This is a genomic window from Rhodococcus sp. ARC_M6, assembly GCF_022810305.1.
Lineage (GTDB): Bacteria > Actinomycetota > Actinomycetes > Mycobacteriales > Mycobacteriaceae > Rhodococcus_F.
Map to the genome: position 1 here is coordinate 113463 of NZ_JALGQH010000008.1, position 84098 is coordinate 197560.

Genomic DNA, 84098 nt, shown 5'->3' on the forward strand with positions numbered 1-84098 from the left:
ATCACCACGGCAACCAACGATGCGATGCCGGCGATGATTTCCGCAGTCAGACCGTCGACCGTGGAGGTTCCGTAGTGGATCGCAAAGAAGATGATCGCCACCATCACTACAGCCGCGAGAACGCCGAGCCACACCCATTTCAACGCGTCCTTGCGCTGTGCCTTGACCAGATAGGCGGCCAGGATCATGACAACGATGCCGGCTTCGAGGCCTTCGCGGAGCCCGATCAGGCCACTGCCGAATAGCTGGGTGGCAACCGAGGGGGTGCTGGCGGCAGCGAGTACCGACACTGACACGGGGACTCCTGACTGGACAACTGAGATCACGATTTAGGCTAGGGCAGCCTTAACTCAGACGAAGATACTCCACATTTCTTGCGGGCTCTGCGCCCCCACCAGGACTTTTGCATTTCTTTACCATCAAGTTCGGACCAACTTTCGGGTCACATGGATGATGGGGAGGTGCATCCAAACCCCGCCAAGTCTTCGAGACCGCGGCGCCTCGTACGCGCTGCTGCTGCGCTAGCTGCAGGAACAATCCTTGTGGGGGTGGGCGCCGCAGCCTGTGGATCTGATGAGCCGAAGATCGTGATTCCGGAAGGAATCCCACCGGGATTGGGGGCGCCGACGCCGCCGATCGACATCAACGCCCCCGGTCGCAGCGCTGATCAGCTCGCCGAGTGGGCAGCAGGTTTGAGTGGTGACGTCGGAATCGGCACAACAGCACTCGAGGCCTATGGCTACGCGGCAACTGTCATGGCGGAAACGCTGCCGGGTTGCGGGATCGGGTGGACCACCCTCGCCGGGATCGGAAGCGTCGAAAGTCGCCACGGAACGTATGACGGTTCGAAAGTCTCCGTGGCGGGACAGGTTGCGCCGGCCATACGCGGAATTCCGCTTGACGGCGGACCCGGCGTAGCCGAAATCGCAGACACCGACGGCGGCACGATGGACGGCGATCCGGTACACGACCGGGCCATGGGGCCCATGCAATTCATCCCCGAAACTTGGCTGAAATGGGGCGTCGACGCCAATGGTGACGGGAGAATCGACCCGGACAACATCGACGACGCGGCCCTCACTGCAGCGCGATACCTGTGTGCCCGCGGGGGAGACCTGACGACCGCCGCCGGGTGGCAACAAGCGCTGATGGCCTACAACCTGTCCGGTGACTATCTGGCGCTGGTCCGTGACCGAGCGTCGGCGTACTCGGTGGGAACACGACCCGACTGAATCGAATGACCGCAGGTCGGGCCGATGTGTAAGCGTCGATAAAGAAGCCGTCGGCCGCTGCGGTTAGGCTGTGTGCTGGCACTACGGAGGCCACGCACAGCGTGCCCCAATGCGAAGCCCATCGAAGGAGAACCACACAGTGGCCAGTATTGAGCAGGTCGGAGCTCGCGAGATCCTCGATTCCCGTGGCAACCCCACGGTCGAAGTTGAGGTTCTGCTCGACGACGGAAGTTTCGCGCGGGCGGCAGTGCCCTCCGGCGCGTCCACCGGTGTGCACGAAGCCGTCGAGTTGCGCGACGGTGGCGCTCGCTACGGCGGAAAGGGCGTCGAGAAGGCAGTCGAGGCAGTCCTCGGCGAGATCGCGCCCGCGATCATCGGAATCGACGCCACCGAACAGCGCACTGTCGACCAGGCGCTGCTCGACGCAGACGGCACCCCGGACAAGTCTCGTCTGGGCGCCAACGCTCTCCTCGGTGCTTCGCTGGCAGTTGCCCGCGCCGCAGCCGAGTCCTCGGGCCTGGAGCTGTTCCGCTACGTCGGTGGCCCCAACGCCCACGTTCTGCCCGTCCCGATGATGAACATCCTCAACGGTGGCGCACACGCCGACACCGGCGTGGATGTCCAGGAGTTCATGGTTGCTCCCATCGGCGCACCGAGCTTCAAGGAATCCCTTCGCTGGGGCACCGAGGTCTACCACTCCCTCAAGTCGGTTCTGAAGGAGAAGGGTCTCTCCACCGGCCTCGGTGACGAAGGTGGATTTGCACCCGACGTCGCCGGCACCAAGGAAGCTCTCGACCTCATCACGATCGCCGTCGAGCGGACCGGCCTCAAGCTGGGCGTCGACGTCGCACTCGCACTCGATGTTGCTGCCACCGAGTTCTACACGGACGGCACCGGCTACAAGTTCGAGGGCAAGAACCGCACGGCCGCCGAGATGTCCGCGTTCTACGCCGAGCTCATCGACGCGTACCCGCTCGTCTCCATCGAAGATCCGCTGGACGAAGACGACTGGGACGGCTGGGTTTCCCTCACCGACCAGATCGGCAACAAGGTTCAGCTTGTCGGCGACGACCTGTTCGTCACCAACCCCGAGCGCCTCGAAGAGGGCATCGTCAAGGGCGCGGCCAACGCACTGCTGGTCAAGGTCAACCAGATCGGTACCCTCACCGAGACCCTCGACGCCGTCGATCTTGCACACCGCAACGGCTACAAGACGATGATGAGCCACCGGTCCGGCGAGACCGAGGACACCACCATCGCCGATCTCGCAGTTGCCGTCGGCAGCGGCCAGATCAAAACCGGTGCGCCCGCTCGCAGCGAGCGCGTCGCCAAGTACAACCAGTTGCTGCGCATCGAAGAGAACCTCGGTGATGCCGCTCGTTACGCCGGCGAGGTCGCATTCCCGCGCTTCGCATTCGAGGCCTGACAACAATTTAAGTATCGGTAGTGTCTGCACAGCGCGGTAAACCACGATCCCCCGGCGGAAGTCCGGGGGGTCGTGGTTCTGGGCGTGGCGACGGCGCTCGCCGGGGCAGAACCACCAGCGCACGACGCGTGCGTGGTGCCGACACCGACGCTACCGGCAGCACGGCAACGGCGTCCTCGGGCCGGTTCTGGTCGAGGCTGCCCCATTCCGACAACACCGTTTTCGGGCTCTCGACTTCGCGTGCAGTCGTACTCGCGATGGTCGTACTGATGTTGGCGTTGACGTTGGCAGTGCCGTTGCGCACGTACATCTCTCAACGTTCCGATGCCTCACAGATCGCGGCCGAGCGCCGCGTCCTCCAAGAAGAGGTCGACGCACTGCGGGCGCAGAATGCACGCTTCGATGACCCTGCGTACATCGAAGCTCTTGCGCGGGAACGTCTTCGGTACGTCAAGCCCGGTGAAACACCGTTTCAAGTTCAACTTCCCGGCGACTACAAGGAACCCGAGAAGAAGAAAGTCAAAGAGACCCCGCTGACAGGTCCGTGGTATCGCGATCTGTGGCAAACGATTTCGGAACCGCCAGTGGTGCCCGAGACAAAGCCAAAACCGGCACCTGCGTCGGCTACCCCGACGCAGCAGCCAGAAGAACAAGGAGTACCCACCGGGTGAGCAATCAGTCCGAAAATTCCCCCAACGTCGCGCAGGCGGATCTTGATGCCGTCGCAGCTCAGTTGGGCCGCGAACCGCGCGGAGTGCTCGAGATTGCTTACCGCAGTCCCGACGGCACACCCGGTGTAGTCAAGACAGCCCCCAAACTTCCTGACGGAACACCCTTTCCGACGCTCTACTACCTCACGGATCCTCGTCTGACCGCTGAGGCCAGCCGCCAGGAATCTGCCGGTGTGATGCGTGAAATGTCCGAGCGTCTGACGCAGGACCCCGAGCTGGCCGCTGCCTACCGCCGGGCGTACGAGTCGTACCTCGCCGAGCGTGACGCCATCGAATCCCTCGGCACCGACTTTGCCGGCGGCGGAATGCCGGACCGCGTCAAGTGCCTCCACGTCCTCATGGCGCATTCGCTCGCAAAGGGTCCGGGCGTAAACCCGCTCGGCGACGAGTCGGTTGCTCTGGCAGGACACGGCAAGCTCCGCGGCACCGCCATCCCCGCCGACTGGCCGGGCATCGACGCCGCGGTTGATCCGGAGAAGTGAGTCCCCGAGAAGTGACTCGACGCGTCGCTGCCATCGACTGCGGTACCAACTCCATTCGTCTGCTCATCGCGGACGTCGGCACTGGTGGTCGATTGGTTGACGTCCGGCGCGAGATGCGGGTTGTTCGACTCGGTCAAGGCGTAGACGCAACAGGGTCTTTGGCGCCCGAAGCCATCGAACGCACTCGCGTAGCGCTGGTCGAATACGCGGGCATGATCGCCGACGCGGGAGCAAGTGCCGTCCGGATGGTCGCTACCTCCGCCACGCGAGATGCATCCAATCGCGACGACTTCTTCTCGATGACTCGTGACGTACTGGGCAGCGTTATTCCGGGCTCCGGTGCCGAGGTCATCACGGGCGACGAAGAAGCACGTTTGTCGTTCAGTGGCGCTGTGGGAGAACTGGATCCGTCCGAGGGACCGTTTGTGGTCGTCGATCTCGGCGGCGGATCCACCGAGTTGGTTCTCGGTGACTCTGCGGGCGTCGTAGCCGCGTACTCCACCGACATCGGCTGTGTGCGGATTACGGAACGGTGCCTGCATTCCGATCCGCCGAGTGCGGAACAAGTCGCTGAGGCAACAGCATTCGCGTCGGCGAAGCTGGCCGAAGCATTTGCTGCGGTGCCCATCGAAAAGGCTCGCACCTTGGTGGGCGTCGCCGGAACCATGACCACGCTCTCGGCAATTGCGCAGGACCTGCCGGATTACGACGCCGACAAAGTGCACCTGTCGCGTATCGCGTTCGAGAAATTGACGGACGTGTGTGACCGGCTCACCGCGATGCCTCGTGCCGAGCGTGCAAAGTTCGGACCTATGCACCCCGGTCGCGTCGATGTTATCGGCGGCGGAGCCATCGTCACCACGGTTCTGGCGCGAGCCTTCGAGGAGAAGGCCGGGATCACGGAACTTGTGGTCAGCGAGCACGACATTCTCGACGGTATCGCAATGTCGATCCCTCTCGAATGACGCTCAATGATGTTGATGGGCATCATGATCGGTGGGTCTGATCGCGATGTATTCCAGCGCACGATAGTGTGATGCCTGTTGTTGTCGGTACGCCGTCAACAACAGGGAAGCCCCCATAGCCCAATTGGCAGAGGCAACGGACTTAAAATCCGTAAAGTGTCGGTTCAAGTCCGACTGGGGGCACCATATCGGCGCAGGTCAGTGAACTATTTCGGGTTGTTCGAGCATGGTAGTCCTTTGTGACGACCGCGCCGGGCGCAATGATGCATCCCGGGCCGACGGTCACGCCAGGGCTCACCAGCACGCCCGCTCCAAGCCAACATCCGTCACCGATAGTTACAGGCGAAAACGTGGTCGGATCGGAGGCGCGCTTAGTGCTGGGCCCAATCTCATGTGTTCCGGTCATTGCTATTACGCGTGGGCCGAATGACACATCGTTCCCGATGGAAATTTTGCCTGTCGGATGCAGTGAACATTCCGTGTTCAAAAACGTTCTGTCGCCGATTGTCAGCCCGCCGATGTTTCCGCCGATTGTGAGGCCAGCATGATTCGCGCGGAGCCGATCCGTGCACCGCAAAGTTTGAGGATAGATAACCGAATGCGTGGGTGTATGAGGGCGGATGCTGCGGGACCGTTGGCTAGCCATGCACGAATGCTCATTCGCGCATCTTCCCCTGTCTATTGGCGCGTCCGACATGGACGAAGGTCTGTAGCCGCGATGACGAATCGCCCAGAATTGCTCACTATGCCCACTTCTTCTGTGCGGCTACAGGACGCAACCGCATGCAGCAATTCTCCACTGTCGACCCGGCTGAAGTCTGCGCGGTTTTATCAAACATCTTGCCGCACTTCGTTTTAGTAAGTCAGGATGTTTTGCTGTTACTTCGGCGAGCGGAATCCGTGGATGAATCCCCCTGCAATCCAACAGGTTGCGGCCGTCGCAAGTGTCACACCGATGGAAGCGATGACGTGGGAACTCGAAACCCACACCATGAAACCGAGGACTACTGCGACGATGATGATCAGCGCCGTATCCGTTCGCTTCGCCCACATCTGGATCACCAGTTCTGCTATGTGAAGGTGTTGAGAAGAACTGCTCCTCTGCCGCGATACCCGGGCAGGAGGAGATTGAAACAGCAAGCGAATACAGTGAAATCGCTGTATCGACCGGGTAGTGATGCCCCGCCCCAGAGGGGTCGGGGCATCACCGCCGACCGCACCAAGCACATGCCGCAGCCGACCCACTATCCGTGTCCAGTTGACCCCCTCCTGTCTGACCGGACCGAACTCGAGCCTAGCCACCTCCGGAGCTCCAATGGGAGAAAACCGTACGTTCTCATACTTTTGGATGAGGGGGAGGGCGTGATGTATCCCCCGATAGTCGTAGAGCGTTCGACTATTTACGCCCCGCAGACCATTTCATGCCCCAACTGTAGGCACGGTCGAGGTCGGACTGGCTGCCGTCGATGTACTGCACCTCGCGTGTCACGCTCACTCCTTGCCCGGAACTTTGGATGAGCGCGATTGCGCACAGGCGGGCTTGGTTGCTGGCTGAATCGAGTCGCACTTCCACTTCGGGCCCGCTGGTCGGGTACAGAGTGACGACGCCGTCGACTGCAGCCCAGTTGGGTGCGCCGTCGTAGATCATCGCGAAGATGAGGATCCGTCGGAAAACGCTGGGGTCGGCGAGGTTGACGTGCATGTTTTCGCCGCCGGTGTTCGAGCCACTGCGGTCGTCACCGTCCAGCAGGATGAATGGTGAGCTGTTCAACGCACCGAAACTGTTGCCCAGTGCCTGGACGACCCCTTTGGATCCGTCGGCGAGTTCATAGAGGCAACCGAGGTCGAGGTCGACGGCACCGGATCCTGCGCCTGCGAGTTTGGCCAGGAAACCTTGCTTTTTGGGCGCTGCTCCTTGTGACCAGTTCAAGTTCACGCGCAGGTTTCCTTGGCGTTCCCCGGCCTTGGCGAGGTTGACGGTGGGCGCAGCCTTGGTGAGGGTGATTTTGCTCAGATTGACCGAAGCCGGGGAGGGCGTGGACTCCCCGGGTCGTCGGGTGTAGTCGATAGCCATCGTTGTTGTCCTTGTCTGAACCTGAAACAGTTCGATCGTGGAACGGGGCGTGCGGTCTGGCTGGAACTTCCGTCGAAGTGATGGGCGATCAGAACCCATTGTTACTGATGTCCGGTTTTGGTGACAGGTGAGACGCCGGTACCGATGGGTGCATAACCCGGACAATCGCACAGCGATGTTGCAGGGACTGGTCTAAATGTTTGCTGTCGGCCGTAACGTCTGCGCCTGTATTGCGAAAAAGAACTCGGACGTTTGCTTTAATGAGCTATTTGATAGTTACGAGACAATTGCTCAAAACATACAAAACGACGCAATATGTAGTGACGTAGTCCAAGGAGCGAGGGGGCTCGATGGTATTCGAACCACAATCGCAACTACTCGCTCAGTCACGTGCACTGACAACCGCGCAACGACGTGATGTGCGGCGCCGGCAGATTGCCATCAGCTTCACCGTACTTCCGTGGGCTGCAGTGGTGCATCTGCTGGCTGTGATCGGATTGTCGATCTACGTCATTCCGAGTGACGGCGGCTTGCTGGCGAGAACCTGGCCTGTCCTGGCCGGAGCTTTCGGTCTGGTCGGTGTGTACGTGGGGTTCGCGATCAAGCGTGGAACGATCGTGGCGTCCGACCGTCTCGGATATTGCTTCTTGATCATCGAGTTTGCTGCGGTCGGCCTCTTGTATTCGGTTCTTGCGATCCTCCTGTACCCGATTCTCGACGAGGTCGGAGACCTGGTGTTGACCGCGACGCTGGCGGCGATAATCGGCGCAGGCACACTGGCGACGGCGATGCTGCGTTCGTTGGGAGTCACTTGGGTACTGGCGAGCACGGTGGTTCTCGGGGTCGCGTTCTGGTTGCAGCCAGGCCCGGAATTCGGGCGCATCTTGGTCAGTTTGGCGGTATACGGGTGCGCGTTGATCGGCGGCGCGGTCGTAGTGTCGGGAAATCTCGAAGCGCGCTACCTGGCAGAAAGAAGTGCGGCCGCGGAGTGCGCTGTTGCACAGATGCTGCTCGACGATTTCGAAGGGAATGCCGGAGACTTCGTGTGGGAGACGGATCGCAAGGGCAAGTTTTCGCGGATCCCCACAAAGCTTGCGCTGGGCGGCGGGCTGGATCCGGACTCGCTGCTGGGTTTGTCCTGGCAGGAACTCTTCACGGAACTCGGAACTTTCGAGTTGGAAGGTGGAATCGATGCGTTGTCGGAAATCGAGCGGGCGCGTCAGTCGAAGGGTGCGTTTGCCGACGTCGTGATTCCGGTACGTATGAACGCAGAGATGCGGTGGTGGAAGTTGTCGGGAAGGCCGACGCCGGGGCTTGCACCAGACGAACTGATGTGGCGAGGTGTCGGCTCGGACGTCACCGGGGTGCAGGCTCAGAGCGACGAGATCGTTCGGATGGGCAGAGTCGATGCACTGACCGGCATGCCCAACCGCCACACCTTCTGGATGGAACTCGAGCGCAGCATTCGCGAATCCCGGCAGAGCCGGAATCGGCTTGCCCTCGCCGTTCTCGACCTGGACAACTTCAAATCGGTGAACGACACCCTGGGACACTCGATCGGCGACGAGGTGCTGATCGAGGTGGGAGCCAGGTTGTCCGACGTCGCAGACGAATCGCAACTGTGTGCTCGACTCGGCGGCGACGAGTTCGCAATCCTGTTCCGCGATATCGACGACAACGAGAGCGTGTACGCGCTGCTGCAGCCTTATGTCGATTCACTCCGTGAACCGATTGCGGTATCGGGAACCAGGCTGGAAATCGGGTGCAGCATCGGCTTCCACTTTCCACACAGCGCGCGTTTGTCCATCGACGACCTGATGGTTGCTGCGGATCTGGCACTGTACGCGGCAAAAGAATCGGGACGCGGAACAGTTCTCCATTACCGGCCTTTGATGCAGCTGGTTGCAGCCAGACGCGCAAATCTCCTGGAAGACATCGGAAACGGCGTTTCTGCCAGCGACATCGAATTGAGATTTCTGCCGCAACTCGATGTGGCCACGCATGCGATCGTCGCAGTCGAGTGCGAGGCAGCGTGGCGCAATCCGAGGCTGGGGACGGTACCGGCCGCGGAATTCATGGGGATCGCCGAGGACGCCGGTTTGGCATCAGTTCTCGGTGCAACGGTGTTCGAGATGGCGTGTGGCGCCGCGTCGCGGATGCCCGAAGACGTTCGAGTGGCGATCACCATCTCCTCGCGTGAGCTCGAATCGGATTCGTTTGTCGACAATCTTGCAGCAGCACTTGACCGGTGGGGCATACAGCCTCGTCGAATCGAGCTACAGCTCACCGAGTCGTCGGCGATCTCTGATCGAGCGAAGGCGGGAATCCGTGGAGCGGCGAGACTTGGCGCTTCACTGACCGTCGACGAATTCGGCGCCGGATTCTCTTCGCTGGCTTCACTGTCGAACCTACCCTTCACCCGCGTCCGCGTCGATCAGTCGTTCTCGGGAGATGTTCCGGGGCAGTGGCCGATCCTCGCCGCCGTCGTCACCCTGGTCGATTCGCTGGGGATGGAAACCGTGATGTTAGGGGTGGACAGCGACGAAGAACTCTCGGCCGCCTCGGATATGGGAGTTCGAACGGTGCAGGGTCGCGTTGCCGGTGACGCGATGACGCTCGAGGACCTGATGCGGATCTTCTCGGTGATACATGACTGAGCCCGGCGGGTTTCGGCGTCCGGCAGTCAATGCTTTGCTGCGCCTGATCGATCCGATGTGGAAGGGTGATTACCCGTCGAACTACGAAGAACGTCGTCTCCTCCAACGGCGATTGGAATATTCTGCGCGCGTCCAACCTTGGACATTTCTGGTAGCAGCGATTGCGCTGAGCATCATCGTTGTCTTCATGCCTGTCGAAACCGGGTGGTTTCGATGGACGTGGGCGTCGCTCACCCTCGGATCCAACATCTCACTGGGCATCTTCTGGTTCAGACGTGCGCGGGCCCGAGATCCTGGCCGATCGATTGTCGATCTGATCGTGCTGGCAATTCAGGTGATCGTGTGGGGACTGCTTCTGGCCTGGTCGGCAATAGTTCTCTATCCGATTCTCGGAGCCGGCGACGAGTTGACGTTGACGGCGATCTTGTTTGGCGGCATTGCTGTTGGGATCTTTCCGATAGTCATGTACCGCGGCGTGACGATCATCTGGATCGTGTTGGTCAGTGTCGGTGTGGGATGGGGTTTTTCGACAGAACCGGGTTCGGAGCGCTGGGTCCTGATCGGAATCCTCACCGGTTATGCAGTGTCGCTGTACGGCGGAACTTTGGTGTTGGCCAACGTCTTCGAGCGGAGGCTGCGCGCGGAACTCAATGCCGAGGATCAGCGCGACCTCGTAGAACTGCTCCTGGGTGATCTCGCTGACGGCGCCGAGGACTGGTTGTGGGAAACCGACCGGGACGGGGTCATGGGCGCGGCGTCGCACCGATTTGCGGAACGCCTCGCACTCCCGATCTCGGAGATTCGTGGCCGAACGATGCTCGAGATCCTGGTCGACATCGGTGCGAACCGTACGGAGTCGGGTCGTCTCGCGCTGAGTGTGCTCGGCGAGTGCTTCGAGCGTAATGACGAATTTCGAGATGTCGAACTCGACGTCTGGGTGGGTGATCGAATTCGTCGGTGGTCGATCTCGGGACACCGCAGAAATGACACACACACCAGTACCGGAGAGCCCTCCGACGTGGGTTGGCGCGGTGTCGGTTCGGACATAACCCGTGCCCACCGTCAGCGGGAGTACATCCTGGAACTGGCGGAAGTGGATTCGATTACCGGACTGCACAATCGGTACGCATTTACCGCGCAATTGTCGTCGATGATCAACGATGGGGCGCGGGTCTGGTTGGGGATGCTGGATCTCGACAACTTTAAATCGATCAACGACCGCTGGGGCCACAGCGTCGGCGACGACGTATTACGAAACGTGGCGGCGCGACTGAACGGAGTGCTACGTCCGAACGAAATCTGTGCGCGACTCGGCGGGGACGAATTCGCCGTGGCATTCAGTGACATCGAGGACGAGTCCGAGGTCAATGATCGATTCCAAGAGATCGTCGACGCCATCGCCGCCCCATTTCTGTTCGCCGGGAAATCGATTCGGGTTCGAGTGAGCCTGGGATACGGCTCTGTCCCGGGCGATGCGGACAGCCTCGATGATCTGGTGGTTGTCGCGGACCTTGCCCTCTATCACGCCAAGAACAGTGGCCGGAATCAGATTCGACCGTTCGACTCGACTTTGCGTGAGCATGCCAAGGGGAGAGCGCGAGCACTTCTCGATCTGCGGATGGCGTTGCAGAACAACGAGTTCGAACTGGCCTACCAGCCGCAAGTGCTGGCGATTTCCGGGAAGGTCGTGGGGTTCGAGGCATTGTTGCGGTGGAATCACCCTGTTTCAGGGCTGGTTGGACCGGCTGATTTCGTCTCGGTTGCCGAAGAGACCGGCCTGATCGTGCCTATCGGTGCGCAGGTGTTGCGTGTTGCGTGCGCCGAAGCTGCAACCTGGCCCGAGAACGTGCGCATCGCGGTGAATGTCTCTCAGGTGCAGCTGCGTTCGGTAGGATACGTCGATTCGGTTCGTGAGGCACTTCGTGAAACCGGTTTGCCGGCGGCGCGGCTCGAGATCGAGGTGACCGAGTCGTTGGTAATCGACGCCGCGGAACGCGAGGTCCTGGTGTGTATCGCCGAGTTGGGTGTCGGTATTGCCATGGACGATTTCGGTACCGGATTCTCATCGGTCGCGAGTCTGTCCGTACTGCCTCTCGATCGACTGAAGATCGACCGTAGCTTCGTGGACCAATTGGACGTTGACTTGGACGATTCGAGAAGCGCAGTGTTTCGAGCCATCATCGATATCGCGGAGTCGATGGGGTTGGAAACCGTTGCCGAAGGAGTCGAGACCGCGCGTCAACGTGCCGTTGTGGCCGCGTGCGGGTGCCGGGTGGTGCAGGGATTCCTCGAAGGACGGCCCATGCCGGCGTCGCAAATTCCCGCATTCATCGCGTCTCGCGAAAAAGTGGACCCGGGTCTACCGCTGAGTGAGAATGTCGGGAGTTCTCGGCCTCGAACTATGTAATGGTGCTTCGCAGGCAAGCCACGTATCAACGTGCGGAAGGATGTTTGCGGTGCACAGTTCTGCGTTCTCTCCAGGCCCGATGTTGGTAGGCAAGAAGGCGGTGGTCACGGGCGGCGCACACGCCATCGGGGCCGCGATTGCACGCGCCTATGCGTCACACGGTGCTGATGTTCTGGTTGTCGATGTCGATACAGCTCCGGTAGAAGACCTCCAATTCGACGCCGCAGCAGGCGGTTCGGTGACGAGCTTGAGTTACGACGTCCGGGAACCGGTTGTACCGCGCGAGATGATCGACTTCGAACCGGATGTTCTGGTGAACAATGTCGGTCACTTTCTCGCGCCGCCGCAGCAGTTTGTCGCCACGACACCACAGTTCTGGTCCGAGATGGGCAACATCAACTTCGATCATGTTCTGCGTCTGACGCATTCCTTGGTGCCCGGAATGATCGAACGCGGCTCGGGCGGATCGATCGTGAACCTGACGACGGTAGAGGCGCACCGAGCAATCCCGGGCCACAGTGTGTACTCGGCGTACAAGGCCGCGTTGACGCAGTTCACCAGGAGTCTTGGCGTCGAGGTCGGTCGAACTGGAGTGCGGGTCAACGCGATTGCGCCTGACCTCATCGAATCGGTTCAGGTGCCCTACCGGAAGATCGTCTCCGAAGACGACTGGACGAAGTGGCCGCAGTGGGCCCCGCTCGGCGGCCCGGGCCAACCCGAAGACATAGCCGGACCGGCACTGTTTCTGGCCTCGGACCTGTCCCGGTACATCACCGGCACAATCATCCACGTCGACGGCGGCTCCCACGCTGCCGGCGGCTGGTTTCCCACAGAAGAGGGCGGTTGGACCAACCGCCCCCGAAAGGCTTGACACATGGCAACTTTGAGTCTCAATGTTCCGAACTTCGGCACTACCCTGGCTTCGGATTCCTACGGCAAGCTGGTGCAGGTATGTCAAAGCGCGGAAGTGGCGGGTTTCGACCGGGTACTGGTCACCGATCACGTCGTGATGGGCTCGGATAACTCGGCGTACACCTGGTCGGCGTTTCCCACCGAACCCGACGCGAACTGGCTCGAACCGCTGACAGTACTGGCTTTTGTTGCCGGACAAACGAAGACGATTCGTTTGGGCACCGGCATTGTGATTGCAGCACTACGCGGGGGAGCGGTGCTGGCCAAGACTGCGGCCACACTCGACCTACTGTCGGGTGGCCGGTTCGATCTCGGAGTCGGAACCGGTTGGCAGGAACGCGAATACGAGGCCGTCGGCCTGGACTTCGGCAAGCGTGGACCGCTGCTCGACGACGCGCTGGCCGTATGCCGAGCGCTGTGGACCTCCGCGCCCGCGAGCGTTGCTACGCCGCGACTGACTTTCGACGACGTGTACTGTGCGCCCCGGCCGGCTGCCGGAATCCCGATCTGGGTGTCAGGGTCTTTGTCCAAGGCCGTTGTTCGACGCGTCGCAACGTGGGGTGACGGCTGGATTCCGATCATGGGCGCCGGCAACGACGATCTACGCGAGGGCGGCGACGTCATCCGTAAGGCGATGGTTGACCTGGGACGGGACCCCTCCAACCTGCAGATTCGTGGGCGGCTGACCATCTGCCGGGCGGCGGACGGATCTATCGATCTGCCGGCCACCATGCTCGGCGCTGAGCAACTGGTGGAGTCGGGTGCGACCGACGTTCTGGTTGCGTTGGCTGCGGTCGATCCCGACCCTGATGCGGCGATGGATATATTCGGGGAATTGGTGTCGGCTTTCCGCACCGTCACACCATCTTGACCGACACACGTTTGCGATCTCGAGGAGACAAACACATGACCGAAAGCACCATCGTAGAATCGAGCCTGGACGCACTGTTGGATGCGCGAATCAGTTGCCGCGCCTACGAGGATCGTCAGGTTCCTCGCGACGTCATCAACGAGATTCTGCGACTCGCGCAGAAGACGCCGTCGTGGTGCAACACTCAGCCGTGGCAGGTGGCGATCACCGAAGGTGAAGGGACGCAGCGATTCCGCGAAGGTCTCGGTGCTTACGTCATGTCGCATGCGCAGGAATCCGACTTCGAGTTCCCCCGGGAATATCAAGGCGTCTACAAAGCGCGACGTTTCGAGTGCGCGATGGCGCTGTACTCGAGCGTTGGTATCGCCGAGGGTGATCGAGCGGCATCCGGCGCTCAGACTATGAAGAATTTCGAACTCTTCGGGGCCCCCCACGTCGCTATCATCACCACCGACGAAGCCCTGGGAACGTACGGAGCCGTCGACTGCGGTCTCTACGTCAACACCTTTCTCCTGGCTGCGCAGAGCCTGGGCGTCGCCACCATCCCGCAGGCCGCACTCGCCGGTAGTTCCGCGTTCATCCACGAGTTCTTCGGAATCGACGACACCCGCAAGGTTGTGTGCGCAATTTCCTTCGGCTACCCCGACACCGACCATCCGGTGAACGGCTTCCGGACGACGCGCGAGGCCGTGGAAAACGTCACGCAGTGGGTTGCCAACTGATCGAGGTTGTTCGTCTGGTCACTGCAGGGTTGACGAATTGAGTATTGGGGTGCCCGGCCGCAATACACTGGTCGACATGTCCGAGACTCCCGAACTGTTCGATCGACTCCGCCGCTTTCCCGATATCGAGGCACCCAACCTATTCGCCGTCGACGCGGCAGATCGGTTGATTCTCGACGAGGCCGCCGACGCTCTCGCTGCGGCACCGTCCGGAACTGTGGTTGTTATCGGCGATCACTACGGTGCACTCACCGCCGGCGTTGCAGTGGTAGCCGGCCAGTCCGGTGTGCGGGTTCATCAGGATCCGCTCACCGGAGAACTGGCATTGGCGAACAATGCCCGCGAACTCGGCTTCGCCGACTCCTACACTTCGCACGGTCTCGACGCGGATCTGCTTCGCGGTGCTCGCGTCGTCCTGATGCAGTTGCCGCGCAGCCTTGCCGAACTGGCAGAAATCAGCCAACTCGTCGCCCTCCACGCCGACCCGGAGGTGCTAGTGTTCGCCGGCGGACGCGACAAGCACATCACCCCGGCAATGAACAAGGTTCTCGCCGAATCATTTTCGTCGGTGAATGCGTCACGTGGACGCCAGAAGTCGCGGGTCCTCAAGGCTGCCGAACCGAAGTCCGACGTAGCCGTCACGTTCCCCAAGACCGAGTGGCTCGACGAATTCGGCCTCGACGTCGTTGCGCACGGCTCCGTGTTCGCCGGCGCGAGCCTCGACATCGGAACCCGCTTGCTGCTCGAAAATCTCGGCAAGATCGCCATCACGCCCCGCGACATCGTCGACCTGGGCTGCGGTAGCGGCATCCTCGCGACAGCGATCGCTCTGAAGTTTGCCGACGCACAGGTTATTGCCACGGATCAGTCGTCGGCAGCGGTCGCGTCGTCGCTCGCAACCGCGTCGGCCAACGGGGTGGGCGATCGAGTACGCGGACTGCGCGACGATTCCATGAGCACCCTGCCCGACGCCAGCGTTGACCTGGTTCTCTTGAACCCGCCGTTCCATGTCGGTGCCGCCGTTCATACCGGTGGCGCACTCAAATTGTTCGAGGCAGCGGGTCGTGTCCTGCGTCCCGGTGGTGAGCTGTGGACCGTACATAACGCCCATCTGGGCTACCGCGAACCATTGAAGGCTGCCGTCGGCGCGAGCGAGGCTATGGCGAAGAACGCAAAGTTCATCGTCATGAAATCGATAAAAGCGTCTTAATATCGGAGTGTGTTGATATTCCCGAAACGCGCCGGGAACCACACTGACTGCTCCGACGTTGTAAATTACGAGTGCTTTACTTTTTTGAAAGTACACGGACCGTGTCGAGAAACTCGGATCCGTCCGGCGAACCCGCGACAGACCCGTCGCAGGTCACCACGATGAAGGGATGATCACGGTGCGCACCACTAGCAACCCGGTGTTCCGCAATCTGCCCAAGCAAGAGGGCAACGGATACGCCTCGTTCGGATCTGCGACGGCGGGCGCCACGCAGGCCACCCAGCAGTTCGGTCAGCCGCAGTACGCGCCGGCCGAGCCCTACCAGACCGGTCCCGTATCGCGGGCCATGACGATCGACGACGTCGTCACGAAGACGGGCATCACGCTCGGTGTTCTGTCGTTGACGGCGATCATCTCGTACTTCCTGGTGTACAACGATCCGGGTCTCGCGACGCCGTTCGTGATGGTCGGCGGCTTGGTTGGCCTTGGTCTCGTGCTGGTGGCGACCTTCGGCCGCAAGATGGACAACCCGGCCATCGTGCTCGCCTACGCCGCTTTTGAGGGTCTTTTCCTCGGCGCGCTGTCGTTCCTGTTCACCGGTCCGATCGAAGCCGCCGGCGGTGTATCGGCCACGACGCTGATCTCTCAGGCTGTTCTCGGTACCTTCGGTGTGTTCTTCGGCATGCTCGTGGTCTACAAGACCGGTGCAATCCGCGTCACCCCGCGTCTGACTCGCATGATCATCGGCGCATTGATCGGTGTAGTGGTTCTGTCGCTGGGCAACCTGGTTGCCAGCTTCTTCATCGAAGGCGGACTGGGTCTGCGTGACGGCGGCATGATGGCTATCATCTTCAGCCTCGTCTGCATCGGCCTTGCCGCATTCAGCTTCCTGCTCGACTTCGATGCCGCTGATCAGCTGATCCGCGCACAGGCTCCGGAGAAGGCAGCCTGGGGCGTCGCTCTCGGCCTCACTGTCACCTTGGTCTGGCTGTACGTCGAGATCCTGCGCCTGCTGAGCTACTTCAACAGGAACTGACACAACCGTGTTGTAAAAAGTAGGGCCTCCGCTGTGCGGGGGTCCTACTTTTCTGTGTGTGTCCGGGTTAACGTTGATTGCCGAGCAAGTGCTTGGTTCAGAGCTATCCGAAGGGTGTGCGCGCAACCATGTCGACATCAACAGTTGAACCGGTCCTTGTTTCCGATGTCGGATCTGTGCGGACAGTGACGCTCAACAATCCCGGTCGACTCAACGCCTTCAACCCGGCTGGGTTCCGCGCATTGACCAAAGCGCTTGACGACGCGGCCGCGGATCCAACTGTCGCGGTGGTCGTCATCGAAGGTGCGGGCAAGGCGTTCTCGAGTGGCGTCGACCTGCGCGCACTTTCCGAACCTGGTGCGGACACAGCTGATTTCGGGCTCGCGTTTGCGCCGCTGATCGTGGCTTTGGTGGAGTTCCCGAAACCGCTGATCGCCGCGGTGCACGGTGCTGCCGTCGGAATTGGCCTGACAATGCTGCTCTTCTGCGACGTCGTCTACGTTGCCGAGGACGCCCGATTGCGGGCTCCGTTCACGTCTTTGGGCACCGCACCCGAGGCCGCAAGCAGTTGGATGCTGCCCAAGGTGATTGGCACACAGCGTGCTTCGGAACTTCTGTTGACGGCTCGGTGGGTGAGCGGCGTCGAAGCTGCCGAGATCGGCATTGCCGTCGCTGCGGTTCCGGTCGACCAACTGCAGGCGCGTGTGCAGGAATCAGCCGCGCAGATCGCCGGTAACGTCGGACCTGCCGTCCTGGCCGCGAAAAAGCTTCTGCGCCAAGGCTGGGTGGAGGAAGCGCGCGCCGCAGTTCAGCGCGAGGACGATGCTGCGCGAGAGTTGATTCAACAGTTGGGGAGTTTCGCAAAGGGAGCGCTGCCGAATTGAGTGACGGACACAGCTCAGCGGTCTTGCTCGAAGAGGGCCGGGGACGAGTTCGGATACTGACGCTTAATCGTCCACACGCGCGCAACTCTCTCAGTTCGGAGTTGATCGCCGCGACGCGCGACGCTCTGGCCCGGGCGGACTCCGACGACGAGGTCGACGTCGTCATTCTGACGGGAACGGATCCCGCTTTCTGCGCCGGTTTGGATCTGCGCGAGTTGGGAGGCGGCGGCGAGAACGCGGCGCTGGTGTCGGAACAGGAAGTCCCCGTTGGGCATCCGTGGCGGCCACTGTCCAAACCGGTGATCGGTGCGATCAACGGTGCGGCGATCACCGGGGGACTGGAGTTCGCGCTCGCGTGCGATTTCCTCATCGCGTCGGAGCACGCGAGTTTTGCCGATACCCATGCCCGCGTCGGGGTCCTGCCTGGTTGGGGATTGACGTACCGACTGCCGGCGGCAGTGGGAACTGGCCTGGCGCGCCGGATGAGCTTGTCCGGCGATTTCCTCAACGCGGAGCAGGCATTGCGCGCGGGTCTGGTCACCGAAGTGGTGCCACACGAGCGATTGATGCCGGCGGCGTTCGCAGTGGCCGAGTCGATCGTGGGAAATGACCAACCCGGAGTTCGGGCCCTACTCGATTCCTACCGGCGATCGCAGGATCACGTCGCCAATCAAGCTCTGAAGGTGGAGGATTCGACCTCGAAAAAGTGGATGGCTGATTTTGATCCGTCGCAAGTGGCAGCGCGGCGTCAAGGCGTCATCGACCGTGGCCGGAGCCAGACCGCCACCTGACCGACAAACGACAACAGCCGCCCAGCAGATGCCGGGCGGCTGTCATCGTTTAAATCGGGGGATCAGCTGAGGCGCTCGATCACCATTGCCATGCCCTGTCCGCCGCCGACACACATGGTCTCGACGCCGAAGGTCTTGTCCTGCTCGCGCAGGTTGTTGATCAGGGTGTTGGTGATGCGGGCACCGGTCATACCGAACGGGTGGCCCAGAGCAAGCGCGCCGCCCGAGACGTTGAGCTTGTCTTCTTCGATACCGAGCTCACGAGCGGAACCGATGACCTGAACAGCGAAGGCTTCGTTGATCTCGAAGAGGTCGATGTCGGAGATCGACTTGCCGGCGAACTTCAGGGCGTTCTTGACGGCCTGGATCGGGCCGAGGCCCATGATCTCGGGGGACAGACCCGAGACGCCGGTGGAGACGATGCGGGCGAGGGGCGTGAGGCCCAATGCCTTTGCCTTGGTGTCGGACATGATCACCAGAGCGGCTGCGCCGTCGTTGAGCGGGCAAGCGTTGCCGGCGGTGACGGTGCCGTCGGGACGGAAGACGGGCTTGAGGCCACTGATGGCTTCGTAGGTGGTGCCGGCGCGCGGGCCGTCATCCTTGGAGACGACGGTGCCGTCGGCGAGGGTGACCGGCGTGATCTCGCGCTCGAAGAAGCCGCGGTTGATGGCTGCTTCGGCCAGGTTCTGGCTGCGGACTGCAAAGCGGTCCTGGTCCTCGCGGGTGATGCCGGTTGCGGAGGCGACGTTCTCGGCGGTCTGGCCCATGCCCAGGTAGACGTCGGGGATCAGGCCTTCTTCGCGAGGATCGGTCCAGGCGACTCCACCTTCGGCGAGCTTCGCGCTACGAGCCTGAGCGGCTTCGAAGAGCGGGTTCTTGGTGTTGGGCATGCCGTCGGCGTTGCCCGTGACGAAGCTGGAGACGGACTCGACGCCGCCGGAGATGAAGACGTCGCCCTCGCCTGCGCGGATGGCGTGCAGAGCCATACGCGTGGTCTGCAGCGAAGAGGAGCAGTAACGGTTGACCGTCACGCCGGGGAGGAAGTCGTAGCCGAGCTGAACGGCGATAACGCGGGCGATGTTGAAGCCCGACTGGCCGGCAGGCTGGCCGCAACCGAACATGAGGTCGTCGATCTCGGTGGGGTCGAGCTCCGGGATCTTGGCCAGCGCGGCGGCAACCATCTGGGTAGCGAGGTCATCCGGGCGGATGCTCTTGAGCGAACCCTTCATTGCGCGGCCGATGGGCGACCGGACTGCTGAGACGATTACTGCCTCGGGCATGAAAACTCCTTATGTGTACTGCTCTTTCGACGCACAGATGTGTCGAAGGGCAGGGCAAGTTGATTGCAGCTTCGAGTCTCAATTTACGTTGCCTACCCGAAGCTTCGGGCAGGCAGTCTCACTCAGTCGCCCGCAAGCTCCTGAACTGCAGGTTTCGGGTGCAAGCCCGCGCGGTTCAGCACTCGGGTCAACCGAGCGGTCATCGTTTGCGCCTGCGCGGCGTCGGAGACCTGAGGGAGATCGGGCAGCGGTCCGCCCTTCCACTCACCCAACGCCGAAGCGAGTACCGGGACGATCTGACGGGCCGCGAGTTCGTATCCCGCGGCCGACGGATGGAAACGATCAGCCGAGAACATCGTGTCCGGGGACGCGAGGAACTCTTTTGCCAACAAATCTGCCAGCGGGACGGGATGACCGCCGGCAGCCTTCGTCGCCGACGCCTGTGCCGACGCCAACCGATGGCCCCATTCGCGGACGACGGTCCGCAGTGGTTGCGGAATGGCCGTGACAACTCCCAAATCAGGGCAGGTACCCACGACGACGACCGCGCCGCTGCCGCGTAGGCGTCGTACCGCGCACCCCAGTCGCCTTGCCGACGCGTGAATCGCATTCTTTGCGGTCACGTCGTTGGCCCCGATCAGGATTACCGCAGCATCCGGCGGCGCTCCGGCAATGAACATGGCGTCGACCTGACCGCTCAGGCCACGCGATGTAGCACCGCCGATAGCTTTGGTGCTCAAGCGGATTCGTTTCCCGGTTTCGTCTGCGAGTAGCTTGGCGACGCGAACCCCCGGAACGTCGTCCGCTGTCAAAGCGCCCACTCCGGCCGCCGACGAATCACCGAAGATCATCAGGTGGAGATCAAAAGGGACGCCCCGCCACCACCGTTCCGGTGTGTCGACGCCCGGCGCGTACACGCCGTCGGCCTCGGGTGGTTTGGCGATATTGCGTCCGATGACACCGCGAGCGGCGCCGGCTTGCGACATCAGATAGTGGTAGGCCAACCAGCTCGCGGTGCCCGCGCCCGTTCCGGCGGCAACGGTGGCCACAGACGCTTTGATTCGAGGCCGACTCACACTGGCCAATCTAGCCGGATCCGACGTCATTCGCGCGGCGTCTACGAGCGGCGATTCGCCGGATCTGAGAGCATGGAGCGATGCGCATCGCGGAACACGTCGTAGACCTGATCGGCAACACCCCACTTGTCAAGCTCACGTCCGTCACCGGCGAGAACTATGGCACGGTGGCAGCCAAGATCGAGTACCTCAATCCGGGCGGTAGCTCCAAGGACCGCATCGCCGTCAAGATGATCGACGCGGCCGAGGCTTCCGGAGAATTGAAGCCGGGCGGCACCATCGTCGAGCCGACCTCGGGCAACACCGGCATCGGACTGGCGCTGGTCGCTCAGAAGCGCGGCTACAAGTGCGTTTTCGTCTGCCCCGACAAAGTCAGCGAAGACAAGCGAAACGTCCTGCGTGCGTACGGAGCTGAGGTTGTCGTGTGCCCCACGGCCGTCGCTCCCGAGCATCCCAACAGTTACTACAGCGTGTCCGATCGCCTCACCCGTGAAATCCCCGGCGCCTGGAAGCCCAACCAGTACTCCAACCCGGGCGGACCGGAAAGCCACTACGAGACCACCGGCCCCGAGATCTGGGCCGACACCGACGGCAAGGTCACGCACTTTGTAGCCGGCGTCGGAACCGGCGGAACCATCACCGGCACCGGTCGTTACCTCAAGGAAGTTTCCGACGGCAAGGTCAAGGTAGTCGGCGTCGACCCCGAAGGCTCCGTCTACTCCGGTGGAACCGGACGCCCGTACCTCGTCGAAGGCGTCGGCGAAGACTTCTGGCCCACCGCCTACGACCCGTCCATTCCCGACGAGATCATCGCAGTCTCCGATGCTGATTCTTTCGAGATGACGCGTCGACTCGCTCGTGAAGAAGGCCTCCTCGTCGGCGGATCCTGCGGCATGGCCGTCGTTGCAGCCCTCGAAGTAGCCAAGCGCGAAGGCCCTGACGCGCTCATCGTCGTGCTCCTTCCGGATGGTGGCCGCGGCTACCTGTCCAAGATTTTCAACGATCAGTGGATGGCGTCGTACGGCTTCCTGCGTACCCCGCTCGACGGCAAGACGGATGTCCCCACCGTGGGCGACGTGTTGCGTGGAAAGTCGGGAGAACTGCCCGACCTCGTGCACACCCACCCGTCGGAAACCCTGCGCGACGCCATCGAGATTCTGCGCGAATACGGCGTATCGCAAATGCCGGTAGTCGGTGCCGAACCTCCCGTCATGGCCGGCGAGGTCGCGGGCAGCGTGACGGAACGTGACTTGCTCAGCGCAGTCTTCGAAGGCCGTGCGCAGCTTGCCGATTCGGTCGAAAAGCACATGAGCAAGCCGTTCCCGCTGATCGGATCCGGCGAACCCGTCTCGGCTGCCACCAAGGCGCTCGGTGACACCGACGCCCTCATGGTCGTCGACGACGGCAAGCCCGTCGGCGTCATCACCCGTCACGACCTCCTGGGGTTCCTGAGCGCAGGATCCTGAGTCAGCTGAGTGCCCCCGTGGACGGTAGTGTTGCCGTCCATGGGGGAATCATTCAGGGGATATTTCTGTCTTTTTGTCGCGGCCGTGGGTCTTTTGACGGCTTCGTGTAGTTCGTCAGTTGTCGGGACGCCCCAGGCGGTGTCGGGATCCCAGGCGGTGTCGGGAGCTACGTCGAGCAGGCCGACTGCAACCACTTCCGCGAAGTCGACCACGACGCCCGCTCCGGCAAAGGCGCCCGGTACCAGACCGATCGATTGTGACTCGCTGGCGTCATTGCTTTCAGCTCAGGTGACGGGAGCGAAGCAGACGGTCCCGTCCGAGGGCATGTGCATGTGGAGCAAACCGGGCGGGATCATGTTGAGCGTATCCGTCAAACGCAACGGCTATCCGGTCTCGACGCTCGACCACATGCGCAAGTCCGGCGGCTACTCAGTGCAAGATCCACGGCTCACAGAATTGGGGGCGATCGCGAAGGACGGCACCATCATCAGTGCTCTTTCTCCGAATGTCATGGTCACACTCCTGATGATGAATGAGCCGAGCGACGAAAAAATGCCACTCGACCTTGCCATTCAAGTCATGCAGTATGCCCAGACATGATCCACGGGGGCTGGTGAGTTCGGCGCTCGGCCCCGCCTCCGAGTGTCCCGCCTATTAGTCTGGTTGCATGAGCGAGCAGCGCAGCAAAGCCGACAACGTCAACTGGCAAGGTTTCTCCACGAAAGCGGTGCATGCGGGCTACGAACCCGACCCGCTGACCGGGGCCGTCAACGTTCCGATCTACGCGAGTTCGACTTTCGCGCAAGACGGAGTCGGCGGAATGCGCAACGGATTCGAGTACGCCCGTACCGGCAACCCCACCCGCCGACCCCTCGAAGCGAACCTCGCGGCTCTCGAATCCGGAAGCTACGGCCGAGCTTTCAGCTCGGGTATGGCGGCAACGGACTGCCTCCTCCGTTCGGTGCTGCGTCCCGGTGATCACCTGGTGATTCCGGACGACGCGTACGGCGGAACCTTCCGGCTCATCGACAAGGTCTTCACGCAGTGGGGCATCGAATACACCCCGGCGCCGGTTTCGGACGTCGACGCAGTGCGTGCCGCAATGCGCCCCAACACCAAGCTGGTGTGGGTGGAAACCCCCACCAACCCGTTGCTCAACATCGGTGACATCGAACTTCTTGCCGAGGTTGCCCATGAGGGAAATGCAAAGATCGTGGTGGACAACACCTTTGCCTCGCCCTACCTGCAGCAGCCGCTTCAACTGGGTGCTGACGTCGCATTGCATTCCACCACCAAGTACATCGGTGGGCACTCCGACGTCGTCGGCGGCGCGCTGGTCTGCAACGACGAAGAACTCGATCACGCATTTGCGTTCCTGCAGAACGGTTCCGGCGGTGTTCCCGGCCCATTCGACGCCTTCCTCACGCTGCGCGGCATCAAGACGCTGGCGTTGCGGATGGAGCGTCACAGCGACAATGCAGAAAAGGTGGTCGAACTGCTCGACGGTCACCCGGCCGTCGCAAGTGTCATCTACCCGGGCCTCGTCTCACACCCGTCGCACAAGATTGCAGCCAAGCAGATGCGACGCTTCGGCGGCATGATCTCGGTACGGCTCAAGGGCGGCAAGGCAGCTGCCCTCGACCTGTGCTCGCGCACCGAAATCTTCACGCTTGCAGAGTCTCTCGGCGGCGTCGAATCGCTCATCGAATTCCCCGGCGCAATGACCCACGCGTCGACGGCCGGTTCTGCGCTCGAGGTTCCCGACGATCTGGTTCGCCTGTCGGTCGGTATCGAAGATGCATCCGACTTGGTCGGCGATATCGAGCAAGCGCTGTCCTGACTATTTCGACTGTGCGCCTTTATTGACCGCGGGCGGTTAATAAAGGCGCACAACAGTGGAGGCGTGTGTGAATCTCGAACAAATCCAAGCCGCACAACAGCTCCTTGCTCCGGTCATGCGTCGTACCCCACTCGTGGCTTCGCGGGTACTATCCGAACGAACCGGGCTCGCGGTGAGCCTGAAATGCGAAAACTTGCAACGCACAGGGTCGTTCAAGCCGCGCGGTGCATACAATCGCATCGCCAATCTCTCCGAACAGGAACGCGCAGCGGGGGTAGTGGCAGCCAGCGCCGGCAACCATGCGCAAGGAGTAGCTTGGGCCGCTACGGAATTGGGCATTGCGTCGACAGTCTTCATGCCGACCGGTGCGCCCCTCCCCAAACTGGTTGCCACAAAAGCCTACGGAGCTCAGGTCCACCTGTTCGGTTCGACCGTCGACGAAGCGCTGGTGGCGGCGCGGGAGTTCTCGGCACGAACTGGCGCCGTGCTGGTCCATCCGTTCGATCACGAGGACATCGTCGCCGGGCAGGCGACAGTGGGACTCGAGATTCTCGAGCAACTTCCCGACGTCGGAACCGTTATCGTGCCCACCGGCGGCGGCGGACTGATCGCCGGGATCGCTGCGGCAATAAAGGCGGTACGACCCGAAGTTCGTATCATCGGCGTGCAGGCAGAATCAGCGGCAGCCTGGCCTGCGTCCCTGGCAGCCGGAAAGCCGATCGCAGTGGCGTCGATGTCCACGATGGCCGACGGTATTGCTGTGGGCTGTCCGGGTGAAGTCCCCTTTGCCGAGGTCGCGTCGCACGTGGACGCCATCGTGACGGTCACCGAGGAAGCACTCTCCAAAGCGTTGCTGCTCTGCCTCGAGCGCGCAAAGCTGGTGGTGGAACCGGCCGGTGTTGCTGCGGTGGCAGCTTTGATGACGCACACCCCCGAAGGCCTCGGCTTGATCGGCCCGGTCTGTGCCGTGCTGTCCGGCGGCAACATCGATCCGCTGCTTCTGACCCACGTCATTGCGCATGGATTACGCGCGGCGGGAAGGTTTCTCGGCGTTCATGTCACTATCGCCGATCGCCCGGGTGGACTGATTTCTCTGCTCGAAGTGGTCCGGGCGAACGGCGCCAGTGTGGTGGACGTGGTGCATTCGCGTACCGGCGCGGAGTTGGCGCTCGATGAAGTGGAAGTGTTCCTCACCGTCGAGACTCGCGGCCCGGACAATAAGGCGGCACTGTTGGCTGCGTTCGATCGAGCCGGATATGCCGTGCGCCTGCAGAACTGAACTAGTCGTCCGGCCAGCCCACCAGCGTCGTGACCCGGAACTCCTGGTCGACAAGCCTGGCCGGGCGATCCAGTTTGTGTAGCCAATCAATGGCCGAACCACTCATGCTCACGGCCACACGACTGAGTGCTGCTGCCTCCGCACAAGATTCAGCGATCACGGACACCGTGCGCCACATGGGTGTTGCCGTCGATTCACGGGCAAGCGGTTTGACGGTGCTGGCCGTGGCGATCCCGCATCCGGAGGGAACGGCCACCTGGCAGGTGGGATCGCCCGGTAGATCCTGGACCTGAATCTGCCAGCCATTGTCCGGTGGTGGCCCGGCCACGGCAATGTCGCCTCCCAATGCCACCAGGACCCCACAGCCCAGAAGTTCTGCGGTAGTGGCGGCGCAATGATCTGCCGAACTGGCTCGCGCTGTGGCCGAAAGATCCAGGGTTACTCCGGCCGGGCTGAATACTCGGTTGCCCTCGACACGAATCTTCCACCAGGAATGGGGATCTTCCGAACCCGCCGTCGGCGTGAGTTTGCCGTCGGTGAGCCGAGCAACTGCCAGTGCGTCGCTAAGGAAATGCGCGAACATGGGTGTGACGGGCGCGCCGTCGGTTTCAATTGAATCCGAATCGGATCCGAACCTGCGGATCTCGGAATCAGCACGGTCACGATTGGTTGCGGCGTCGGCAGCGGTCAGGTAGCCCCTCACCAGATTTGCGGCTGAAGCCAAAGCCCCAGGATCGGTGACGACGACACGAGCCTGGACGCCCCAGGTGAGCCATTCGGTTGCGGCGCGCTGCGCGTTCACGAACCGTTGGAGATGGCGTCCGGAGTTCCGAACCCGCTGGCCACGATCAGCCGTGAGGCGGTGGATTGCTTCGTGGTGTGCGTGGTGACGGCTGAACTCGCGGCGGTAGGGGAAGGGCTGGAAAGGAGAGACAGTCCGCCGCTTGCCAGCGCACCCGCAACGGCTGTCGCGGCGAGTGCGCGGTGAACGGGTCGGTATCCAGTGGTGCGAGCCCGGGTGGGCCGTGTCCGATCGTCGCTCATGAACACAGCCTGCCCGTCGAACCTGAGAAAAGCCTTGGGGTATGTGGTCATTTGAGTAACGTCTGGCTTAATGAATGAGACATTGGTTACAGGATGGTTGAGTCCGCGCGGCATCGAATGCATGTTCGAAATCGTAGAGGTTGCTGCCGACAAGTTCTGTGGGCTCGAAGTTTGACCAGTTACCGGAGGTTTACATGGCAGTGGGTGTCCTGGCGATCACAATGTCGATCGCCACTGCACTGGGCGTGATGGGGGCAACCCTGGGAACGCCCGTGCCCGTTGAGAAGGAAGACGGACAACGTACAGAAATCTCACTCGCAGCCTGGAACGGGCCGGCACGAATGCAAGACACCCCCGACGGCATCGTGCCGTCGGTACCGTCCAACTTCCCCGGTGCGGCCTTGGCGCCGGTCGGTGCCGTTGCCGTGTTTGCGCCGTGGCTCAAGAAGGCAGGCGCTCTGTGTCCTGAGGTCACTCCGGCAGTGATGGCATCGCTCTACTCCTCCAAGAACGGCTTCAAATACGGTCCCGGAACCGAAGTGTCCCCGGAAGGCGGACGTGGTCCGGGCGGATTTACCACCGCTGCCTGGACGGCCTACGGCAAGGACGGTGACGGCGACGGAAAGATGGACATCCAAGGCGTCGCCGATCCGGTGATGACCTCCGGGTATCGACTGTGCGAACTGGTGAAACAGGCACAGTCGTGGCAGCAGGCCGGAGAGGTCGAGGGCGATACCGTCGAACTGGCACTGGCGGCGTACGACGTCGGACCGGACGCTGTTCGCGCAGCCCGCGGTGTTCCGCAGGATCAGCCCGCGGCAACTTTTGTCTCGCAGGTCACGTCGCTGCAGGATTCGTTTGCACTGATGCTCGCGCCGTTCAACTACAACAACCTGGCCGCTGCGGTCGGCGGCGTCGTCGAGGCCGGATTGAAGTTCCTCGGTCTGCCCTACGTGTGGGGCGGCGGCAATGTCAACGGGCCGTCGATGGGCGGCTTCGACTGCTCGGGTCTGACGTCGTACGCCATCCACGCCGCAACCGGAGTCACGTTGCCTCGGACGTCGGAAACCCAGTGGGGCGTCGGCGTCGAGATTCCGTTGGATCAAGCGCAGCCCGGTGACCTTCTGTTCGGCAACTGGCAGGCCGGCGGACCCGGCCATGTTGCGATCTACGTCGGCAACGGGCAGATGCTGCATGCGCCGACGTTCGGTGACGTGGTGAAGGTCGGCCCGATCTTTGGCGGAATGAAGGCCCGCCGGGTTATCTGAACGTGGATTGACAACAAAAGAAGCGCCACCCGAATATGTTCGGCTGGCGCTTCTTTCGTTACTTCGTGGAACTGATCAGCTGTGGTACGGCTCTGCGCTGAGCAGAGTGACCTTCATGGTCTTGCCGTTGGGCAGGTTGTACTCACGAGTGTCGCCCACCTTGGCTTCGAGCAGCGAGCCGCCCAAAGGAGAATTGGGGGAGTAGACCTCGAGCTTGGCGTCACGAGCGCCCTCTTCGCGGGTAGCGATGAGGAAGGTCTCGGTGTCGCTCTCGTCGCCGTCGTAGTACACCTTCACGACAGAACCCGGCAGTGCGACGCCGGACTGGGTGGGTGCTTCGCCGACCTTGGCGCTGTTGAGCAGATCCTGAAGCTGACGGATCCGAGCTTCCTGCTGTCCCTGGTCTTCACGAGCAGCGTGGTAGCCGCCGTTCTCCTTCAGGTCGCCCTCTTCGCGGCGCTCGTTGATTTCAGCGGCGATGATGGGGCGATAGGCGATGAGCTGGTCGAGTTCCTTCTTGAGCCTGTCATGTGATTCCTGGGTAAGCCAGGTCACCTGGGTCTCGGTCATCTCGATCACTCCCTAGTAGTCGGAGCCGGGGGCTCCCTCGACAGATCACTGCGACAGCAATGAACCCACTGCGACAGCAATGTGTTCACTGCGACAGCAATAAAACAACGGCTCGAACGCACCTGGATCAGGTGTGATCTTGCCGTCACCGCAACAGTTGACGCCTAACCTGGCCGTCAATGCAGCAATACACGGTTCCACCCGGAACCGTGTATCAGGCGATTCTATCACGCAGGACTACCCGCCCCGTTCGAACTCAAACGTTCGGCGGGGCGCGTAGCCGCAATTGTCACGTCTTTGTCAGTCCTTGGTCAGATACCCCGGGACGTCGAAACTGCATCCGTAGACGTCGGCCATGCCTGGCGGCAAGGACGTCTTGATCTCGGTGTTGAACTCGAGCGTCTGGTACTCGGACGGAGGCACGTAGACCTCGCGTCGACCCGTCTCGGATCCGTCCTTGGAGCGGGCGCGTACGACGCACACGGCTTCTCGGCTGGAATCGTCGCGTGTGACGGTGAACCGGATTTTCATGGTCGAGTTGTCGGCGATGTCGTAGGAAATCGTCTCGGTCTCGATTTCCTTGACCGAAAATTTTGTGTACCCGACAAAGGCGATACCGGTGCCGACAACGATGACGAGTGCGGTCAGAGCCCACACCAGCCACCTGCGGGAACTGCCGGTGCGAGTTGCGCTCGGGTACCGATCTTGGGGAAGCGGTTTGCTCATCACTCTGCTCTCGAAGACTCGAGTTCGTGTTCTACGCAACCTCGGACTGGGGTCATGGCTGCATCAGGAACTCTCGGGTGGAACTATAGAGGACGGGCCCAGCCGCACTGTCGGTAGGTTTGATGGCAACGAAAGAACGTCGAGCAGTGCACAGTGCGTGAATCAAAGACGCCGGCAACGGCTAGAAGGTAAGAAGTTGAGGTGAACGAACACGTGAGCGGATTCCGGCTCATGGCCGTCCATGCCCATCCCGACGACGAGTCGAGCAAGGGTGCGGCGACCACCGCCCGTTATGCAGCAGAAGGCCACGAAGTGATGGTCCTGACGCTCACCGGGGGTGAACGTGGCGACATTCTCAACCCGGCCATGGACGTTCCCGGAGTGCGCGACCGGATCACCGAGGTGCGTCAGGAAGAGATGGCTGAGGCCGCTCGCATCCTCGGCGTGCAGCATCGTTGGCTCGGTTTCGTCGACTCCGGTCTGCCTGAGGGCGATCCGCTGCCGCCGCTGCCGGAGGGCTGCTTTGCGGTAGTTCCTCTCGAAGAGTCGACGCGTGCTCTGGTGAAGGTCTTCCGTGAGTTCCGTCCGCACGTCATCACGACGTACGACGAAAACGGCGGCTACCCCCATCCCGATCACATTCGGTGCCACGAGGTGTCGATGGCTGCCTACGAAGCGGCTGCAGATCCCGAGTACTTCCCCGAAGACGGCGAACCGTGGGAAATCAAGAAGGTCTACTACTCGCACGGATTCATCCGCAAGCGACTCGAACTCTTCCAGGAGGAGTACGAGCTCCGCGGGGAACCGTTCCCGATGGCCGACTGGCTCAAGAAGTGGAAGACCGAGCGCGGCGACATGATGGTCCGTGTCACCACTCAGATCACCTGCGGCGACTACTTCCCGCAGCGCGACGACGCTCTGCGTGCACACGCGACGCAGATCGACCCCAACGGTTCGTTCTTTGCCGTGCCGCTCGATATTCAGCAGAAGATCTGGCCCACCGAGGAATTCGAACTCGCGAAGACGCGGGTCACCACGTCCATCCCGGAAACCGACCTGTTCGCAGGTCTTGAAGAGGACGTTTCGAAGTGAATGCACTATCCGCCGAGGTAGTTCTCGGCACCACACAACTGCTCGCTCAGAGCCCGAGCAACCCGTCAGGCCCGGAGTTCGGAAAGTCGTCGCCCGTCGGTCTGGTTGTTGTTCTGGCACTGTTCGTCGGCGTTATCCTGCTGGTCATTTCGATGAATCGTCAGCTCAAGAAGCTGCCCGAGACTTTCGAACCGGAGCATCCCGAGCTTGATCAGCAGGCTGACGAGGGAACCGATCGCGGCGCGATCCCGACGCCGGACGCAGCAGGTACTGACGTCACCGCAGGTTCCGACGTCTCCACCGAGAAGACTCCGAAGCAAGACTCCTGATCTAAGGCGAAGGTAGTGCTGATGGACCCGCGGATGCATAACACTTTGAGCGGGTCCACCAGTCCGTACCTGCGTCAGCACGCCGACAATCCGGTCCACTGGCAGCAGTGGGGCCAGGAGGCGATGGACTGGGCGCGCGAACGGAACGTGCCGATCCTGCTCTCGATCGGATACTCGGCGTGCCATTGGTGCCATGTGATGGCGCACGAGTCGTTCGAGAACGACGCGATCGCGGAGATCATGAACACGAACTTCGTGTGTGTGAAGGTGGACCGCGAAGAGCGCCCGGACATCGACGCCGTCTACATGAACGCGACAGTCGCGATGACCGGTCAGGGCGGCTGGCCCATGACGTGTTTCCTGACTCCGGACGGGTCCCCGTTCTACTGCGGCACCTACTACCCGCCGACTCCGCGCGGCGGAATGCCTTCGTTCACACAAGTTCTCGAAGCGATTGCCGATACCTTCGCCAACCGTCGCGGTGACGTCGACAATGCGGCGGAGTCCATCGTGACCGAGTTGCAGCGCGCTTCAGGCGGCATTCCGTACGGTCCGCCCATCGACGGGGCCCTGCTCGACGGCGCGGGGCGTTCGATCCTCGGCGACGAAGACCTTCCGCGTGGTGGTTTCGGCGGCGCCCCCAAGTTTCCGCCGTCCGCGCTTCTCGAAGGGCTGCTCCGGCAGTACGAGCGAACAGGTTCCGACGAGGTTCTCGGCGGAATCGAGCGCACCGCCGAAGCCATGGCGCGTGGCGGTATCTACGACCAGTTGGGCGGCGGTTTCTCCCGCTACGCCGTCGACGCCGAGTGGGTCGTGCCGCACTTCGAGAAAATGCTCTACGACAACGCGCTGCTGCTGCGGTTCTACGCTCATTGGGCTCGTCGCGCCGGTTCGGACTTGGCAACTCGCATCACCGAAGAAACCGCGAACTTTCTCCTGCGTGATTTGCGCACCGAAAACGGTTGTTTCGCTTCGGCTCTCGACGCGGACACCGAGGGCGTCGAAGGACTCACTTATGTGTGGACGCCGGCGCAGTTGGTTGACGTGCTCGGCGAAGACGACGGGCGCTGGGCGGCAGAGTTGTTCCGTGTCACCGCAACCGGAACCTTCGAAGAGGGCGCGTCGGTGTTGCAGTTGCTCCGCGATCCGGACGACTGGGCGCGTTGGCAGACGGTGTGCGACGCATTGCGCGTCGTCCGAAAAAACCGTCCGCAACCGGGCCGAGACGACAAAGTTGTCACGGCCTGGAACGGGCTGGCCATCACGGCGTTGACGGAAGCCGGTCTGGCACTGGACAAACCGGAATGGATTGCGGCGGCGGCTGATTGCGCACACACACTCCTGGATCTGCACCTGGTCGACGGTAGATTGCGCCGGGCGTCGCTTGGCAGCAATGTCGGTGAGTCCACAGCTGTGCTCGACGACTATGCAGCGCTGTCCACCGGGTTGCTCGCGCTGTATCAAGCCACGGGGGCAGCAAACTGGCTCGACACGGCCCAAGAACTTCTCGACGTCACGGTTGATCATTTCGCCGATCCGGCCGAGCCTGGGAGTTGGTTCGATACAGCAGATTTCGCCGAGGCATTGGTAACTCGTCCGCGTGATCCGCTGGACGGTGCAACGCCGTCGGGAGCGTCGGGCGTCACGGAAGCGCTACTGACTGCCGCGGCTCTCGTCGATTCCGAGCACTCGTCGCTCTATGTGCAGGCCGCTGCGGATTCCCTGGCCCGGGCGCGCTTGCCGCTCGAACGTGCGCCGCGCTCGGCGGGGCATTGGCTGGCGGTGGCGGAGGCGTCGTTGCGCGGGCCGATTCAAGTTGCCGTCGTCGGCGGGGGCGATCTTCTCGAGGTTGCTCGCCGACTCGCACCGGGCGGTGCCGTCGTAGTCGGGGGAGAGCCGGATTCCTCACCGCTACTTGCGGGTCGGCCTTTGGTGGACGGTGCTCCGGCCGCTTATGTCTGTCGCGGATTTGTCTGCGAGCGGCCGGTCACCGACGCGATCAGGCTTGCCTCTCAATTGAATACGACGAGCCAGACCGCAATGTAATGGCAGATTGCCGCGATCACGGTCGCGGCGTGGAAAAACTCGTGATGTCCGAAGGTGACGGGCCACGGGTTCGGCCATTTGGTGGCGTACAGAATCGCGCCGACGCTGTAGAAGATTCCGCCGACCAGTAGGAGCACCATGGGCGCTACGCCCACCTGGTGCGTCAGCTCGCCGACGACGGGCACGATGGCCCACCCGAGGAGCAGATACAGCGGTACGCCTACCCATTTGGGGGCGGTTGGCCACAGCATCTTGAGGGCTACGCCGGCCAGGGCGCCGGCCCAGACGATCGCGAGGATGACCTTGCCTGTCTCGGCGGGTAGTCCGAGCATCGCGAATGGTGTGTAACTGCCGGCGATGAACAGAAATATCATCGAATGGTCGGCGCGTTTCATCCAGATCCGGCCTTCGACCGTTTGCCACTGGATGCGGTGATAGGTCGCGCTGATGCCGAACAGGCCGCAGATCGTGATGCTGTAGATCGCGGTGGCCCACGCGGCCTTGGCGCCCACTTGTGCCCCGGCGACGGACACCAGAACTATGCCCGCGGCGACGGATACGAACAGTGCCCACAGATGGATCCATCCGCGCATGCGTGGTTTGACCGGAAGCTCTTCGAGTCCGAATGCCGTCATCCTTCAACCCCTCTCGGACATGAACTTCTAACCTACGGTACCGTAGGTTACGTGCCAGTAGCATAACTTACCTGCGGGTTTTCGACGTACTGAAGTGGAGTGACGGCGCTCGCAAGCGCGGCCGACGACCGGGCGTAGTCTTTGACACCATGGTGATGTCACGGTGAATCTGCGCGGACTGGCGTACAGCATTTATGAGCGGCGACTGCTGCGTCATCTCGACGGGCTCGCCCACCCACGGCACGTGGCTGTGATGTGTGACGGCAACAGGCGGTGGGCTCGTGAGAACGGATTTGCCGACGTCAGCCACGGCCACCGCGCCGGTGCGCTCAAGATTTCGGAGCTTCTCGAATGGTGTGAAGCGGCCGGAATCGAGATGGCCACCATCTATCTGCTCTCCACCGAAAACCTGCGTCGCGACCCCGAAGAGTTGGACACCCTTCTCGAAATCATCACTGAGGTCGTCGAAGAAATCTCCGGTCCCACCCGTAACTGGAGTGTGAAGATCGTCGGCGCACTGGATCTGCTTCCATCCGAGCAATCGCGGCGCCTCCGTGAGGCTGCCGACGGGACCAACGGATGCACCGGCACTCATGTCAACATCGCGATCGGATACGGCGGCCGTCAGGAAATCGCCGACGCAGTCCAGTCATTGCTGAGCGAGAAACTGGGCGAAGGCCTCAGTGGTGACGAACTGGTTCAGGCCATCACCGTCGACGGTATCGATGCTCACCTGTATACATCCGGGCAGCCTGATCCCGATCTGGTGATCCGTACGTCAGGCGAACAGCGTCTCTCCGGATTTCTGTTGTGGCAGAGCGCTTATTCGGAAATCTGGTTCACCGAGGCGTACTGGCCGGAGTTCCGTCGAGTCGACTTCCTCCGAGCTCTGCGTGACTACGCCGCGAGGCACCGGCGTTTCGGAGTCTAGAGCTTGCGCAGGCGCAACCGATTGATCGTGTGATCGGAATCCTTGCGCAGCACCAGGGTTGCGCGCGGCCGGGTGGGGAGGATGTTCTCCACCAGGTTCGGATGGTTGATCGAATTCCAGATGTCCTTCGCAGCGATGGTCGCGTCGCGGTCGGACAGCCCTGAGTAGTGATGGAAATGCGCGTTCGGATCGGCGAACGACGTCTTCCTCAGTGCCAGGAATCGTTGGATGTACCAGGCTTCGATGTCCTCGATCCGGGCGTCGACGTAAATCGAGAAGTCGAACAGATCCGAGACCATCAACCGTGGTCCCGTCTGAAGTACGTTGAGGCCCTCGATGATCAGGATGTCCGGCTGACGAATCAGGTGGAACTGGCCGGGAATGACGTCGTACGAAGTATGTGAATAGACCGGGGCCGCTACTTCTTCGGCGCCGGACTTCACTTCGGTGACAAATCGCAGAAGCTTGCGGCGGTCGTAGCTTTCGGGAAAACCTTTGCGGTGCATCATGCCCCGACGGTTCAGTTCCTTGGTCGGGTACAGAAATCCGTCGGTGGTTACCAGGTCGACGCGAGGATGGTGATCCCAACGAGCCAGCAATGCTTGCAGCACACGGGCTGTCGTGGATTTTCCGACGGCAACGGATCCGGCGACTCCGATGACGAAGGGGACCTGTCGATCGGGATGTTTCTCGCCGAGGAACGTCGCGGTGGCCGCGAACAAACGCTGGCGTGCTGCAACTTGGAGGTGGATCAGACGAGCCAAGGGGAGATAGACCTCGGCAACTTCTTCCATGTCGATCTGCTCGCCGAGACCACGGAGGCCGTACAACTCGTCCTCGGTCAGCACCAACGGCGTCGACTTACGGAGGGTGCGCCACTGCTTGCGGTCGAACTCGACGTAGGGGCTTGTTTCGCTGGTACGCGCCATCAGCGCAGCTCGCAGGCGTCGAGAATCGGCAATGTCGATCGAACAGACGACGCGTGTGAGCAAGCCAGGCGCGAAGGCGCACGATCCGAGTGCATACCCGAATTGTGCTTGGTGGCACCGTGAGAGCTTCCGTCGGGTCGGATTCCGGGCGTGGGCGCTAGGCTGGGGCGTTATGGATGCCGACTCGCTCGTACGCCGATATCTGCTGCTGGGACTGGGTTTCGACCGGCTCGAAGAAGGGTTTGTCGATGCTTTCACGGGCGACCCCGCTTTGCGACGGCAAGTGGAGAACGCACCTAAGCCTGATCCGCGTGAACTTGCCAGCACGGCACGCGAACTCCGCGGCGAGTTGCGGCTGGGCGGATTGAACGATGAGCGCGCGCACTTCATCGACGTTCACCTCCGGGCTCTGGAATGCTCGGGGCGCAAGTTCGCGGGTGACGAGATCGGATTTGTCGACGAGGTCGAGGCGTACTTCGACGTGCGGATCAGCAAGGGCAACGAGGACAGCTACAGCGACGCGCATCGGCGGATGAGTGAGGTTCTACCTGGTCCGGGGTCGCTTGCCGAGCGAGTGCAGACGCATCGAAAGGCCGACGAAATTCCAGCGGCCAAACTCGGCGAGTGCGTCGTCGCGATGTCGAGTGCCCTGCGTGATCTGGTTCGCGGCACCTTCCCGTTGCCGGCGTCGGAAACCGTCGAATACGAAGTGGTGGGGGACAAGCCGTGGTCGGGATTCAATTACTACCTCGGTGATTACCGGTCGAAGGTGGCGATCAATTCCGATCTACCGCAATTCATGGCGAACCTGCCGCGGTTGATCGCTCACGAGTCATACCCCGGCCATCACACCGAGCATTGCCGCAAGGAAGCCGGATTGGTGGGCGCCGGCCAGCTCGAGCAGACGCTGTTCCTGGTCAATACTCCGCAGTGTCTGATGGCCGAAGGGCTGGCGGATTTGGCGCTCGAAGCGATAGTCGGACCCGACTGGGGATTGTGGGCGCAGGAGATCTACGCCGATCTGGGGTTGGACTTCGACGGTGAGAAGGCGCAGCGGTTGTCGGCGGCGTCGGGTCAGTTGATCAGCGTTCGTCAGGACGCGGCACTGATGCTTCACGACGAAGGCCGTAGCCACGACGACGTCTCCGCATTCCTGGAGCGATGGTCGTTGTCGACGCCGGAGCGCGCTCGGCAGTCGCTGCGATTCCTGTCGTCGCCGCTGTGGCGGGCGTACACCAGCACCTACGTCGAGGGATATCGATTGCTTGGTGGATGGCTCGATCAGGCGGCCACTGAATCAGACCGCCGTGATCGATTTCGACGTCTACTGGACGAACCGCTGGTGCCCAGTTCGCTACGTTCGGCACCGGGTGGAGATCAGTTGGGCGAGGTTCGTAGACTGGACCCATTCGATTCCGCATCCACCTTGGAGATTCCTCGATGACCGCTGTGCCCGGCTCCGACGTCAACTCTGCATCACTCGCCGAACTGGACCCCGAGGTCGCTGAGGCGATGGCCGGTGAATTGGCTCGTCAGCGCGACACCCTCGAGATGATCGCGTCGGAGAACTTTGTTCCCCGCTCGGTTCTGCAGGCTCAGGGCAGCGTCCTGACCAACAAGTACGCCGAGGGCTACCCGGGACGCCGCTACTACGGTGGTTGCGAGCACGTCGACGTCATCGAAGACCTCGCACGTAACCGCGCGAAGGAACTCTTCGGTGCCGAGTACGCCAACGTGCAGCCTCACTCGGGCGCACAGGCAAACGCTGCCGTCCTGATGGCTCTGATGAACCCGGGCGAGAAGCTCCTCGGCCTCGACCTCGCTCACGGCGGCCACCTCACACACGGCATGAAGCTCAACTTCTCCGGCAAGTTGTACGACTGCTCGTCCTACGGCGTCAGCAAGGACGACCACCGGATCGACATGGACGAGGTGCGCAAGATCGCCCTCGCGGAGAAGCCGAAGGTCATCGTCGCCGGCTGGTCCGCGTACCCGCGTCAGCAGGATTTTGCAGCGTTCCGCGCTATTGCTGACGAGGTCGGCGCTTACCTGTGGGTCGACATGGCGCACTTCGCCGGTCTGGTTGCCGCTGGCCTGCATCCGTCGCCCGTCCCGTACGCCGACGTCGTCTCCTCGACCGTCCACAAGACCCTCGGTGGCCCGCGATCCGGTCTGATCCTGGCGAAGAAGGAATGGGCCAAGAAGCTCAACTCCGCAGTCTTCCCCGGCCAGCAGGGTGGACCGCTCATGCACGCCATCGCCGCCAAGGCTGTCACCTTCAAGATCGCTGCCGGCGAAGAGTTCAAGGACCGTCAGGCACGCACCCTCTCGGGCGCACGCATCCTCGCTGAGCGTCTGGGCAACAAGGACGTCGCAGATCAGGGCATCAGCGTTCTGACCGGCGGCACCGACGTCCACCTCGTTCTCGTGGACCTGCGCAACTCCGCACTCGACGGACAGCAGGGTGAAGACCTTCTGCACGAGGTCGGCATCACCGTCAACCGCAACGCAGTTCCGTTCGATCCGCGCCCGCCGATGACCACCTCCGGTCTGCGTATCGGCACCGCAGCGCTGGCAACTCGCGGATTCGGCGATGCCGAGTTCACCGAGGTAGCCGACATCATCGGTACCGCCCTGGCCGGCAATGCCGACCTGGTTGCACTGCGCGCTCGCGTCGCCAAGCTCGCTCTCGACGTTCCGTTGTACGACGGACTCGAGGACTGGGGCTTGCTCAGTAAGAACGTCTAAACAGTCTCTTCCCGTCGGCCCGGTACCCAGTGTGGTGCCGGGTCGTCGGCGTTCTTGTGGCGCCTACGATGGTCGGATGGCTCAGTCACGGACAGTTGCATTGGCGCTCGGTTCCGGTGGCGCGCGAGGCTACGCCCACATCGGCGTCATTCAGGTACTCGAGGAACGCGGCTATTCGATTGTCGGCGTTGCAGGTTCGTCGATGGGCGCTCTGATCGGAGGTCTGTACGCGGCGGGGAAACTCGACGAGTTCACCGAGTGGGCGACCTCGCTGAAGGCCCGCGATGTTGTTCGATTACTCGACGTCTCCATGTCCGCCCCGGGAGCCATTCACGCCGAGAAGGTACTCGGTCGGGTACGCGAGATCCTGGGTGAGACGTGCATCGAGGACATGCGTATTCCGTTCACCGCCGTTGCCACCGACCTGGCCGCGGGTAGGTCGGTGTGGTTTCAGCACGGGCCCGTCGACGCGGCGATTCGTGCATCCATCGCGATCCCCGGCGTCATCACACCACTGGTTCTCAACGGCCGGGTGTTGGTGGACGGCGGCATCCTCGATCCACTTCCCGTCGCGCCGACGCTGTCAATCCGCGCAGATCTGACTATCGGCGTCAGCCTCGGCGCGGAGGCTCGCGAGAGTCGAACGCCCGCGCGGGTGGGGACGGAACCACGTCCCGTCGACGAGTGGGTAGGCCGATTCAAACGAGGCACCGCGCAGTTTCTCGATCGGGAGACGGTGAAGTCCGTGGTGTCTCGATTCGGTGGTCACTCGACGGGTATCGGCCTGGACGAGGTTGGTTTGGACGAGGTTGGTCCTGATATCGCTCCGAAGATCGGACGATTGGAGATCATGGGTCGATCACTCGAAGTTGTGCAGTCCGCACTCGCCCGGTACCAGCTCGCCGTGTATCCACCGGACGTGCTGATTCAGGTACCACGCAAATCGGCTCGAAGTCTCGACTTTGCGCGGGCCACCGAGATGATCGCGATCGGCCGGGCTTTGACCGAATCTGCGCTCGACGCCGAGGATTTCTGATGTCTCGCCCCGATGAATCACACGAGTGGCATTTTGTTACCTGGCGTTCACTCGAAAGGTGGCCAATTTCGTAGCGCGATAGAGAGAACCGAAGTACCGTCGGCAGTATCGAGTAGCGCAGAAGTTACTTGTGCGGGAGGTTCTGATCGTGACTGAAACACTCAGTGCGAGAGGGCCGGCGCCCGGCCCTTGTTTCAGCTGACACTTGCGTCAGCTGACACCAGAGTCGTCCGGCCCAGCGAGTTGAGTTTGCGCGGGTGCCGCGCAGGCCAAGGAGCCCAACGTGACTGCATCACGCTCTGTCTCTAACCAGAATCACTCGGGAGATGCACTTCGCACCTATGTACTGGATACGTCGGTACTCTTGTCGGATCCATGGGCTGTCACACGATTCGCCGAGCACAACGTGATCCTTCCCCTGGTTGTGGTCAGTGAACTCGAAGGCAAAAGACATCATCCCGAACTGGGATGGTTTGCCCGAGAAGCACTTCGCATGCTCGACGATCTGCGCATCGAGTACGGCCGCCTCGACAGGCCGGTTCCGATCGGCACCGAGAACGGCACCTTGCAGGTAGAACTCAATCACACTGATCCCGCGGTCCTTCCTGTCGGATTCCGTACGGACAGTAACGATTCGAGAATTCTTGCCTGCGCCCTCAACCTTGCGGCCGAAGGCAAGGATGTAGTTCTTGTCAGCAAGGACACTCCACTGCGAGTCAAGGCTGGTGCGGTAGGACTTCCGGCCGACGAATACCACGCTCACGACGTCGTACCTTCCGGATGGACGGGCATGACGGAAATGGGTGTGGCGTCGACGGATATCGACGAACTGTTCAGTGAAGGCTTCCTGGACCTCGACGAATCGCGAGACCTACCGTGTCACACCGGGGTTCGTCTACTGGGTGGTTCGTCGAGCGCGCTGGGTCGGGTCACCCCGGACAAACAGATTCAGCTGGTTCGCGGTGACCGTGAAGCCTTCGGTCTGCACGGGCGGAGTGCGGAACAGCGCATTGCGCTCGAAATCTTGATGGACGAAAGCATCGGAATCGTCTCTCTCGGAGGCAAAGCGGGCACCGGTAAGTCGGCATTGGCGTTGATGGCGGGCCTCGAAGCAGTGCTCGAGCGGCGCAGTCAACGCAAGGTCGTTGTCTTCCGGCCACTGTATGCCGTTGGCGGACAAGAACTCGGCTACCTTCCGGGTAGTGAGAGCGAGAAGATGGGCCCGTGGGCTCAGGCAGTTTTCGACACGCTCGACGGCTTGGCGTCACCGGAGGTGCTCGAGGAGGTCCTGGCCCGTGGAATGCTGGAAGTCCTGCCGCTCACGCACATTCGTGGACGATCGCTCCACGATTCATTCGTGATTGTCGACGAGGCGCAGTCGCTGGAACGGAATGTATTGTTGACGGTACTTTCTCGGCTGGGAAAGGGATCTCGCGTCGTACTGACGCACGATGTCGCGCAGCGCGACAACCTGCGGGTGGGTCGACACGACGGCGTTGCAGCAGTGATCGAAAAGCTCAAGGGCCATCCGCTTTTTGCGCACATCACTCTCACTCGCAGTGAGCGTTCACCCATTGCCGAGTTGGTGACCGAGATGCTGGAGGAGTTCGGTCCCACTCCGTAAAGCAATTCTCCCCGTGCGACTTTCGTGTCGCACGGGGAGAATGCTACGCCTCGAGAGGTCCGAGTTCCGTGTTCAGCACTTCCTGAACCACCCGCATCGCGGCAAGTCCGGCCGGCGCTCCGCAGTATGCGCTGGCGTGGATGACGGTTTCCACGATTTCGGTGCGAGTCAAGCCGTTTCGCAGTGCTCCGCGTACGTGGCCCTTGAGTTCGTTCTCCGCGCGCAATGCAATGAGCATGCCCAGATTGATCAAGCTGCGGCTGCGACGGTCCAAGCCGGGGCGCGTCCACACCGATCCCCACACATTGGCGGTGACGAAGTTCTGCAGTTCTTCGCTGTCGGTTCCGCGGGTGCGATCGAACGCTGCGTCGACAAAATCGGCGCCCATCACTTCGGTTCGCACAGCCAATCCGGCGTCGAAGGAGTCAGGTGTGTTGTTCTCGGTCATCGCAGATTGCTCTCTTCCGGCAGGTATTTTCAGGCCGGAGCCAGCCTACTGCGAGCGCCGCTACCGACAACCGCCTGTCCGATTGCGGTCAGCACACCCCACAGGAAGTCCCGCAGACTGAAGTAATCGCGCCACACCGCGATCTTGCCGTCACGCAATTCGAAAGTTCCACACACCCAGAACTCGATGCGCAGAGGACCCACGATAATGGTGTCAGTGCGTTCCGTCAGGACGGTCAGGTGGTCGCCGACGATGTTGTGCATGTCGGCCTCGAACCTCAGCGACGGTTTTGTGACAAGGCGAAGGGCTCGTGTCACCACCTTCTTGCCGCGCAACGTGGGCAGCGAGACGTTTTGCCAGACGATGTCGTCTGTCATCAGTTCTGCGGCACCGTCCACATCGAAATCGGTGAGGGCACGGAACATCTTTCGGACTGTTGTGACCGAATCAGTATTCATCGCGGTCCGTTCATTTTGAGTGTTGTTTAATACACTCGCCAAGAGCGACCGGATTACCCCGGCCACGTTCACCACCATGTGGTGTTCCCGCAACAATACCGTCAGCCCGCGCAGTGGCAGGTCTTACGTTTGGTTTCTGTCGGGCATCTTTATCAACGTCTCGTCCGCAACTCGCCGAAGACGCACCACCCGTGGCCGCTGCTGCGAGGGCAGCGAGGTTCAGAGCAGCATTGTGATCACGATCCGCGCGGAAACCGCACGCATCGCAGGTGAACACCCGAACGTTCAACGGCAGTTTGGCTTTCACTACCGAACAGTTCGAGCAGGTCTTACTCGACGGATACCACCGATCCGCCACCACCAGAGAAGTGCCGGCCCAACCAGTTTTGTAGGTGACCTGCCGCCGAATCTCCCCGAACGCCGCATCATGCAACGCCCGATTCAACCCCTTCTTGTAGACGCCACCCGACCTTGTCATTGCGGCGACATTCAAATCTTCGACAACGACGGTGTCGAACTCCTCGACCAGTCGGGTGGTCAGCTTGTGAAGATAATCGCGGCGAGCATTCGCGATCCGGGTGTGCATGCGCCGAAACTTGACTTGGGTGCGTCGCCACCGCTTCGACGGTTCCTGGTCGGTACGCCGATCGGGGCCCGTACGCCGGGACGCTTGGCGTTGCAGGCGACGTAGCGTTTTCGCTTGTTTGCGTGCATGTTTCGGGTTTTCGATCATCTCCCCGGTGGAGAGGACCGCAAGATGTTTGACACCGACATCGACACCCACTGCAGACCCTCGTCCGGCGCCGGCGCCGGCGCCGGCGCCGGCGCCGGCGCCGGTGGCTGTGCCTGTGGCGCTGGCGCTGGCGCTGGAATCAACTCTCGGGAGTGCCCGCGCCGGGATGGTGATTTCCACGGAGAACGACACCTGCCACCGGCCGCGCCGAAGCGAGACGGTCGCCGACCGAATACGGGCTGTTCCCGCTGCGGTTTTGCGGGCCAGTTTACGGGTCGACTCCGCAGTCTTGACGACCCCGATCCGAGGTAACTGAACATGGCGCCGATCACCACCACCGGTGACCAACCCGAAAGCACCCGTGGTGAACCGGCACGACAGCGCAGCATGCACTCTCTTGAACCTCGGGAAGCCCATCGTCCCTGTGCGTTTCCCGGTCCGGGCATCGGACCAGTTCGACAACGCCGCAGCGCAGTTCGTGATGCCACTGCTGTAGGACTCTTTCGAATTCTCCGGCCACCACGGCAGCCCACTGTCACGGTTGACTGCGACCGTGTTCTTGACGATGTTCCACTGTTTGCGCAGGCTGTATGCCGACCACGAGATCGACGGAGTCAACTCCGAATCGGGGATGTCGTACGAGCGTTCAGCGGCCCGCTGATCGAGGTTCACTTTCACCTGATCGAGTGCCCAGTTGTAGGCGTACCGCTGCGCCCCGCAGTGCGAGCGCAGCATCTCGACCTGCTTGGGGGTGGGATCGAGGACGTACACGAACGCCCGGATCACCGTCCGATCCGACGGTGGGTCGGCGATTTCGGCAGATGGTGTCGCATCAAAGCCGATGTCCTGCATCAGATCGTCAACTCCCCCCAGAGCCAGTGAAGTGTCGGTCATCGCCCGACACCAGAAAAGATACAACGACGCACCGACAAGAACTGTTCGGCGCATTCGCACCCGACCCGGATTGCCGTCGCAGGCACCCGCTGACGCGTCGCCGCACGGATCCGAGCCAGTACTGTCCGACACATTCTGGCCGTTCCGTGCTGCTTAATCCTTGACTGTCAACTACCTGGAACTGCACTGAACAACACGAAACAATCCTAATTGACGAACGGTTGCAACCCCTTCACGAACTCTTGACGAAGGTACCCAAACCGTCGTGGTCGAAGTACTCCAAGGTTAACGAGTTTCCGTCGAAAACGGCTTTGGAAACTGTTCCGATCGGCGCATTCTCGCTCTCGGGCCGGAACGTGAAGGTATTGCCGTCCCACTGCGTCAGCGGGTAGGTGACGTCGGCTGGGCCCAGCGTTAGTGTCAGCGCGCCGTTCGCCTCGGTTATTTTCGCGGGACCCCAATACGAGTTGTCGTACGTGCCCGTCAAGTCCGAGAGTGGTGCCGACGGACCCGCGTTGGCGGGCGGGCTCTGTCCGGCAAGCTCACCTTCCGGGTTCATCTGAGCGGAGAGCATCGCCTTGTACGGAGTGCGCCAATCCCGGGTGATCTTGCCGTATTCGACGAGGTCCGCGAATTCGGCGTTGAGTGCCTCGGGAACTCCCGTCGGGCTGCCGTTGGTCAGCGTCACGATCCCGACGTCGGCCGACGGAATCATCAGCACATTGGTAGCAGCACCCAGAATGAACGCTCCCGAATGACTCAGCCGCACACGGCCGGACGGACTGTCGGACACGTTGAATCCGTATCCGTAGAAACCTGCTCGCTCACCGAGTGTTGCCGGGTGATGCGAGATGACCTCCGGGCTCACAGCGGGAACCAAGGCGTCGGTCTCGACGATCTGTTTGCCGTTGTACTCACCGCCGCCGAGGACCATGTCCATCCATTTGGCCATGTCGTTCACAGACGAACTCACGCCGCCGGCCGGAGACTGGGCGTCAGGCTGTCGCACGACGCCGGACGTGTATTTGCCGTCGTAGAATTGATGGCCGACGGCGCGATTCTCCCGCGCTTGGTAGTCGGCAAACGTCGACGAGGTCGACGTCATGCCCAAGGGGCCGTAGATAGTGTTCTGAGACAGCGCTTCCCAACTCGTTCCAGCTGCGGCGGCGACGGCTTCGGCACCCGTGGTTACCCCGAAGTTCGTGTACTCGTATGTGATCCGGAACGGGTTGAGAGGGAGCTGTCGAAGCTTGTCGAGGACCTGAGTTCGGTCGAAGCCGATGTCCTCGAGCGCGTCACCGGCGTGGTCGGGTAATCCGGACCGATGAGAATAGAGATCGGAAATCTCGAGGTGATCAGTTACCCAGGGATCGCTGAGGGCAAAGTTCGGCAGCTCGGACTTCACCAATGTTTCCCAGCCAACCGTTCCGACACCGACTTCGTGCGCGACAACCGTGGCGCCGACAGGCTTGGACAGTGACGCGAGCTGGAACACCGTATCGGCGTCGACGGCAGCGTCTTTGCCTTGCTCTCGCACACCGAATCCTTTGGCATAGACGGTCTTGCCACCATGAACGACGGCGATTGCCATGCCCGGCACTCCGGAACTGTCCATGAGTTCTTGGGCCAGCCCGTCCAGTTTTCCGACGGCAGCATCGATCTGCCCATCCGGGATGGGCACACCGATGTCGAGGCCGGGGGTGGAATCACTGACGACAGGGCCGGTGGAACTGGTGTTGTTGCTGGAATCATCTGACGCGCATCCCGTGACCAGGGCGAATGTGAGGACTACGGGAATGCTCAGTGCAAAGGCGCGAGTCGAGTTTCTGCGGGCTCTGGACATGAGCGGCTCCCTGGTCGGGCAATCATCGAGATTATTCGGTTTGTCCATTATCGATGAAATTGGGGACCTAATTCCGGTGAATGTGTAAATGCGCCGAATATCGATCCGTACGTGGTTACGTTGGAGCCAGGACTGCCGACATCATCCGGCCGTTGTCATGAAGGGAGACGAGGAAGATTGATGGATATCGAATCGGGTGAAGGATCGAGTGGGTACCTCTACAGCATCAGTGATTCCGGTGATCTCTACCGCGGCCGGAAACTGAGCGGCGGCGGTACCGCGATCGAGGCGTATCTGGAGCAGTCGGATACGTGGGTGGCGAGTCCCGAGGATTACATCTCTCGTTCCTTCCGCTCGGGAGAATTCGAGCGCATTTCGCAGGATGAGGCCGAGTCGATTATCGACGAAGCGCGTGAAGCCCGGAGCCAGTGGTCAGCTGAGAGTTGATGGCCGACGGCCAGCCGATAGACGTGTAGCCAGGTCGCGTTCTCAGTCCTTGACCTTCGCCATCGCGAGGACATCGAGGCGCTTGTCGAGTTCCTTCTCGCTGAGCTTGTCCGGAACCAGTCCGCGTTCGATGACGACCTGACGGATCGTCTTCTTCTCCTTCAATGCTTGTTTCGCAACGGAGGCAGCTTCCTCGTAGCCGATCGCCGAATTCAACGGGGTCACGATCGACGGCGAGGATTCGGCAAGTGTCTTGAGATGCTCTTCGTGGGCAACCAGTCCGCTGACGCACTTGTCCGCGAACAACCGAGAAACGTTGGCCAGCAACATGAACGACTCGAGCAGGTTGCGCGCCATCATTGGAATGTAGACGTTGAGTTCGAACGCGCCGGCTGCGCCGCCCCAGACGATGGCCGCGTCGTTTCCGATCACTTGAGCCGCAACCTGGGTAACAGCCTCCGGCAGAACGGGATTGACCTTGCCGGGCATGATCGAGCTACCGGGTTGAAGGTCCGGCAATGCCAGTTCGCCGAGTCCGGTCAGTGGTCCCGAGCCCATCCAGCGAATGTCGTTGGCTATCTTCGTGAGTGAGACGGCGATGGTGCGCAGTGCTCCCGACGCTTCTACAAGTCCGTCGCGGGCGGCCTGAGCCTCGAAGCTGTTCTTGGCCGGAACCAAAGCGTCGACGCCAGTTGACTTGACCAGCTCGGCAACAACTTTGGGTCCGAATCCGTCCGGCGCGTTCAATCCCGTACCCACGGCGGTTCCGCCGATCGGTAGTTCGCCGAGGCGGGGGAGTGTGGCCTTGATTCGTTCGATGCCAGCTTCGATCTGGCGTGCGTAACCGCCGAACTCCTGGCCGAGTGTCACCGGAACCGCGTCCATCAGGTGGGTACGCCCGGACTTGACCACCGTTTTCCATTCGGCGGACTTGGCGGCGAGAGCAGCATGCAGATGTTCCAGTGCCGGAACAAGATCCGTGACTACGGCTACCGTCGCCGCGACGTGTGTGGCCGTCGGGAAAGTGTCGTTGGATGACTGAGACATGTTGACATGATCGTTCGGATGTACGTCCACGTCGTTGGCCTGAGCGATCGACGCGATGACCTCGTTGGCGTTCATGTTGGAACTGGTGCCCGAGCCGGTCTGAAAGACGTCGATGGGAAACTGATCGTCGTGCTTGCCGTCGGCAATCTCATTGGCTGCCGAGATGATGGCATCGGCTTTGTCCGCGTCGAGAAGGCCGAGATCCTTGTTGACCTGAGCGCAAGCGGCTTTGAGAAGTCCCATGGCGCGAATTTGAGTGCGCTCGAGAGGTCTGCCGCTGATCGGGAAGTTTTCGACTGCGCGCTGAGTTTGCGCTCGCCACAGTGCATTGATGGGCACTCGAACTTCACCCATGGTGTCGTGTTCGATTCGGAACTGCTGCTCGCTGCTGTCCGTCATGACTCCAGATTAGGGGCCTTCGGCCCCCGTGCGCACTTTTGGTAGCGGGAACAACCAAAAGTGCGCACCGGGCGAAGCCCTAGAAGGTCAGTCGATCTGCGCCTTCTTCGCCGTCGAAATCGACGGAGCTGTACTCGCGAAGCTTCTCGAGACGGTGGTACGCGTCGATCATGCGAACGGTGCCTGACTTGCTACGCATCACGATGGACTGCGTGCTGGCGCCGCCGCCGTAGTAGCGAACACCGCGCAGGAGGTCACCGTCGGTGACGCCGGTGGCGCAGAAGAACACATTCTCGCCGGAGACGAGATCTTCGGTGGTCAGGATGCGATCGAGGTCGTGGCCGGCGTCGATAGCCTTCTGGCGCTCTTCGTCGTCCGTCGGTGCGAGCTTGCCCTGCAGCGAACCACCCATGCAGCGCATAGCGGCTGCGGCGATGATGCCTTCCGGGGTGCCGCCGATGCCGACGAGCATGTCGGTGCCCGACTCGGGACGAGCAGCCGCGATAGCGCCGGCAACGTCACCGTCGGAAATGAGGCGGATACGTGCGCCGGTGTCGCGAACGTCCTGGATCAGCTTCTTGTGACGCGGGCGATCCAGGATGCAGACGGTGATGTCGGAAACCGACGCCTTTTTCACCTTGGCGACGCGCTTGATGTTCTCGGAGATCGGTGCGCTGATGTCGATGACATCGGCAGCGTCCGGTCCGACGGCGATCTTTTCCATGTAGAACACGGCCGACGGATCGAACATCGCGCCGCGCTCGGCCACAGCCAACACCGAGATCGCGTTGGGCATGCCCTTGGACATCAGTGTGGTTCCGTCGACCGGGTCGACAGCGAAGTCGCAGTCCGGGCCGTCGCCGTTGCCGACCTCTTCGCCGTTGAACAGCATCGGCGCTTCGTCCTTCTCGCCTTCGCCGATGACGACGATGCCGCGCATGGACACCGACGAAACGAGCTGACGCATCGCGTCGACGGCAGCGCCGTCGCCACCCTCTTTGTCGCCACGGCCTACCCAGCGACCCGCAGCCATTGCGCCGGCTTCGGTGACTCGGACCAATTCGAGAGCGAGGTTACGGTCCGGGGTCTCACGATGAGTGCTGCTGGCCGTCATGTGCGGTGCCTCCTGGCGCGTTCGCGGTCGACGGGGTGTGTCGACGCAGTGGTTACTTCAGGCGTGATTCTCCCAGATGGGAGGCACTGAGTGCGTTGTCGGGTCAGTGCAGCGGTGATTTGTCGCTCTAATCGGGACCGGGAATCGTATCTACCGCCGAGTACCTGGATACTGGGGATGTGGCATCGAAGAAACCCCGCATTCTCGAAGACAACAAAGACATGGTCTGGTCTCTCGTACCGTTGGTGCTGTTCTGCATCATCATTGCGGGCATCGCCAGCCAGTGCACGTTCAGCCCGGGAGGCCCGACGCAGGGGCCGATCCCGACCGTCGACATCGACGCGGCGTTGAACTACGACGCGAAGGAACTGGGCTTTCCGATCCGCAACCCGGGAACTCCGGGCGGATGGACACCCAACTCCGGTAGTCGCAAAGTGGTCACCGGCGACGGAGGCGGCGATTCCAGCACTGTGGGATTCATCACCACTGCCGGCAGCTACATCCAGCTGACGCAGAGCAACGCCGAAGAATTTCCCTTGGTCGCGTATGTCGCCGGCGGTCAGCGATTCGCGACCGGCGTCGAAGACGTCGACGGTCACACGTGGAACGTCTACGGCGGCGAGGGCGTCGAGTCGATCTGGGTGACAGACATCGACGGCGTGCGTCTGCTGATCACCGGAGCGGCTCCGGCCGAAGACTTCACGACCTTGGCGCGCAGCGTCGGGCAAGCTCAGCCGCTGACACCGTAAGTCGCGGCCGTCGCAGGTCGCGGCCGAGCCGCAGACGGGTTACTCGTCTGCGGCAGAGAGTGCCGTCTCGACGCGGGCTCGCGCACCGGCCAGATGCTCTTCGCAACGTTTGGCCAGGGCTTCGCCACGCTCCCACAAGGACAGCGACGCATCGAGGTCCAAGCCGCCCTGCTCGAGGATCTTGACGACGCCAACGAGTTCGTCGCGGGCAGCCTCATATCCGAGTTCGTTGACGTCGATGTCGGCGGCGTTGTTGTCGGTGTTGCTCATTTTTCTTTTCCCATCACTGCGGCGCGCACGGCGCCGTCTGCAAGTCGAACTCGTATCTGTGTTCCGGGCGGCGCATCCTCGACCGAACGCAACACTTCCGGATCGCCGTCGGCAACGATGCGTTGTACGACGGCATAGCCGCGGGCCAGCGTCGCGGCCGGACCGAGCGTCGTCAGTCGCGCCCGTAGATGTTCGACGGTTCTGGCTTCGGCGTCGATCAGTCGGGTGACATCGCGTCGGACGGCGCTCTGAAGCCGTTCGATCTCTTCGCCCCGGCGGTCGATGGCCAACAGCGGAGACGCCATCACCGGACGTGTCCGCAGTTGCTCGATGAGATTCGACTCTCGCCGGACCCAGCTCCGCAGGGCAGCGGCGCTGCGATCGCGGAGTTCGGAAACCAAGGCGGCTTCGGCAACTGCGTCGGGAACAACCCGCTTGGCAGCGTCGGTGGGGGTGGCTGCGCGTAGGTCGGCGACGTGGTCGCTCAACGGGCTGTCCGGCTCGTGTCCGATCGCACTGACGATGGGCGTCGTGCACGCGACGATCGCACGGCACAGTGCCTCGTCGGAGAACGGAAGTAAATCTTCGACGCTGCCGCCGCCGCGCGCGAGGATGATGACATCAACTTCGGGGTTGGCGTCGAGATCCTTCAGGGCCTCGATGATCTGAGGCACTGCGGTCGGTCCCTGGACCGCGGTGTTACGTATCGCAATCGCGACAGCCGGCCAGCGGCGCTGCGCTACCGATACGACGTCCTTCTCGGCTGCGCTGGCGCGTCCGGTGATCAATCCGATGGTTCCGGGCAGGAACGGCAGTGGACGCTTGAGCCGTGGATCGAACAGGCCTTCGGCGGCCAGCAACGCACGCAGTCGTTCGATTCGGGCGAGTAGTTCACCGATGCCGACAGCCCGGATCTCGGTTACCCGCAACGAGACTGTGCCTCGGCCGGTGTAGAACGAGAGCTTCCCGAACATCACGACCCGTGAACCCTCGGTCAGCGGGACCGCAGAATTGTGCAGCAGTTGCGGTGAGCACGTGACGGACAACGACATGTCTGCCGACGGGTCTCGGAGAACCAGAAATGCCGTCCGGGTTCCGGGACGCGCATTGATCTGCGTGATCTGACCCTCGACCCAGATGCTCCCGAGCCGGTCGATCCAACCGGCGACCTTCGCGGATACGGTACGGACGGGCCACGGCTGTTCCGGGGAACTGGCACCGGAACCGGCCGAACGTTGCGGTGTAGACGAACCCTGTGTGGAAGTCACTTTGCCTTGGCTGTGGTGATGCGGTTGGTCAACATGGTCTGGAACGGTGCACGTGCACGCGTTTCATTCTCGTATTCGAGGAGCGCCGAGAGGTCTCCGACGCTCATCGTCCGGATGCGGGCTCGCAGTTGTGCGAGTGTCAGATTGGTGTAGTCGAGTTCGGTGACAATTTCGGGTTCCACACGTCCGGCGGTGTCCTCGGTGTCGGTATCTGCCTCTTCCGACGCAGTTTCGTCGATGACACCGTCGAGGGTTTCAGCCGAGGGATCCACCGAATAGAGCGCAAACCGGCCGGCATTGGTTGACGCGGGAGCGCTGGCCGACGTATTGCCGTTCGAGCGCGGAGTTGCCGTGGCGTCCTCGTCGAAAACCGCCCATTCCGGCTGCTCGTCGTCGCCGGACCAGTTGATCAGGGCAAACGCCTGATCCCCTTTGATGGCCAGTGATGTGATCGACTGCTGGAGTCGCATGCTCGTTTGCAGCATCTGGCTGACGGCCGTCATCGGCAGAGCGACTGCGGTGGTCGGAAGCTTCTTGGCCTCTTCCAACGCAGTGACGGCGAGTCCTGCGGCGACGCGCGCCACGAACGGGGGTCGAATCATTCTCACAGCTTGCCGCAAAGCACCGACAATCGGTAGCCGACTGGCCAGTAGTGTGAGCTGGTACCTATCCGAACCTTCGTCGAAGTGGTGTATATCGAAGGTGCAAGTAGGCTGGTCGCATGTCTTCTGCTGTTCCTCTCAATCTCGGTATCGCGCGCTCGACGGATTCGCCGTCCATTCGTAAGGGCCCCGGCAAGCGGGTGCTTCTGGCAGAGCCACGTGGCTACTGCGCCGGCGTCGACCGCGCGGTGGAGACCGTGGAAAAGGCGCTCGAGAAGCACGGCGCACCGATCTACGTGCGTAAGGAGATCGTTCACAATCGCCACGTCGTGGAGACGCTGGAAGATCAGGGTGTGATCTTCGTAGACGAGACCGACGAGGTCCCCGAGGGCTCACTCCTCGTGTTCTCGGCGCACGGCGTGTCACCGGCCGTCCACGATTCTGCGGCCGAACGTAACCTCCGCACAATCGACGCGACCTGCCCGCTCGTCACCAAGGTTCACCAGGAAGCCAAGCGGTTCGCCCGTGACGATTACGACATCCTGCTTATCGGTCACGAAGGCCATGAAGAGGTCGAGGGCACTGCCGGTGAGGCACCCGATCACGTCACCATCGTCGACGGCCCCGACTCCGTCGATTCCGTCACGGTTCGTGATGAATCGAAGGTCATCTGGCTCTCCCAGACAACGCTGAGCGTCGACGAGACAATGCAGACAGTTGCCCGTCTGCGTGAGCGATTCCCCAACTTGCAGGATCCGCCGTCCGACGACATCTGCTACGCCACCCAGAACCGTCAGGTTGCGGTCAAGGCCATGGCACCCGAGTGCGATCTCGTGATCGTGGTCGGCTCACGCAACTCGTCCAACTCGGTGCGCCTCGTCGAGGTCGCCCTGGGCGCCGGCGCGAAAGCGTCGTACCTGGTGGATTACGCACGTGAAGTTGATCTGGCGTGGCTCGACGGCGTCGAGACGGTCGGCATCACGTCCGGTGCGTCGGTTCCCGAGGTGCTGGTTCGTGGAGTCATCGATCTCTTGTCCGAGCATGGCTTCAACGACGTGCAGTCCGTGACCACTGCCAACGAAACTCTGGTGTTTGCGCTTCCCCGCGAGCTCAGGGCTTCACGCACTTCCTGAAACGACAACGCACGAAATAACAAACCCCGGAACTTTTCAGTTCCGGGGTTTGTCGTATCAAGTGGCAGTCAGCTCGGTGTCTCGTCGCGATCGCGGTATCGGACACGAGGTGCAGGGTAGGCCGGTAGGTCGGCCCCGACCGGGCGTCGACGCGGCGGTGGCGGTGCGTCGGAGTCGCCGGAGGCGAAGAACGGATCCATGCGTTCCTCGGAACGACGTTGGCCCGCATCGGGAACGCGTCCTTCCGGAACACGCCCTTCCGGACGGCGCTCGCCGTACGACGGATATTCGCGACGTTCGCTGACCGGCTGAGTCTGAGGCTGAGCGTGATTCTGGGGCTGGTAGCGAGCGTCGGCGGGAGCGGAATTACGACGCGGCAGCGGGCGGTTGTATTCGGAATCACGAGGCACTGGCGGACGCTGCGAGGGACGCTCGACGAGGCCACTGTGCGGCGCATGGTCGACGCTGCGTCGTCGTGGTTGCGGTGTTGCGTCGGCGGCAACCGGGGGGCGGTTCTGCTCAGTATTGCGTCGACGACGTTGCTGAGAATCAGGCGCAGGTTCGGGAACCGGGGCAGAACCGGCTGCGACAGAACTACGCGAACTCGGTGACGGTGATGACGTACGTCGGCTCCGAGTGGATCGAACAGGCCGGCTGGGTCGCTGATGCAAGAAAAAGTACCGGAATCCACCGATCGCAAGAACTACGACGGTCGCACCCAGCATGACCGGGAAGCGATTCACCAACGGCAATGCGACGTTGATCGCGATGTCGCGTAGCGCGGTGCTGTTGTCCTTGCCGATCAGTGTTTGGGCTACCGGCACAAACACGAACATCAGCAGCGGAGGTTGGGCCATAGCGGTGAACAACGAATTGTTCGCTGCGGCGATTACCGCAAAAACGCAACCGAGAAAGTAGAACGTCGAAAACGCCGAGGTTAGTTCTCCGCCACCGCCGGACGCATCGATCAGAACGCCGACGGAGGTGAGACCAGCGGCGAGCAGAATTACTCCCCACCAAGGCAGGCCGGGGACCGTGACGATCAGAGATCGCTTGTCCAGCGGTACCCCGGAGCGAGCACGTTGGGTTGCAGACACACATTGACATTAGCCGCTCTCGCCGTGCGAGCCGTGTTTGTGCCGGTCGTGGCACCGCGATTGTTTGTCGGTGGCGTCCTCTAGCGTCACTGCCATGAAGATCTTGCACACGTCTGATTGGCACATAGGCCGCACTTTCCATGGTGTCGACTTGTTGGCTGATCAGGCCAGTGTGCTGAGCACGATTGCGGAGTTCGTTCGTGAACACAGCGTGGACGTCGTGGTCGTTCCCGGCGATATCTACGATCGATCCATCCCCAGCTCGGACGCGGTCACCGTGTGCAACCGAGGGTTCGAGGCGATCCGTGACGCGGGTGCTGTCATCGTCGCCACGTCCGGGAATCACGATTCGGCCGTGCGGTTGGGGGCGGGCGCTTCGTTCGCCGCTGCCGGCGGTTTGCACTTGATCACTCGGGTCGGTCAGATCAACTCTCCGGTGATTGTCGAGGATCAAATCGGTCCGGTTGCGTTTTACGGAATTCCCTACCTCGAACCTGAGATCACACGGGCCGAGTTGGAGGTTCCGCGTGCCCGGAGCCATTCGGAGATTCTCGGGGCTGCCATGGCGCGAGTCCGGGCAGACTTGGCGGTACGGCAAGAAAGTTCTCCCGGTACCCGGTCGGTGCTTCTGGCACACGCCTTTGTCGTGGGCGCTGAGGCGACGGGTTCGGAGCGATCCATTTCGGTGGGCGGTGTCGAGACGGTTTCGGCAAGCGAATTCGAGGGCGTCGACTATGTCGCGCTGGGTCACCTCCATTCGCCTCAGATGTTGACTGATCGCGTCTGGTATTCAGGGTCGCCGTTGCCGTACTCGTTCGGTGAGCGCAGTCAGGGCAAGGCCACGTTGTTGATCGAACTCGACGCGTCGGGGCTTGTATCGGTTCAGCGTCTCGAGCTTCCGTCGGTTCGTGGACTGCGCCAATTGACGGGCACTCTGGAAACGCTGCTCAGTTCCCCCGATCTTGCCGATGCCGAGGATTGCTACGTTTCGGCGCTGCTGACAGATCCGGTGCGGCCGATTGACGCCATGCGACTGCTGCAGGGGCGTTTTCCTTTTGCCGTTCATCTCGAGTGGCAGCGGCCCGAGAATAATTCGGAACTCAAATACCGTGATGCAGTCCGGGGGCGCAGTGACATGGAGATTGCCCAGGGCTTTGTCACGGCTGTTCGAAGCGATCCCAGTGAGAGCGAGATCAAGCTGATGGAAGCTGCTCTGAGCACAGCGGAGCGCGCCGAGGAAGCGACAGCAGAGTTGGGTGTGACGGCATGAGGCTCCACAAACTCGAGGTCACCGCGTTCGGTCCGTTTGCCGACACCATCGAGGTTGACTTCGACAAACTGGGGGCCGACGGCCTGTTCCTGCTCCACGGAGATACCGGCGCCGGCAAGACCACAGTGCTCGACGCCGTGGCGTTCGCTCTGTACGGCAGGGTGCCCGGTGCCCGAAATGAAGGCAAACGTCTGCTCTCCGATCATGCGCCCGCCGGTTCGGTACCGCAGGTGTCACTCGAGGCAACCGTCAGTGGACGGCGCCTGAAACTTGTTCGTAGTCCTGAGTTTTCGCGTCCGAAAAAGCGTGGAAGCGGATCGATCGTCGAAAATGCCAAGGCCACACTGGAATGGTTGGACGGCCGCGGCGAGAACCTTTCCCGCATTCCCGATATCGGCGACGAGGTCAACCGCCTGATGGGAATGAGTGCCGATCAATTCTTTCAGGTAGTCCTGCTACCGCAGGGGGAGTTCGCAAAGTTCCTGCGAGCGGAGAACGACGAGCGCGGCAAACTCCTCGAACGGCTCTTCGACACAAAGAAATTTGTGTCGGTGGAGGCTTGGTTCGACGAGAAGAAGAAGGCCAGCGCCACCGCACTGGCGAACAAAGAGCAGGCAGTTTCTTTGCTGCTCGCCAGGGTCGAGACGGCGGCGGGCCTCGAAGTGGGTGCCGAGGCGCATCCTCTCGAATGGTCGCGCAAACTTCTCGAAGAGTCGCGGGACGGCCGCGACACAACTGTCGTCGAGATGGAGGGCGCGAAAGCTGCTGCAAAGCAAGCGAATCAGAATCTCCACGTTGCGGAGCGAACTGCCGACCTGGTGCGTCGGCGAGATCGAGCACTCCTGGATCTCAATGCATTGAACGCTGGTGCCGCAGATTTGGCATTGGTTACCGGAGAACTCGCAACCGCAAAATTGGCGCAACCCGTGGCCGCTATTGCCCGAGATGCGGAATCGGCGCAGACAGCGGTGGCGTCGGCTCTCGTCGCAGTCGAGAGCGCAGTGTCGAAATACTCGGCGCGAGGTGGTCCAGACCTTTTCGGTGGTGGAGTGTGGCCGCAGCAGGAGGATGAGCGCGAGCAGGTACTGGCGCAGGTTCGAGCGTGGCGAGACGAGATCGTCCGACTCGACTCCGTAGTCGAGGAATCACGCAACGCAGATGCGGCGGAGTCGGAGACTCGCACGCTGTCAGTGCGACACACGGCGTTGACTGTACGGGCCGAGGAGATTGTGCGTGAGCGGGCTCAGTTGCCCGATCAGTTACGCACTGTTGCAACTGAACTCGATGTTGCGCAGCGAGCAGAAGCATCGTTGCCCGGACTCGAATTGGCACGTGCCGCGGCAACGGATTCAGCGACAGCGGCACATGAACTGCGCGGCGTACGTAAGCAAGCCGAGGCGGTCCGCGTCAAGGTCCTCGACGCACGTGAGGTCCATCAGGAAGCGCGTGGGCGTTGGCTTGATCGTGTGCAGACGCGCATCGAGGGTATGGCCGCAGAGTTGGCAAGTTCGCTCGAGCCCGGCGACGCCTGCCAAGTGTGCGGTTCGCCGGAGCATCCGGCTCTCGCTCAACCAGCAACCGACAGTGCGACCGAGGTAGATGTCGAGACGGCAGCAGTTCGCGAACGCGCAGCAGAATCGGCGTTGAGTGCTGTTGTGGAGCAGGAGAGCGCGCTGGCGTTGGAGATCGACCGACTGATCGCCCGCGGCGGCGAGGGTGATCTCGAGGAACTCGATCGGCTCCGCGCCGAGGCGCAGGCAGCTGTCGATACCGCGAGGTCCAAGGCCAATCAGGTGGGGGAGTTGGTTTCCCGCCTGGCTGTGCTGAACGGTCGCGACACCGAACTCGAGCAGGAATCGGCAACGGTGTCGACAGAATCGGCGACAGTTGCCGAGAGAATCTCCGCACTCACGATTCGTGCCCAGGAGATTCGCGCCGCGATTGTTACTGCCGCCGGCGAGGATTCAAGCGTTGCTGTCCGGCGAGCACGATTCGAGGCATTGGCGTTGGCTGCTTCGGCGGCGTCGGAAGCCCGGGAAGATGCGACGAGGGCGCAGACTCGCGCCGTCGAATTGTCGGCCAAACTGACCGATGCAGTGGCAGAAGCAGGCTTCGACACCGTTCCGTCGGCGCTCGACGCTGTCCGAACTCCCACACGGATCGCCGCCATGGAAGCAGAGGTCGGTAAGGCCCGCGACCGCGAGGTCGCCGCACGCACAGTCTTGGACGACCCCGACGTCGCTGCGGTGCAGGACGTTACAACTGTGGATGTCGACGGACCCAAGCAGGTTGCAATCGAACGAGGCGAGGCCGTCAATACTGCTGTGGCTGCGGCGTCTTTGGCTGCGAACCGTGTTGCCGACCTCGAACGGTTTACTGCTCAACTCGAGACGGCTTACGAGGCAGTAGCGCCGCATCGGGCGCTTCACGACGAATTGGCGGCGCTCGCCGACGTGATCGCCGGGAAGGGGCAGAACAACCGGAAGATGTCTCTGCGGTCGTATGTGCTCGCATCGAGGCTCGAGGAAGTTGCGTTGTCGGCTTCGGTTCGCCTGCAACGGATGTCCGGTGGTCGCTACGAGTTCGTGCACAGCGACGAAGCTGGATCACGAGGTCGCCGCGGTGGCCTGGGGCTCGACATCCGCGACGATTTCACTGGCGTCGTACGGTCGGCGAAGACACTCTCCGGTGGTGAGTCTTTCTTGGCTTCACTGTCTTTGGCGCTGGGTCTTGCCGATGTCGTGGCCGCAGAATCGGGTGGAGTTGTACTGGACACCATGTTCATCGACGAGGGATTCGGCACGCTCGATGCGGACACCCTCGATTCGGTGATGGGCGTACTGGACGAGCTCCGTGACGGCGGACGAGTCGTCGGAATTGTGAGCCACGTCGACGAGATGCGTCAGAGGATCCCGAGTCGCCTGCACGTCATTCGGGGACGGGCAGGCTCCTCGGTGAAAGTGATCGCCGGCTGATCAGGCCTTGTGGCCCTCCGGAAGTGCGTTGTTCTCATCCACGACGATGTCCGGCGTATCGCTCTCGGACAGCGATTCGTTGTCGATGGCCTGCAGGTCGATCTGCTCACCGATGTAGCGGATCACTACAGCGGTGACGGCTGCGACGGGTACTGCCAGGAATGCGCCCACAATTCCGTAGAGGGAACTGCCGGCGGCAACTGAGAGCAGGACGATCACTGCATGCAGTTTCATGGACTTGCTCTGCAAAACCGGCTGGAGGACGTTGCCTTCGATCTGCTGCACCAGCAAGATGAGGACGAGCACGATCATGGCTGTGGTGAATCCGTTGGCCACCAAGGCAACCAAAACTGCGAGTGCTCCGGCGACAAATGCGCCGACGATCGGGATGAAGCCGCCGATGAACGTGAGAATCGCCAGTACCGGCGCCAAGGGGACACCGAGAATTAACAGTCCGGCCCCGATGAACACGGCGTCGATCAGACTCACCAGAGCCTGTGTGCGGATGAATCCTCCGAGGGTGTCCCACATCCGGATGAGCACCTCTTCGAGGTGTCGCCCAGCTTTTCCGCCGGTCACCGAATGCAGCCACGGGATGAAGCGAGGGCCGTCTTTGATGAAGAAGAACGACAAGATCAGTACGAGTCCAAGTGTCACGAGAAGTGAACTCGCGGTGCTCACTCCACTGAATACTCCGGAGGCAATCGCTGTTCCACTTTCCTGGACCTTCGTGATGACCGAGTGGACGGCATTGTCGATCTGATCGTCCTGCAAGTTCAGCGGTGGGCCTTGTAGCCAGTCCTGAACTTGGTTGATGCCTTGGGTGGTCTTGTTCGCGAGCTCAGGGGCTTGGCTGACCACCGAAGGAACGATTCCGGCGATCACACCGGCGAGTACACCGATGGAGAGAACCAAGGTGATGCCGGCCGCTGCTGCGGGAGGCATGCCGCGTTTGATCATTCCGCGAGTGGGCGGCCACATGACCGTCGCCAGCACAATGGCCAGGGCGATGGGCAAGATGATCACCCAGAGCCTTGCGATCATCCAGCCGAAGATCCATGCACCCACTGCAATCGCGGCCAGTACCAGCGACCATTTGGCCAGCCACATACCGCCTTGCCCGATAATTTCGCCCCGGTCACGCTTTCGCGTGGGAGTTGGCCCGGTTGCCGCGTTGTCTTGCTCGCTCACTGATCGTCCTTTCGGTCGGCGCAGGGTTCTCCTTGCCGATGTGCATCCGGTGATCTCGCTCGACTGATCGTATCGACTGGGAGAAGTTGCGCAGGCAGGCACGATTGCGACATGCATTTGTGTACTTGTGACACCGATACACGACTACCATTTCTGTTATGAAAATCGCAGCAGCAGTTATGGCAGCCGCAATTGTTGTTCTCGGACTGAGTGCATGCAGTACCGAGAGCAAGGACGACGCCCAGAACCAGGTCAACAACGCTCTGACCAGCGGACAGCAAGCGTTGGAGAGTGCAAAGGGGTCGGCAGGTTCTGCATTGGAGAGCGCAAAGCAGTCAGCCGGTACTGCAATCGATCAGGGCAAGTCAGCTCTGTTCGTTGCGACTTTCCGAGGCGCGTATGCGCCGTTGGCGGCCGATCGTGATGACGCGGACATCGAAAAGATCCTGACGACGACCTGCACTGAAGTCGCGAAGGGGACCGACAAGGAGGCTGTGGAGAAGGAGATCATCACACTCGCCGAGAACAACGGCACGGTTCCGACGCAGGAACAGGCAGGCCACATTTACGAATTGGCGAAGGCCGCCTGCCCCTGAACCGCGCCATAAGTAAGGGGTACCGTCAGCAGCAGCGGGCGCCGGGGTTGGCGTCCGCTGCTGCGTGGCGTCGACGCCAGAATTCTCGTTCGCTCATAACCTGAGCATCGGCGCGGTGACGGCGTGTGTGTTCGACGTATCGCTCGTAGTCCAAATCGCCCATCACCGAGCGCACCCACCACAGGACACCACGTAACCCCGTAACGATCTTGTTTGCCATGGTCAGTGACCACCTCCGTGTGCTGCGCCGGGTGCCCTCACCCTGCCGGCCTTGATCAGTTCGTCCCACTCTTTCTGCACTGTTTTTTCGGCTGGGGTAGTGAGGAATCCGGCCGGACCGAATATCTTGGACGGCTCCTCCGGCGATTCGGTTGTGGGCAAGCCGCCGGCGCGGAAAGCCTTGACACACACGACGAGTCCGGCGATTACGACGATGAGTACGAGGACCGCGAACATTATCGACAATGTTCCCTGAATAAACGTGTTTCGAATGACGGCGTCGATGGCTTCAGGTGTCTTGGCGGATCCGAACGAGGTCTTTCCAGCTTCTTTCGCTTCCTTGAATGCATTGTGTTGCGCCCAGTAACCGATGGATGTGTTCGACGAGAAGATCTTCTGCCACGACGCCGTCATGGTCACCAACAGATCCCAGAACAACGGCACGCCCGGAATCCAGGCCCATTTGAACAATCCCTTTTTCATGACGACCGTCAATACGACGGTCAGGGCCATTGCCGCGAGAAGTTGGTTGGCGATGCCGAACAGCGGGAAAAGCGTGTTGATGCCGCCGAGTGGATCAGTGACTCCCATCAGCAGGATCGCGCCCCAGGCAGCAACGACGATCAACGAACAGAGCCACGCGCCGATGCGCCACGACGGGTCCTTGAACTTCTTGGCGGGACCGCCGAAGTTGCCGAGCGAATCCGAGAGCATGAATCGGGCGACGCGGGTGCCGGCGTCGATCGTCGTGAGGATGAACAACGCCTCGAACATGATCGCGAAGTGGTACCAGAACGATTTGAGTGAGGAACCGCCGAAGACATCGCTGAGGACTTGGGACATCCCCAAAGCAAGAGTCGGTGCGCCGCCGGTCCGCGAGATGATCGAGTGTTCACCCACGTCGGCGGCCGCTTGGCTCAGGACGTCGGGGGATATGGGACCGCTCGAAAGGTTGAGACTGTTGACGTATTCGGCTGCGGTTTCCGGTGTTCCGCCTGTCAGTGCAGCCGGAGCATTGAGAGCGAAGTACAGATGCTGATCAAGAATGCAGGCTGTCACGAGAGCCATGATTGCTACGAAGGATTCGGTGAGCATGCCTCCGTACCCGATCATCTTGGTCTGGCTTTCCTTCTCCAACAGTTTGGGAGTGGTTCCCGACGCGATGAGTGCGTGGAAGCCGGACAGTGCTCCGCAGGCGATGGTGATGAACAGGAACGGGAACAGTGAACCTGCGAAGGCCGGACCGTTTCCTTCTGTTGCGAAGGGAGTTACCGCCGGCATGTTCAGGAGAGGGCGGGCGACAAGAATTCCGATGGCCAGCAGTGCAATCGTGCCGACCTTCATGAACGTCGACAGATAGTCGCGCGGTGCGAGGAGCAGCCAGACGGGTAGGACCGACGCGGCGAATCCATATGCGATCAGCATCCAGGCGATGACTACGGGGGAAAACGTGAACCAGTTGACGCCCCACTCGGTATCGGCGACCCAGCCGCCCGAAATGATGGCGAAGAGCAGCAGGACAACGCCGATCAAGGAAACTTCCGATACTTTTCCGGGGCGGAGGTAGCGGAGGTAAACGCCCATGAACAGGGCAATCGGGATGGTCAAGGCGATGGAGAAGATACCCCACGGACTTTCGGCCAGCGCGTTGACAACAACAAGTCCGAGCACCGCGATGAGGATGATCATGATGACGAAGACGCCGATCAATGCGGCGACTCCACCGACGAGGCCCAATTCTTCGCGGGCCATCTGACCGAGACTGCGTCCTCGCCTCTTCGACGAGATCCACAGAACCAGAAAATCCTGCACGGCCCCGGCGAATACAACGCCGACGATGATCCACAGGGTTCCGGGGAGATAACCCATTTGGGCAGCCAGGACTGGGCCGACCAGTGGGCCGGCGCCCGCAATTGCAGCGAAGTGATGGCCGAACAGAACTCGCCGGTCGGTCGGCATGTAGTCCGTGCCGTTTTCCATGATCTCGGCGGGGGTGGCGATGTCGTCGCGAGGTTTGACGATTTTGCGTTCGATCAACCGTGCATAGAACCGATAGGCGATGAGGTAGGTGCAGATAGCGGCCAGTACGAACCAGACGGCGCTGATGTGCTCGCCGCGCACGATCGCGATCACGTACCAGGCAACGCCGCCCACCAGTCCGAGTATCAGGAACACGACGCGTGCGGTCGGTGAGATGGGCGTGCGATCCACTACGCCGACGGGTGGCAGGTCAGGATCTGTCTTCAGGTACTCGATATTGGGCTCGGGTGCTGCTTTCAGACTCATCGACGAACTCCGTCCAGTCGCACATGTGTGTCCTGCATCACTGCGGGGCACCTGTCACTGTAAGACTCGGAGTGGGCATTCGCAGTGTCAAAAACGGACAGCGTCGGCATCGATCCAATCTGTGAGCCAACTCTGTGGTGGAGACTCGAGAAGTTCGGCCGGCATCAGCCATTCGTAGAGTTCGGCGTAGGTGCGTGTTGTCAGGCCGTCGACGCGGCGGTTGAGCATCGACGGTTGTAGTTCGTCGAAGGAGTCGAGTCCCATGGACGCGATCATCTGACTCGCGCTTGCGACTGTCGCCTTCTGGAATCGGTACACCCGCTCGGTTTTATCCGGAACGTCAAGTGCGCGTGTGCGTGCCGGGTCCTGGGTGGTGACCCCGACCGGGCAGCGATTGGTATGGCACATCTGAGCTTGAATGCATCCGACCGCAAACATCATTGCGCGAGCTGCCATCGTGAAATCTGCGCCTTGCATGATGCGTTTGACTATGTCGGAACCGCTGGCAACCTTTCCCGACGCTCCCACCTTCACTTGGTCACGTAATCCGGTGCCCACCAAGGAATTGTGAACGAGCATCAGGCCTTCGGTGAGCGGCATGCCCATGTGATCCTCGAACTCGACCGGACCTGCTCCGGTGCCGCCTTCGGAGCCGTCGACGATGATGAAGTCGGGGGTGATGCCGCGTTCGATCATGGCCTTGCAGATACCCAGGAATTCACGACGCGATCCGATGCACAGCTTCATGCCAACTGGCTTGCCGCCGGACAGGCGGCGCAATGTGGCGATGAACTCGACCAGTTCGATGGGCGTCGAAAATGCGGTATGCGCTGGTGGTGATATCACCGTCTTTCCGACGGGAACCCCTCGTGTTTCAGCGATTTCGTGCGAAACTTTCGCTCCGGGAAGGACACCGCCGAGTCCCGGCTTGGCACCCTGCGAGAGCTTGATCGAGATGGCTTTGACTTGATCTGACGTTGCGTGTTGGGCGAACTTGTCGGGATCGAAGGTGCCGTCGTCGGATCGGCAACCGAAGTAACCGGAGGCAATTTCCCAGATCAGATCGCCGCCATGTTTGCGGTGGTACGGGCTGATCGCGCCCTCGCCGGTGTCGTGGGCGAATCCGCCGCGTGCCGCGCCGGCATTGAGGGCTTCGATTGCGTTGGCAGACAACGAACCGAAGCTCATCGCCGACACGTTGAGCAGGGCGATGTCGTAGGGCTTGGTGCAATCACGTCCGCCCAGACGAACACGCGGAATTGTGTCCGGGGCGGTGCGCGCCCGCAGTGAATGGATCATGAACTCGTAGCCGACGGCATTGACGTCGCGCTCGGTACCGAACGGTTCTTCGGCGAGAGTTCCCTTGGCTCGCTCGTACACCAGATCGCGTGTCTCCCGATCGAAAGGAGTTCCATCGGTAGATGATTCGATGAAGTACTGCTGAATTTCGGGTCGGATTTTCTCCAGGAGAAACCGTGCGTGGCCGAGAATCGGGTAGTTCCGCAAAATGCTGTGCCGGCGTTGCAGTTCGTCGTAAGTCCCGACGCCGGCCAAAGCGAGCAGCAGAACTGCGATCACCCACCATCCGGGCGAGACAAACACTCCGAGCGTCGCGGCACCGAGGCCGAACGCCCACATCACGAACACGATCAGCAGTCGAGTCACTCCGCGAGCCTAGGCGCACCCTCTGACACACACCGGCCAAGTTCTAGGATCACAACTATGAGCGTCACCAGATGGCAGTCCGAGCGTTCCGAATCCGATTCACGCGAATACATCGAGCGTTTCGACAATCTGGCGCAGCAGGGCGCAGATCTGCATGGAGAGGCCCGGTTTGTCGATGCCGTAGTGGCGCGGGGTTCGCGAATCCTGGACGCCGGTTGTGGAACCGGGCGCGTCGGACTCGAACTCGCGCGGCGCGGGCACTTGGTGACGTCCGTCGACCTCGATCCCGTCTTGATCGCCGAGGCTCGCACGCATCCCGAACTCGACGTGCACCTCGGTGATCTCGCGGAACTCGACCTGGGTAAGAAGTTCGACGCCGTCGTCGCAGCCGGAAATGTATTCATCTTTCTGGCCCGCGGTACCGAGCAAACCGTCCTGCGCCGGCTGGCGGATCACCTCGAACCGGGCGGCGTGCTGATCACCGGTTTCGCGACGGACTACGACTACGGCGTCGACAACTTCGACTCGGACCTCGCCGCTGTTGGGCTGCGCGTCGAGCAGCGGTTCTCGACGTGGGATCTACGCCAATGGCGCGCCGACGCGACTTGGGTTGTCACTCTCGCCCGCAAGAATTAGGCCCGACTGTCCGTTAGGTTCACAAGTAACAGTGTTCGAACCTAGCTCTGGGGGACCGATGACAGATCCACAAGATCCGAAGAATGCTTACGAGGCAGCGCCGCCGTACGACCAGTACGGCGCAGCACCGCAGGCTCCCAGCGCCGAGCAGTACCCGAGCGGTCAGTACGCGGCTCCGCAGCAATACAGTGCGGCGCCGACATACGCGGCTCCGCAGTTCGGTCCGCCGAAGTCGAATGCAGGCTGGGCTGTCGCGTCGATCATCTTCTTCTGGCCGGTGGCGTTCGCCGCCTTCAACCACCTGCACGACATCTACCCCAAGTGGGCGATGGGTGATCATCAGGGCGCGCAGTACGCGTCGGATCGCGTGAAGAAGCTCGGCCAGATCTCGCTCGGAATTTTTGTGGGTCTGATTGTTTTGTACTTCATCTTCATCATCGTGATTTTCGCCGTGGCGGGCAGTTCGATCGACAACACGTACTGAGGTGGGCCGAGGCGGTTGCCCTGAAACTCAGGGCGACTGCCTCGTGCAATGGCGGCACGCCGTAGAATCCACAGATCGTGAGCCTTACCCTCGGAATCGTCGGACTGCCCAACGTCGGCAAGTCCACCCTCTTCAATGCACTGACCAACAACGATGTGTTGGCTGCGAACTACCCGTTCGCAACCATCGAACCCAACGTCGGCCTGGTCGAGTTGCCTGATCCGCGGCTGCAGAAGCTCGCCGAGATCTTCGGTTCCGAGCGCATTCTGCCTGCGACGGTGTCCTTCGTCGACATCGCCGGCATCGTGAAGGGCGCTTCCGAAGGTGCTGGTCTGGGCAACAAGTTCCTCGCCAACATTCGTGAAGCCGACGCAATCTGCCAGGTAGTTCGCGTCTTCGCCGACGACGATGTCATTCACGTCGACGGCAAAGTCGATCCGGCTTCGGACATCGAGGTCATCGAGACCGAACTCGTGATCGCGGACATGCAGACCTTGGAGAAGGCGCTCCCACGTCTGGACAAGGAAGCGCGCAAGAACAAGGAATTCAAGCCTGCCTACGAAGAGGCTCTCAAGGCTCAGGAATTCCTCAACGCGGGTACGACGCTTTTCAGCGTCAAGGACAAGCTCGACTTCGCACTTCTGCGTGAGCTGAGCCTGCTCACCACCAAGCCTTTCCTGTACGTCTTCAACGCCGACGAGGCTGTGCTCACCGATGCCGCGAAGGTCGCTGAATTGCGCGCTTCCGTCGCACCGGCCGACGCCGTGTTCCTCGACGCGAAGGTCGAGCAGGAACTCCTCGAACTCGACGAGGAAGACCGCCAGGAAATGCTCGACTCCATCGGTCAGACCGAGCCTGGCCTGTACGCGCTTGCTCGCACCGGTTTCCACACCCTCGGCTTGCAGACCTACCTGACGGCTGGTCCGAAGGAAGCTCGCGCCTGGACCATCCACAAGGGTGACACCGCGCCGCAGGCTGCCGGCGTCATTCATACCGACTTCGAGCGCGGCTTCATCAAGGCCGAAATCGTGTCCTTCGACGATCTCGTCGAGGCTGGTTCCATGGCTGCAGCCAAGGCTGCCGGCAAGGTCCGCATGGAGGGCAAGGACTACATCATGGTTGACGGGGATGTAGTGGAGTTCCGCTTCAACGTTTAGAATCCCTGTTCAGAGGGTCTTTCCTGGCTCTCCGTCCGCAGTGGGTCCGCAACGATGGCCGACCGAGTTCTGATGCCAGGGGGCGTTCTCGTCAGGGAACAGCCAGGCATGCGGTTGATGCCAACGAACTGACGCGCATGTTCCGCCAAGATCTCGAGCAGCCTGTCAGGGGTGATGCGCTCGGTCGGATCCTCGGCGAGCATCTTGTCTCGTTTGGCGGCACATAGAACTGAGCGAGCATTCTGGAACCGTGTCTTGATCGTGCTTGGCTGCAGGGGGACATGCCAGCGCACGACGGGCCGATCACGTTTGGGGAGCGCTGGCACATACGACGGATGGCCCCCACCCTCACAGGTGGGGGCCATCCGTCGTCTATAGAACAGGGCGATGCTCGTAGGCGTTCAACCCTGCATGGACGAAACATGCGATCTCACGCGTGGGAGCCGCGCGAAAGCCGCCTCGCGCGTCGGTCAGCTAGCGGAACTCAGTGAACGGGCGATAACACTGGCGACGCCGACCATGACGAGACTTCCGAAAGCCCAGCTGGCAAATCCGGCAATGTTCTCGGCCAGCGTGAAATCGGGGGACGAACCCATATCTAACTCCTTCAAGTGGTAATGGATGTGCAGCGATATCGGCTGGATGCCGAAGAAACGACAGTCCCGGGCGCCTCACTCGCGCCTCGTTGAGTGGAGCGTCCGGCGCGACCAGGCCAGACGGTACTCGCATGGCTGCTGGCAGAGAATACCAAAGACCGTTCCCATTGAGTGTTGTTTAGCGCACTCGCCATGATTGCCCGGATTGCCCCGACCCCGTTCCCAGACGGCAGGCGGGCGCTTAGTCGTCCGACGTGGGGATCTCGCTGAGCGTCCGGCGGGTGACAAACCGCCGCGGTCTCCTCGACAACGGATCGGTGAATTCGAGTTCCCTCGCGAGCAATTGCAGTGGGAGGGAATGATCGTCCGGCGCGTCGGGCAGCAGGTCAGGGTAGCGCCGGTCGCCCAGAATCCCGGCGCCGAGGGCCGCCAGATGCACCCGCAACTGGTGCATCCGTCCGGAGTGCGGACGCAGAACCGTGTGCAGCACAGTACGTCCGGAAGCGCTCACACCGATCCCTCGCACCTCGATCATGGTCTCGGCGTTAGGTTCACGGCTTTCGTCGACGACAACCCGCAACTCGCCGCGGCGGGCCGTAATGTGGTTGCGGTAGACGAGGGGGACGACGCGTCCGTCGAGCGTCGGCGCGTCCTGGTCCCACGTGGGTGGTCGCGCCGACACGGCCTCGTAGACCTTCGTGACCTGCCGCTTCTCGAATAGCGACTGATAGGCGCCGCGCGTCGCGGGACGGGCCGAGAACATCACCAGGCCTGCGGTGCCGCGGTCGAGTCGATGGATCGGGGTCAGATCGGGGTTGTCGAGGCGCACCCGCAGTCGGACAAGCGCGGACTCGCGCAGGTAGCGCCCGCTGGGGGTAGTCGGGAGAAAATGCGGCTTGTCGATCACGATGAGGTCGTCGTCGACGTGCAGGATCTCTTCGTGGAACGGCACCGGGTCCTCCGCCGGTAATTCACGGTAGTACCAGAGGAACTGGTGCGCGCTGAACTTTGTGCTTCGGCAGATCGGATGGCCGTCGATACCGACGAATTCCCCGTCGTCGAACCGCCGATACAGGTTTTCGGAGTCCAGGTGGTCGAACTTCGCCACGACGTACTCGGCGATCGTCGCCCACGGACCAGACGCCGGGATGCGTAGGCGCGTCGGGCCAACTCCGTTCTTGACGGGCAGCGGTGGGGGCATCGACACATACGCCATCATCCCATCGACTGCGGGTCAGTCCGCGCTCCGGGCCGTTGATTCGGTGTGGCATTGACGGGGACGTCCCCGCGGGGACATTTCTCGGATCGGGACGGGTCGCTGTTCCGCAACCTGCACTGGTCCGGAATAAATCAGTAGCGCGGACTGGAGAAGGTTCCGTATGGTTCCGACAGACAACATGACTGCGGCCGAAAGGTTTTGCGGCCCACACCTTCTGTAGCTCAATTGGTAAGAGCACCCGACTGTGACTCGGGCGACGGCGGATCGTAACCGCCCAGAGGGACTCAGTTCAGATATGCCACAAGCGCTTCCGTGAGCGTCCTGCGGGCGACGTCGAGTTCTGACGTGAAGCCAAGCTCCCGCTCATTGCTGAGGCCGCGAACTGCTGCCGGAAGCAAGCATCGGACGTTGTACAGCTTGTCGGGGGATAGGTCGAGACCGTCCATCAGGTAGTCGAAGCCCTGAATCCAATCGTGTTCGCGGGCCGCGAGAGCTGCTGCCGTCCGGGGATATTCGGCGATGAGGTCCGAGCGTTGAGCCGGCAGCCAGGTACGCAGTGCGGTGAGTGCCCGTCCCTCGGTTGTCGCGAGGTAGATCCACACGGATTCGATGACGGACTCGACCCGCTCCCGCAGTGACCCTGTCAGAGCCGGCCACGGACCAGGGTTTTGGGCCCAACTACGAGCGTGGATCTCGGTGGCCACGGCAACCCATAAACCATCCAGATCACCGAACTGGTGCTGCACGGTGCCCCAAGAGACACCGGCCTCCTTCGCGATGCTGTTCGCGGAGACAGGTTCGCTGCCGCTGTCGGCCAGAGCGTGGATGGCGACGTCGAGCAATCGCGCTCGGGTCTCGCGGCCGCGCTTGTTCAGACGCGTGCCCGCAGCCGACAGCGTGGCTGGCGCCTGGACGGCCACCAGCCACTGCGCCAACGCTCGAGCAGCCTGCGGTGATTCGCTCACGGAGTTCGGTGGTTCGCTCACGGAGTTCGGTGGTTCGCTCACGGAGTTCAGACGAATCGGCCTGGATTGACTGCGACGGCCTTGCGTAGTGTCGGCCGATTGTCGCGATACGCCGCGACGACCGGCGCTAGTTCCTGCGGGGTGGCTCCGTGCATGATGACCGAGTCCACGCCCAGATCGAACTGCCGGGCAACGGTTTTCGCGCAATCCTCAGGCGATCCGGTGGCCGCCGCGCCCAGCCATTCAGCGGGGATCATCGCGTCGAGCTGCTCCAGTGTTTCGATCGACGCACTGGCGTCGATAGGTCCGGCAGCGGCTGCGTTCGCAAAAAGGTCGGTCGACCGCATCCGCTCCCACACCGCTGGATCCCACTTGTTGGCGCGGACCAGGACGTCCGGGTATGCCTGCAGATAGGTAGCGAGCCTTCCGGCCCGACGGCGTAGACGGTCTTCCGCGGGCAGGGTGTCGCTGACTGTTGCCAGGCACGCCCAGATCCGGACGCTGTCGGGGTCCTTGCCCGCCCGTTCGGCCCCGCGGCGCACGGCCTTGACCGACGACTCGGTTGCTTCGTCGGAGAAAAACGTATGCAGCACAACGAAGTCGCAGATTTCGCCGTCCATTTCCATGGTCTTGGGTCCAACGGCAACCATGCCGATGGGCGGCGAGTCTTCCAGCCCGTTGACATGACGTAGCATCGGCCATTTCCCGGCGGGCCCGTCGTGGTTGAGGATCATTTCGCCGTCCCACAGCCGGCGAAGGATGCCGATGTAGTCGCGCAGCCTGGCTTCGGTCACTATGGGAAGGCCGTTGGCCTGCCAATAGGCATCCATGCCGCGACCGAAGGCCAGGGCGAAGCGTCCGTCGGTCAGTGCGTGCATCGTTGAACCGATGGTTGCAGTGATCGTGGGATGCCGAGTGTGGGGGTTGGTGGACGGGGCGATACCCAGGCTGGTGGTGCAGCCTGCCAGCGCGCCGGACAAGACCCCCGCGTCCTTCACTGTGAAGCGCTCACCAACATGGCAGGCGCCCAACCCGAGTGCCTCCGCTTCGCGAGCCTCGGCGAAGATCACCTTTGCATCGGCTGGATGCCGGGTCACCGCGTAGTAGCCGAGTTCGTTCAGTTGGTCTATCACGGTGCCGCCGTTTCCAATTCATTGAGCAGGTTCTCGAACAGTGATCGATGAAACATGATGGTCTCGACGTCGTCGGGCCGTTCGACCTCCCCGAAGTGGATGGACCGGGCTCCGGTGCGCATGAACAGCACGCCCCAGTTGACGGCGCTGTAGAGGTGGTACCAGCTGAGGTCTCCGACCTCGACGCCGGTGAGCTCCTGATACGTCGCCAGGATCTCCTCCTCGAGCATGAAGTCCGGCATGCCGGGGAGTCCGAAGTTTGTTGTCATCGCCTCGAAGGAACGATGCGCGAAGATCAGCCACGACAGGTCCAGCTCACGTGGGCCGACACTCGCCATCTCCCAATCGAGTACTCCGACCGGCTCGAAATCGTCGTACATCACGTTGCCCAACCGGGCGTCGCCCCAGACCAGCACCGTTTCGGTGGTCTCCGGCAGGTTGGCTTCCAGCCACTCCAGCGCCCGCTCGATCAGGGGTGAGGGTCCGAGGCCGCGCTGCGCGAACTCGTACCAGGCGCGGGTGTGGGCGAGGTTGCGCGCCAACGCGGTCGTGCCCGGTTCCTTGGGATCGAGGAAATCGAAGACCGTGTCTGCGTCAGGGATTGAATGAAGCGCCGCAAGTGCTTTCACGGTGTTGTCCTGCAGACGTTTCTGGTCGTCCGGTGATGCGTTGAAGAGCCAGTTGTCGCCGAAGTTGTACGGCATCAGATCGGGCGGGACAACCCCGGTGAGACGGTTCATCAGGAAGAACGGCGTTCCGAGCACCGAACCCGACGGCTCCATGAAACTCACCTGCGGCACGGGGACCTCGCTGCGCTCACCGATGATTCGCATGGTGTCGTACTGGTCCTGGAGGGAGTAGTTCTCGAAGACCGGGACATCCTGCGCGCTCGGTGCTGCTCGGGCAACGTAGGAGGCAGTGTGCGGTCGGCCGTCTTCTTGCCAGGTTGCGTCGAATGTTATTGTCTCCGAAGACATCCCGTTGGCGTCGATCCGGGGGTGCAAGGTGACGGAGGGCTCTGCGCCATTCGGGAGCTTGGTGGCAAGCCAGCTTGCCAGCGCGGCAGGCACGCCGGCGGTGTCCAGGGTGGAGCGCTGCAACTTCATGTCATCGGGTGCCTGATTGTCCGTCACGTTTCCTCCAGATTGCCCTTTGCAGTGCCGGGTTCGTCCACAATCGGGGCTGGACCGGCAATTGTCAATGAACCCTCTCAAAGAATCTGATTCGGCCCGCGGACCGATCCGCAGTGGTAAAAGACGTGCCGATGGACGAGGCCAGTGCTACGGCATCACTCCGGGCGGATCCGCGCGATTGCCTTGACCTCCAAGAGGATTCCGGGTTTTCCGAGTGCAGCGACTCCGACGGCAGTCCAAGCCGGACGCGCACCATTCTGGAAACGGGCTTTCGACTCCATGAACTCCTGCATGTGCTGCGGGTAGTCGATGTGAAAGCTGACCAGTTCCACAAGATCCTGCGGCGACGCATTGTGCTCGGCGAGCAATCCGCCGATTGCCGCGAACGTGAGGTCGTACTGACGGCTCGGGTCTGTGGGTACCGAACCGTCGGCTTCGAGGCCGGTCTGTCCGGATATGAAGAGCAGGTCACCGCTGCGCACGATATCCGAGTACCCGTACTCTTCTTCCCACTTCTTGCCCACTGACATTCGTCCTCCTCGATTCGACTTCCGGTCAGCGCCGACTCGTCCAGAACCTACAGGAATTAAACGGGACGATCACCCGCATTAAGGGGTGTGACTTAAAGGGTCTGCAACGGTTCCGGTTCCACCTGCAATATTCCGCTGACTGGGCATCAGGACCCCGCTGGGCGGCACTTGGCCTAGCGTCGTATGTCGATAAACCACGTGAAGGGATTTTGCTCAATGGCTAAGAATTTGGCACCCGCCGCGACACGCGCACACGACATCGCGGTCGATCTGCTGGTAATCGGGTCCGGCACCGGCATGTCTGCCGCCCTGGCCGCGAACGAGCTTGGCTTGTCCACGCTGATTGTGGAGAAGACGCAGTATGTGGGCGGTTCGACGGCACGATCCGGTGGGGCGTTCTGGATGCCCGCCAACCCTGTTCTGGCAGATGCCGGAGCGGGCGACACCATCGAGCGCGCAAAGACGTATGTGCGTGCGGTGGTTGGTGATTCGGCACCGGCCGAGCGGGGCGAGGCGTTTGTCGACCACGGCGCAGCCACCGTCGACATGCTTTACCGCACGACGCCCATGAAGTTCTTCTGGGCCGAGGGTTACTCCGACTACCACCCCGAACTGCCGGGCGGTAGCGCTGCCGGTCGCACCTGCGAGTGCCGGCCGTTCGACGCGTCCGTGCTGGGAGCTGAACGCGGTCGCCTGCGCCCCGGTTTGATGGAAGCCAGTCTGCCGATGCCGGTAACCGGTGCGGACTACAAGTGGATGAACCTGATGGCGAAGAAGCCGTTCAAGGCTTTTCCCCGCATCTTCCGTCGTTTGTCACAGGGCGTTTTCGGTAAGTACGTCCTCAAGCGCGAATACATTGCCGGTGGTCAGGCGCTCGCAGCTGGCCTGTTTGCCGGCGTGGTGCAGGCAAATATCCCGGTGTGGACGGAAACGTCGTTGGTTCGGCTCGTCACCGAGGGCGACCGCGTCACCGGTGCCGTCGTAATCCAAGACGGACGCGAGGTCACGGTGACGGCTCGGCGCGGCGTTGTGCTGGCTGCCGGCGGCTTCGACCACAACATGGAGTGGCGCCACAAGTACCAGTCGGAGAGTCTCGGTGAGCACGAGAGCCTGGGCGCAGAGGGCAACACCGGCGAGGCGATCGAGGCCGCGCAGGAGTTGGGCGCCGGCATCGGCTTGATGGACCAGTCGTGGTGGTTCCCCGCAGTGGCGAGCATCAAGGGCCGGCCGCCGATGGTGATGCTCGCCGAGCGCGCTCTGCCCGGTTCGTTCATCGTCGACCAGACCGGTCGACGTTTCGTGAACGAGGCCACCGACTACATGTCGTTCGGTCAGGTTGTGCTCGACCGGGAGAAGGCCGGCGACCCGGCCGAGGCGATGTGGTTTGTTTTCGACCAGGAGTACCGCAACAGTTACGTGTTTGCCGGCGGCATTTTCCCGCGTCAGCCCCTTCCTCAGGCATTCTTCGACTCCGGTATCGCGCACAAGGCGAGCAGTCCAGCCGAGCTTGCCCGAAAGGTCGGTCTGCCCGAGGACGCGTTTGTCGAAGCCTTCGGCAAGTTCAATGACGCGGCTGCGGCCGGTAGCGACGGCGAGTTCGGTCGAGGCGCAAGCGCATACGACCGGTACTACGGCGACCCGACCGTAACCCCGAACCCGAACCTGCGGAAGCTCGACAACAAGGCCCTCTACGCGGTGAAGATGACGTTGAGTGACCTCGGCACGTGCGGCGGCGTGCGCGCCGACGAACACGCTCGGGTTCTCCGTGAAGACGGCAGCGCCATCGATGGGCTGTACGCGATCGGCAACACCGCCGCGAATGCGTTCGGCCACTCGTATCCGGGTGCGGGTGCGACGATCGGCCAGGGGCTGGTTTACGGCTACATCGCCGCGCAGCACGCAGCAGCGCGGTAGCTCGATCAAGTAAGCGCTCGACCCAACGGGAGGTCAGCGCACGTATTCCGGCGACGGGACGTGCTCTGGTCTCCCGTTCTGCATGTCGGCACCGGTCCGGAAGGGGCCCGCGTCGTACGGCCGTAGGCTCGCATACACCTTCGGTGTGCTCCCACTGACTGGAATGAGTAATTTGTATCAAGAGTCACATCGTTACCGTGTCGTGAGCGATACAGATATCCACGAGAAGCTTTGAATGCGGACAACGGCGAGACCCACTAGACCTCTAGCGGACCGTGCAGAGAGTCGTTACGAACGGTCTCGACCAGTTTGGCTCATCCTGGCTGTGCTGATCACAGTCGAGGTGATCAGCGCATTCGAGACATCGATGATGTACGCGGCACTGCCGACATTCGCCGAGATCTTCGACGCCGATACCTCGGCCGTCGGATGGTCCGTGACGGCATTCCTGCTCGTCGCAGCGTCTTCTGCCGCGGTATGTGGGCGACTCGGAGATATGTACGGGCGTGAACGAGTTCTGATGGTGGTTTTGGCCTGTGCCGCCGTGGGTTCGATCGTGAGCATGTCCATGGGGACTCTCGAGGGCATCATCATCGGCCGCGCCATTCAGGGTGTTGCGGGCGCGATTCTGCCGCTGTGTATCGGGCTGGCGCGTGAACACCTGCCGGCCAACAAGGTCCCGATGGCAGTTGCCTTGATCGCCGGATCGGCAATTGCAGCGGGCGCGGCGTCGCTGGTCGTCGCCGGTGTGATCATCGACCTGGGCGACTGGCGATACATTTTTGTCGTCACCGCTCTCTACGCCATCCTGTGCATCATCCTGGTCGAAGCGGTACTGCCGTGGCGCCGTCGGACCTACACTCGCCAGCCGATCGATTTCGCGGGAGCAGCGGGGCTTGCCGTGTCTGTGGCGTCGATCTTGTTGGGTCTCACGCAAGGAAAGTCGTGGGGTTGGGACGATGGTCGCGTACTCGGTCTACTTGTAGTCGGTCTCACGGTCTTTGCCTGGTGGGTGCGGTGGGAGTTGAACTGCTCATCGCCGATCGTCAATCTACGTCTCCTTGCCGAACGCAACATCGCGCTCACCATGCTCAGCACACTCGCTCTCGGGCTCGGTCCTATCGGAGTGGCCTCCATGCTCATTCCGATCATCATGCAATCGCCGACAACCTCGCCGTTCGGACTCGGCCTTTCGCCGACCACCGCCGGCCTTCTGTCGTTTGTCGGTGCCATGGTCGGAATGTTGTTCACGCCGCTCGCAGGAAAGCTGGCAGCATCGATCGGAGCGCGCAGTTCGCTGTTGATCGGAACCGGAATGTTCCTCGTCGCGTGTGCCGGCTTCTTCGTGTTCCATGATTCATTGGTCGGGATGGCGATGCTCGTGGTGGTCGTCTCCATCGCAACGGCCTTCGCGTACACATCGTTGTCGAACCTTCTCGTTGAATTTGTTCCCGAGCACAGCACCAGCGAAACTGTCGGTAGTCAGTCCGTTGTGCGAACTGCCTCAATGGCGGTTGGAACGTCGATCACAACGGTTTTGCTCGCGTCTCTCGTGGTTCCGGGAACGTCGATACCGACAGTTGCCGCGCTCGGTGCCGTCTGCGCGTTGCTGGTGACGACGTGCGTCGTGACGATCATTCTCGCTCTGGGCATCAAGTACGAAAACCGCTGACAAACAGAAGCTTCGACGAACATCGCGATGGGCCGGAGTAGTCCCTCTCGGCCCATCGCGATATCGGTTACTTCTTGACCGCTGGTGCGGGCAGTTCCAGGCCACGCTCGGTCAGAACGGTGCGAAGTCGGTCGGGAAAGTCGGTGATGATTCCGTCGACGCCGAGATCGATCAGTGCGTGCATCGTTGCCGGGTCATCCACGGTCCACGGAATGACCTTGATGTCGCGTGCATGGGCGCTCTCGATCATCGCTGCGGTCGGGTACAGCGTGAAACCGGGATCGGATACCTTGCCGCCCTGCGGAACTCCTTGAACGGGGGAGTACGCGGACGCGCCGAAGGTTGCAACGGCTGCAATGCCGTCACCGCCGAAATCGTCGATATCGATTCCACCCAGCCAAGGTGAGGCGCCGTCTTTGCCGACCTGCAGGAAATCGCCGTTTGTCAGCGCGACCACGGGAACGCTCGGAGCAAGTTCCCGGGTGAGCATGAGTGAACCCCAGTCGAAGCTCTGAATGGTGACGTGCTCCAGCATGCCGGCTGCTCGGATGGTGTCGAGCACGACGGAGACGAATTGCTCGCGTGGAGCAGTTTCGTGTGGTGCTCCGGCTTCAACTTTGGTTTCGATGTTGAGCTTGACGCCGGGCGCGTTGTACGACTTCACGAGGTTGAGTACTTCGTTCAAAGTCTGCATCTTGGCGCCCGGAGCAGTCTGCTGCTCAGGGTATCCGGCGAGCTGCTGAGTTCCGCAGTCCATCGTCTTGATCTGGTCGAGGTTCAAAGTATTGATGAACTTGCCGACGTAGGGGAACTCCGGGTCGCCGACGGTGGCCGGCGCGGTGTCGAGGCACTTCTTGTTCGAGATCTTGCGATCGTGTGTGACGACGGCGATGCCGTCTTCGGTGACCTGTGTATCGAGTTCCAGCGTGCTCACACCCATTTCGAGGGCATTGGAGAAGGCGGGCAGGCTGCTTTCGGTGAACAGTCCCAGCCCGCCGCGATGAGCCTGGACATCGAACGTTGAAACTGGTTGGGGCGCCAGGCTTCCCAGTGCCCCCGGCCAGTCCAGGCTACCGGTGGGCGCTGCGGAAGCCGGTGCTGCCAACACGCTGAAGGGGAGTGCGACAGCGATTGCGGCGCAGGACAGAATTTTGGTCAGTTCCATGGAAAGGAACGTAGAGACGCTCAATGACCCGATGGGGATAGTTAGGTTTACTAACGGTAAAGATCAGGCAGCGTGGGCGGGTTGCTCGACGCCGTTTGCTTGGCCGCCCATCCAGTCTGCCAGTAGCTGGCAACCTGTGAGCCCACTACTGTCGAGAGGTTCGATCGCGTAGCTGATGTGCCGCCCACCGCGAGGGTTCTGCAACTGAATGCTGCGCCAGTTCAACCGAGTTGGTAGATATCCGAGCACTTCGAGGAATGCGGTACGGATGCGTCTCAGGTCCGTACGCCACTGTTTGGGACTGAAACGAGTCTTCTGGGCATTCTGGAATGTATTGCGACGGAGCAGTTCCCATACCTTGCGAAGCCAGACCTTGGCTTGAGTGAAGGACATCCAGCGGGTGAGGTCGGCGATGTCACGAATGTAGCTGTCTTCGCTGGCATTACAGATCATGTCCTGAGGGTGCCCGATCCACTGAACCGGAATCCACGGCGGAACATCCGGGCCTACTCCGGCGACTCCGTGTCCTTCGCAACCGGCGAGCACACCGGCCGGTTGTTGCGGATCGGAGATCAATCCCACACCGATGATGTTGCGGCCGTTAAATTTCGGCAGGGCAGCTCGAATGACCGTGCACCCTTGTGAATATCCGATGAGCATGATGGGTCCGCTGATCTTGGAGATCGCAGTCAAGAGCGCTTTCACTCCCAACTCTGTGCTGCGGCGGAAGCTCGAGCCGCCGTCCGCAACCGGACCGTACGAGGCGGGGTAACCGATCCACTGGGCTACGAAACGATCGTCGAGCTCATCGGTGACAGCACTCAGCAAACCCGCCACACGGGTGCGGTCGTCGCCGGGATGGGATTCGCCGGTGCCACCGACTGCAAGAACAGTTACCTCAGCCATGTTTGCCATAGTCCCTGGCGATTCTGAGAGGTTCGCATCGAAAGCCTGAGAGGACGCTGGCAATCCGTACACGCTGCGAAATCGTGACAAAGCGCGCACGATCAAAGGTATGACGACGGCACATCGCTCTCGGAAAAAGAAGGTCTCCATCGTCGGCGCCGGAAGCGTCGGTACTGCAATCGCGTACGCGTGTCTGATCCGCGGATCGGCGGATGTTCTGGCTCTCTACGACACGAATACCGCCAAGGTGCGGGCCGAAGTCCTCGACCTCAACCACGGCACGCAGTTCACGCCGCCTTGTGTGGTGGACGGCGGCGACGATATCGCTGTCACTGCGGGCTCCGACCTGGTGATCGTCACGGCCGGCGCCAAACAGAAACCGGGTCAGTCGCGCCTCGAACTGGCAGCAGTCAACGTGAAGATCGCGCAGACACTGACGGAGCAACTGCTCGCAGTGTCTCCCGACGCTGTCATCCTCTTTGTCAGCAACCCGGTCGACGTGGTGACGTTTGCGGCAGTGCACGCCGTCGGTCCGTCGTACGCCGGCCGTATCTTCGGTTCGGGAACAGTGTTGGACACCGCGCGACTACGTTTTCTGATGGCCTCGAAATTGGGGGTCGCAGTCGAGAATGTGCACGCATTTATCGTCGGGGAGCACGGTGATTCGGAAATTCCAGCGTGGTCCAGCGCAACCATCGGTGGTGTTCCGGCCACAGAGTTTGTGGGCCTTTCCGGAAATACTCTTGATTCCGCGGTCCGCGGCGACATAGCGCGGGCCGTTGTGCAGAGCGCGTACGAGATTATCGAGGGCAAGGGCGCGACTAACTTGGCGATCGGGTTGTCGAGTGCGTTCATGGCAGAAGTGGTGCTGCGAGACGAGCAGCGGGTCCTGCCTATTTCGACACTTCAGGATGGAGTGCACGGACTCGAAGGAGTGTGTCTGTCTCTGCCGACTCTCGTGGGCGGCACCGGCGCGGGCGGGGTACTCGAACTGCCTCTGTCCGCGGGGGAGAAGTCGGGACTGCGCGCCTCAGCGGAAACACTTCGAGAAGTTCAGAATTCGCTCGGGTTGTAATCTGTCGCGAGTGATTACCGGCATATAGGATCAGTCGATGATTAGCTTTCTGATTCGCGCCGCGATCTTTCTAGGCTCAGCGGCCGTCGGTATTCTCGTCGCGTCGTTGATCCTTTCAGGCTTCTCTGCGCCCGCATCCGGATTTATCACCGCGGTTGTGATCTTTGCGATTGCGCAGTCGGTTCTCTCACCGTTCATCGCCAAAATGGCGAAGCGCCATGCACCCGCATTCCTCGGTGGTATCGGTCTGGTGTCGACATTTGTCGCGCTGCTCCTGGCCCAGATTTTCTCTGACCTACAGATCACAGGTACGACAACCTGGATTTCGGCGACAGTCATCGTTTGGCTCGTCACGGCGCTCGCGACCTTGGTTTTGCCGCTGCTGTTCGTTCGCAAGAAAGTGCAAGAGCGGAAGGCATGAGTTCCGATGAGTTTCGTGTCGAACGCAGCGCGTTAGTCAACGCGGATGCGCCCACGATCTTCGGATTGATCAACGATTTCCATCACTGGACGACGTGGTCACCGTGGGAAGGCCTAGACCCCGATATGAAGCGGACGTACAGGGGTCCAACCGAGGGCGTCGGAGCGTCGTACGCCTGGTCGGGCAACAAGAAGGCAGGTTCCGGATCGATGTCGATCACGGAATCCGTTCCGAACGAGCGTGTGGTGTTGGATCTTTTGTTCCTCAAACCGTTCAAAGCGCAGAACGTCACGACATTCCTGCTGGAACCGCAGGGTGAGAATGTGGCCGTGACGTGGAGAATGACCGGAAAGAAGAACTTCTTCTTCAAGGCCTTCGGGTTCATCTTCAGCATGGACAAAATGGTGGGCAAAGATTTCGAGAAGGGTCTTGCACAGCTTAAAGCTGTGGCCGAAAAGGGCTGACGCGCCCGGTGGTACCGTCTCCCGGGTGTTACGGATGACGCCCACCGACGCCCAAACCTTCTGGATTTCGGAGAAGATCCCCAACGATCAACTCCTGCTGTATTGCTTCGAGGGGCAATCGGAGTCCATCGAAGACCTCAGGCGGTCGCTGATCGAACGTGCATCGACCATGCCTGATTTGTGCGTGCGCATTCGTGAAGTGCCCTGGCATCTGGACTACCCACTGTGGGAACCGATGCCGATCACGCAAGCGTTGGTGGTGACGCACAAGCTTGCTGAGCCGTCCTGGGATCGGTGCATCAACTCGATCGAGGTGCTCCTCGAGAATCACGTCAATCCGCGTGCAACACCGTGGCTGTTGCATCTCTTCGAAGGTGTACGCGGCGCACCGCGTTGCGACGGACCGGCGTTGATTGCTGTTCTGCAGGTGGCTCATTCATTGGCCGACGGTAAGCGGGCGACGGCAATTGCCCGCACACTCTTTTCGCAAGAGGCACCGCCGCCCGAAGTCATTGACACCCGCTCGAGCAGTTCGGCTGAAATACTGATGCGCGCAGCCTTGCGGCTTCCCGGGCAAATCTTCCGACTCTTTCGTGACGGCCGCGCCGGACATCAGGCGCAACTGCAATTGGACGCCGACACATTGGCTGAGGTTGTTGCGCCCCAAGCTCCCAACCGGACCAAGGTTCGATCGAACATCGCGCCGGATCCACACCGACTGGTGCGGATGGTGGTGCGCGACGCGGCAGATTTGCGGGCTGACGGAGTCTCCGTCACGGTAGGAGCCATGACGGCAATCTCCGTTGCCCTGACCAACTATCTGGCCGCAGCGGACGGTTCTGTTCCACCGGAGTTGGGCGCTGAGGTGACCATCGCGAAGGACGGAAAGCCGAAATCCCGCAACCACTTCCGCAACGCCGGAGTAGGCCTCTTCCCGGAGGTTCCAGACTTGCGTGAGCGCGCCGAACGCATCAAAGAATCGATGGCCGAGCGTCGAGCGCGAGCGGCTCACCCGTCCAGCGCGGCATCCGATCTGGCGATGGAAGCCGTTCCGGGACCGCTCATCCGTTGGGGCGTACAGCAATACGATTTCACGGCGATACCCGAAGCGGTAACAGGAAATACCGTCGTTTCGAGCGTGGCACGCGGCGCTGCGGACTTGGTGCTCGGCGGCGGCGTTGTGCGATTCACCGCTGGATTCCCGAGTTTGTCGCCGGTCATGTCACTGACCCATGGGGTGCACGGAATCGGAGATACGGTGACGATCAGCATCACCACCAGTCCGTCGTCGATTCCCGATATCGATCGCTACGAAAAGCTGATGCACGACGCGATCGACGAGGTCCGCAGCGCCTTCTCCTGACCGTCTGATCTACTGGCGCTATGGGATTCACGCGTGCGGAGTTGGAGTCGTATCGCGACGCCGAGATCGACGATCTGATCGGTCCTGGTTGCCGATTGTTGTTTGTCGGGATCAATCCAGGGTTGTGGACTGCGGCGACAGGCGCGCATTTCGCGCGGCCGGGTAATCGGTTTTACCCAGCGTTGTTGCGAGCGGGCATTATCGAGCGGGAGATCAATCCCTCCAGCGGGATGTCCGACGAAGACAAGCAACATCTGATCGATCGGGGTGTGGGTATCACCAACCTGGCGGTGCGGGCGACGGCGCGTGCGGATGAGCTCACTGCCGAAGAATTGGCGGTGGGTGGAGTTCGGGTGCATCGGGTCGTGAAGGAAACCAAGCCGGTAGTGGTTGCCTTTGCCGGGATAACGGCCTATCGAACGGCTTTCGGTGATAAGAAGGCCAAGGCTGGTAGGCAGGACCAGGATTTTGAAGGGGCCGCCTTGTGGATCGTGCCGAATCCCAGTGGACTCAACGCACATGAGACAGTGGATACTCTGGCCGCCAAGTATCGCGCTGCAGCACTCGACGCGGGAATTCTCGACTGAGATTTACTCGGTTCAGTAAGGGCTTCGCAAACTAGACGCTACAGTTCATCTATGTCATTTCTTTACAACATCTTTGTGTTGATTCATCTACTCGGTATGGCTGCCTTGGTAGGTAGCTATTTCATGGTTCTCAAGGCTCCGTCGATCACTGAGGTCATGGTCTGGGGAGCGCGGATCCAGTTTATCTCCGGCCTGATCATTGTCGGACTGGGTGAAGGCGCGCTGGATAAGAACTACATCCACGCGAAGATCGCGGTGAAGCTTGTCCTTTCACTGGTCATCGTTGCTTTGGCCGAGATCACCCGCGCCAAGCAGAAGAAGGGGCAGCCCAACCCGAATCTTGTGCACGCAGTGGGCGGACTGTCCATCGCGACGGTGTTCGTGGCAGTTCTCTGGACCTGATAGACGCTGCAATACACCAGAACCCCGGCGAATCGGAATTCGCCGGGGTTCTTGTGTATTCGATGTATCAGAGACCGGGGCGCTTGCCGATCGTCAGGGTCACTTCGCCGGTGTGGGCAAAGAAGTCGTTGCCCTTGTCGTCGACGACGATGAATGCGGGGAAGTCTTCCACGTCGATCTTCCAGACAGCTTCCATGCCCAGTTCGGCGTATTCGAGGACGTCGACCTTCTTGATGCAGTCGAGAGCCAGGCGAGCGGCCGGTCCGCCGATCGACCCGAGGTAGAAACCGCCGTGCGTGTTGCACGCGTCGGTGACCTGCTTGGAGCGGTTTCCCTTGGCCAGCATGATCATCGAGCCGCCAGCTGCCTGGAACTGTTCGACGTAGGAGTCCATGCGGCCGGCCGTGGTGGGACCGAACGAGCCGGAAGCCATACCGTCGGGGGTCTTGGCGGGGCCGGCGTAGTACACGGGGTGATCCTTGAGGTACTGCGGCATTTCCTCGCCGGCGTCGAGGCGTTCCTTGATCTTGGCGTGCGCGATATCGCGGGCCACGACCAGCGGTCCCGTCAATGCCAGGCGTGTCTTCACCGGATGCTTGGACAGTTCAGCGAGGATCTCGGCCATCGGCTTGGTCAGATCGATCTTGACCGCAGCGCCCTTGCCGGTACCGGAGATTCCGTCGGTCTCGGCGTCGAGCTGAGCATCCGTGACCTCGGGAAGGAAGCGGCCCGGATTGAATTCGAGCTGCTCAAGGAAAATTCCTTCGGGCGTGATCTTGGCCTTGGCCTGGCGGTCTGCCGAGCAGGACACAGCAATGGCGACGGGCAGCGAAGCTCCGTGACGGGGGAGACGCACGACGCGGACGTCGTGGCAGAAGTACTTGCCGCCGAACTGTGCGCCGATGCCGATCTTCTGCGTGAGCTCGAAGACCTTCTTCTCGAGTTCGTGATCCCGGAAGCCGCGGCCGGTGATCGCGCCTTCGGTCGGAAGTTCGTCGAGGTAGTGCGCCGACGCGTACTTAGCCGTCTTCATGGCGAACTCAGCGGAGGTTCCACCGACGACGATTGCCAGGTGGTACGGCGGGCAGGCCGCGGTTCCGAGCGAGCGGATCTTGGCCTCGAGGAACTGCATCATCGAGTCGGGGTTCAGGATCGCTTTGGTTTCCTGGTACAGGTAGGACTTGTTGGCGCTGCCGCCACCCTTGGCCATGAACAGGAACTTGTACGAGTTCTCATGTCCGGCAGCAGTATCGGCGTAAAGCTCGATCTGCGCGGGCAGGTTGTTGCCGGTGTTCTTCTCGTCCCACATTGTGATGGGGGCATTCTGCGAGTAACGCAGGTTGAGCCGCGTATAGGCGTCGTATACACCGCGGGCGATGGACTGCTCGTCGTCACCGGGAGTGAGGACGTGTTGTCCGCGCTTGCCCATGACGATGGCGGTTCCGGTGTCCTGGCACATCGGCAGCACACCGGCGGCGGCGATGTTCGCGTTTTTCAGGAGGTCGAGGGCAACGAACTTGTCGTTGTTGGATGCCTCGGGGTCGTCGAGGATGCTCGCCAGCTGCGTCAGGTGGTCGGTACGCAGGTAGTGATTGATGTCGTGCAGCGCCGTTTCCGTCAGCAGACGCATCGCTTCGGGCTCGACCTGGAGGAAGGTCCGGCCGTCCGGGCCTTCGACTGTCGACACCCCTTCGGTGGTGAGCAGTCGGTACTCGGTGGTGTCTTCACCGATCGGCAACAGGTCCTCATAGAGGAAGTCGGCCATCATTTCTCCTGAACAAGGGTGCGTGCGAAGGTCGCATCCAGGTTATCCTTGGAGGTTTTCTGTGCCCGAGCCGGGCGGTGAGAACCGGCCATGTCGGGGTTTTGAACCGCGAGTGCAGGCGTGATTTCGACGCGTGGTGGGGGACGAGCCAGAGGATGAGGAGAAATATTCCGGCCGAACAGCGACCTTGTCGGAATATTTTCAGTAGCCAAGCTAATTAGCAATAATAATAATTAACATGTCTAATTTCATTGCCTACCGAACATCCGTGTGGCTACTGTTACCCACGTTACATGTTCACCGTAAGTGTGACGCAGCCGTCAATGCTTCCTGATGTTTTCAGGTTGTTGCGGTGGCTGTTCATTGATCTTTCAGAGGAGATTCACATGGGTTCACTGGCATCGATCATGAATTTGGCTATCAAGGGTCTCGGTTCGGTTGGAGCCGGCGATCAGCTTTTCGCCACCTTCCTCGGTTCGGTAGAGACCAACACGGGCAGCTTCAAGATCGCACCCTGATCCTGCTGACCTGATTCTGGTCCAGCGCCACAATTCTTGATCTCGTCTGACTCAGACGACACAAACTAGGAGTACACATGGGATCCGTCGAAATCCTCGGGACAGTCATCGAAGGCGTCAACAAGGCCGGTACTGCAGTGTTCGACATGCTGACCAAGCTCAGCGGTGGAACTCCCGACGCTAAGTAAGCCTCAGCGAAACAAAGGGCCCATGCACTATCTGAACTGGTCCCCGGAAGTTGGACTGGCCAAATAAGAGCCTAAGCCACCAGGGCCTGAACCCGGTATTGCACCGGGCTCAGGCCCTGGAGCTTTGTGGAGATGCGTTCATGGTTGTACCAGTGGATGTAATCGTGCAGCGCCGTAGCCAACGCATCGATGCTGAGGTATCGGACATGATGGAAGACTTCTTCTTTGAGATGGCCGAAGAAATTTTCGATCACGGCATTGTCGAAGCAGTTTGCCTTACGCGACATCGACTGAGTTGCACCGGAATTGATGATCAGGCTCCGCCAGGACAGGTGCTGGTACTGAAATCCCTGGTCCGAGTGCACCAGTGGTGTCTGCCCGTCGCTGAGGGATGCGATCGCGGCGCGCAGAGAACTGTTGGTCAGCTGCAGATTCGGTGATGTGCCGACCGAGTAGGAAATGATTTGTCGGTCGAACAAGTCCATCACGGGCGAGAGATACAGCTTCTGGTGACCGACACGGAACTCGGTCACATCGGTGACCCACTTCTGATTCGGTGCGCTGGCGCAGAAGTCGCGGTCCAACACATTCGGTGCGACCTTGCCGGCATCGCCTCGATAGGAGTTGTATTTCTTTTTCCGCCGCACTTGGCAGATTAGCCTCAATCTTGCATGAGAGGCCGCTGCCGGCCTGAGCGGTTCGCCGATCATGTTTTCACGGCCCGAATCAGTATCCGAATATGACCGGTCGACCCGTGTGCAGTCGGGATGCTGCCGGATTCC

81 protein-coding genes and 2 tRNA genes (1 of these 83 only partly in view) are annotated in these 84098 nt (G+C 61.5%); 48 read left to right on the plus strand and 35 right to left on the minus strand.

All coding sequences use genetic code 11. The annotated features are described in order from the left end of the window. On the minus strand, positions 1-290 hold the 5' portion of the coding sequence (gene efeU / locus MTX36_RS11795; RefSeq protein WP_243620002.1) for an iron uptake transporter permease EfeU. It extends 601 nt beyond the left edge of the window; the window shows 290 of its 891 coding nt (coding positions 1-290); it begins with the start codon at positions 288-290; its stop codon lies off the left edge, out of view. Positions 291-446: 156 nt separating this feature from the next. Here efeU and MTX36_RS11800 point away from each other — a divergent pair, with 156 nt between their 5' ends. From MTX36_RS11800 to MTX36_RS11825, 6 genes are all read left to right on the plus strand, one after another. After that, on the plus strand, positions 447-1232 hold the full coding sequence (locus tag MTX36_RS11800) for a lytic murein transglycosylase (RefSeq protein WP_279394507.1): 786 nt from the start codon (positions 447-449) through the stop codon (positions 1230-1232). A gap of 139 nt (positions 1233-1371) precedes the next feature. After that, positions 1372-2658 (plus strand): phosphopyruvate hydratase, encoded by a 1287-nt coding sequence (gene eno / locus MTX36_RS11805; RefSeq protein WP_243619932.1) that lies wholly within the window; start codon positions 1372-1374, stop codon positions 2656-2658. A gap of 20 nt (positions 2659-2678) precedes the next feature. Further along, positions 2679-3329 carry a septum formation initiator family protein gene (locus MTX36_RS30255; RefSeq protein WP_243619933.1) on the plus strand — a complete coding sequence of 217 codons (651 nt, stop codon included), beginning with the start codon at positions 2679-2681 and terminating at the stop codon, positions 3327-3329. Continuing rightward, positions 3326-3871: a DUF501 domain-containing protein gene (locus MTX36_RS11815; RefSeq protein WP_094274353.1), complete on the plus strand. Its 546-nt coding sequence runs from the start codon at positions 3326-3328 to the stop codon at positions 3869-3871. Before MTX36_RS30255 ends, MTX36_RS11815 begins: the two co-directional genes overlap by 4 nt. A gap of 11 nt (positions 3872-3882) precedes the next feature. Next, entirely contained in the window at positions 3883-4836 is a 954-nt protein-coding gene (locus MTX36_RS11820) for a Ppx/GppA phosphatase family protein (protein WP_243620003.1), read from the plus strand. Positions 4837-4945: 109 nt separating this feature from the next. Next, positions 4946-5022, plus strand: a tRNA-Leu gene (locus MTX36_RS11825). Here the strand turns inward: MTX36_RS11825 and MTX36_RS30540 are convergent. After that, on the minus strand, positions 4979-5533 hold the full coding sequence (locus tag MTX36_RS30540) for an acyltransferase (protein WP_374230473.1): 555 nt from the start codon (positions 5531-5533) through the stop codon (positions 4979-4981). The two genes, MTX36_RS11825 and MTX36_RS30540, sit on opposite strands and share 44 nt — an antisense overlap. A gap of 207 nt (positions 5534-5740) precedes the next feature. Between MTX36_RS30540 and MTX36_RS11830 the strand changes: the two genes are divergently transcribed. Next, entirely contained in the window at positions 5741-5914 is a 174-nt protein-coding gene (locus tag MTX36_RS11830; RefSeq protein ID WP_243619934.1) for a hypothetical protein, read from the plus strand. 318 nt (positions 5915-6232) lie between these two features. On the opposite strand, the gene MTX36_RS11835 is transcribed toward MTX36_RS11830, so the two are convergent. Next, positions 6233-6910: a tellurium resistance protein gene (locus MTX36_RS11835; RefSeq protein WP_243619935.1), complete on the minus strand. Its 678-nt coding sequence runs from the start codon at positions 6908-6910 to the stop codon at positions 6233-6235. 350 nt (positions 6911-7260) lie between these two features. Between MTX36_RS11835 and MTX36_RS11840 the strand changes: the two genes are divergently transcribed. From MTX36_RS11840 to MTX36_RS11880, 9 genes are all read left to right on the plus strand, one after another. After that, complete coding sequence (locus tag MTX36_RS11840; RefSeq protein WP_243619936.1) at positions 7261-9567, plus strand: bifunctional diguanylate cyclase/phosphodiesterase; 2307 nt, start codon at positions 7261-7263, stop codon at positions 9565-9567. Next, positions 9560-11974 (plus strand): bifunctional diguanylate cyclase/phosphodiesterase, encoded by a 2415-nt coding sequence (locus MTX36_RS11845; RefSeq protein WP_243619937.1) that lies wholly within the window; start codon positions 9560-9562, stop codon positions 11972-11974. The genes MTX36_RS11840 and MTX36_RS11845 overlap by 8 nt, the downstream gene beginning before the upstream one ends. Positions 11975-12014: 40 nt before the next feature. Continuing rightward, positions 12015-12845 carry an SDR family NAD(P)-dependent oxidoreductase gene (locus tag MTX36_RS11850; RefSeq protein ID WP_243619938.1) on the plus strand — a complete coding sequence of 277 codons (831 nt, stop codon included), beginning with the start codon at positions 12015-12017 and terminating at the stop codon, positions 12843-12845. Between the two features lie 3 nt (positions 12846-12848). Next, positions 12849-13757, plus strand: a complete 909-nt coding sequence (locus MTX36_RS11855; protein WP_243619939.1) for a TIGR03619 family F420-dependent LLM class oxidoreductase — start codon at positions 12849-12851, stop codon at positions 13755-13757. 35 nt (positions 13758-13792) lie between these two features. Next, complete coding sequence (locus MTX36_RS11860) at positions 13793-14479, plus strand: nitroreductase (RefSeq protein ID WP_243619940.1); 687 nt, start codon at positions 13793-13795, stop codon at positions 14477-14479. Positions 14480-14555: 76 nt separating this feature from the next. Further along, positions 14556-15689 (plus strand): class I SAM-dependent methyltransferase, encoded by a 1134-nt coding sequence (locus MTX36_RS11865; RefSeq protein ID WP_243619941.1) that lies wholly within the window; start codon positions 14556-14558, stop codon positions 15687-15689. Between the two features lie 178 nt (positions 15690-15867). After that, positions 15868-16725, plus strand: coding sequence for a Bax inhibitor-1/YccA family protein (locus MTX36_RS11870; RefSeq protein ID WP_243619942.1), 858 nt, complete (start codon positions 15868-15870; stop codon positions 16723-16725). A gap of 128 nt (positions 16726-16853) precedes the next feature. After that, positions 16854-17609: an enoyl-CoA hydratase/isomerase family protein gene (locus tag MTX36_RS11875; RefSeq protein ID WP_243619943.1), complete on the plus strand. Its 756-nt coding sequence runs from the start codon at positions 16854-16856 to the stop codon at positions 17607-17609. Continuing rightward, complete coding sequence (locus MTX36_RS11880) at positions 17606-18400, plus strand: enoyl-CoA hydratase (RefSeq protein WP_243619944.1); 795 nt, start codon at positions 17606-17608, stop codon at positions 18398-18400. Before MTX36_RS11875 ends, MTX36_RS11880 begins: the two co-directional genes overlap by 4 nt. Positions 18401-18462: 62 nt before the next feature. Here MTX36_RS11880 and MTX36_RS11885 read toward each other — a convergent pair whose 3' ends face one another. Together MTX36_RS11885 and MTX36_RS11890 are read right to left on the minus strand one after the other, a co-directional pair. Then, positions 18463-19680 (minus strand): acetyl-CoA C-acetyltransferase, encoded by a 1218-nt coding sequence (locus tag MTX36_RS11885; RefSeq protein WP_243619945.1) that lies wholly within the window; start codon positions 19678-19680, stop codon positions 18463-18465. A gap of 122 nt (positions 19681-19802) precedes the next feature. Next, positions 19803-20786 carry an SGNH/GDSL hydrolase family protein gene (locus MTX36_RS11890; RefSeq protein WP_243619946.1) on the minus strand — a complete coding sequence of 328 codons (984 nt, stop codon included), beginning with the start codon at positions 20784-20786 and terminating at the stop codon, positions 19803-19805. Between the two features lie 50 nt (positions 20787-20836). Between MTX36_RS11890 and MTX36_RS11895 the strand changes: the two genes are divergently transcribed. The 4 genes from MTX36_RS11895 (at position 20837) to ilvA (ending at position 25341) form a co-directional block, all read left to right on the plus strand. Continuing rightward, positions 20837-22222 (plus strand): cystathionine beta-synthase, encoded by a 1386-nt coding sequence (locus MTX36_RS11895; RefSeq protein WP_094274338.1) that lies wholly within the window; start codon positions 20837-20839, stop codon positions 22220-22222. A 138-nt stretch (positions 22223-22360) separates the two neighbouring features. Next, positions 22361-22822 carry a hypothetical protein gene (locus MTX36_RS11900; protein WP_243619947.1) on the plus strand — a complete coding sequence of 154 codons (462 nt, stop codon included), beginning with the start codon at positions 22361-22363 and terminating at the stop codon, positions 22820-22822. Between the two features lie 67 nt (positions 22823-22889). Then, positions 22890-24062, plus strand: coding sequence for a cystathionine gamma-synthase (locus MTX36_RS11905; protein ID WP_243619948.1), 1173 nt, complete (start codon positions 22890-22892; stop codon positions 24060-24062). A 115-nt stretch (positions 24063-24177) separates the two neighbouring features. Then, the gene (ilvA, locus tag MTX36_RS11910) at positions 24178-25341 is read left to right on the plus strand and encodes a threonine ammonia-lyase (protein WP_243620004.1); all 1164 of its coding nucleotides are present in this window, start codon (positions 24178-24180) and stop codon (positions 25339-25341) included. A 1-nt stretch (position 25342) separates the two neighbouring features. On the opposite strand, the gene MTX36_RS11915 is transcribed toward ilvA, so the two are convergent. After that, positions 25343-26143 carry an FAD:protein FMN transferase gene (locus tag MTX36_RS11915; RefSeq protein WP_243619949.1) on the minus strand — a complete coding sequence of 267 codons (801 nt, stop codon included), beginning with the start codon at positions 26141-26143 and terminating at the stop codon, positions 25343-25345. Next, entirely contained in the window at positions 26140-26436 is a 297-nt protein-coding gene (locus tag MTX36_RS11920; protein WP_243619950.1) for a hypothetical protein, read from the minus strand. The genes MTX36_RS11915 and MTX36_RS11920 overlap by 4 nt, the downstream gene beginning before the upstream one ends. Positions 26437-26579: 143 nt before the next feature. Here MTX36_RS11920 and MTX36_RS11925 point away from each other — a divergent pair, with 143 nt between their 5' ends. Continuing rightward, a complete protein-coding gene (locus MTX36_RS11925) occupies positions 26580-27653 on the plus strand; it encodes a bifunctional lysozyme/C40 family peptidase (RefSeq protein ID WP_243619951.1) in 1074 nt (357 codons plus the stop codon). A gap of 75 nt (positions 27654-27728) precedes the next feature. Here MTX36_RS11925 and greA read toward each other — a convergent pair whose 3' ends face one another. Together greA and MTX36_RS11935 are read right to left on the minus strand one after the other, a co-directional pair. Then, complete coding sequence (gene greA, locus MTX36_RS11930; RefSeq protein ID WP_094275216.1) at positions 27729-28223, minus strand: transcription elongation factor GreA; 495 nt, start codon at positions 28221-28223, stop codon at positions 27729-27731. 300 nt (positions 28224-28523) lie between these two features. Continuing rightward, entirely contained in the window at positions 28524-28949 is a 426-nt protein-coding gene (locus MTX36_RS11935; RefSeq protein WP_243619952.1) for a DUF4307 domain-containing protein, read from the minus strand. A gap of 213 nt (positions 28950-29162) precedes the next feature. On the opposite strand from MTX36_RS11935, the gene mca reads away from it, so the two are divergent. The 3 genes from mca to MTX36_RS11950 are packed head-to-tail and all read left to right on the plus strand — an operon-like array spanning position 29163 to position 32416. Next, positions 29163-30041 carry a mycothiol conjugate amidase Mca gene (gene mca, locus MTX36_RS11940; RefSeq protein WP_243620005.1) on the plus strand — a complete coding sequence of 293 codons (879 nt, stop codon included), beginning with the start codon at positions 29163-29165 and terminating at the stop codon, positions 30039-30041. Continuing rightward, entirely contained in the window at positions 30038-30370 is a 333-nt protein-coding gene (locus tag MTX36_RS11945) for a hypothetical protein (RefSeq protein WP_243619953.1), read from the plus strand. The genes mca and MTX36_RS11945 overlap by 4 nt, the downstream gene beginning before the upstream one ends. A 21-nt stretch (positions 30371-30391) precedes the next feature. After that, positions 30392-32416, plus strand: a complete 2025-nt coding sequence (locus MTX36_RS11950; protein ID WP_243619954.1) for a thioredoxin domain-containing protein — start codon at positions 30392-30394, stop codon at positions 32414-32416. Here MTX36_RS11950 and MTX36_RS11955 read toward each other — a convergent pair. After that, positions 32383-33051 (minus strand): hemolysin III family protein, encoded by a 669-nt coding sequence (locus tag MTX36_RS11955; RefSeq protein ID WP_243619955.1) that lies wholly within the window; start codon positions 33049-33051, stop codon positions 32383-32385. The two genes, MTX36_RS11950 and MTX36_RS11955, sit on opposite strands and share 34 nt — an antisense overlap. A 163-nt stretch (positions 33052-33214) precedes the next feature. On the opposite strand from MTX36_RS11955, the gene MTX36_RS11960 reads away from it, so the two are divergent. After that, a complete protein-coding gene (locus tag MTX36_RS11960; RefSeq protein ID WP_308198220.1) occupies positions 33215-33982 on the plus strand; it encodes an isoprenyl transferase in 768 nt (255 codons plus the stop codon). Here the strand turns inward: MTX36_RS11960 and coaA are convergent. Next, positions 33979-34911: a type I pantothenate kinase gene (coaA, locus tag MTX36_RS11965; RefSeq protein WP_243619957.1), complete on the minus strand. Its 933-nt coding sequence runs from the start codon at positions 34909-34911 to the stop codon at positions 33979-33981. The two genes, MTX36_RS11960 and coaA, sit on opposite strands and share 4 nt — an antisense overlap. A gap of 172 nt (positions 34912-35083) precedes the next feature. On the opposite strand from coaA, the gene MTX36_RS11970 reads away from it, so the two are divergent. The 4 genes from MTX36_RS11970 to MTX36_RS11985 all read left to right on the plus strand — a co-directional run bounded on the left by MTX36_RS11970 (position 35084) and on the right by MTX36_RS11985 (position 40319). After that, positions 35084-36355, plus strand: a complete 1272-nt coding sequence (locus MTX36_RS11970) for a DUF885 domain-containing protein (RefSeq protein WP_243620007.1) — start codon at positions 35084-35086, stop codon at positions 36353-36355. Continuing rightward, the gene (gene glyA / locus MTX36_RS11975) at positions 36352-37659 is read left to right on the plus strand and encodes a serine hydroxymethyltransferase (RefSeq protein WP_243619958.1); all 1308 of its coding nucleotides are present in this window, start codon (positions 36352-36354) and stop codon (positions 37657-37659) included. Before MTX36_RS11970 ends, glyA begins: the two co-directional genes overlap by 4 nt. A 76-nt stretch (positions 37660-37735) precedes the next feature. Then, complete coding sequence (locus tag MTX36_RS11980; protein ID WP_243619960.1) at positions 37736-38695, plus strand: patatin-like phospholipase family protein; 960 nt, start codon at positions 37736-37738, stop codon at positions 38693-38695. A gap of 283 nt (positions 38696-38978) precedes the next feature. Further along, positions 38979-40319, plus strand: coding sequence for a PhoH family protein (locus tag MTX36_RS11985; RefSeq protein WP_243619961.1), 1341 nt, complete (start codon positions 38979-38981; stop codon positions 40317-40319). Between the two features lie 43 nt (positions 40320-40362). On the opposite strand, the gene MTX36_RS11990 is transcribed toward MTX36_RS11985, so the two are convergent. The 4 genes from MTX36_RS11990 to MTX36_RS12005 form a co-directional block, all read right to left on the minus strand. Further along, positions 40363-40767 carry a carboxymuconolactone decarboxylase family protein gene (locus MTX36_RS11990; RefSeq protein ID WP_094274324.1) on the minus strand — a complete coding sequence of 135 codons (405 nt, stop codon included), beginning with the start codon at positions 40765-40767 and terminating at the stop codon, positions 40363-40365. A 29-nt stretch (positions 40768-40796) separates the two neighbouring features. After that, on the minus strand, positions 40797-41225 hold the full coding sequence (locus MTX36_RS11995; RefSeq protein ID WP_279394510.1) for a limonene-1,2-epoxide hydrolase family protein: 429 nt from the start codon (positions 41223-41225) through the stop codon (positions 40797-40799). Positions 41226-41235: 10 nt separating this feature from the next. Beyond that, a complete protein-coding gene (locus MTX36_RS12000; RefSeq protein WP_243619962.1) occupies positions 41236-42852 on the minus strand; it encodes a transposase in 1617 nt (538 codons plus the stop codon). A 232-nt stretch (positions 42853-43084) separates the two neighbouring features. Then, the gene (locus MTX36_RS12005) at positions 43085-44695 is read right to left on the minus strand and encodes a serine hydrolase (protein WP_243619963.1); all 1611 of its coding nucleotides are present in this window, start codon (positions 44693-44695) and stop codon (positions 43085-43087) included. Positions 44696-44875: 180 nt separating this feature from the next. Here MTX36_RS12005 and MTX36_RS12010 point away from each other — a divergent pair, with 180 nt between their 5' ends. Next, positions 44876-45142, plus strand: coding sequence for a hypothetical protein (locus tag MTX36_RS12010; RefSeq protein ID WP_243619964.1), 267 nt, complete (start codon positions 44876-44878; stop codon positions 45140-45142). A gap of 42 nt (positions 45143-45184) precedes the next feature. Here MTX36_RS12010 and MTX36_RS12015 read toward each other — a convergent pair whose 3' ends face one another. Both MTX36_RS12015 and glpX read right to left on the minus strand, forming a co-directional pair. Then, positions 45185-46588, minus strand: coding sequence for a class II fumarate hydratase (locus tag MTX36_RS12015; RefSeq protein ID WP_243619965.1), 1404 nt, complete (start codon positions 46586-46588; stop codon positions 45185-45187). 79 nt (positions 46589-46667) lie between these two features. Continuing rightward, on the minus strand, positions 46668-47702 hold the full coding sequence (glpX, locus tag MTX36_RS12020) for a class II fructose-bisphosphatase (RefSeq protein WP_094274319.1): 1035 nt from the start codon (positions 47700-47702) through the stop codon (positions 46668-46670). 179 nt (positions 47703-47881) lie between these two features. On the opposite strand from glpX, the gene MTX36_RS12025 reads away from it, so the two are divergent. After that, positions 47882-48451, plus strand: coding sequence for a DUF4245 domain-containing protein (locus MTX36_RS12025; protein ID WP_094274318.1), 570 nt, complete (start codon positions 47882-47884; stop codon positions 48449-48451). 39 nt (positions 48452-48490) lie between these two features. Here the strand turns inward: MTX36_RS12025 and MTX36_RS12030 are convergent, their stop codons facing one another. From MTX36_RS12030 to MTX36_RS12040, 3 genes are read right to left on the minus strand one after another with little or no spacing between them, the layout of a single operon-like run. Then, positions 48491-48721 (minus strand): exodeoxyribonuclease VII small subunit, encoded by a 231-nt coding sequence (locus MTX36_RS12030; RefSeq protein WP_243619966.1) that lies wholly within the window; start codon positions 48719-48721, stop codon positions 48491-48493. Beyond that, positions 48718-49989 (minus strand): exodeoxyribonuclease VII large subunit, encoded by a 1272-nt coding sequence (xseA, locus tag MTX36_RS12035; RefSeq protein ID WP_243619967.1) that lies wholly within the window; start codon positions 49987-49989, stop codon positions 48718-48720. Before xseA ends, MTX36_RS12030 begins: the two co-directional genes overlap by 4 nt. Then, entirely contained in the window at positions 49986-50591 is a 606-nt protein-coding gene (locus MTX36_RS12040) for a lipid droplet-associated protein (protein ID WP_243619968.1), read from the minus strand. The genes xseA and MTX36_RS12040 overlap by 4 nt, the downstream gene beginning before the upstream one ends. A gap of 119 nt (positions 50592-50710) precedes the next feature. Here MTX36_RS12040 and MTX36_RS12045 point away from each other — a divergent pair, with 119 nt between their 5' ends. Further along, complete coding sequence (locus MTX36_RS12045) at positions 50711-51724, plus strand: 4-hydroxy-3-methylbut-2-enyl diphosphate reductase (RefSeq protein WP_243619969.1); 1014 nt, start codon at positions 50711-50713, stop codon at positions 51722-51724. Between the two features lie 68 nt (positions 51725-51792). On the opposite strand, the gene MTX36_RS12050 is transcribed toward MTX36_RS12045, so the two are convergent. Continuing rightward, positions 51793-52821, minus strand: a complete 1029-nt coding sequence (locus tag MTX36_RS12050) for a DUF6542 domain-containing protein (RefSeq protein WP_243619970.1) — start codon at positions 52819-52821, stop codon at positions 51793-51795. Positions 52822-52915: 94 nt separating this feature from the next. Between MTX36_RS12050 and MTX36_RS12055 the strand changes: the two genes are divergently transcribed. Both MTX36_RS12055 and MTX36_RS12060 read left to right on the plus strand, forming a co-directional pair. Then, positions 52916-54091: an exonuclease SbcCD subunit D gene (locus MTX36_RS12055; protein ID WP_243619971.1), complete on the plus strand. Its 1176-nt coding sequence runs from the start codon at positions 52916-52918 to the stop codon at positions 54089-54091. Beyond that, on the plus strand, positions 54088-57066 hold the full coding sequence (locus MTX36_RS12060; RefSeq protein WP_243619972.1) for an AAA family ATPase: 2979 nt from the start codon (positions 54088-54090) through the stop codon (positions 57064-57066). The genes MTX36_RS12055 and MTX36_RS12060 overlap by 4 nt, the downstream gene beginning before the upstream one ends. On the opposite strand, the gene MTX36_RS12065 is transcribed toward MTX36_RS12060, so the two are convergent. After that, entirely contained in the window at positions 57067-58257 is a 1191-nt protein-coding gene (locus tag MTX36_RS12065) for an AI-2E family transporter (RefSeq protein WP_243619973.1), read from the minus strand. 158 nt (positions 58258-58415) lie between these two features. Here MTX36_RS12065 and MTX36_RS12070 point away from each other — a divergent pair, with 158 nt between their 5' ends. Beyond that, positions 58416-58853, plus strand: a complete 438-nt coding sequence (locus MTX36_RS12070) for a hypothetical protein (RefSeq protein WP_243619974.1) — start codon at positions 58416-58418, stop codon at positions 58851-58853. Positions 58854-58878: 25 nt separating this feature from the next. On the opposite strand, the gene MTX36_RS12075 is transcribed toward MTX36_RS12070, so the two are convergent. From MTX36_RS12075 to MTX36_RS12085, 3 genes are all read right to left on the minus strand, one after another. Continuing rightward, a complete protein-coding gene (locus MTX36_RS12075) occupies positions 58879-59073 on the minus strand; it encodes a YbdD/YjiX family protein (RefSeq protein ID WP_243619975.1) in 195 nt (64 codons plus the stop codon). A 2-nt stretch (positions 59074-59075) separates the two neighbouring features. After that, positions 59076-61358, minus strand: coding sequence for a carbon starvation CstA family protein (locus tag MTX36_RS12080; RefSeq protein ID WP_243619976.1), 2283 nt, complete (start codon positions 61356-61358; stop codon positions 59076-59078). A gap of 87 nt (positions 61359-61445) precedes the next feature. Beyond that, a complete protein-coding gene (locus MTX36_RS12085) occupies positions 61446-63023 on the minus strand; it encodes an FMN-binding glutamate synthase family protein (RefSeq protein WP_243619977.1) in 1578 nt (525 codons plus the stop codon). 57 nt (positions 63024-63080) lie between these two features. Here MTX36_RS12085 and MTX36_RS12090 point away from each other — a divergent pair, with 57 nt between their 5' ends. The 3 genes from MTX36_RS12090 to ychF all read left to right on the plus strand — a co-directional run bounded on the left by MTX36_RS12090 (position 63081) and on the right by ychF (position 65300). Then, positions 63081-63659: a bifunctional 2-polyprenyl-6-hydroxyphenol methylase/3-demethylubiquinol 3-O-methyltransferase UbiG gene (locus tag MTX36_RS12090; RefSeq protein ID WP_243619978.1), complete on the plus strand. Its 579-nt coding sequence runs from the start codon at positions 63081-63083 to the stop codon at positions 63657-63659. A gap of 58 nt (positions 63660-63717) precedes the next feature. Continuing rightward, positions 63718-64143, plus strand: coding sequence for a CD225/dispanin family protein (locus tag MTX36_RS12095; protein WP_243619979.1), 426 nt, complete (start codon positions 63718-63720; stop codon positions 64141-64143). Between the two features lie 77 nt (positions 64144-64220). After that, a complete protein-coding gene (ychF, locus tag MTX36_RS12100; protein WP_243619980.1) occupies positions 64221-65300 on the plus strand; it encodes a redox-regulated ATPase YchF in 1080 nt (359 codons plus the stop codon). Positions 65301-65770: 470 nt separating this feature from the next. Here the strand turns inward: ychF and MTX36_RS29855 are convergent, their stop codons facing one another. Together MTX36_RS29855 and MTX36_RS12105 are read right to left on the minus strand one after the other, a co-directional pair. Next, positions 65771-65896 carry a hypothetical protein gene (locus MTX36_RS29855; protein ID WP_279394511.1) on the minus strand — a complete coding sequence of 42 codons (126 nt, stop codon included), beginning with the start codon at positions 65894-65896 and terminating at the stop codon, positions 65771-65773. A 241-nt stretch (positions 65897-66137) separates the two neighbouring features. After that, on the minus strand, positions 66138-67115 hold the full coding sequence (locus MTX36_RS12105) for a pseudouridine synthase (RefSeq protein ID WP_243619981.1): 978 nt from the start codon (positions 67113-67115) through the stop codon (positions 66138-66140). A 210-nt stretch (positions 67116-67325) separates the two neighbouring features. On the opposite strand from MTX36_RS12105, the gene MTX36_RS12110 reads away from it, so the two are divergent. Further along, positions 67326-67398: transfer RNA gene (locus tag MTX36_RS12110), tRNA-His, on the plus strand. Between the two features lies 1 nt (position 67399). Here the strand turns inward: MTX36_RS12110 and MTX36_RS12115 are convergent. The 4 genes from MTX36_RS12115 to MTX36_RS12130 all read right to left on the minus strand — a co-directional run bounded on the left by MTX36_RS12115 (position 67400) and on the right by MTX36_RS12130 (position 70876). Then, on the minus strand, positions 67400-68122 hold the full coding sequence (locus MTX36_RS12115; protein WP_243619982.1) for a TetR/AcrR family transcriptional regulator: 723 nt from the start codon (positions 68120-68122) through the stop codon (positions 67400-67402). A 5-nt stretch (positions 68123-68127) separates the two neighbouring features. Then, on the minus strand, positions 68128-69210 hold the full coding sequence (locus tag MTX36_RS12120) for a TIGR03857 family LLM class F420-dependent oxidoreductase (RefSeq protein ID WP_243620009.1): 1083 nt from the start codon (positions 69208-69210) through the stop codon (positions 68128-68130). Then, positions 69210-70319 carry a phosphotransferase family protein gene (locus tag MTX36_RS12125; protein WP_243620010.1) on the minus strand — a complete coding sequence of 370 codons (1110 nt, stop codon included), beginning with the start codon at positions 70317-70319 and terminating at the stop codon, positions 69210-69212. The genes MTX36_RS12120 and MTX36_RS12125 overlap by 1 nt, the downstream gene beginning before the upstream one ends. 182 nt (positions 70320-70501) lie before the next feature. Next, positions 70502-70876, minus strand: coding sequence for a RidA family protein (locus MTX36_RS12130; protein ID WP_243619983.1), 375 nt, complete (start codon positions 70874-70876; stop codon positions 70502-70504). Positions 70877-71092: 216 nt separating this feature from the next. On the opposite strand from MTX36_RS12130, the gene MTX36_RS12135 reads away from it, so the two are divergent. Both MTX36_RS12135 and MTX36_RS12140 read left to right on the plus strand, forming a co-directional pair. Then, a complete protein-coding gene (locus tag MTX36_RS12135; protein WP_243619984.1) occupies positions 71093-72790 on the plus strand; it encodes a 3-ketosteroid-delta-1-dehydrogenase in 1698 nt (565 codons plus the stop codon). Between the two features lie 235 nt (positions 72791-73025). Continuing rightward, complete coding sequence (locus tag MTX36_RS12140) at positions 73026-74462, plus strand: MFS transporter (RefSeq protein ID WP_243619985.1); 1437 nt, start codon at positions 73026-73028, stop codon at positions 74460-74462. 67 nt (positions 74463-74529) lie between these two features. Here the strand turns inward: MTX36_RS12140 and MTX36_RS12145 are convergent, their stop codons facing one another. Both MTX36_RS12145 and MTX36_RS12150 read right to left on the minus strand, forming a co-directional pair. Beyond that, positions 74530-75627 carry a glycerophosphodiester phosphodiesterase family protein gene (locus tag MTX36_RS12145; RefSeq protein WP_243619986.1) on the minus strand — a complete coding sequence of 366 codons (1098 nt, stop codon included), beginning with the start codon at positions 75625-75627 and terminating at the stop codon, positions 74530-74532. 63 nt (positions 75628-75690) lie between these two features. Beyond that, positions 75691-76533 (minus strand): PE-PPE domain-containing protein, encoded by an 843-nt coding sequence (locus MTX36_RS12150; protein ID WP_243619987.1) that lies wholly within the window; start codon positions 76531-76533, stop codon positions 75691-75693. 109 nt (positions 76534-76642) lie between these two features. On the opposite strand from MTX36_RS12150, the gene MTX36_RS12155 reads away from it, so the two are divergent. The 6 genes from MTX36_RS12155 to MTX36_RS12180 are packed head-to-tail and all read left to right on the plus strand — an operon-like array spanning position 76643 to position 80845. Beyond that, positions 76643-77608 carry an L-lactate dehydrogenase gene (locus MTX36_RS12155; protein WP_243619988.1) on the plus strand — a complete coding sequence of 322 codons (966 nt, stop codon included), beginning with the start codon at positions 76643-76645 and terminating at the stop codon, positions 77606-77608. Positions 77609-77645: 37 nt separating this feature from the next. Then, positions 77646-78029: a phage holin family protein gene (locus MTX36_RS12160; RefSeq protein ID WP_243619989.1), complete on the plus strand. Its 384-nt coding sequence runs from the start codon at positions 77646-77648 to the stop codon at positions 78027-78029. Next, positions 78026-78493 carry an SRPBCC family protein gene (locus tag MTX36_RS12165; RefSeq protein WP_243619990.1) on the plus strand — a complete coding sequence of 156 codons (468 nt, stop codon included), beginning with the start codon at positions 78026-78028 and terminating at the stop codon, positions 78491-78493. Before MTX36_RS12160 ends, MTX36_RS12165 begins: the two co-directional genes overlap by 4 nt. Before the next feature lie 34 nt (positions 78494-78527). Beyond that, the gene (locus tag MTX36_RS12170; protein WP_243619991.1) at positions 78528-79856 is read left to right on the plus strand and encodes a WS/DGAT domain-containing protein; all 1329 of its coding nucleotides are present in this window, start codon (positions 78528-78530) and stop codon (positions 79854-79856) included. Positions 79857-79876: 20 nt separating this feature from the next. Next, positions 79877-80443 carry a mismatch-specific DNA-glycosylase gene (locus tag MTX36_RS12175; RefSeq protein ID WP_243619992.1) on the plus strand — a complete coding sequence of 189 codons (567 nt, stop codon included), beginning with the start codon at positions 79877-79879 and terminating at the stop codon, positions 80441-80443. A gap of 51 nt (positions 80444-80494) precedes the next feature. Then, positions 80495-80845, plus strand: coding sequence for a hypothetical protein (locus MTX36_RS12180; RefSeq protein WP_243619993.1), 351 nt, complete (start codon positions 80495-80497; stop codon positions 80843-80845). Between the two features lie 67 nt (positions 80846-80912). Here MTX36_RS12180 and MTX36_RS12185 read toward each other — a convergent pair whose 3' ends face one another. Beyond that, the gene (locus MTX36_RS12185; protein WP_243620011.1) at positions 80913-82610 is read right to left on the minus strand and encodes a fumarate hydratase; all 1698 of its coding nucleotides are present in this window, start codon (positions 82608-82610) and stop codon (positions 80913-80915) included. Between the two features lie 386 nt (positions 82611-82996). On the opposite strand from MTX36_RS12185, the gene MTX36_RS29860 reads away from it, so the two are divergent. Next, positions 82997-83128 carry a hypothetical protein gene (locus tag MTX36_RS29860; protein ID WP_279394512.1) on the plus strand — a complete coding sequence of 44 codons (132 nt, stop codon included), beginning with the start codon at positions 82997-82999 and terminating at the stop codon, positions 83126-83128. A gap of 259 nt (positions 83129-83387) precedes the next feature. Here the strand turns inward: MTX36_RS29860 and MTX36_RS12190 are convergent. Next, a partial coding sequence (locus tag MTX36_RS12190; protein WP_243619994.1) for an IS3 family transposase occupies positions 83388-84098 on the minus strand: 711 nt, incomplete at its 5' end.

Excerpts from the sequence above, each read along its gene's own strand:
- MTX36_RS12145 (WP_243619986.1), bottom strand. The coding sequence starts at position 75,627 with ATGGAACTGACCAAAATTCTGTCCTGCGCCGCAATCGCTGTCGCACTC.
- MTX36_RS12105 (WP_243619981.1), bottom strand. The coding sequence starts at position 67,115 with ATGATGGCGTATGTGTCGATGCCCCCACCGCTGCCCGTCAAGAACGGA.
- MTX36_RS11955 (WP_243619955.1), bottom strand. The coding sequence starts at position 33,051 with ATGACGGCATTCGGACTCGAAGAGCTTCCGGTCAAACCACGCATGCGC.
- MTX36_RS12165 (WP_243619990.1), top strand. The coding sequence starts at position 78,026 with ATGAGTTCCGATGAGTTTCGTGTCGAACGCAGCGCGTTAGTCAACGCG.
- MTX36_RS12015 (WP_243619965.1), bottom strand. The coding sequence starts at position 46,588 with ATGACGGACAGCAGCGAGCAGCAGTTCCGAATCGAACACGACACCATG.
- MTX36_RS12180 (WP_243619993.1), top strand. The coding sequence starts at position 80,495 with ATGTCATTTCTTTACAACATCTTTGTGTTGATTCATCTACTCGGTATG.
- MTX36_RS29855 (WP_279394511.1), bottom strand. The coding sequence starts at position 65,896 with ATGGGTTCGTCCCCCGATTTCACGCTGGCCGAGAACATTGCCGGATTT.
- MTX36_RS12125 (WP_243620010.1), bottom strand. The coding sequence starts at position 70,319 with ATGAAGTTGCAGCGCTCCACCCTGGACACCGCCGGCGTGCCTGCCGCG.
- MTX36_RS12090 (WP_243619978.1), top strand. The coding sequence starts at position 63,081 with ATGAGCGTCACCAGATGGCAGTCCGAGCGTTCCGAATCCGATTCACGC.
- MTX36_RS12130 (WP_243619983.1), bottom strand. The coding sequence starts at position 70,876 with ATGTCAGTGGGCAAGAAGTGGGAAGAAGAGTACGGGTACTCGGATATC.
- MTX36_RS11830 (WP_243619934.1), top strand. The coding sequence starts at position 5,741 with ATGAATCCCCCTGCAATCCAACAGGTTGCGGCCGTCGCAAGTGTCACA.
- MTX36_RS11980 (WP_243619960.1), top strand. The coding sequence starts at position 37,736 with ATGGCTCAGTCACGGACAGTTGCATTGGCGCTCGGTTCCGGTGGCGCG.
- MTX36_RS11850 (WP_243619938.1), top strand. The coding sequence starts at position 12,015 with ATGTTTGCGGTGCACAGTTCTGCGTTCTCTCCAGGCCCGATGTTGGTA.
- MTX36_RS11990 (WP_094274324.1), bottom strand. The coding sequence starts at position 40,767 with ATGACCGAGAACAACACACCTGACTCCTTCGACGCCGGATTGGCTGTG.
- MTX36_RS11925 (WP_243619951.1), top strand. The coding sequence starts at position 26,580 with ATGGCAGTGGGTGTCCTGGCGATCACAATGTCGATCGCCACTGCACTG.
- MTX36_RS11895 (WP_094274338.1), top strand. The coding sequence starts at position 20,837 with ATGCGCATCGCGGAACACGTCGTAGACCTGATCGGCAACACCCCACTT.
- MTX36_RS11855 (WP_243619939.1), top strand. The coding sequence starts at position 12,849 with ATGGCAACTTTGAGTCTCAATGTTCCGAACTTCGGCACTACCCTGGCT.
- ilvA (WP_243620004.1), top strand. The coding sequence starts at position 24,178 with ATGCGTCGTACCCCACTCGTGGCTTCGCGGGTACTATCCGAACGAACC.
- MTX36_RS11835 (WP_243619935.1), bottom strand. The coding sequence starts at position 6,910 with ATGGCTATCGACTACACCCGACGACCCGGGGAGTCCACGCCCTCCCCG.
- greA (WP_094275216.1), bottom strand. The coding sequence starts at position 28,223 with ATGACCGAGACCCAGGTGACCTGGCTTACCCAGGAATCACATGACAGG.
- MTX36_RS11995 (WP_279394510.1), bottom strand. The coding sequence starts at position 41,225 with ATGAATACTGATTCGGTCACAACAGTCCGAAAGATGTTCCGTGCCCTC.
- MTX36_RS12170 (WP_243619991.1), top strand. The coding sequence starts at position 78,528 with ATGACGCCCACCGACGCCCAAACCTTCTGGATTTCGGAGAAGATCCCC.
- coaA (WP_243619957.1), bottom strand. The coding sequence starts at position 34,911 with ATGGCGCGTACCAGCGAAACAAGCCCCTACGTCGAGTTCGACCGCAAG.
- MTX36_RS12185 (WP_243620011.1), bottom strand. The coding sequence starts at position 82,610 with ATGGCCGACTTCCTCTATGAGGACCTGTTGCCGATCGGTGAAGACACC.
- MTX36_RS12160 (WP_243619989.1), top strand. The coding sequence starts at position 77,646 with ATGATTAGCTTTCTGATTCGCGCCGCGATCTTTCTAGGCTCAGCGGCC.
- MTX36_RS12005 (WP_243619963.1), bottom strand. The coding sequence starts at position 44,695 with ATGTCCAGAGCCCGCAGAAACTCGACTCGCGCCTTTGCACTGAGCATT.
- glpX (WP_094274319.1), bottom strand. The coding sequence starts at position 47,702 with ATGACGGCCAGCAGCACTCATCGTGAGACCCCGGACCGTAACCTCGCT.
- MTX36_RS29860 (WP_279394512.1), top strand. The coding sequence starts at position 82,997 with ATGGGTTCACTGGCATCGATCATGAATTTGGCTATCAAGGGTCTCGGT.
- MTX36_RS11860 (WP_243619940.1), top strand. The coding sequence starts at position 13,793 with ATGACCGAAAGCACCATCGTAGAATCGAGCCTGGACGCACTGTTGGAT.
- glyA (WP_243619958.1), top strand. The coding sequence starts at position 36,352 with ATGACCGCTGTGCCCGGCTCCGACGTCAACTCTGCATCACTCGCCGAA.
- MTX36_RS30540 (WP_374230473.1), bottom strand. The coding sequence starts at position 5,533 with ATGTCGGACGCGCCAATAGACAGGGGAAGATGCGCGAATGAGCATTCG.
- MTX36_RS12080 (WP_243619976.1), bottom strand. The coding sequence starts at position 61,358 with ATGAGTCTGAAAGCAGCACCCGAGCCCAATATCGAGTACCTGAAGACA.
- MTX36_RS12150 (WP_243619987.1), bottom strand. The coding sequence starts at position 76,533 with ATGGCTGAGGTAACTGTTCTTGCAGTCGGTGGCACCGGCGAATCCCAT.
- MTX36_RS11865 (WP_243619941.1), top strand. The coding sequence starts at position 14,556 with ATGTCCGAGACTCCCGAACTGTTCGATCGACTCCGCCGCTTTCCCGAT.
- MTX36_RS12000 (WP_243619962.1), bottom strand. The coding sequence starts at position 42,852 with ATGACCGACACTTCACTGGCTCTGGGGGGAGTTGACGATCTGATGCAG.
- MTX36_RS12045 (WP_243619969.1), top strand. The coding sequence starts at position 50,711 with ATGTCTTCTGCTGTTCCTCTCAATCTCGGTATCGCGCGCTCGACGGAT.
- MTX36_RS12070 (WP_243619974.1), top strand. The coding sequence starts at position 58,416 with ATGAAAATCGCAGCAGCAGTTATGGCAGCCGCAATTGTTGTTCTCGGA.
- MTX36_RS12075 (WP_243619975.1), bottom strand. The coding sequence starts at position 59,073 with ATGGCAAACAAGATCGTTACGGGGTTACGTGGTGTCCTGTGGTGGGTG.
- MTX36_RS12010 (WP_243619964.1), top strand. The coding sequence starts at position 44,876 with ATGGATATCGAATCGGGTGAAGGATCGAGTGGGTACCTCTACAGCATC.
- MTX36_RS11885 (WP_243619945.1), bottom strand. The coding sequence starts at position 19,680 with ATGCCCGAGGCAGTAATCGTCTCAGCAGTCCGGTCGCCCATCGGCCGC.
- MTX36_RS11935 (WP_243619952.1), bottom strand. The coding sequence starts at position 28,949 with ATGAGCAAACCGCTTCCCCAAGATCGGTACCCGAGCGCAACTCGCACC.
- MTX36_RS12155 (WP_243619988.1), top strand. The coding sequence starts at position 76,643 with ATGACGACGGCACATCGCTCTCGGAAAAAGAAGGTCTCCATCGTCGGC.
- MTX36_RS11845 (WP_243619937.1), top strand. The coding sequence starts at position 9,560 with ATGACTGAGCCCGGCGGGTTTCGGCGTCCGGCAGTCAATGCTTTGCTG.
- MTX36_RS11840 (WP_243619936.1), top strand. The coding sequence starts at position 7,261 with ATGGTATTCGAACCACAATCGCAACTACTCGCTCAGTCACGTGCACTG.
- MTX36_RS12135 (WP_243619984.1), top strand. The coding sequence starts at position 71,093 with ATGGCTAAGAATTTGGCACCCGCCGCGACACGCGCACACGACATCGCG.
- MTX36_RS11920 (WP_243619950.1), bottom strand. The coding sequence starts at position 26,436 with ATGACCACATACCCCAAGGCTTTTCTCAGGTTCGACGGGCAGGCTGTG.
- MTX36_RS11950 (WP_243619954.1), top strand. The coding sequence starts at position 30,392 with ATGGACCCGCGGATGCATAACACTTTGAGCGGGTCCACCAGTCCGTAC.
- MTX36_RS12060 (WP_243619972.1), top strand. The coding sequence starts at position 54,088 with ATGAGGCTCCACAAACTCGAGGTCACCGCGTTCGGTCCGTTTGCCGAC.
- MTX36_RS12095 (WP_243619979.1), top strand. The coding sequence starts at position 63,718 with ATGACAGATCCACAAGATCCGAAGAATGCTTACGAGGCAGCGCCGCCG.
- MTX36_RS12040 (WP_243619968.1), bottom strand. The coding sequence starts at position 50,591 with ATGATTCGACCCCCGTTCGTGGCGCGCGTCGCCGCAGGACTCGCCGTC.
- MTX36_RS11970 (WP_243620007.1), top strand. The coding sequence starts at position 35,084 with ATGGATGCCGACTCGCTCGTACGCCGATATCTGCTGCTGGGACTGGGT.
- MTX36_RS12030 (WP_243619966.1), bottom strand. The coding sequence starts at position 48,721 with ATGAGCAACACCGACAACAACGCCGCCGACATCGACGTCAACGAACTC.
- MTX36_RS12055 (WP_243619971.1), top strand. The coding sequence starts at position 52,916 with ATGAAGATCTTGCACACGTCTGATTGGCACATAGGCCGCACTTTCCAT.
- MTX36_RS11800 (WP_279394507.1), top strand. The coding sequence starts at position 447 with ATGGATGATGGGGAGGTGCATCCAAACCCCGCCAAGTCTTCGAGACCG.
- MTX36_RS12175 (WP_243619992.1), top strand. The coding sequence starts at position 79,877 with ATGGGATTCACGCGTGCGGAGTTGGAGTCGTATCGCGACGCCGAGATC.
- MTX36_RS11890 (WP_243619946.1), bottom strand. The coding sequence starts at position 20,786 with ATGACGTCGGATCCGGCTAGATTGGCCAGTGTGAGTCGGCCTCGAATC.
- MTX36_RS11875 (WP_243619943.1), top strand. The coding sequence starts at position 16,854 with ATGTCGACATCAACAGTTGAACCGGTCCTTGTTTCCGATGTCGGATCT.
- MTX36_RS12140 (WP_243619985.1), top strand. The coding sequence starts at position 73,026 with ATGCGGACAACGGCGAGACCCACTAGACCTCTAGCGGACCGTGCAGAG.
- MTX36_RS11905 (WP_243619948.1), top strand. The coding sequence starts at position 22,890 with ATGAGCGAGCAGCGCAGCAAAGCCGACAACGTCAACTGGCAAGGTTTC.